This is a genomic window from Cupriavidus taiwanensis (assembly GCF_900250115.1).
GTDB lineage: Bacteria > Pseudomonadota > Gammaproteobacteria > Burkholderiales > Burkholderiaceae > Cupriavidus > Cupriavidus taiwanensis_B.
This window is the reverse complement of record NZ_LT984804.1, coordinates 1,501,149-1,616,491: the sequence shown is the minus strand read 5'-3', so window position 1 is coordinate 1,616,491 and position 115,343 is coordinate 1,501,149. Positions and strand designations below refer to the sequence as shown.

Sequence of the window (115,343 nt, the reverse complement as noted above, 5' to 3'; positions counted from 1 at the left end):
CCGGTGGACAACGAGCCGCCCGATCCGCTCACGCGCCGCCTGATCCGCGAGCCGCTGGCCACCGGGGTGCGCGCCATCGACGGGCTGCTGACGCTGGGCGAGGGCCAGCGCGTGGGCATCTTCGCGCCGCCCGGGGTGGGCAAGAGCACCTTGCTGGGGACGCTGGCGCGGGGCGCGTCCAGCGATGTCAACGTGGTCGCGCTGGTGGGCGAGCGCGGCCGCGAGGTGCGCGAGTTCATCGAATACAACCTCGGCCCCGAGGGCATGGCGCGCACGGTGCTGGTGGTGTCCACCTCGGATCGCTCGCCGATGGAGCGGGTGCGCTGCGCCTATACCGCCACCGCGATTGCCGAGCATTTCCGCGACCAGGGCAAGCGCGTGCTGCTGCTGGTCGATTCGCTGACGCGGCTGGCGCGCGCGCAGCGCGAGATCGGCCTGGCCAGCGGCGAGCCGCCGACCCGGCGCAGCTATCCGCCCTCGGTGTTCTCGATGCTGCCACAGCTGCTGGAGCGCGCCGGCACCGGCGTGCAGGGCTCGATCACCGCGGCGTATACCGTGCTGACCGAAGGCGAGGACGATAGCGACCCGATCGCCGAAGAAGTGCGCTCGATCCTCGATGGCCATATCGTGCTGTCGCGCAAGCTGGCCAGCGCCGGGCAGTATCCGCCGGTGGATGTGCTGCAGTCGGTCAGCCGGGTGATGCCGCAGGTGGTGGCCGGCGCGCACGCGCGCGACGCGGCGCGGCTGCGCCAGCTGCTGGCCCGGTACCAGGAGCTGGAGCTGCTGCTGCAGATCGGCGAATACCGGCCCGGCGTCGACCCCGTCGCCGACGCCGCCGTGGCGGCGATGCCGGATATCCGCGCCTACCTGGCGCAGCCGGCGGCGCGGCTCGATACCTTTGCCGGCGCCGTCGACAAGCTGGCGCAGGCGCTGCGCGTGCGCGAGCCCGCACCGCCTGCCGGAGCCGCACGATGACGGGCGGCGGCACCGACCCGCGCCTGGGCCAGCTCGAGGCGGTGCGCCAGCGCCGCCAGGAAGACGCGCTGCGCGCGCTGCAGCAGCACCGCGCCCAGGTGCTGGCAGGGCTGCGGCAGGCCGAGGCCGCGCAGCAGGCGGTGCAGGCCGCGCTGGCCGAGCGCGCGGCGTTCATCGAACGGCTGCGGCAGGGCGCGTCGCAGGGTGGGGTGTCGGTGTCGGGGCTGCTCGATGCGCAGGGCTGGCAGAGCGCCTTCGATGCCCGCATCGCCCGGGCCAATGCCAACCTGGCCGTGGTGCTCGACGACGTGGCGCAGCGGCGTGCCGCCTTCGACCAGGCCCGCCACGCGCTGCTGCGCGCGCAGGCGCGGCTGGACGGTGCGCGGGAACTGGCGCTGCGCGAGCGCCGCGCGCTGCGCGCCGGCGCCGGGCGGCGCGAGGACGAGGCCATCGACGAAGCCGCGGCGCGCAGCTGGCACGCTGGCCGGCACGACGCGCGGCAGGCCTGAGATGCAGGGCGAACTGCTCGATCCCGCCTTGCTGTTCCAGTGGGGACGCGAGGTCATCATGCCGATCGTGATGGTGATGCCGCGGCTGCTGACCGCCTTTACGGTGCTGCCGTTCCTGTCGCAACAGGCCGTCCCGGGGGTGGCGCGCAACGGCATCGTGCTGGCGATCGCGCTGTTCGTGTCGCCGGGCGCGCGCGTCGACCTGGACGCCATCGCCGGGGGCCTGTGGCTGGTGCTGATCTTCAAGGAGGCCTTTATCGGGCTGCTGCTGGGGATGGCGTTCGGGCTGTTCTTCGTCGCGCTGCAGATGATCGGCGAACTGATCGACTTCCAGACCGGCTCGGGCAATGCCACCTTCTTCGATCCGGTGACGCAGCAGGAGGACGGGCCGATGGAGAACCTGCTGTCGCACTTCGGCATCGCGCTGTTCGCGGCGCTGGGCGGCTTTATCGCCATGGCCGGGGTGATCGTGGAATCATTCGCGTTCTGGCCGGTGATGTCGTTCGGGCCGGAGATGTCGCTGGCGTCGATGGGCTTTGCCAACCTCTATGCCGGCACGCTGTTCTCGTGGGTGGTCAAGCTGGCGGCGCCGATCCTGCTGCTGCTGGTGATCGTCGAGCTGGGCTTCGCGCTGATCGCGCGCTTCGTGCCGCAGTTCGACGTGTTCCAGTTTGCGCAGCCGGTCAAGATCTCGGTGGCGTTCCTGATGCTGGTGCTGATGCTGGCGGTGATGGTCGATACGCTGCAGGGCTTCCTGCGCCCGGACAATATCCTGATCGAGATGCTGCGCCGCGGCGCGCCATCCTAGCAGCGACACGACATATCGACGCCAGATGAGCGACAGCGAAAAGAACCTCGAAGCCACGCGGCGCAAGCTCGACCAGGCGCGCCAGCGCGGCGAGGTGCCGCGCAGCAGCGACGTCACCTCGGCGGTGGTGTTCCTCGGCGTGCTGGCGGGGCTGTGGCTGCTGGGCCGCTATTTCGTGCGGCTGTTCCAGGCCTTGTGGCACAGCGCCATGGGCAGCGTGCCGCAGCACCTGGCCGACCAGCAGATGCTGGTGCTGGGCGAGGCCGCCGCGCGCTTGCTGCTGATGGGCGTGCTGCCGATCGTCGCGCTGGCGCTGGTGTGCGGCATCGTCGGCGCGTTCCTGCAGGTGGGGCCGCTGGTGGCGTTCGGGCAGATCAAGCCGGACCTGGCGCGGCTGAACCCCGCCGAGGGCCTGAAGCGCATGTTCGCCGTGCGCAACCTGGTGAACCTGGCCAAGATCCTGGTCAAGATCCTGCTGCTGGCGGGGCTGGTCTACGTGCTGGCGCTGGGCGCGATCGAGGATGGCGTGCGCACCGGCTATGCGCGTCCGGCGGAAATCCTGCTGCTGGTGGCCTACATCATCCTGCGCATGTGCTGCTGGGCCGCGGTGATCTACCTGGTGATGGCGGTGGTGGACTACGTCCACGAGCGCCACCAGTTCATGAAGCGCCAGCGCATGAGCGTCGACGAGTACCGGCGCGAGTACAAGGAGACCCAGGGCGATCCGGTCATGGCCGGGCGCCGCCGCGCGGCTTTCTTCGAGGCCGCGTTCTTCGGCGTCAGCGAGCGGGTGCGGGTGTCGACCGCGGTGGTGTACTCCACCCAGTACGCGGTGGCGCTGCGCTACGACGGCCCCGGCACGCTGCCGCGGGTGGTGGCCAAGGGCAGCGGCCAGGTGGCGGCACGCATCCGCCAGGCCGCGGCCGACTACCTGGTGCCCTCGGCCTTCGATTCGGACCTGGCGCAGCGCCTGTACCTGAACGTGCCGCTGGACCGGTATATCGACCGGACCTTGTTCGAGCGGGTGGCGGAGCTGATGCGGTGGGCGAAGGGGGAGTGAGGGGGCGGGAGACACTGCCCCCTGCAGGTTTTCTCCCCTCTCCCGCTTGCGGGAGAGGGGCGGGGGTGAGGGTGGGCACTGGCAATATCGACGGGCTTCACTTCGTCGACATGCCCGCCCTGACCCCAACCCTCTCCCGCAAGCGGGAGAGGGAGTACGGCGGCGTTCGAGCCAAGGCCAACGCCAATGCTTAAGCCAACGCCATCAAACTAAGCCGCAATCCCCCCGCCGCTTCCTTTTCCCTATCCACCGAGAGCGGCGCCCCCGGCGGCCGCAGCAGCGTTGCCGCGCTGGCCAGCTGCACCCGGTTGCGCACGCCGAAGTGGCTGCGCAGCCGGCGCATGTGGTAGTCGACGTTGAAGATCGACATGTCCATGCGCCGCGCGATCTCCTTGTCTGACAGCCCCTGTGCCAGGCAGGCCAGGATATCGCGCTGCACCTCCGACAGGCCTTCGCGATGGCGGCCGGCAAACGCCGGGATCTCGACGTGGCAGGTCAGGAACTCGTGCAGCGCCAGCCCCATTGCCAGCGCCTGGCCGACCACGGAATCGCCGATCCAGCGCCGGCTCTCGATGCCCGACATAAAGCTGATCAGCACGAACTCGCTGTTGCCGGGCATCGGCAGGTTGAGGAAGATGCCGCTGCGCACGCCGGCGTCGCGCAGGTCCTCGAGGAAGCGGCGGCGGCGCAGCGGCGGCACGTTGCCCAGCGGGGTTTGTGCCAGGTCGTCGGCATCCCATACGGTGGGCAGGCAGAAGGTGCCCGGCTGCGGCGTGCGCGGATCGATCTCGTAGTAGCGCTCGCGGAAATAGCGCTCGCGCCAGCCCGGCGGGGAATAGCTTTCGAAGAAGGTGCGTGGCTGCAGCTGGCCGCCGACCTGGGCGGCGGTGGCGTAGCCCAGCCAGTCGAAGCCGATGGCGCGGATGGCGGACTGCATTACCGCGCTGCGGCCTTCGTGGGTCGGCTCGGCCTGCAGCGCGGTCACCAGGCCGGGGGTGGCGCCGTGGCGCACGCGCTGCCTGACCGGTACCAGGTGGCGCTCGCCGAATACCTTGATGCCGTTGTTGGCCACCAGCGCCGGGGCAGTGCCGGGCGCAGGAGCCGGGCGGGCCGTGGGGCGTGCGGCGGTTGCTGCGGTGCCATGCCCGGACGCCCCCGCGTCACGGTACGGCACGACTTCCACATCTTTGATCATGTAGGCCTCCGACAACGAGTCTTGGCGTGCGACCACGGCCTTGTGAGCCGGTCCACGCGCGCAAATGGGGCTGGCCCGCGCGGCGGCACTGCGGGGCGCGGCGCGTCGTGCCGGTCGTGGCGGTCCGCCGATGCTGCATGGCGGCCGGCCATCGCCAGCGCGTATCGCGGCTGCGCTGCATTGCCGTCGAGCTGGCAAGCCCGACATACTGCTGACCCGATTCCCGTCGGAAGAAAACTGGGCAGGCCCGCGTGGGGCTGCCTTGATTGTTATGGTGATCTGCATGCGCCGCGGCGCCAGGCCGCGGCGCTGCCATGCTGCGCGCTACGCTTCCAGCGCCTTGCCGCGTGTTTCCGGCAACGTCAGCGCGGCCAGGATCAGCACGCCATACGCGGCCGCGGCGAAGATGCCGATGGCGTGGCCCAGCGACATCTGCTGGCTGACATGGCCGATCAGGAACGGGAAGAACGCGCCGATGGCGCGGCCCACGTTGTAGCAGAAGCCCTGTCCCGAGCCGCGCACGCTGGTGGGGAACAGCTCGGTCAGGAATGCGCCCATGCCGGCGAAGATGCCCGAGGCGAAGAAGCCCAGCGGGAAACCCAGCAGCAGCATCACGGTGTCGTTGACGGGGATGTGCGTGTAGGCCAGCGCGATCGTCATCGAGCCCAGCGCGAACAGGATGAAGTTGCGCTTGCGGCCGATGCGGTCGGTCAGGTAGGCGCTGGTGACATAGCCGATATAGGAGCCGACGATCACCATCGCCAGGTAGCCGCCGGTGCCGAGCACGGTCAGGCCGCGCTCGGTCTTGAGGAAGGTCGGCAGCCAGGTGGTGATGGCGTAGTAGCCGCCCTGCGCGCCGGTGGTCAGCAGCGCCGCGCGCAGCGTGATGCTGAGCAGGCGCGGCGAGAAGATTGCGGCGAACGAGGTCTTTTCGCTGGCGCGGGCCTCGCGCGCCTTGTGCTCGGTATAGACCTCGGGCTCCTTGACCAGGCGGCGCAGCACGATCACGAACACCGCCGGCAGCAGCCCGATCAGGAACAGCACGCGCCACGCGGTCTCGGCGGGCAGCAGCGAGAACACCAGCGCATAGAGCAGCGCCGCCAGCCCCCAGCCCACGGCCCAGCCGGCCTGCACCATGCCCACCGCCTTGCCGCGGTCCTGGGCGCGGATGGCTTCGCCGACCAGCACCGCGCCGGCGGTCCATTCGCCGCCGAAGCCAAAGCCCATCAGCGCGCGCGCCACCAGCAGCTGTTCATAGTTCTGCGCCAGCCCGCACAGGAAGGTGAAGAAGGCAAACCACACGATGGTCAGCTGCAGCGTGCGCACCCGGCCGATACGGTCGGACAGGATGCCGGCGACCCAGCCGCCCGCGGCCGAAGTCAAAAGCGTGGCGGTGCCGATAAAGCCGGCGTCGGCGCGGCTGATGCTCCAGGTGGCGATCAGCGTGGGGATGACGAAACTCAGGAACTGCGTGTCCATGGCGTCGAGCGCGTAGCCGACCTTGCAGCTCCAGAAGGTGCGGCGCTCATTGGCGCTGATGTCGCGGTACCAGGAGAAAAAGCCGCGCGACGGGGCGGCCTCGGCGCTGGCGGGGGACGATGACTGGGGGCTCTGGATACTGCCGATCTGCGTTTCCATGCATTCCTCTCGTGCAATGTCTGGCTCGGCCTGGCAGCGCGCGGTGCGCGGCGCTTGCCCTGGGGTGCCGGCATGGGTTGCCGGCTACCGCCGGCGCGTATCGATGGCGCGTCGGGATTGCGCTTCTATCGATGGCGCGGCGGTGCGCGGTTGCCGCGTCTCCTGCGGTGCGCCCGCTGACTGCATTCTTGAAAAGCATGGCCGTCCGCGTCCAACTAGTTTTTCGGGCGGCGGCCGATAAGAAAAATTGATTCCTGTGCTGAAAGCCCGTAACTGCGCGCCTGGCGCGCTTCCGGCCCGTGGCGCCACCGGCACGGGCCGCGGGTTTTCCCCGATGCCGCGGTGGCGCGCGCGGGCCCGGCTCCGCGCGGGCATAAGCATACGGCGCGCCAGCGCACGCGGGTTGGCCGCGCGCCTACGGAAATCCGTAGGCCAGGCCGCGCGCGCACGGCCGCTACGAGCTTTCGGTAATGGCATCCTCCGCCGCGCTCGGCTAGGCTTGCAGCCATTGCCCCGTCCGTGCGCGAGCCGCCTTGCCGATGCCTATCCTAGCCCGCCTGACCCTGTCCACGCTCCGGCTCGCCGTGGCTGCGCTGCTGCTCGCGTGGCAGGCGCCGGCGCACGCGCAGCTGATCCCCGTGGAGCGCTCGCTCGAGGTGCAGGCGGATCCGGCGCGCGTCTGGGAACTGGCCGGCGGCTACTGCGCGGTGCCGGACTGGGACACCGTCTACAAGGACTGCCGTGTGGTGCTCGGCAGCGGCAGCCCCGGCACGGTACGCCGCATGGCCTACAAGGCCGGCGGCCTGCCGGCGGTCGACGTGCTCACCGACCGGGGGCCGTATTCCTACAGCTACCGCAAGCTCTCCAGCCATACGCGCGGGCGGCTGCAGGCCATGCCGGGGCAGGAGGTGGGCACCACGCGCGTGACCTGGCAGGTGTGGCTGGATCCGTCCGCCGTGCCCGACGGCGCGCGCGCGGAGTATCCCGACGCGCTCGGCGACGACATGCTGGCCGCGCTGCAGCGCATGAAGGCGCAGGCCGAAGCGGCGCAGCAGGAGGCCGAGGAAGCCGCCGCGCGCGGCCCGGCGCTGATCCCGCCGCGCCAGGCGCCGACACCGTCAGATCCGTCGCCGCTGGGAGCATAAGCGCGGCCGCCTCAGGATACCGCACAGCAGCGGCGCACGCGACCGGGCGCCGCTTTCAAACGCTTGTTTGCCACTGTGTCATCGCGTAGATTCTGTCGCTCACCATGCCGACGCCGGAGTGACCGTCCCGCACCCCCTCGCCCATGAACCTGCGCTTTCTCGAAACCTTTGTCTGGGTGGCCCGCCTGCGCAGCTTCAGGCTGACCGCGGAGAAGCTGTTCAGCACGCAGGCCTCGATCTCCAGCCGCATCGCCGTGCTGGAGGAAGACCTCGGCGTCAAGCTGTTCCTGCGCGATTCGCGCGGCGTGACGCTGACGCCGGAGGGCCAGCGCGTGCTGGAGTATGCCGAGAAGATGGTGAACACCATGCACCATATGCGGCAGTCGCTCGACCGCTCGCGCGCCATCGCGGGGCGGGTGCGCATCGGCGCGATGGACTCGGTGATCCATACCTGGCTGTCGACCGTGGTCAAGCGCGCCATGCAGGCCTACCCGGCGCTGGAGATCGAGCTGACCGCCGATGCCGCGCTGAACCTGTGCGACCAGCTGCAGAAGGGCTATCTCGACGTGATCTTCCAGACCGACCTGCTGCGGCTGGAAACGGTGCGCAATGTCGAACTGGCGCGGTACCCGATCCGCTGGATCGTCGCCACCGGCTCCGCCTGTGACCGGCCCTATGCCTCGCTCGAAGAACTGGCCGCCGAGCGCGTCATCACCTTCGTCAAGAACTCGCGCCCGCACCAGGACATCCTGAGCCTGTTCCACCTGAACGGCGTGGCCTCGCCGCGCATCAACTGCGTGAATTCGGTGGCGGCGATGACGCGGCTGATCGGCGATGGCTTCGGCATCGGCGCGGTGCCGCCGGCACTGGTGCGCAAGGAACTGGCCGACGGCACGCTGTCGGTGGTGGCGGTGGAGAACCATCCGCCCGCGCTCGATATCGTTGCCTCCTGGCGCATCGGCGCCGGGCTGGAGGTCAACGAGTCGATCGTCGAGCTGGCCACCGGCGTGGTGGCGGAATTCTGCGCCGAGGTCGGCGAGGACATGGCGGTGCCGATGCAGCCGCCCGGCGCGGCGCCCCACGCGGGCTCGTAGTCATCGGATTCCTTTATCGCGCTCGATCCGAAAGATTTGTTGGACGCCGGCGCCGGCGGGCGCCCAGAATCGGCAGGTCAACCCGACTTTCGCGCCGCCCGGCGCCTGCCTGCCGACCATGAACCAGCCGCTCCAGCACGCCGCCTCGCTCTTGCCCGAAGACCCCGCCGCCCTGCGCCAGCTGATCCGCGCGGGCCGCTACCGTGGCCACACCAGCGGCCTGGCGCGCGGCCATGTGCAGGCCAACATCGTGATCCTGACGCGCGACTGGGCCTACGACTTCCTGCAGTTCTGCGCGCTCAACCGCAAGGCCTGCCCGCTGATCGACGTGACCGATCCGGGCGACCCGGTGTTCCGCAACCTCGGGCGCGACGTCGACATCCGCACCGACGTGCCGAGGTACCGGGTCTACCGCGACGGCAACGCCTACCACGAGACCACCGGCATCACCGAGCTGTGGCGCGACGACTTCGTCGCCTTTGCCATCGGCTGCTCGTTCTCGTTCGAGCAGGCGCTGATCGCGGCCAACGTGCCGCTCAAGCACATCAACCTGGGCCGCAACGTGGCCATGTACCGCACCGCGATCGAGACCTGCCCGGCGGGACGGCTGTCGGGCAAGCTGGTGGTGTCGATGCGCCCGCTCAAGGCCGCCCACGCGATCCTGGCCACCGAGATCACCGCGCGCTATCCCGACGTGCACGGCGCGCCCGTGCATATCGGCGACCCGCGGCTGATCGGCATCGAGGATATCGAGTCGCCGGACTACGGCGACGCGGTGCCGCTCGACGCCGATGAAATCCCGGTGTTCTGGGCCTGCGGCGTCACGCCGCAGGCGGTGATCCGGGAGGCGCGGCCCGAGATCTGCATCACCCATGCGCCGGGCTGCATGCTGGTGACCGACCTCGATAACAACGGCCTCTAGCCTCGGGCAGCGGGCCTACGAATTTCCATAGTTGGCCTGCCCGGCCATGGCGCGCAGAATCGGCGGGCATGATGCCCGCGGCTTGCCCGCGTGCCGGGGCATCGGCAACCGTCTGAACTGCCGGCAGGCGCCGGCGTCGCCAGGAGACTTGCGTCATGCTGGATTTCATGGATGCCATCCGGGCCGCCGCGCGCGCGGCCGCCGAGGCCGCGGCCCGCGCCGCCGCCGAAGCCGCGCGCGAGGCCGCCGAGCGGGCCGCGCGCGAAGCCGCCGAACGCGCCCAGCGCGCGGCCGAGGCGCGCGAGACCCAGCGCCAGCAGGACACCCAGAACACTCAGCAGGCTCAACAGTCGCAGCAAACCCAGCAAGACCAGCAGGCGAAGCCAGCCGACCAGCCGGACAAGCCGCAGGCGGTCGCGGTGACGCCGGCGCTTTACACCACCGGCACCCCAGGCGCGCAGGCACCCAGGGCGATGCAGGTCGATGCGCCGGCGCCCGAGAAACCCCAGACCGACCCCGCCGAGGCAGCACGCAAGAAGAAGGAAAGCGATGCCAGGGCGCTGACCGATGGTTGGCAGCAGCAAGCGCAGGACGCCTATGACAAGGTCGTGGCCAAGCTCGACGGCCGCGCCATGACCGACAAGCAGTGGCAGCCGCTCGGCCTCAAGTACGGCAACGTGATGGGCGGCGCGCAGAACGAGCTGCGCGTGGCCGCCAACAACGCCGCGGCCACCGGCAAGGATGTCAAGGCCGCGGTCGAGGCCAAGGCCGAGGAGATCCGCAAGCGCTATGACGATCCCAACGTTGCGCTGAACATCGAACAGACCAAGACGCAATTCCTGAAGGACGAGGGCACGCAGCAGGCGCGCGACACCCAGGGCGCGCGCTTCAACGTGGTGCTGGCGCAGGACAAGGAGCAGCAGGCCGCGGCGAAAGTCGCCGAGGAACAGGCCGCCTACCTGAAGATTCCCGGCGGCATCCGGCGCTTCGAGCTCGAGGCCGACGACCAGCTGGTGGCGGCGCGCGACGCCCTTGAGCAAGCACGGCAGGAACGGGTAAAGGCCGAGGATACCTTCCTCGATGCCATGCAGAAAGAGATCGACACGGTCGCGGCCAACGGCTACAAGCAGGACGCCGACCAGGCCCTGAAGGACCTGCGCAACGATCCGCACGACCGCACCATCTCGATGGCGGACCGTTCGTACGACCTGACCCTGGCCAACGGCAAGGTCAGCGACGCCGACGCGCAGCTGAAGGCGCTGGCGTCGGGGCAGGGTGTCAAGGTGCCGGACAGCTATCGCCAGCAGGCGGTGCAGGACCTGAAGGCGCGCTACGGCACCGAAGGCGGCATGGGCCAGCTGATCGACCGGGTCGACCTGCGCGGGCGCATCGCCGGCGAGATGGAACACCTGACGCCATCCACCGAGTTCGAGCGCGAGCTGGCGCGGAACGATCCCACCACCCTCGCGATGGCGCAGGCGCAGGGACTGACGCTGGATCCGCAGGCCAAGACCGACCCCAATTCGGCCACGCCACGCGACCTGCCGCAGGCCGAGCGCGCGCTGATGGAACACAACCCGGCCGGCTACGTCATGTACAAGGCGCTGGGCGCCGACAGCCTGGTTCCGGCCCCCGACCTGCCGGCGACCGATCCGGCCCGGATTGCCTACGACAAGGGCGTCGCAGAGAAGGGCCTGCTCGGCTACACCGTCGAGCAGCTCAAGGCGCGCAGCGAGGATCCCAGGCTCAGCCAGGCCGAGCGCGACCAGACCGCCAGCGGCCTGAACCGGATGCTCGGCTACATGGAGGGCTCGGTGCCGCTGCGCGTGGACGCCATGACCCGCGGCATCGACCAGAAGCTGGACAGCGGCGACGTCACCGGCGCGCTGCAGATGCGCAAGGCCGGCGCCGATGCGGCGCAGACGCCCGAGGAACGCCAGCTTTACGTCGATGTCCATAACGACCGCTTCAGCGGCGACCTGTTCAAGGCGCAGATCGAAGCGTCGATGGACAAGGGCCTGAAGAACAAGACCCACGACGACCGGGGCCGGCCCATCATCGGCCAGGAGAAGATGTACGCCGACAAGGTGGGCGTGTACCTGCAGGAAGTGGCGCCGCACCTGATCGAGGAAGACGCCGGCACGCTGCTCGATACGGTGAAGACCGAATACAGCAACGACTGGACCGGGCGCAACAACAGCCAGTCGCCGGGCTACAACGACTGGGACGACTTCTACCATGGCCTGTCGGCGGTGGTCGATGCGGCCGACGCCGGGTATTACGCGCGCAACCCACAGGCGAAGCCCGGCACGGCCCCGGCCGCGACCAGCACGGCCAGCTGGCTGAGCGACCGCGACAACGAGGTCAGCCTGCTGATGATGATGAACCAGGGCGGCTCGTCGCGCCAGGGACGCATCTACGGCGGTGCCCAGGACGCCGCCGCCAGGGGCCATGTCGGGCTGTCGGCCGCATTCGAGCAGTCGCTGAAGTCGAGCAAGGACGCGCCGGTGATGTCAGACGTTTACCTGCGCAATGCGGTGCAGCGCGGCAGCGAGGACTACGCCGGCACCGACGAGGCCAAGGAGGCCAACCAGCGCTTCGAGCTCGACAAGGACGAAATCCTGCGGCAGACCTTCGACAGCCTGGCAATGCGCAAGGAAGAACTCAGCGCCAAGGCCTCGGACGAGAAAGGGCTGTCCGCGGCCATCGCCCTGGGTGCACCGCAGGGCGACGCCAAGGCGATCCGGGAGCAGATCGCGGAAGATGCCAAGGCCGGCACCACGGTCAAGGCGATCCCGATGTACGTGGCCGGTCCCGGCGGAGTGCCGTACCAGACCTCGGTGTTCGCGTTCGAGGGCAAGGACGGCAAGACCCTGTGGGTCGACGACCAGGGCGCCGTCTATGGCAAGGAAGAACTGGACGCGAAGCGCGATTTCCAGGAGAACAACCTGCTCTCCGACAAGGGCACGGTGTACTTTGCCGAGAACCTGGAGCTGGGCCGCGACGGCCATGTCGACTACGCCGCGATGGACGCGCATATCGTCACCACCAGCGAGAAGGTGTGGGGCTGGGTCAACCTCGGCGTGGCCGCGGTCGGCGCGGTCGCGGGCGGGGTGCTGGCGGTGGCCTCGGGCGGCACGCTGACGCCGCTGGTGGCCGCGGCGTGGGTCGGCATGGTGGGCAGCATGGGCTATGGCGTCGGCACCTCGTGGGCCGCGCTGGACAATATTTCGGACCATGGCCGCTCGGTCAATCCCTTCAGCAGCCAGGAAGCGATGGCGCAGTGGCTCAACGTGGCCGGCTCGCTGGCGGGCATGGGCGGCATGGGCCTGGCCAAGACCGGCGCGCTGGCGATGAACGCCGGCACCCGCCTGGCCGGCAGCACCAGCCCGCTGCGCCAGATGGCGGGCGGCATGCTGACCCACAGCGCCGGCCACTACGGCAGCGCCAGCCGCGTGCTCAACGGCGTGGGCTTCGGCATCGGCGGCGTGCAGACCCTGCAGCAGGCCGCCATGTTCGCCGAGCACGGCAGCGAGATGAGCGTGTCGGAGAAACTGCAGAACAGCGCCATGCTGCTGATGGGCGCCACGCAGATGCTGCCGATGGCGCTGCAGAAGCGCATCGGCGAGTCGGTGCGCGACGGTTACCAGGCCATGCGCGGGCGCGGCGCCGGCGCGGGCGATCCGGCCGGCATCGGCGCCCCGGGGCGCGGCCTGGCACCGGAAGCGCTGGGGGCCTTCCGCGACGGCGAGGGCGTGCCGGGCGCGACTCGGTCCACCAATCGGCCCCCCACTCGGCCCAGCACGCGCCAGGGCGTGGCCGGTCGCGACGCCGAGAGCCAGCCGCTCGCACGCCCCGATGCCGACGGCCAGTCCGGCCGCTCCGGCAAGCAGGCCGACGGTGAAGCCACGCCGGCCGCGGCCAGGCCGGCGCCCCCGGAGCGCAGCAACGGCGGCACGGCCGCGGCCCCCGACCTGCGCACGCCACACCGGCTCACGCCCTGGCAATCGGCCAGGCTCAGCACCGCCGCGGCCTTCGACATGGCGGTCACGCGCGGCGCGATGCTGCAGGAACGGGTGATCCACGGCATGATGGACCGCGCCATGAGCCGCGCCATGGCGCGCTACGCGACCGAGTCCGCCGCGCGCAGCCGGTCGGGCGAGCGCAGCGGTGGCAGCCGCGCCGACGCGCCGGCTCCGGCCTCGCGCCGCCGCGGCGCCAGCGGCACGCCGGCGCTGGCGCGCGCGCCGCGCCACCTGTCGGGCGACGGCGAGGCCGGCGTGCAGCGCCGCACGGTGAGCCACGGCCCCGCGGTGGTGGCGCGAGCCGACGGGCCCGAAGCGCCGGCGCGCATGTCGCTGCGGCAGAACGCGATCTCGCCGCTGGACAATGTGCTGTGGATCGACGGCAGCATGGAAAACATCGGCGTGCCCTACGGCGCCGAGATGGCCGCGCGCGCGCTGGCGGACCTGGACTCGGTGATGATCGTCACCGGTCCGCTGACCGCCCATGGCCGCGCCGAGACCAACGGCCCGGTCGGGGCGGCCTCGCTCGGCGCCTACCTGGCCTCGCTGGGCAAGGACGTGGTCTATGTCACCGACCGCGCCCATGCGCGCACGCTGCGCCAGATGCTGCGCCAGGACCTGAACCAGCCCGATGCGCGCGTCGAGACCTTCTCGGCCCGGGACTTCGCCAGCGCCGGGCGCCAGTCGCGCGCGCTGCTGGCGCTGCACAAGCCGCAGGCGGTGGTGGCGGTGGAAGTGGCCGGGCGCAACACCAACAACGAATACCGGCTGCTGAACGGCGAGCGCGTGCGCGGCAACGCCATGCTCGACCAGTTGCTGATCGACGCCAACGACATCGCCGACATGGTCACCATTGCCGTGGGCGACCACGGCAACGAGGCCGGCATGCGCGCCGCGCGCGACCGCCTGCTGCGCGACATGGCAGTGACCGAGCAGCTGGCCGACAGCTGGTCCGACGTCGGCGCCGACCACCTGGTGACGGGCATGAACTCCAACCTGGCGGCGCAGGCGATCGGCTTCGGCGTGCAGCGCGCGCTGGGGCGCGACAGCGGCATGCCGAGCGTGGAAACCGTGGGCGCGCTGCTCGACACCATGGCGCGCCACAAGGCGCGCGACGGCGTCACGCTGGAAGTTGGCGCCACCAGCGTGCGCGGCTACGACAAGACCGTGCAGAAGGGCGTCTACGAACTGCTGCAGAAGGCGGCCGAGCGCCTGCCCGCGGGCCTGGACATGGCACAGCTGTTCGAGGGCATCCAGCGGCGCTTCCTGCCCGACGGCATCGATCCGGCCGACTTCGGCATCCGCGTGCAGGACGATGCGATCGTCATCACCGCCTTCGATTCCAGCAACGGCGGACTGCTGGCCGCGCAGAATATCGCGCGCCACACCTATGCCATGACCGGCAAGGCGGTGCAGGTGGTGGCGTTTACCGACCATGCCGCCGGTACCTACGGCGGGCGCGAGCGCGGCGACCTGGTGAACCTGGTCCATGCCGGCGTGGTCGCGGCGCAGAAGGCCAGGGGCGCGGTCGACCTGTTTGCCTGCAACACCGCCTGCACGGCGTTTCCGGAAGCGCTGGCCGGCACCCACCAGGCCAAGGTGGTCAACCTGATCATGCAGACCGCGCCCAGGATCGTCACCGAGGGCGGCGCGCGCCCGGTAGTGGTGGCCACGCCCGGCACGGTCAGGCTGCACGCCTACCTGGAGGCGGTGGCCGAGGCCAGCGGCGGCAGCGTCACGGTCAAGGAGATCGGCGCGACCGAGTGGGCCGATGCGGTCAACAACCTGATGCACCTGGCCGACGGCGCGCAGCTGGAGCAGCTCAAGGGGCTGGTGGCGAAATACTTGAACGCCGAGCAGATTCCGTCCGACGCCACCTCGCTGTGGTTCTGCTGCACCCACTATCCCGCGCTGGAAACGCTGGTGCGCCAGCAGCTCGATGCCATCGGCCGCAGCGACGTCAGGCTGATCGACCCGATGCAGTACCAGGCGCGCAAGGGCGTGGAGATGCTGGTCGACCAGGGCCTGATCGAGCGCGGCGCACTGCTGGAGCAGCCGCTGGACCCGTCGGCGGTGCCCGACGACAAGACCCTGCCGACCATCGTCTTCACCACCGGCCAGCCGTCGCGGGTGTCCGGCCTGGCGCACGCGATGGGGCGCCGCCCCGATATCCGCGTGTTCAAGACCGCCTTCGGCGAGGCGGCGGACGTGTCGCCGGCGCTGGCGCTGGTGGACGGCGGGCGCCACCTGGCGCCGGTCGACCGCATCAGCTTCAACTACATCGGCCGCGGCCTGCGCGAGTTCTACATGCCGGGCGGCGCCGAGCGCGCGGCGGCGTCGCTGGAAGACGCCAGCAACGTGATGCTGGTGACCGGCTTCTCGGTGGCCAAGGACATGCCGGAAACCGACGGCCCCCCGGGCACCGCGGAGCTGGGCCGCGCGCTGCGGCTGCGCGGCAAGCAGGTGACCTATGTGGTCGATTCGGCCAACCGGCCGATCCTGGAAGGCATCCTGCGCGAGATGGGCGAGCCGCTCGACAATATCCGCGTGTTCGATGCACCGGTCGGCAGCGCGGCCGAGCCGGCGCGCGCGCTGTTGCGCGAGGTCGGCCCCGACCGGGTGATGGCGATCGAGCTGCCGTCGCGCAGCGCGCGCGGCACCAAGCACAATATGCGCGGCATCGGCATCGACGACTTCAACCCGGCGCTGGACCAGATCGTGCTGGAAGCCAATGCCATCGACGGCATCGAGACCCTGGGCGTCGGTGACGGCGGCAACGAGGCCGGCATGGGCGGCGTGGGCGGGCTGATCCCGCGCGCGCTCGACGGCAGCGATATCGCCGCGGTGGTGCCGGTCGACCATGTGGTCACCGCCAGCGTGTCGAACTGGGGCGCGTACGCGGTCTCGGCGCTGCTGCTGCGCCGCGGCAACATGCCCGAGCGCTTCCAGAGCCCGGAGGAACTGGGCCGCGTGCTGCAGGCCGCGGCCGATGCCGGCGCCGTCGACGGCGTCTCGCGCGAGCGGGTGGCGACCGTCGATGGCTTCTCGACCGAAGTGCACCAGGCGGTGATCACGCTGTACGGACGCGCCGCCGCCGGCGGTCAGCCGCATGGTCCGGGCGCCGCGCGCGCGCCGCTGCCGGGTGGGCCGGCGCTGGCGCGCACGCCGCTGGCCGACGCCGCCAAGGCGGTGGTCGCGCACGGCGGACAACTGCCGCGCAAGGCTGCTGCCGCCAGCCGCGCCGACGCTGCGGGCAGCCGGCCGGCGGCCATGCCCGCGGCGCGGCCGGAGATCCGCGATGGCAGCTGGTCGGTGCGCGACGGCGCGCCCAGCCCGAAAGCCATCGAGACCACCGTCGACGGCATCCACGAATCCGGCGGGCGGCTGGCCGGCGTGCACTACTTGGTGACCCATGGCGATGGGCTGTCGGTGCCGCTGCGTGCGGGCCTGCCGGAGGCGTCGTTCCTGTCGCTGCAGCAGGCCATGCGCGACCTCGGCCCGGCGCTGCAGGCGGGCGGCAACTTCCGCATCGCGATAGTCTCGCAGCGCGAGGCGGCGCGCCACGGCGCGGTCGACGCGCGCAGCGTGGTCGGCACCGTGCCGTTGTCGCTGCGCGGGCACAAGCCGCACGCGCAAGGGTTTGCGCTCAATCCCGATTACCACGGCGAGATCCGCGCCGCATTGCCCGACGACTTCAGTGCCGGGCTGCCGCTGGTGCGCCAGCAGGACGGCCGCCGCATCGACGTGCTGGCCCAGCTGGAGCAGTTTCCGCGCGGGCGCGCGGACCTGGACCTGGCGCAGCAGGCCGGGCACAAGACCTTTGACGATGAGGCGGTGGCGGTGTCGGTGCCCCAGGTTCCCGGGCATTTCACCGTGCGCGCCGAGGGCCTGTTTGGCGGCATCGCGATGCGGGCCGGCGACGGTCCGTCCGCGTTGCTCGATGCGCCGGCGGTGATCGACCGCATCCGCGCGCATCCGGATTACCAGGAAGGCACGCCGGTGGTGCTGTACGGCTGCTACGGGCAGGACGGCGCGGTGTCGCTGGTGCAGCAGCTGGCCACCGGGCTGAACGCGCGCGTCTATGGCGCCGACGGCCGGCTGGAGGTGGACGCGTTCCGCGCGCCGGGCAGCGACCTGGCCCATGGCGCGCGCCTGCGCGTGGCCGCCGATCCCGCGACCATGGCCGCGTCCGGTGCGCCGGTGCATGTGCAGGACGGTGGCCGTTTCCACGGCGCCATGCCGGCGCTGCCGGTGGTAGCCGTCACCAGCGGCGGCAAGCCGGTGCGCCAGCATGGCGCGCGCGCCGCGGGCGATCCGGTGCCGGCCAGCTGGCGGCAGGCGCCGGACCGCTGGGCCGAACTGGCGCTCGGCGAGCCGGCGGTGCGCGTCAACGCGCCCCGCGATCATCTGGTGGTGGTCGGCGCCGTGCGCCCCGAGGGCGGGCTGCGCGGCGAGGCAGGCGAGGGCATCGGCGCCCACGAGCTCGCCTTCCAGCTGGCGCATGACTGGGAGCCCGGCCAGCCCATCGTGCTGGCGCTGGACGGCGCGCATGGGCCGCAGGGACGCATGCTGGCGCAGCAGGTGGCCGACGTGATGCGCACCGAGGTGCTGGTGCCTGAGTTCGCCTTGCGCCGCGGCGCCTACGCGCAGGACCCGGCCAAGAGCCAGATCGACCTGGCGCAGCCCGGAAGCTGGCGCCGCCTGTCGCCGCAGCCCGATCCCTACGCCGGCCACAGCTTCAAGATCGACCACCACGGCAACGTATTCCTGCGCCGGCCCGACGGCAGCCGCGAACGGGTGCGGCTGGAGGCCTACCTGGGACCGCGGCTTGGCAGCGGTGGCGCCAAGACCGTGTTCGCGCTGGGCAAGGATCTGGCGGTCGGCATTGCCAACGAGGCCTGGCTGGGCGACATGGTGCACGGCGAGCGCGCCGCCATGGCCGAGGCCGCCGGCGCGCACGGGCTCAATACCGTGCGCAGCTTCGGGCCGGCGTCGTTCGAGGCGTTCGGGCGCCCGGCCATCGGCTATGAGCGGTACGCCGCCAGTACCAAGGACCTGTTCGACGCCACCGGCCAGCTACGGCCGGAGCATGCCGCCTTGCTCAACGAGCGGTCGGCGCGGGATATCGCCGCTCTGGTCGATACCATGACCACGCGCAAGCTGCATCTGGGAGACGTGGAGTTCGCGCTGTTCCCCGGCGGCGCGGTCAAGGTGGCCGACCTGACCCATGTCGAGACCGGCGCGGATGCGTCGCAAGGGAGTGCGGTCTACCGCATGCTGGACCGGATGCAGCAGGCAGCGCGCGCCCGGGGTGACGACGGCACCCGGGGCGGCGTGGGCGGCGAGGGCGGGGTGGTGCGCGCCACCATCTCGCATGGCCCGGCCGGCAACCCACCGCCGCCCGGCAGCAATGGCCCGCGCCCGTGGAAGGTGCGGACCGCGCTGACGGTGTCGGCGGCCGGCACCTTCGCCGCCGCCTCCGGCGCCGCGGCAATCTCCGCGCAGACCGGTGCCAACCTGGTGCTGACCAGCGCCGGCTGCTTCATCTACCGCGGCAGCGTGGCGATGGGGCGCACCGTGCATGCCGGCAAGGTGATCCGGCGCGCGGGCACGCATACGCCGGCCGATATCGCCTGGCTGCGCCGCGCGCTGACCGAGAAGCCCGGCACCGCGGTGTGGGGCATCAACGCCAAGAACCAGCAGAAGTTTGCCAGGGCGCTGGACCAGCTCGAAGCCTACGCCCACCACGCCGACAAGAAGGACCTGCCCGAGGCCGCGGACAAGATCCGCGAGGCGCAGGCGGAGCTCGGCACCATCGGCGCCGCGCTGCTGACGCCCGATACCCGCGCCGGGCAGGTCAACGACGCGCTGCAGCTGGGCACGCTGGCGATCAACAACGGCAACACCATGCTGTGGTTCGGCGAGCATGGCGTGACCCAGATCGGCGAGCCGCTGACCTACAGCAGCGCGGTGTTCCTGGCGGCCAATTCGGTGCTGAGCACGGTCAATTTCGCCGCCCGCGCGGGCTATCACACCGGGCTGGCGCAACCCGCCTTGCTGGGCGCGCGGCTACGCAAGTTCGTGATGAACGCGTATTCGGTCGGCGCGGTGCCGCTGGCCGTGGCCGACATGGTGCATACCGGCGGCGTGGTCGGCGCGATCGAGGCCGGCAGCCTGGCGGTGTTCGGCATCGGCGCGCACCTGCAGTCGCGCAATGAGCAGAAGCTGATCAACGCCGAGAAAAACCGGCTGGCCAGGGCCGCCGATCCCGATGCCGTGGACCAGCCGGTCACGCCATGGCTGGCGCAGAAATGGGATTTCTTCGGCCGCGCCATGCCCAAGGGGCTGGTGCTGCTGGGCGGCGGCGTGATCGTCAACTTCGGCGCCAAGATCCTGGTGGAGCTGCTCAAGGACGACGACAAGGGCGGGCCACGGCCGGCGCCGACCCCGGGCGGTGGTCCGTCGACCCCGCCGACGGCCGCTCCCGGAGTACCCACGCCGCCGCAGCAGCCGCCGAAAGAACCACCCAGAGAGACCCCGAAGGAGCGCCCCGCATCCGGATCGGTGCGCGTGCAGCCCTACAGCCCGGACCACGTCGCCGGTGCCACGCTATGGGGCATCGCCGGCGCGCATCTCGACACGCTGCTGTCCGACGGCCAGAAGGCCGAGGCGCAGGCGCGCGCGATGACGCCGGACCAGCAGGTGGCCAACTTCGCGCTGCGCGAACTGATCAACCTGAACCCGCGCTACCGGCTGGCCGACGACCCGGACCACCTGGAGCCGGGCTGGGAGCTGGACGTGACGCGATAGGGCGCCCGGCGCGCCGCGCGCTTCAGCGGCCGCCGTGGCGCTCGAGGTATTCGGCGAACTCGTCGCGCACCACGGTTTCGATGCGCGCGAGTTCGGCGTCGGTGATGTCCTCGAACAGCTTGCGCTTGCGCCGCGACAGCTCGCCGTGGTTCTGCACGATCAGGTCGATCAGGTTCGACAGCCGCGACTGGCGCAGGTCGAGCCAGCTTTCGAGCCGGGTCACGCTGGCATCGTAAGCGCGCAGGTACTGGATCTCCTGCGCCAGGTCCTGCTCGACGCATTGCTCGATGCACTCGAACACGAATTCGCACAGCGCGGTGGCGTCGAACGAGGCATAGAGCCAGTAGGGCTGCGGTGACTTGATCAGGATGGTGTCGCTGTCCGCATCCAGCGCGTAGTTGAGCAGCGCGGTACGCGGCGCGGAATAGGCCTTGAGCAAGCCGGCATAGACGTCGAGCTGCTTGAGCATGCGCGCCGATACCGGCAGCACCACGCCCTCGGGCGTGACGCCGGCCTGGCGCAGCAGGTGGTGGATCAGGAAGCGATGCAGGCGGCCGTTGCCGTCATAGAACGGGTGCGCGAAGACAAAGCCGAACGACACGCAGGCCGCCACCACGATCGGGTTGGCCGCGTGGGTCTCGACCAGTGCCGCCACCGCGGCGATGCCGTCCATCATCGCCCCCAGCTGGGCCGGCGGCGGCGGAATATAGTCAGCGATATTGCGCAGCCGCCCGCCGCGCGACAGCCAGTTCTGCTGCGCGCGGAAGCTGTATTCGGCGCGCAGCCCAGAGATGATCTCGTTCTGCCATTCGCACAGCTGGGCTTCGGTCAGCGGCGCGGCCTGGCCGGCATATTCCAGCAGCCGCCGGAACTTGGCGACGCGCTGGTTATCGGGAATCTCGTGCTCGATCGAATAGGTCGAGCGGGTTTCGGCCAGGTAGAGATAATCCACCGCGCGCGCCAGCAACTCCGGCTCCAGGCGCCGGATGGCACTGCCTACGCGGCCAGGCAGGTCGGCCTCGATCCAGCGCGCCAGCTTCGCGGTGCGGCGCACCACCGGACAGAACGCCGCCGGCCCGAGGTGATTGTTCTGGATGCCAAACTGCAGGTCCGGCGTCGACGGGCCGGTCACGTATTCGGCCTCGTCCAGCGCCAGCACCCGCGGCGCGCCGGGCGGCAGCTTGTAGTCGAACTGCGCCCCGGCCAGCCATTTGGCATAGAAGGCGCTCAGCCGGGCATAGCGCGAGGTCGGTGTCGCCGCCAGCCAGGCGCGCACGGCCTGCACCGGCTGCGGCTGCTCGAACAGCGCGGCCAGCACGGTCAGGTCGAGCTGTTCCTTCTTCAGCGCAAAGGTCAGGTGGTCCACCGTGGTGTCGCCGCCGCGGTAGCGGTTGCGCGGGTAGACCGTGCGCGTGGTGCCGTCCGGACCGGTGTGGGTGCTGAGTACGCCAGTCTTGTCGCCGAGCGCGGAGGTGCAGCGCAACGGCGGCACGCGCAGGCCGAACTGGCGGATCAGTGCGTCGTAGCCTAGTGGTGCATGAGCCATGCGGACGGCGGGAAAAGGTGGGCAGGTGCCGGCGGAGCTTACCATAGCTTCTACCGGACTTACCTGAACATCTACTTCGCTCTGAATTTTGTCAATTCCGTCTATGATGCTCGCGGACAGCGGGGCGGGCCGGCCACGCGGCGGGCCGGCTTAGCGAGGCGCTCTACTGCGCTTGCTGTTTCGTCTATTCCAGGCGCAGGCAATGACCTTTTCGTCTAGCTGGAGCCGGCATCGCGCCGGCGCCGCGGGTTTATCTGAACCCGCTTGAAATGACAGGCTTGTCATAATCGAGCCCGGTTTCCACATAATCGGCGGCACGGCCTGGCGCTTGGCTCAGGGTTTTCTCTGAGTTTGCCAGTTAATCGGCGTAAAAGCGGTTTCCGGGATTTGCCCATTTCCATTCATCGCCTATAACTGCAACTACATGTTGCGGCCGATGTCACGCATCATGCCTCAGCCCGCCAGGTTCGCCTGCGGGCATTTTTTTTATGTTGACGCAAAATTAATGGCGGAGATTTAGGCCCAATCTTCGGCGGCGGCCATGGAAAATCATGACAATTCTGTAATCATTACCGCGCTGTCATCATGACAATATTGTAATGATAATGCCGCATTGTGGCCGGAGCGCATTCAGAAGCAATCCTCATCGATGCCGGACCGGGTGCCGGGTTCCGCCTCAGCAAAGGGATTGCTGCCACCATGCGGCAGCGCGACAAGCTTTTGCATACAGCTTCCGATGCGATTTGGTCGTGAATATCGCCTGCCCATCCATGGTCCGCATTAATTCAGTGAAAACCCTGCCCCGGCTTTCGCTTGACTTACTTGATATATCACATACTGTGTATCCCATCGCCGCTCCTGAGTTTGAGAGAGGTGAGGGCGAAGACCTCAGGTCGCGTCGTGATAAGAGGCAAGCAAATGCCAATGACATTAGGAGACATGAAATGCCAGCTGCCACCCCTAAGCTGAGGCGCAGCGCGACCGTATATTCCTCTGCTTTGTCGCGAGTTAATGGCCAATCTATTCAAGGAGCGCGCAATGAGTAATCCATCGGCAATGGGGATGGGCGTCAATCACCAGGTCCCGGAAGGCACGCGCTGGATGCAGTTGATCGTGGGGGTGATCTGCATGATCGCCACCGCCAACATCCAGTACGCGTGGACCCTGTTCGTCCCGGAGATCCAGGACACCTACGGCTGGTCGCGGGCCAGCATCCAGATCGCGTTTACCGTCTTTGTGCTGGTCCAGACCTGGCTGGCGCCGATCGAAGGCTACTTCATCGACAAGTTCGGGCCACGCATGATGGTCGCGTTCGGCGCGGTATTCATCGGCGCGGCATGGTGCATCAACTCGCAGGCGACCTCGCTGATGGGCTTCTACGTCGGCGCGGCGGTGGGCGGGCTGGGCGTGGGCTCGATCTATGCCACCTGCATCAACAATGCCCTCAAGTGGTTCCCGGACCGCCGCGGCCTGGCCGTGGGCCTGACCGCCGGCGGCTACGGCGCGGGCTCGGCGGCAACCATCCTGCCGATCGCGGCGATGATCGAGTCGCAGGGCTTCCAGCACACCTTCCTGTTCTTCGGCCTGCTGCAGGGGTCGCTCGCCTTCGTCGCGGCGTGGTTCCTGCGTTCGCCCAAGTCGCATGAAGTCAAGGCGTCGGCCAAGCTGGTCCAGGCCACGCGCGACTACACCCTCAAGGAAGCGCTGTGCACCAAGCTGTTCTGGCTGATGCTGGTCATGTTCGTGCTGGTCGTCACCGGCGGCATGATGGCCGTGGCGCAGCTGGGCGTGATCGCCAAGGACCTCGGCGTGAAGGAGTTCAAGGTCGACCTGCACTTCTTCGTGATGGCCGCGCTGCCGCTGGCGCTGATGCTGGACCGGATCATGAACGGCATCTCGCGCCCGCTGTTCGGCTGGATCTCGGACAATATCGGCCGCGAAAAGACCATGGTGATCGCCTTCACCCTGGAAGGGCTGGGCATCATCGCGCTGGGCTACTTCGGCAGCAACCCGTACGCGTTCCTGATCCTGTCCGGTGTGGTGTTCCTGGCCTGGGGCGAGGTCTACTCGCTGTTCTCGGCCCTTGCCGGCGATGCCTTCGGCACCAAGCACATCGGCAAGATCTACGGCGTGCTCTACACCGCCAAGGGCATCGGCGCACTGTTCGTGCCGATCGGCAACCTGATGATGGAAGCAACCGGCACCTGGTCCACCGTGCTCTACACCGTGGCCGCCATGGACCTGACCGCGGCCTTCCTGGCAATCATGGTGCTGCGCCCTGTGCTGAAGAGCCACGTCGCCAACGCCAGGAGCCTGTTCTCGAAGGAGGCCGCGGCAGCCGGAACGCAGGTGCCGGCCTGAGCGGGAATACGGCGGCGGCGCCCGCCATCCAGGCGTTTCTTGCTGCTGAAAGGGCGGGCTTCTTCGGAAGCCCGCTTTTTTTGGGGGGCCGTGTGCTTGCGCCGCGGGCGCGGTGACTGTGATAAAGATATGCCCGTGCCAACGTCCGCCCCATGCGCGCCGCGGTCATGTTCCAGATCCTCGCCCCGTGTCCATCCCTGACGCCCTATGTCGACGGCTACTGGTTCGTGCAGGACCTGAACGGCGCCTACGCGGGCAGCGATATCACTACCTGCCCGTATCCGGGCGCGGTGCTGTCGGTCAACTTCGGCCGTCCGAACGCGATGGTGGGTGGTCCCACCGTGCCGACGGTTTCGCTGCTGGGCTTCCAGTCCGCCAGCCGGCGCTGGCGCTCGTGGTCCGATACGTATTTCGTCATGGCGATGCTGAGCGGAGCAGGGCTGGCGCGGCTGTTTCCCGGCATCGGCCCTGACTGCAAGGACCAGTTGCTGGATCTCGCGCTCTACCTGGGAGACCGGGCCAGCCATGCGCTCAGCGCCGACCTGAGCGCCGCGTGGACGCCGGCGCGGATCGTTAGCCGGCTCGATGCCTGGCTGCTGCGCCGGCTCGGGGCGCTGCGCGAGCCGGCGGCGCTGCAGTCGATGCGCGCGGCCCACGCGCTGTTGCGCCAGGGGCGGCAGGTACAGGAAGTGGCCCGCCTGATGGCGGTCAGCCGGCGCCAGCTGAACCGCTGGTTCGCTCAGCAACTGGGGCTGGGGCCAAAGCAGCTGATGGACCTGGAGCGCCTGCAGCACAGCATCCAGGCGGTGCAGTGTGGCGCGGGCGATGCGCTCGACGGCTACAGCGACCAGGCCCACCAGATCCGCGCCTGGCGCCGGCGCGTGGCGCAGACACCGGGCGCGTATGCGCGCGGCGGGCAATCCGGACTGGCTGCGTCGTTCGCGCAGCGCCCGGCCGGCGCGCCCGCCTTCTACCTCTGAGCGGGCGCCGGGCGCGGACCCCGACGTCCCAAACGTTCAATACAGCGTTCCCGCGCGGCCGCATGCTGGCGGCCTGAACGGAGCGAACCATGAACGCTGCAAGCCTGCCGCCGGAGCGCGGCTGTATCACTTATACGGATGGCACCACGGTGTTCGAGGGCTACCTCGCCAGGCCAGCCGGCATGGCATCAGGCACGCCGTGCGTGGTGCTGGCCCACGAATGGAGCGGCCTGAACGCGGCGATGCGCCGCTGCGCCGACCGCTTCGCGGCACTGGGCTATCCCTGCTTTGCCGCCGACGTGTACGGCAAGGGCGTGCGTGGCGACGAGCAGGGCGACAACGCGCATCTGATGGACCCGCTGATGGCCGACCGCCGCTTGCTGCGCCGGCGCCTGCTGGCCGGGCTTGAAGCGGCCAGGCGGTTGCCCGGCGTGGACTCCCGGCGCATGGCCGCGGTGGGCTACTGCTTTGGCGGCCTGTGCGCGCTGGACCTGGCGCGCGCCGCCGCGCCCGGCCTGGTGGCCGTGGCCAGCTTCCACGGCGTGCTGCAGTCCCCGCGCATCGGTCCGCAGGGACGGATCGACGCCAGCGTGCTGCTGCTGCATGGCTGGGAAGATCCCATTGCCCCGCCGGCGGACGTGCTCGGCATCGCCGCGGAGCTGACCCAGGCCGGCGCCGACTGGCAGCTGCATGCCTACGGCCATGCGCGGCATGCGTTTACGTTCGAGGGCGCCAGCTTCCCGGAGCGCGGCATCGTCCATGATGCCGTGGCCGACCGGCGTTCGTGGGCCGCATGCGCGGCGTTCCTGGCGGAGCGGTTCGCGGCGGCGCCCTGACCGCGGCACCAGCGCGGCGCGCTAAGATCGCCTGTTGCCGCGTCAGCTGGCGCGGCAATGGATGCAGGCGTCGCGCACCATGAGGTTCACCAGCGTCGGCGAGAACCCAGCTCCGACGCGGTTTCCGCTTCTCCACGCCCTGCTAGCCGACGGCGCCAGACGCGTCGGTTTCCTCGCCATGCAGCAGACTGTTGGCCTCAGCACGACAGCGGCTAGCGACGTCCGCCGCGTCCGCCAAAGCCGCCCATGCGTGCGCCGCCGCCAAAGCCCGCGGCGCGAGCCGAACCTGACTGCAGGCTGGCGTTCCCCCGGTTGGTATTGCGCTGCACGGCGCTGCCGCCACTGTCCACACCCTGGAAGCCATGGTCGCGACCCCCGGCCGCGTCGCGCCCGCGAAAGCCGTCGCGCCCCCCCGCGTCGGCGGTGCTGCGGCCAAATTTCTCGCGGGTGGCATGGTCACGATAGGCCACGCCCTGCCGGTGCTGCGCGTCATGCTGCCAGCGGCCGCCCTGGAACTTGCTGGCGTCGAAATTGCGGTCGATATTCCTTGCCTTGTGGTGCTCCACATGGACGCCGCCGTTGTTCCAGTCGCAGTTGCCGAAGATGGCGACCGCCGCAGCCAGGCCGATGCCCCATGCGATGCCGCTGCCCACGGCGTCGCCAGGGTAATAGGCGGCATAGGGCGGCCAGTAATAATACGGGTAGCCCGCATACCCCCAGCCGCCATAGACAATGGCGGGGTCATACACCGGCACGTAGATCACCTCCGGATTGGCCGGCTCGATGCGCACGATGGTCTGCTGCGCAGCGCCCGCGGTTTCGACGGTCACGGTCTGCTGCGGCCCCGACTTGAGGTGGCCCGCCTGCTGCGCCCGCGCGCGCAGGCGCTGCACCGCATCGAGCACGTCCTTCTGCTGGGCCAGGAAGGCATCGCCCAGCTTCTGGGTCCAGTCGAGCTTGTCGCCCATCGGCTCGAGGATCTGCGGAAAGGCCACCAGCGACTTCACGCTGACATCCCAGGATTCATTCTGTATCGCCTTGACCGCGGCATCGCCCTTCACGCCGGGGTGCGCCTTGACCCAGCGCGCGGCGAGGGTGACTTCCAGTGGATAGGTGGAGGCCATCAGCACCTGCGAGAGCAGGGGGTCGGGGTAAAGGGCGATCGGGGCGACCATGGCCTCGATCTCTTCGGCCTGGTAGGGCGCGGGCTGGCTCTGCGGCTGCGCCTGCATCGCGCCCGGCACCACCGGCGACGAGCCCGCTGTCGGCGGCGCGGTGCTCCCGCATCCGGCCAGCACCAGCACGGCGCAACACGCCGTGGTCAGTGCACTAGGTTTCATCGCGATATCCTCCTCCAGCCAGGGTCGGGGTCGAAGGATTTCGTTGCCGCGGCCCGGGCGGCGCTGTTGGCGCCGAGGTCGCGCTCGTAGACCTGCCCCTTGTGGTTGACGATAAAGGTCATCACCCCGGTATCACCATAGCGCACCGGCCACGCGATCACCGCGAAGCCGCCGAACAGCTTGCCGTCGACCACATAGTCGAGCGCGCCGCCGTCGGCACGCGACCCTTGCGCGGTCAGCAGCTTGTACTGGTAGCCGTGGTAGCCCTCCTTGCTCGCGTTGCGCGTGCCGGCATCGCGGAAGGCGGCGCCGAGGGGGCTGGGCCGCTCGCCTGCGCCGGTCGGCCAGTAAAGCCCGTCGTGCTTGCCCGGCGTACTGGACAACCTGCTGGCATAGACCAGCCGCTTCTCGCCGTCGTGGCTGGTTTCGGCGTATTCGGCCTGCGCGTCGCAGATGGCCTGCATGGTCTGGATCACGGCCAGCTCGTTGCGGCCGATGCGGCGCACGCGCATTTCCTGGGCGCCGGCCTGCGTGTCGAACTGCCACCCCTTGGCGGACTTGACCAGCGGCACCGGCAGGGTCCAGCCGTCGTTGCCGACGGCGATCACGGCATGCCTGCCCGAATGCTGGACCAGATGCGACACGGCCCAGGCGCTGTCGAAACGCTTCCGCACGTCGGCATCGGCCGGCGGAATGATGTTGCGGAAATTGGCGCCGAAGATACGCTTCATCGCCGCCTCGTCGTTATCGCGGACCGCCTTGCCGAAGGCCGCCATGGCCGCGTCCGGGGTGTCGAAGGTCTGGCGCGCCACGGCCGTCGTCGCCCCCAGGCACAGCACGGCGAGACAAGCCCACGCGGCTAGGGATTTCCAGAACATTCCCAGTTGTCCATTCATGTTCATCCCCCAACACGGGCAGGCCGCGGGCAACACCGGCTCCGCTCTGCAGCGGTCCAGGATAAGAAGAGGAAAGAATCAGAACCGAAACACCAGCCCTAGCATAGGCCCCTTAAAGGTGAGCCGTTGTATCAGCTCGCCGCCACTTACTTCATAGCTCACGTAGCGATAGGTCAGCTGGATATCGCCCCACTTTGCCGCATACGCCGCCCCCGCTGACACTTGCAGCGTGTAGCTGGAGGATCCGCTTCCGACGTCGACGTAGTAAGGCACGTACCATCTGCCATTGCTGCTCAGGTTGAAGCGTCCGCGCACGCCGATGATGGCGTCCACGAGGTTTTCCGTTTGCGAGATACTGCCTTGCTGTGCCAGCGTCGCGCCTTGCTGCGTGAACGTCGCGGATAGCGTCCAATGCGCGCTCGCGCTCAGGTTCAGATAGCGCAGGCCTCCGAATGGCTCGATATTGCCCCATGGCGCGCGCAGCGCCGTGTAGCCAGCGGCAAGCTGGAGCATCCCGCCGGTCATGCTGCTGCCCACGTCGGTCGCTACGTCCCGGGGCACGACGACCCGGGTGCCATTTCCGGCCGTCACCGACTTGAGCGTGGTGTCCTGGCGACTGAAGTCGAGGTAGATCGCATCGCCGAAAATCGACCAGTTTCCCTTTCTGGCCTCAGCCTGCAGCATCAGCAGGAACTGCAGGTTCTGAAGATAGCTGTCCGGCCCCGTGCCGATGTCCAGATTGCCGCCGCCGGTCGATGACGATCCGGAAAAGCGAAAATCTCCGCTGACGTTAGGCAGCCAGAGATACGGCGCAATCGCAAATTGCCAGTCGTCGCTTTCGGGCGCACCAGGTGAATGGGGTGGGGCGGCTTGCGCCAGTCCGGCTGCCGCCGTGAAGAGAAAAGCAATGAGAGACCGGATGGCCCCGGTGGCAAAGCGTTGATGCCAGCCTTCCGCTGCGCTGAGCCGACCTGCAGCCCGGACTGCCTTCATGGTCTCGCCCCTAGTCATCCATCGCCAATCCATGCGCCCGCGGGACGGCCGTAGCACCGTCCGCCCGCCGCCGCAAACGCCAGCCCCGATGCGCGCGTTGACCGGAAGCCATGCTGCCAGGGTTGACGAGTTCCGTCAGGCAGTCTCACACATGCCCAAGGAACTTCCACCAAAGCGGGCCGATGACCAGCCAGACAAACATGTAGATCAGGCTCATCAGAAAACCCGCCTTCCACCATTGCCCCTGGGTTACGTAACCGGCGCCGAACATCACCGGACCGGAGCCGATCCCATATTGGGTCAGGCAGCCGTTGACATTGCTCAGGACGCCGAGGGCGACCGCCGCGGTGAACGGCGGAATATCGGCAGCGACCATCAGCGCCATCGAGAGCGGGAAGAGGGCGCTGATATGTGCCGTGGCGCTGGCGAAGAAGTAGTGAACATAGCAATAGATCGCCGCCACCAGCATGTAGACAGCCAGCCTGTGGAAGCCCTCGAGGTGGGCCCCGAACTCCTTGCCGAACCAGGACACCATGCCGTATTCATTGAGCTTGGAGGCAAGCATGATCAGCAAGCCGATCCAGATCATGGTGTCCCAGGCGGACTTCTCGTTAAGGGCATCGTCCCAGGTCAGCACGCCGGTGATGAACAGCAGCGAGACCCCGAGAGCCGCCGCCAGCGTGGCACTGATGGCCAGGTCCTCACCGAAAATCCAGAGCAACAGCAAGCCAAGGAAAATGGCCCCCATGATGATTTCCTTGGCGGAGATGGGGCCCAGGGCGACCAGTTCGCGCTGGGCCAGCGCCGTCGCATCGGGTGTCTGGCGGATCTGCGGCTGGACAATCCACAACATGGCGAGGGGAATGATCGCCAGGCATACCAGGCCGGGGACCGATGCGGCCACCGCCCAGTCGAGCCAGCTGATCGAGACGCCCTGGTCTGCGGCCAGCTTGACTGAAAGGGGATTGCCCGCCATCGCCGTGATGAACATGCCAGCGGTGATGATGTTGGCGTGGAAGGCGCAGAGGATCAGATAGCTTCCCACCTTGCCGCGCGTTTCCGGGTCGTTGGCATGGCTGCCGAGGACTTCCGCGATGGCCTTGGTAATCGGCAGCATCACGCCGCCGGCGCGGGCCGTGATGCTTGGCATGGCCGGCGAGATCATGAGTTCGGTCAGGGCCAGCCCGTAGCCGAGCCCCACGGTGCGCTTGCCGAGCAGCCGCATGAACAGCAGGGCAATGCGACGCCCCAGGCCGGTCTTGATCACGCCCCGGGAAATGAAGAAGGCGAGCATCACCAGCCAGACCAGGTCGGTGCCGGTGGATCTGGTGACATCGGCAAAGGACACCACGCCAACCAGCACGCCCACCGTAGCGCCGATGATGGCGACCGCCGCCATCGGCAGGGGGGCGGTCATGATGCCGGCGATGGTGGCAACGAATACCGCGAACATGTGCCACGCCTTCAACGCGAGGCCATCTGGCGCCGGCAGGAACCACAGGACCAGGCCGATGCCCACCGGGACCAGAAAATTCCAGAGATTCCTGAGATGGCCGGCCGGTGCAGCTGGCTTCGTGGCCGGGGAGCTTGCAGGCGGGGGAGCCTTGACGGGCGCTACATCCATGATCGACCTCCTGACGGCGATGTCCTAAGTCCGAAGCCTGCGCAATGTCCTTACCGGTCCATCAGCACGCTGTCGGTCGCGTCCTTTACGATGCGCGCGCTGCGCCGCAGGCCTTCGCGCTCGTCGGGATCGAGTTCCGGATAGGCCAGCAGCTGCGCGCCGTTGCCGTTGATCACCATCGGCAGTGACAGGCAGACCTCGGGCACCCCTTCGACTTCGGCATGCACGATGCCGACCGTGAGGATGAGGTCGGTGTTGTGGACGATGGCCTGGCAGATTCGCCCGATCGCACTGGCGATCCCATAATGGGTCGCACCCTTGCCTTCCTTGATGAGCTTGGCCGCCTCGTGTACGGAGCGCAGGACCAGGTCGCGGCTGGCCGGCCCGAGTTCTTTGCCGGTCCTGGTCAGGAAGGTCTCAAGGGGCATGCCGGAGACGGTTGCGCCGGACCAGGCGATCACGGCGGATTCACCGTGCTCGCCGACAACGTAGGCGTGAATCCCGGGCGCCACCACGCCCAGACGCTCGGAGAGCAGCGCTCGCAGCCGGCCGGTATCCAGCGAAGTGCCGGTGCTGATGACGCGCTCCCGCGCGCAGCGCAGGCGGTCAAAGACGACGCCTGTCAAGACATCGCAGGGGTTGGTCGCGATGACGTAAATGGCATCCGGCGCCAGCGGGGCGATGCGATCGACGATTTCCGCCGCGATGCCGGCATTGGTTTTAGCCAGGTCCAGGCGTGTCTGCCCTGGTTTCACGCCGACCCCGGCCGTGATGACGACGATATCCGCGTTGTGTGCGTCCTCGTACTCCCCCGCATAGAACCGATTGTTACCCCAGAACGCCGCGGAGTGGGCCAGGTCGAGGGCCTGCCCTTCCGCCCGGATTCGCGCCAGATCGATGATGACGACTTCCGCGCTCGGGATGGCCACGGCCGCGAACAAGGCCGCCGAGCCACCAACCAGCCCTGCGCCGACAACGACGATCTTGGGTTGACGCATGGCATGCCTCCGATCGCGCGGCGATTCGACGAGTCAGACAGATGTGGGAGATGAAGCGCTTGCCGGATCAACAACTATCCGTGCGTATGCTACGGTTTATGACTTTTTCGCCAAAAATTCCAGTGCAGCGTAGGCGCCACTGGCGGCTTTTGCAAGTCCATGCATAACGTCGTCGATTGCGCAATTAAGCGCCGGCCAAGTGAGCCATTCTTACCACGCCAAGCTCGTCAGAGCACGCATCGCCCGTGGAAGTTTTTCTAAAGTCTCTGCGGGAAAGATTTCATGTTTTGCAGCGGGGAAGATGCGCTTAGAGTTCGTGTGGGACGAAGCTCGCTGCATTGAACACCAGCTCCGGCGGCACGGTCCGCCGGGAGACGCGCTGCGGCCATCACGATCCGGGCGCTACCTTGAAGCTGAGCAGCGAGCCTGGCATCGGGGCCGGTGACATGCAATGGTTGATCGCCAACATACCTGGGGCTCCATCGGCAAGGAGGCAAGATGAAGACCGTCTCGAGCGAGCACGCGGTCGGGTTGATTCCAGATGGCGCCACCGTAATGGTCGGTGGCTTCATGGGCGTCGGCACGCCGGAGCGACTGATGGACGAACTGGTGCGGCAGGGCAGGCGGGATCTGACGGTGATCGCCAACGATACGGCAGTACCGGGTCGGGGAATTGGCAAGCTGGTTGCGGCAGGCGCCCTGCGCAAGGCCATCGTCAGCCACATCGGCCTCAACCCGGAGACCCAGCGCAAGATGATCGCGGGGGAGATCGACGTCGAACTGGTACCCCAAGGGACCCTGATCGAGCGCATTCGTGCGGCTGGATGCGGCCTCGGCGGCATTCTCACGCCGACCGGCGTCGGTACGCTGGTCGAGGCGGGCAAGCGCAAGCTGGAAGTGGACGGTGTCGAATATTTGCTGGAGACGCCTTTGCGTGCCGACTTTGCGCTGGTGGAGGCCTTTCTGTCCGACTATCAGGGCAATCTCGTGTACGCCCTCACGGCACGCAACTTCAACCCTGTGATTGCCATGGCTGCGGAAACCGTGATTGTCGATGCTGCGCACATCGTGCCCGTTGGCATGATCGCGCCCGACCACGTGATCACACCGTCCGTGCTAGTGGACTACGTGATCGCTCATGTTTGATGGCTCCGGAGATAATTCAGACATGGACGCACAAACCATCATCGCGCGGCGCGTCGCGCAGGAACTGAAGGCCGGCATGCTGGTCAACCTCGGCGTTGGCATTCCCACCCTGGTGGCGAACTACGTGCCGCAAGGCATGCAGATTTTCTTTCAGTCCGAAAACGGCTTGATCGGCACTGGTCCCATCCCCGAGGAGGGCATGATCGAACCCCACCTGACCGACGCAGCCGGCAAGCCAGTCAGCGCGTTGCCGGGCGCCTGCACGTTCGATAGCGCGATGTCCTTCGGACTGATTCGCGGCCATCATCTTGACATGACGGTGCTGGGCGCGCTGGAGGTGGACGAGGCAGGGCACCTTGCCAATTGGACGATTCCGGGCAAGCTGGTACCGGGTATGGGCGGGGCCATGGACCTGGTGGCCGGTGCCCGGCGTGTAGTCGTGGCCATGCAACACAGCGCCCGGGGCAAATCCAAGCTGGTGCGGCGTTGCAGCCTGCCGCTGACGGCACTGCGGCCGGTCGATCTCGTCGTCACAGAACTGGCAGTCATAGCGTTCCAGGCCGGCACCGCAACCTTAATGGAGACTGCGCCTGGCGTCTCGGTCGATGCGGTGCTGGCAGCGACCGAGGCTACGCTAATGGTGCCGGCGCGCGTGCCGGAGATGAACCTTATGGGAGCCTAGACGCTACCGTCGCAGTGGGATCGGAACCGGCTCGTCGTCGTGAAGCAATATCCTGGCGCAGCCAATCCCCAGGGCCGACGCGGTTGGCATCAGTCCCTTTCCGAGCCCTACGCAGCATCTTTGACTTTGTGGCGCGGCCGTTCGTCCTGAATCGGATGGACTGTAGCAACCCTCCCCGTGCCGAATCTCCCCGCTTTCGATTACGCGTTCAACCTGAGCTACCGGCAGGAGCATACCGCCGCCGAACCGCTGTTCGCGGCGAGCCGGGCCATGGTCGGCGAGCAGACCCGGGAGCGCGCCGCCGGGGCTGAGGCGGAACGTGGACCCGGCATTGCGCCGGAAACGGCGGGCCACGGTCGCACGGCTGAATGGTGCGGTCTTTCTGATGGGCGGCCTCGCTGCTGCCCTTGATCCCGCGGTTGCCGATCTTTGCAGCCATGCTTGCGCCGGAACCGGCGCGTCGCGGCCGACGCGCGCGTGAGCGCGCATATTGCCTGGCTCAGGGCTTGCCAGCGCCATTGGCAATCTCTCATTAGACGCGGCGCCTGCGAATGCGCGCCGGCGTGACAGTGAAGGCGGTCCGGCCGTCGATCCAGACATTACCCCCAGCGGACTGGTTCGTTTCGCCCCATGCCGGCGCGAGACCCGTTCCTTTCGGACGGGGCCAAGACCCTGCCCCCGGCGTTCTAATGCAAGCAGCCCGGCAACGCAGCGCCGGCGCACCACACGTCTGCAGGGCTGGCTGCAGCCTGCCCTGAAGCCGCATAACAATATCGGAGAAGACAAAGCATGAGAAAGCAGGTTCTTGCGCTTTCTGCCCTGAGCGCAATGGGCGGGACGGCGCTGGCGCAATCCAGCGTCACGATCTACGGCGTGCTCGATGCCCCGATCGAATATGTCAACGACATGGCGCGGGGTACGCCGACCGTGGTCAACAACCAGCTGGTCACGCAGCCGGGCGGCAAGCGGATTTCGATTCCCACCACCGGCGGCCTGTCGGCGCCGCGCTGGGGCCTGCGCGGCAAGGAAGACCTCGGGGCCGGGCTGGCGGCGATCTTCACGCTGGAAGGGGGCTTCGGTCTGGACACCGGCGTGTCGACCTCCGGGCGCCTGTTCGGGCGGCAGGCTTCGGTCGGTTTCCAGAGCCCGTATGGCAAGCTGACCTTCGGGCGCCAGTACACCAGCATCTTCGAGGGCTTGTCGAACTTCACGCCGACACGCTACGCGGTGCTGTACGAGCCGATCACCTGGCAGCTCGGCATCAACTACCGCAGCGACAACACCATCAAGTACCTGGGCGAGTTCGGGTCGATGACCTTCGGCGCGCATTACTCATTCGGCAACGGCGCCGGCGCGATCGGTTCGACGCCGCTGGCGGGCGGGGAGTCCCCGGGCAACTTCCGCGACAACACCGGCTACGGCGCCTCGGTGGCCTATGTCGGCAACACCTTCGGCGCGGCCCTGGTCTATGACGAGTGGAATCCGACCGTGACGCCAGGGCAGCCGGGCCGGACACGCAAGTTCGGCGGCGCCGTCAGCTACCAGACCGGGCCGCTCAAGCTGACCGCCGGCTATCGCTGGAACCGCACCAGCTTCAACAACGGCAACACCTTCGTCCGTGACGACTACTGGTGGACCGGCGCCACCTACCGCGTGATGCCGGCGCTGGGTCTGACGCTGGCCTACTACTATGCCGACGTCAAGGAAGCCCGCCTGGGCGCGACCGCGCCCCGGCTCGAGCCCGCGAATCCATGGCAGGTGACCTTCATTGCCGACTACGACTTGTCCAAGCGGACCGACATCTACCTGACCACGGCGTATGCGCGCAATGCCGGACTGAACTTCGATTCTTCACCGGTCAGCTTCGCCACCGGCTACTTCCCGAACAACGGGCAGAAAGGCATGTTCGGCCTCGCGGTCGGGGTGCGGCACCGCTTCTGAGGCGACCGGTACCGCGGCGTCGCCGCCGCGACGCCGCGCCGCCATCCAGCGGCCTAGCTGGCCGGCCGCGCCGCAGCCTGCTCGGCCAGCGCGCGCGCCGTCACGATGGCTTCGTAGCGGCTCGAGACGCCCAGCTTGTCGAAGATCTGCCGCAAGTTCCATTTCACCGTGACGATGCTGATGTTCAGTGCCAGCGCGATGCGCTTGTTCGACATGGCCTGGTCCAGCAGCGCGACAATGTCCTGCTCGCGCGGCGTCAGTCCCGGCACGCTGATGCATGGCGGCACCGCCGGCGCCGGCACCGCCGGCGTTGCCGGCGTGCCGGCCGATGCGTCGAGTGGCGCCCGGAGCTGGGCAAGATAGGCGCCGGATGCGCTGTCCGCGCAGCCTTGCGCTTGCGCAAGCATGGCGCCGATGCCGTGGTATTCATCCAGCAGCGTACGTAGCAGACCAAGCCGCATGCCGCTGGCGAGCGCAAGCCGCAGCGCCGCCGCGGCTTCGACATGACGGCCCAGGTCTGCCAGCGCGCGCGCCTGCAGCAGGTCGGAAATCACCACCCACTGCTCGCGGCGCCAGGCCGTGGCCAACGTGCGCAACGGGTCGAGCAGCGCTAACGCGTGCTGCGGCTGACGTTTCGCCAGGGCCAGGCGCGCCTCTGACAGTGCGGCGAGCGCCCGGATGCCGGCAGCGCGCGGGCCTGCGCCAGTATGGGTCGATGCCAGCGCCTGCAGCGCGTCGAGCAGCATTGCGGCATGGCGCAGGTCGCCCGCATGCACGGCCAGATGGCATTGCTCGGCCAGCATGCTGGCGTGACCACGTGCGAAACCATCGCGGGTGAATGCAGCCTGCGCCATGCGCAGCGCTGACAGCGCGGCACTGGCGTGCCCCTGGCGGGCCAGCAGCCGGGCATGGCAGCGTGCCGCGCGCAATACCAGGTCAGGCGAAGAGGCCTGCAGCAGGCCGCGCCGGTCAGCCAGCACCTGGCGCGCCGCGTCGAGCTGGTTGCGCTCATAGTGGGTCTCGGCCACCACCGCGGCGCAGGCGCAGGCGGCGATCGAACGCCGGCCGAAGGCCGCTTCGGCGCGCGCCAGGGCCCGGGAGCCGATCGCCTCCGCTTCCAGCGCGTTGCCTTGCCGCAGCAGCGCGCACGCGGCAGCGGCCGCCGCGAGGAGCATCAGTTCCTGCGGCGGTCCGTGCATGCCGGCGGCGCGCAGCGGCCCGTCATAGGCCGGGCGCGCGGGATCGTGCCGGCCCAGGGCAGCCAGGCAGCGCACACGCAGCCCGGCGTGAATGGCTTCATGGTCGGCATGGGGCAGGGCGCCCGCGGCTATGCCCTGCAGCAGATCCCACGCCTGCGTCGAGTCGTCGCGTTGCACGCAGATTGCGGCCCGCGCCAGGGTGATCAGCGCGGCGGGCACCTGCGCGCGTCCCGGGGCCGCTTCCAGCCGCGCCAGCCAGTGCTCGGCCTCGTCCGGCCGCACGGTCATGATGCTGGCCCAGGCTGCCAGCATCTGCACCTGCGGATGCGCCGCTAACCGTTGCGGCGGCTGGCGCCTGGTCCAGAGGCTGAATTCACGCAGCTGGGTGACCGACGGCAGGCGCTGGCCGTGGTCCTCGCACAGCCGGACCACCAGCGCGAAGTCGTCGCACCGCATGGCATGCCACAGGCCTTCGGTGAGCATGCCGTGCCGTGCATACCAGCCCGCCGCGCGCCGGTGCACGGCGGCCGCGTCGATGCCGGCGCGGCCCGCGATGTCGCGCAGGCAACGCCCCAGCATGGGCGGAAACCGGTACCGGTAGTGTTCTCCCTGCGCTCCATGCCCGGCGGCGACGATGAGGAGGTGGCGCGATGCCAGTGCATCGAGCCGGTCCCGGGTCTGGCTGTCGCCGGTGACATGCGCAGCCAGTCCTTCGCAAAAGCCGTCGAGCAGGGAGAGGTGTCGCATGAAGGCAAGCGCGCCCGCGTCCACGTCCGCGAGGATCTCCTCGTCGAAGTAGGCCTGCAGGGCAGGCGCGCCAGGCGTGCCGCGCGCGTGATCGACTGCCGCCGCCGCGGTGGTGTCCCGCTGCGCGCTCGCCAGCAGTTGCACGCCGGCGGGCCAACCGGCGCTGGCCTCCTGCACCCGGATGACCGTGTCCAGCGGAACGCTGGTGCCAAGCCGGAGTCGCAGCAGGGCGCGGGTTTCCTGCGGATCGAACCAGAGTTCCGACGGGCCGGCCTCGAACAGCTCGCCCGAGGCACGCAGCCGGCCCAGCGGCAGCGGAACTGTCGTGCGCGACGCGATCACCAGGCTGAGGTGCTGCCATTGCGGATCGGCGAGCGCGCGCACCAGCGCGACCACTTCGCGGTCCCGCGCATGGTGGAACTGGTCGATCATGATCCAGAGATGGCCCGGGATCGCGGCCAGTGCGTCGGCCAGCGCCCCCGCCGCCGCTGCTGGCGGCATCCGTGCCAGCGAGCCGGCGCGGCTTTCCCAGTCGCCGGCGATGCCAGCAGCCTGCAGCGCGCCGCACAACGCTGCGCAGAACGAGCGCAATTCCTGGTCCTGGGGCGCCAGCGACAGCCAGGCCACGCGTGCGCGCGCCTTGATCAGCGCGTGGCGCCACTGGCCCAGCAGCGTGGTCTTCCCGGATCCGGCGCCGGCACTGAGCAGCACCAGCTTGCACTCGCGCGCCGCCTCTAGCCGGGCCAGCAGCCGTTCCCGCTGGATGTCGCGGGAACGTGTCCGCGGCGGCGATACCCGGGCGGCCAGCGGGAACTGGTGATGGGCCATCAGTCGTCTCCGTGTCATGGCGCGCCCGCCGGGATGCAGGCCGCCCTGCGCGCAAGTATCGGTGCGAAGCCGCTCGCGGCTGCCCCCCTGCCTCGGGGAGCCCGGGCGCGCCATCGCTGGCGATGCGTGTCGCAACCGCCACTGCATGCATGCGTTACATGCGTGGCGGAACTTATGCCGCGCGGTCGCGGCGGCGCCATGGCCTTGCCGATACCCGCCCTGTATCACGCAAGACAGCGATTGTATTTCCTCGGTGCGTCGGCGCTTCATAGCATGGGAAACCGCTGTCAGTGCGGGCCAGACGCCGGCGCAGCCGCGCGATGACTAACGAGATGACCAGAGGAGATCCATGAATACCAGGTTTTGGAAGCGCTGCCTGCTGATCGCCGCGACCGCGGCAGCGGCCGGCGCTGGCACGGGGCCGGCGGCGCAGGAGTATCCCGCGCGGCCGGTGAAGCTGGTGGTGGCGATGCCGCCCGGCGGCGGGCTCGACATTACCGCGCGCCATCTCGCCAAGGCGCTGACGGAGAAGTTCAGGCAGCCCTTCGTGGTCGAGAACCGGCCCGGCGCCAACGGCTTTATTGCGGCGAAGGCGGTGGCCGGGGCGGCGCCGGATGGCTACACGCTCTGGCTGAGCAGCAACTCGCCGATGGTGACCAACGCCGCGGTGTTCCGCGCGCTGCCGTACGACCCGGTGGCCGACTACACCCCGATCGCGCGGCTGGTGCGGCTGCCGCTGGTGATCGCGGTGCCGGCGAACTCGCCGTACCGGACGCTGGAAAGCCTGATGGCGGCGGCGCGCGCCGCGCCGGGCAAGCTGAACTACGCCAGTGGCTCGGCCACGTACCAGGTGGTGCTTGAACTGATCCACGAGCGCAACGGCGTCAAGGCCAATGCCGTGCCCTACAAGGGCACCGTGCCGGCAATGACCGACCTCGCGGCCGGTAATGCGGACTATTCGATCGGCGAACTCAATGCCGTGCTGCCGTTGGCGCGTTCCGGCAAGCTGCGCCTGCTGGCGGTGACCGGCCCGCAGCGGCTCAAGTCACTGCCCGACGTGCCGACCGTTGCCGAGAGCGGTGCGCCGGGCCTGGCCGTGGATGGCTGGATCGCGCTGTATGGGCCGGCGAAGCTGCCGCCGCGGCTGGTGGCCACGCTGGCCGATGCCATGGACGGGATCCTGCGCAATCCTGAAGTGGCGGGCGCGATCGAAGCGATGAGCGGGGTGGTGTATCTGGCGGGGCCGGAACAGTTGAAGGCGTTCCAGGCGGCAGAGACCGAGCGCGCCAGGCAGGTGGTGAGGGCTGCGGGTATCACCCAGGAGTGAAAGCAGAGCCATTGGTTTGCTTCCCTCTCCCATTTGTGGGAGAGGGAAGCAGGCAAGGGGTCCTTGCCAGGACTGTTTACTGCCCTTGCTGTCCGACCTCGACCACCGCATCCGCCGCGAAGGCACCCTGGCCCTCGGGCATCGCAAACACCGGATTCAGGTCCACCGACTGCAGGCGCGGCCCCGCCGCCGCGGCGAATGCCGAGAGCCGCGACAACATTTTCGCCAGCGCGGCGATGTCGGCCACCGGCCGGCCCCGTGCCCCGAGCAGCAGCGGCGCACCCTTGATCGAGCGGATCATCTGCTCGGCCACGTCTTCGCCAAACGGGCAGCGGTGGAACACCACGTCCTTGAGCACTTCAACAAAGACCCCGCCCAGCCCGAACATCGCGATCGGGCCGAACACCGGGTCGCGATTGATGCCCATGATGCATTCAACGCCGCCAGACAGCTGCTTTGCCACCAGCACGCCTTCGATGCGCGCACCGGGCGCTGCCGCGCGGGCACGTTCCAGCAGGGTGGCAAAGCCGCTGCGCACGGTGGCTTCGTCGCGCACATCGAGCAGCACGCCGCCGATTTCCGACTTGTGCAGGATGTCCGGCGACAGGATCTTCATGACCACCGGGAAGCCGATCTGCTGCGCGGCCGCGACGGCGGCCTGCACCTCGGCGCAGGCGCGCTCCGGGGCGCTGGGGATGCCTGCATCCGCCAGCAACTGCTTGGCCTGCGCTTCGCTGGGCGTTTCGGCGGGCAGCGTCACCGGTGCCAGCGCAGGGGCCGGGGCCGGCGCGCTCGCGGCAAAGGCGCGGCCGAAGCGGCCCATGGCCGCGATCGCGGCGACGGCGCGGGTGGGGTCGCCGAACACGGTAAAGCCGGCTTCCTCATAGCGCGCCAGGATCTGCGCCGGGGCGCGCGCGACCACCACGTAGAGCCGGTCAGGATAGCGGCGGCGAACCTCGCCGATCTGCGCCAGCAGGGTGTCGGTCACCGCGGGGGACGCGGCGGCATAGCTGAAGAAGCCCAGCACGCTGCGATAGCCGCCTTCGCCGACCATGGCCTCGGTGAACGGCGTGATCAGGCTCGGGTCGTTGATGAACTGCGCGGTGGTGTCGACCGGATTGCGCGGCGAGCAGATCGGCAGCATCTCCAGCATGCGGGCCTGCGCCGCGGCGGGCATTTCGGGCATCGGCAGGCCCAGTTCCTCGGCGGTGTCCGAGATGATCACGCCGGCGCCGCCGCTGACGGTAATCACCCCCAGCGAGTTGTCGGCGGGGAAGACGCCGCGCATGGCCAGGCGCAGGATGTCGAGCATTTCCTCGGTATCGCGCACGCGCACCACGCCGAGTTCTTCCAGCACCGCGCTGACCACCGCGTCGTCGCCGGCGATCGACGCGGTGTGCGAGCGCGCGGCGGCGCCGCCCACCTCGCTGCGGCCGACCTTCATCATCACCACCGGCTTGCGCGCCGCGCGCGCGGCCTGCAGTGCCGCCACCAGGCCGTCGCCGTCGTTGATGCCTTCCGAATACAGCGCGATGACATCGGTGTTGGGGTCCTCCACCAGCAGTTGCACGATGTCGCCCACGGTCAGGTCGCATTCGTTGCCTGTCATGACGATGCTGGACGGATAAACGCCGGCTTCCATTGCAGCCATCACCAGGTGGCTGCCGTAGGCGCCGGACTGGCTGACGATGCCGATGCGGCCCGGGCGCGGTTCGCTGATGGTGGCGAAGGTGGAAAAGGTGCCGATAAAGCCGGTATGCATGTTGGCCAGTCCGAGCGAATTCGGCCCCAGCAGGCGCATGCCGCCGCGCCGCGCCGCGGCGACGACGGCGGCCTGCATCGCGGTGCCGTCGCCGGCCACTTCGGCAAACCCCGCGCTGAACAGGATCGCGGCCGGCACGCCGCGCGCTGCCAGCGCCGCGACCACGCCCTCGACCTGCGGCGCCGGTACGGCGACGATGGCCAAGTCGGGCACTTCGGGCAGTTCTTCGATCGAGGCATAGGCAGGCAGGCCCTGCACTTCGGTGCGTTTGGGATTGACCGGCAGGATGCGGCCGGCAAAGCCCTGCTTGCGCATCGACGCAATCGGGCGGCCGCCGATGCGGCCCGGATCGTCCGAGGCGCCGATGATGGCAACCGAGCGCGGATTCAGCAGGCAGGCGGGGGTGGTGAGGTTGGTCATGGGTATCGTGTGCGATGGATAAGCCGCCGGCGGCGCCCTTCGTTCCTGGCGCATGGCCAGGGCGACAGATGCGGCAGCCAGGCGGGGCAGGCGGCGGGCGCGGGGCGTGTCGGGGTCCGCGCTTGCCGGCTGCGGTTACAGGGGGCGGAAGGTTGGTACCGGCGGGCCGTTATCGGTCGGCGCGAAGCTGACCTGCACGCGCTGGCCGATGCGCACCGTGTCGAGATCGCAATCAACGATGTGGGTCATCATGGTCACGCCTTCGTCGAGGGTCACGTAGGCCATGCAGAACGGGGTCGGGCCGGCGCGGCGGGTCACGCTGTACGAGTAGATGGTGCCGCGGCCGCTGGCCTGCTTCCATTGCGTGGTGCCCAGGCAGAACGGGCACAGCGTGCGCGGGTACCAGTGCGGCTTGCCGCAGCTGTCGCAATGGCGCACCAGCAGGCGTCCTGCGCGCGCGGCTTCCCAGAACTCGGCGTTGTCGGGCTGTTCCGAGGGGGCCTTGTAGGTGGTCGGGGTGTAGGGTGTGGTCATGATCGGGATCGGTGCCTAGTGGGTGCGGGGCGTTTATTCGCGCGCCAGGATCAGGGTGGCGCTGCCGTGGCGCGAGCCGAGCAGGCCGCCGGTGCCCTGCGCCAGGGCCAGGTCGCAGTTCGGCACCTGCACCGCCGGGTGCGCCTCGCCGCGCAGCTGGCGCACGGCTTCGATCACCTTGGTGATGCCGCCGCGGTTGGCCGGGTGGTTGTTGCACAGGCCGCCGCCGTCGGTATTGAACGGCAGCTTGCCGACGCCGGAGATCAGGTTGCCGTCGGCGACGAACTTGCCGCCTTCGCCCTTCTTGCAGAAGCCCAGGTCTTCCAGCTGTATCAGCACGGTGATGGTGAAGCTGTCGTAGATCGATGCGTACTTGATGTCGGCGGGCTTGACGCCGGCTTCGGCGAAGGCCGCGGCACCTGACACGCGCGCCGCCGACCAGCTCAGGTCGACCGCGCCGCCGAGCTGGCCCTTGACGTGCTCGCCGGCGCCGAGCACCTTGATGCGCGGCCGGTTCAGCTTCGCGGCGATCTCTGGGCGCGCCACGATCAGCGCGCCGCCGCCATCCGAGACCACGCAGCAGTCCAGCTTGCGCAGCGGATCGGAAATCATCGGCGAGTTCAGCACGTCCTCGACCGTGACCACGTCGCGCAGCATGGCGTTGGCATTGTGCTGCGCATGGTGCGAGGCGGCCACCTTGATCCAGGCGAGTTGCTCGGCCGTGGTGCCGTACTCGTACATATGCCGCATCGCCACCATCGCATACATGTTGACGGTGAGCGGGCTGAACGGAGCCTCGAACGGCAGGTCCGGCAGGTTGTCGCCCCAGTTGCGCGGCTTGGTGCCGCTCGAGCCCTCGGAGCGCGGGCGCCCGGCCAGCGTGATCAGCGCCACGTTGCACTTGCCCATGGCTATCGCCTGCGCGGCGTGCGACACGTGCGCCAGGTACGAGGAGCCGCCGGTCTCGGTGGAATCGACATGGCGCACGCGCAAGCCGAGGTAGTCCACCATGTTCAGTACGCCCAGGCCGGGCGCGTCGCCGGCGCAGAAGTAGCCGTCGACGTCGGCCAGCGTCAGGCCGGCGTCTTCGAGCGCGCCCTTGGCGCTTTCGGCGTGCAGCTGCGCCACGCTCTTGTCCGGCGCCTTGCGGGTCGGGTGCTCGTAGGCGCCGACGATGTATGCCTTGCCTTTGATGCTCATGCTTGCATTCCTGTTGGGTCAGAGAGTGAGGGGGAGTAGGGGATGCCCAGTGGCGGGCGGGGCGGTGCGCCGACCATCATTCCGGCTCGATGCCGGCCAGCGCGATCATCCGCTTCCATGCCTGCTGGTCGTCGATGATGGCCTTGCGCAGATCGGCGCCGCTGGCGGGGTAGGGCACGCTGCCGCGCACCGCGTAGTGGGCGGCGGCTTCGGGGGAGTTGACGAAATCCAGCGTCAGGCGCGCCAGCTTGTCGACCACTGCGGGCGGCGTGCCGGCGGGGGCGAACAGGCCCACCCAGGTGTTGAACGCGGCGCCGGGCATGCCGGCTTCGCCCACTGTCGGCACGTCCTTGAGCACCGGCACGCGCGCCGGCGAGGCCACCGCCAGCGCGCGCAGCTTGCCGGACTGCACATGCGGCACCACCGCCGAAATCTCGACCGCGCCATAGTCGACCACGCCCGCCATCAGGTCGGTCAGCAGGTTGCTGGCCGCCTTGTACGGCACGCTGACGGTCTGGATCTTCGCGGCGTCGTTGAAGGCGGCCAGGATGGTGCGGTAGCCCGTGCTGGAAGTGCCGTAGTTCAGCTTGCCTGGCCTGGCCCGCGCCGCGGCGACGAGGTCCGCCGCGGTGCGGTACGGCGACGTGCCCGGCACCACGACTGCCACCGGCAGTGCGGACATGCGCGCTACCGGCACGAAGTCCTTGAGCGGGTCATACGGCAGCCGTTTGTACAGGAACGGGTTGGCCGCCATGGCGCCCGAACCCGACAGCAGCAGCGTGTAGCCGTCCGGCGCGGACTTGGCGACATGGTCGCTGGCCAGGATCATGTTGGCGCCGGGCCGGTTCTCCACCACGAAGCTCTGGCCCAGCTTCTGGCCCAGGTAGCGGGCCAGCAGCCGGGTGTAGTCGTCGACCCCGGTGCCGGCGCTGGTGACCGACACGATCCGCACCGGTCGCTCCGGGTAGGTCTGGGCGCCTGCCGGCGCCGGCAGCGCAAGCGCCAGCCCGGCCAGCACGGCGAACAGCTTCAGGCGTGCCCGTATGGAAATTCCATGCATGGATCTTCTCCGTTGTGGTGGTTGAATCGGTTCAGCCGGCCGTTGCGCGCCGGCCTTCGGGCCACAGCCGCTTCGCGATCTCGCTGTCTTCGCGATAGGTGTGGCAGCTGTTGATCAGCAATGGCCGCGGGATCGGCTTGCCGTTTGCATCGGGGCCCCGGCCATTGCGCTCGCGGCGCATCACGGCCATGGTGGTCTGCATCGCGGTGGTGGCCAGCGGCCCCAGCAACTCGGTCAGGTGGGTGCAGCCATTGACGCCGCCGACCACTGCCTTCACTTGCTGGCGGAAGCCGCCGCGGATCTGCAGGCCCTTGAGCCCGGCATACGCCGGCGTGATGTCTGGGCAGTACTCCGTGGGGCCGGCATCGATGCTGGCGCTGACGTCATGGATCAGCAGCTCGCGGTCGACCGTCAGCACGATGCGCATGTGGTGGATCGCCGCCCCCGCCGGCACCAGCTTGAACAGCAGGTCGGTGCCGGTGGGGGTGATGTCCTGCATCTCGCCCTCGATATCGAACAGGCCGTCGCTGCGTTCGTAGCCGGTGCAGGTAATGCGGCGGACATGGATCGGGTGGCGGGTAGGCGTGGTGTCTGGCATGGGTGCTTGGCGCCGTGGCTTGCGCCCCGGTACGCGTCGAAGAAAAGGAAGATCAGCGCTGCGGCTGCAGCCACGCGCCCGGCCTGCGCCGCGCCGCGCGCATGCGGCGGTGCGCGGCCCAGAACAGCACGCGCAGCGGAAAGCCGAGGCCGCCGCTCATGGCCTGCCGGCAGTGCTCGGCCTCCAGCTCCAGCGACAGGCCCAGCTCGGCGGCGCTGGCGTAGCAGACGATCCGCATGCGCGCATCCGCGCCCTGCATGCGGCTGTCGAGCAGCGCGCGCAGGGCCTCGGCGTACGAACGCTGGTCCGCATGCGCGGCCGCTTCGCGTGCGCTGCGCTGCAACTGGCGGCTGAACTGGCGCACCTCGTGCAGCAGGTCCATCAGCCGCTCCATCGGCGAGAGCGCCTGGGTTGCTGCGGCGGCGGGCCGGGACGACGGCCGGCCGGCGGGGGCACTGGCGTGCGCGGAGTGGGAGAGCTGCATGGGGTTGCCTCGAAAGTGTTGCCTGCGCCAAAACTGCCGCGCTGTGATGCCCAGTGTCGTGCGGCCGTCCGGCCGTGGCCCCACTCGACCAAGGGGGGCTGGCTTGCCGGGGGCGGCATATGCGCCGCTTGCAGTGAAACAAGGGTGCCGCGCCGGGCGTAGAGGAATCGAAATACGAAATACAGGAGAACTCTACGTATTGGCGTAGTTATACGTTATGGGCTACGATAGATCAAAAATAAATACAGCATCTCGTAGAATCATAGCGTTTCAAGCGGAGTAGTCGGCACTTCCGACAAAAGGAGACACAGTCCATGACCCCCCGAACCCCCCTTATCCCAACGCTGGCGGCCCGCGCTTCAGCCGGCGCGCGAGCGCTGCTGCTGGCATGCGGCGCACTGGCGCTGGCGGAACCGGCCGCGCTGGCCGTCAACGCTTATCCCTCGCGGCCCGTGACGTTGGTGGTGCCGGGGCCGCCGGGCGGCATCACCGACCAATTGGGGCGCCTGGTCGCCGCCAGCATGACCAGCGACCATGGCGTGCGCGTGGTGGTCGACAACCGGCCGGGCGCCGGCGGCAACCTCGCCACCGAACTGGTCGCGCGCGCCGAGCCCGACGGCTATACCGTGCTGATGGGCACCCAGGGCACCATGGCCAGCAACCAGTTCCTGTACAAGTCGCTGCGCTTCGACCCGGCGCGCGATTTCGTCGCGGCGCACGGATTGGTGTCGATTCCCAACCTGCTGGTGGTGAACGGCAAGCTGCCGTACCAGTCGGTCAGGGAGCTGGTGGCATATGCCAAGGGGCACCCCGGCAAGCTGACCGTGTCATCGGCCGGCAATGGCACCGGCAGCCACCTCGCGGGCGAGCTGTTCCAGACGCTTGCCGGGGTCAAGTTCGTGCACGTGCCGTACAAGGGCAGCGCGCCGTCGATCAATGACCTGCTGGCGGGGCAGGTCGACCTGACCTTCGACTATCCGGCATCGACGCTGACGCAGGTGCAGGCCGGCAAGCTGCGCGCGCTGGCCGTGACCGGAGCCAGCCGGCTGCCGGCGCTGCCGCAGGTGCCGACCATCGCCGAGGCGGGCTACCCGGGCGCGGAGTCGACCTCCTGGATCGGCCTGTTCTTTCCGGCGCGCACGCCCGCCCCGGTGGTGGCGAAGTGGCAGGCGGCAGTGACGCGCGTGCTGAAGGATCCCGCCGCGGTCGAGGCCATCCATCGCATGGGCGGCGTCCCGCTCGCGCTCAGCGGCGACGCCTTCGGCGATTTCGTGCGCGCCGAGCGCACCAAGTGGAAGACCACCATCGAGCGGGCCGGCGCCACCCTCGACTGAGGCGCGCGCAGCGCCCTCCGCCTGCCTTCGTTGTCCGGCAGCGCGCGCCGCGCGTGCGCGCTGCCGCAGTCCCACCCGTCAATCCGCAGAGGCTGTCCATGCGTGTTGCCCCGCCCATCCTCCTGAGCGAACAGGAGCGCACCGAACTCGAAACCCTGGCTGCCGCCGGCAGCGCATCGCGCGTTGCGCAGCGCGCGCGCATCATCCTGCTGGCCGCCAGCGGCGAGCAGAACAAGACTATCGCGCCCAAGCTCGGCATCGGCCGGGCCCAGGTCGCGCGCTGGCGCGAACGCTATGCGCAGGCCGGCGTGGCCGGCATCGTCAATGACCTGCCGCGCGGCGCGCCGCCGGTCAAGGTGGACGTGGCCAGGCTGGTGGCGCTGGCGGGCGAGCGCCAGCCCGGCGTGGCGCAGCCGTGGAGCACGAGGCGGCTGGCAGCCGAACTCGGCGTCAGCGCCGCCAGCGTGTCGCGGCACTGGCGCGCGGCCGGGCTGGCCGGGACGGCGGTTTCCGCGCCCATGCAGGCGCAGGTGGCGGCAGTGGCCGAGGTGGCGGACCCCGCGGTCCAGCCACAGTGCGCGGACGCCGGCACGGATTCCGCGCCGCCGGCGCCGGCAGGCCGCGGCGCCTGGCAGGTGGCCAGCGACAAGGTGCTGCCGCCGCGCGGCGCGCGCCAGCTGATGCCGCGCGAGGCGCTGATGGCGCGCCTGCTCGAGGCGCGCCGCCAGCGCTGCGTGGTGATCCAGGGACAGGCCGGCAGCGGCAAGACCAGCACGCTGATGGCGTGGCGCAAGTCCATGCTGCAGCTGGGCTATGACGTCTGCTGGCTGACGCTGGCGCCGGAAGACAATGAGCCCGCGCGCTTCTTCGAGTGCGTGCTGGCGAGCATTGCCGAAGTCGACGCCGCGGCGGTGCGCGAAGCCGCGCTGCTGGGGGCCGGCGCCTGCGACGACGCCGCCATCGAGCTGTGGGTGATCACGCTGGTGCAGGCGCTGGCGCGGCGCCGGCGCGACCTGGTGCTGATGATCGACGACCTGCACCACGTTGCCGAGCCGCGCATCCTGCAGGCATTGCAATGGCTGCTGGACTATGCGCCGGCGACGCTGCACCTGGCGCTCAGCTCGCGCAGCGCGCTGGTGCTGTCGCAGGAACGGCTGCGGCTGCAAGGCACGCTGGCCGAATTCGACATGCGCGACCTGCGCTTTACCCCGCAGGAGTCCGAGCGCTTCCTGCGCGAGCAGCTGGGTTCCGTCGACAGCGGAGTGGCCGCCACGCTGCATGCGCTGACCGATGGCTGGGTCGCCGGCCTGCAGCTGTACGCGCTCGACCTGCGCACGCGCGGCGGGGCCACGCCAGCGCCGCCGATGGTGCCGGCCGAGGTGCGAGACGCGCGCGCCTTTGCCAGCTATTTCGAGCGTGAAGTGCTGGTGCGGATGCAGCCCGACGATCTCGACATGCTGATGCGCGTTGCGGTCTGCCAGCGTTTCTGCGCGCCCCTGTGCGCGGCCATCCTGGGCGATGCGCGCCCCTTGCCGCAGATCCAGGCGCGCCTGTGCCGGCTGGTGGCCGACAACCTGTTTATCAGCGCGGTCGGCAGCCATGACCACGAGACCTGGTACCGCATCCATCCCTTGCTGCGTGAAACCCTGCTGAACCGGCTGGCCGCGCATGGCGCCGGGCAGGCCCACGGGCTGCGCGCGCTGCACGCCACCGCATGGCGCTGGTTCGAGGCGCGCGGCGAAATCGGCGACGCGGTCTTCCATGCGGTGCGTGCCGGCGACGTCGATGCCGCCGCGGGCCTGGTGCAGGGCTGCGCCCAGGCGCTGCTGGAGCGCGGCGAGCTGGTCCAGCTGGGTGGCCTGCTGCGCGCATTGCCGCTCGAAGAGGTGCGGCGGCGCTTCGGGCTGCACGTCGTGCTGGCCTACATGCAGCTGTACAGCCGCGATTTCGACGCGCTGCGCGACAGCCTGGACCGGATGGAAGCCGGCCCGCACGCCCTGCGGCCGTGCGAGCGCTATTCGGTGCGGCTGCTGCGGGCCGGGCTGGCGGTGCAGCTCGACAACCACGACGAAGCCGCCGCGCTGTTGCCCGAGCTGTGGCAGCCGCCGCCCGACGCCGACGACTTTGCCTGGCATGCGCGCGGCAATGTGGTGTCGTGGCTGCTGACCATGCGCGGCGACTACGACCTGGCGCGCCAGGTGCTGGACCAGGCCAACGTGCGCGCCCCGGCGCCGCGCAGCGGGCAGCTCGGGCGTTGCATCCAGGCCATCAGCCTGGCGCGCGAGGGCCGCCTGAAGGACGCTTGCCGGCTGATGCGCGAAGTGATGGAGGAAGCGGAACGCTTCGGCGCCGCCTATGCAGGGCTGGCCTGCATGGCGGCCTGCCTGCTGGCCGACGCGCTGTATGAGCTGAACGAGACCGAGGCCGCGTGCCAGCTGCTGGAGCCGCGGCTGGGCCTGCTCGAGCGCGTGTCCCTGCCGGAAGTGGTGCTGCGCGCCTGCGTGGTGCTGTCCGGCTCGCACTGGCTGGCGGGGCGGCGGCCGCAGGCGCTGGCGTGCCTGGAGCGCCTCCAAGCCTACGCCGGGCGCTATGGCCTGGACCGGCTGCAGGCCGAGGCGCTGGCGCAACGCCTGCGCCGGCACCTGCAGCAGGGCGAGACCGAGCGCGCCAACGTGGCGCTGGAACAGGTGCAGGCGCTTGCCGCGCGCTGCGCCAGCGGCGGCCCGCTGCGGGCGGCCAGCACCGCTGCCGTGGCCGCGCGGGCCCGGCTGGAGATGGCGCTTTACACCCGGGACTATGCCGTTGCGGTCGAGCGCGCGCGGCAACTGGCGGAGGCGCGCGCCGGCACGGAAGCGGTCGGCGCGGCCGGGCTGCGCCTGCAGATGGCGCTGGCGCGGCTGGGGCTGGGCCAGGCCCGAGCGGCGCGGCGCGACTTCCTCGCGGCCATGCGCCAGGGCCACCGGCTGGGGCTGACGCGGACGCTGCTGGATGCCGCCGGCGGCTCGCCGCAGGCGCTGGCGCCGCTGGCGCACGCCGGCGTTGAGGGCGAGGGCGACGATGGCCATGAAGACCCGGTGCTGGCCTTCTACATCCGCCGGCTGCTGGCCGAGCCGGGCACGGCGGACGCCTTGCCGCCGCCGGCCCGGCCACGGCAACCGGCCCCGGGCCTGGGCATCGGCGCGCTCAGCGAGCGCGAGCGCGAGATCCTGGAGCTGCTGGCGCAGGCGATGTCGAACAAGAAGATCGCCCGCGTGCTCAATGTCTCGGCCGAGACCGTGAAGTGGCACCTGAAGAATATCTACGCCAAGCTCGGGGTGGCCGGGCGCGGCGGCGCGGCCGCGCGGCTGCGTGACCTCGCGGCGTCGGCATCGGCAGCCGCGGTGGCTGGCTGAGAGTGCGGGCCGGGGCCGGCAGGCCGCGCGCAGGCGTGCATCAGCCCCCGCCCATAAGCTCCGTTGCACGCCTGCCACCCGCGTCGGGGAGTGCCCGCGCGCGGCAGGCAGGCAATGATGGACCCATCGGCAGCACCTTCGTCCATCGCCTCGCCATGTCCACTTCGACCCGATCTCCCGACCTCAAGCCGCGCGGCACCCTGCTGCGCGAGCTCGAAGCCCGGGCCGCGGCATGCCCCGACGAGACGGCCATGGCGTACCACGGCCGGCAGCTGAGCTACCAGGCGCTGCTCGACGCCAGCCTGTCGCTCGCCGGCTACCTGCAGCAGCACCTGGGCGTGCGGCGTGGCGACCGGGTGCTGCTGCTGATGCATGACTGCCCGCAGTTCACCATGGCATGGCACGCAGTCCTGCGCTGCCGCGCCGAGGTGGTCGCGCTGGCGCCGGACAGCAGCGCGCAGGCGGTGGCCGCCGGCGCCGCCGCAAGCGCGGCCTGCGCCGCGGTGACGATGCAGGACGGGCTGCCGCGCGTCGCGCCGCTGCTGGGCGACGACGGCGTGCGCGGCTGCATCGTCGGCGCGTATTCCGAGTTTGCCGGCGCGCCCGGCAGCCCCGAATGGCTGGCCGCGCCGGACTACGTGCGCGAGCCGCGCGTGCCGCTGCTGCAGCCGCGCGTGCATGACTTTGGCGGCGCGCTTGCGGCCGGCATCGCTCCGGCCCCGGTCGGCGCGACCTCGTGCGCAGCATGCCCCGATGTGTCCCCACCGAGTTCAACCCATCCTTACCGGAGTACCAACCATGAGCCTGCTTGAAGGAAAAGTCATCATCGTCACCGGCGCCGGCGCCGGCGCCGGCGTGGGCAAGGGCATTGCGCTGGAGGCCGCGCGCCAGGGCGCGCGCGTGATCGTCAACGACCTGGGCGTCAACATCGACGGTTCCGGCGGCAGCGCCGGCCCGGCACAGCAGGCGGTCGATGAGATCCAGGCCGCCGGCGGCGTGGCCGCGGCCAACACCGACAGCGTGGCCGACTGGGCCAGCGCGCAGAAGATCATCCAGCAGGCGCTGGACCTGTACGGCCGCGTCGACGGCGTGGTCAACAACGCCGGCAACCTGCGCGACGTGATTTTCCACAAGATGACCGAGGATGATTTCGATGCCGTGATCCGCGTGCACCTGAAGGGCAGCTGGAACATGGCCCGCGCCGCGGCCCCGCATTTCAAGGCGCAGGAGAGCGGCGCCTTCGTGCACATGACCTCCACCTCGGGCCTGATCGGCAACTTCGGCCAGGCCAACTACGCGGCCGCCAAGCTGGGCATCGTCGGCCTGTCCAAGTCGATCGCGGTGGACATGCAGAAGTTCAACGTGCGCTCGAACTGCATCGCGCCGTTCGCCTTCACGCGCATGGTCGGCAGCATTCCGACCAACACCCCGGAAGCGGCCGAACGGATGAAGATCAACATGCGCCTCGAGGCCGGCAAGATCGCGCCGTTCACGCTGGCGCTGCTGAGCGACCAGGCCAGGGACATCACCGGCCAGATCTTCGGCGTGCGCAACAACGAGATCTACCTGTTCTCGCAACCGCGCCCGATCCGCACCGCGCACAACAGCGAAGGCTGGACCGTCGAGTCGTGCGTCGAGCGCGCCATCCCGATGCTGCAAGGCAGCTTCACCCCGCTGCAGATCTCGCGCGACGTGTTCCCCTGGGATCCGGTCTGAGCGCAGCACGGCGGCGGCGCGCCTGGATGCCAGGCCGCCACCGCCATGTGTCGGAGGAGACAAGCCATGGATTTTCAACGCGACCTGGACCTGGAGGCCTTCCGCGAGGAAGTGCGGGCGTTCCTGCGCGAGAACCTGCCCGGCGAACTGTCCGGGCGCATCCGCGTCGGCACGCGCTCGCCGCGGCCGGAGCTGACGCGCTGGCAGCGCATCCTGAACGAGAAAGGCTGGGGCGCGCCGTACTGGGCCAAAGAGCACGGCGGCACCGGCTGGAGCGTGCTGCAGCGCCTGGTGTTCGACGAGGAATGCACCGCGGTGGGCGCGCCGTCGCAGGACACCGGTGCGCAGAAGCTGCTGGGGCCGGTGCTGAACGCGTTCGGCACGGCCGAACAGAAGGCCGAGCACCTGCCGCACATCTTCAGCGGCGAGCGCCAGTGGTGCCAGGGTTTCTCCGAGCCGGGCTCCGGCTCGGACCTGGCCTCGCTGCGCACCCGCGCCGAGCGCGTCAGCGGCGACGACGGTGACCTCTACGTGGTCAACGGCCAGAAGATCTGGACCAGCTACGCGCATCGCGCCGACTGGATCTTCCTGCTGGTGCGCACCGACACCGAGGTGAAGAAGCAGGCCGGCATCAGCTTCCTGCTGGTCGACATGAAGTCGCCCGGCATCACGGTGCGGCCGATCGTCACCATCGACGGCTGCCACCACCTGAACGAGACCTTCTTCGACAACGTGCGGGTGCCGGTGAAAAACCTGGTCGGCGCCGAAGGCGAGGGCTGGAAGATCACCAAGTTCCTGCTCAACAACGAGCACGCCACCGCCGCCGACCTGCCGATGCTGCGCCGCTACCTGGCGCAGATCCGTGCGCTGGCCACGCGCAACTGCGCGGGCGGCAGCGTGCTGCTGGAGCGGCACCCGTTCGCGCTGCAGCTGGCGCGGTTCGAGGCCGAGCTGGCCGCCATCGCCACGCTGGTGCAGCGGGTCGCGGCGATGGAGCAGGACCACAGCCCGGCCGCGCATGCGATGGGCTCGATCCTGAAGATCCGCGGCACCGAGCTGCTGCAGAAGATGACCAGCTTCCTCACCGAGGCGCTGGGCGACTACGCCGCGGTGGCCTACCCGGTGCCGCAGCACGGCGACGAGGGCGCGCCCCTGCCGATGCAGGAGCTGGCGCGCGGCGTCGCCAACGAGATGTTCTTCCGCCGCGCCTCGACCATCTACGGCGGTACCAGCGAGGTGCAGCGCTCCATCATCGCCAAGACGATGTTCCAACTGTGAAGGCCCAGACTGACCATGAACTTCAACCTGACTGACGAACAGCGACTGTTGCAGGACAGCGTGCGCCGCTTTGTCGAGAAAGACTACGACTTCGAGGCGCGCACCGCGCGGGTCAAGTCGGGCGAGCCTTGCAACGGCCGGCATTGGGCCACCTTTGCCAACAACGGCTGGCTCGCCGCGGCGCTGCCCGAGGACGGCGGCGGGCTGGGCGGGACCGTGATCGACACCGTGCTGATCGCCACGGAACTGGGCCGCGGCCTGGTGGTGGAGCCCTACCTTGGCTGCGCCGTGCTGGCGGCGCAGACGCTGGCGGCCGCGGCCACGCCGGCACAGCGCGCGGCGCTGCTGCCCGCGCTTGCCGAAGGCGGCCGCCGGCTGGCGCTGGCCTACAGCGAGGCGCCGTCGCGCGGCCTGCCGGCGCCGGTGGTCACCCGCGCCGAGCCGGCCCCGGGCGGTTTCACGCTGCATGGCACCAAGACGCTGGTGCTCGGCGGCAGCGATGCCGATGGCTTCATCGTCTCGGCGCGCGAGCCGGGCGCTGCCGGCGATGCCTGCAGCCTGTTCCTGGCGCCGTCCGGTGCCGCCGGCGTCGAGCGAATCGCGTTGCCGCTGCACGATGGCAGCTGGGCCGCCGAAGTGCGGCTGGACGGCGTCTTTGTCCCCGCCGACGCGCGCCTTGGTGAGGCGGGGCAGGGCCAGGCAGCGCTCGCCCACGGCCTGACGCATGCCATCGCCGCGCTGTGCGCGGAGCTGGTCGGCGGCATGGAGCAGACCATCGAGATCACCGCCGGCTACCTCAAGGTGCGCAAGCAGTTCGGCGTGCCCATCGGCAGCTTCCAGGCGCTGCAACATCGCATGGCCGACATGGCGGCGGAGCTCGAGGTTGCGCGTTCAATGCTGTATGCGCTGCTGGCCTCGATCGAGAACGACGACGCCGCGGCGCGCGCGCGCACCGTGTCGCAGGCCAAGGCCCTGATCGGCCGCGCCGCGCGCTATGTCAGCAGCCAGGGAATCCAGCTGCACGGCGGCATCGGTATGACCGAGGAATACATCGTCGGCCATTATTTCAAGCGCGCCGTAGTGGCGGACGCGCTGTTTGGCAACGCCGACCTGCACGAAGCGGGCAACGCCCGGGCGCTGCAGGCGGACCTTACCGGAAAGGAAGCGCAAGCATGAAGACCTATGAACACATCAGCGACCTGCAGCCGCTGGTCGGCGAAGTCATCGGCACCAGCGACTGGCTCGCGCTGGAGCAGGAGCGCATCAACCTGTTCGCCGATGCCACCGGTGACCACCAGTGGATCCACGTCGATCCGGTGCGCGCCAAGGACGGCCCGTTCGGCGTGCCGATCGCGCATGGCTTCCTGACGCTGAGCCTGCTGCCGGCATTCACGCATACCGCGTACAAGGTCAAGCACAGCAGCACCGGCGTGAACTATGGCCTCGACAAGGTGCGCTTTCCGGCGCCGGTGCCGGTGGGCAGCCTGCTGCGCGCGCATTTCAAGCTGCTGTCGTACGACGCGCTCGACAACGGCGGCGCCCAGTTCAAGCTGGAGATGACGGTGGAGCGGGAAGGTTCCGCCAAGCCCGTCTGCATTGCCGAATCGATCATCCGCCGGTTCCCGTAACCGCATCCCCACCTGGCTGACACCCCGACACCCCGGCGCGCCCGGGGTGTCGGGCATTGCAGCATAAAGAGCCGCCGGCCCTGCACGGCGGCCATGACCTCAGGAGACCGCCATGACCCCTTCCATGCCCAACCGCCGCCGCGTGCTCGCGCTGGCAGCCTGTGCCAGCTTGCTGGCCGCGGCCGGACCCGCTGGCGCGCAGGCGCCGGACTACCCGCAACGGGTGATCAAGATCGTCTCGGTGTCGAGCGCCGGCACCGGCATCGACGACTACACCCGGCTGTTGGCGAAGTTCCTGGCGCAGAAGCTGGGGCAGGGCGTGGTGGTCGAGAACCGTCCCGGCGCCAACATGATCCTGGCCACCGACTATGTGGCCAAGGCCGCGCCGGATGGCTACACGCTGCTGCTGACGGCTTCCAGCTCGATGTCGGCCAATCCGTTCCTGGTGCGCAAGCTGCCCTACAACCCGGACAAGGACTTCGTGCCGGTGGCACGGCTGACGTCGCTGCCGATCGCGCTGGTGGTGCCGGCCAGCTCGCCCTACAAGCGCGTTGCCGACCTGGTCGCGGACGCGCGCAAGCGGCCGGGCAAGCTCAACGGCGGCAGCAGCAGCACCGGCTACCGGCTGATGTCGGCGGCGTTCACCGAGGCCGCCGGCATCCGGACCACCGACGTGCCGTACAAGGCCACGTCCGGGCTGTTGCCTGACCTGATCGGCGGCAATGTGGATTTCGCCATGGTCGAGTTCACCGCCGCATTGCCGCTGGTGCAGTCGAACAAGCTGCGCGCGCTGGCGGTGCTGAGCCCGCGTCGGGTGCCGCTGCTGCCTGACGTGCCGACCCTGGCCGAGGCCAGCATGGACAACCGCGCGCTGGTCGACGCCGTGTCAGCCACCAACTGGACCGGGCTGTTTGCGCCGGCCGGCACGCCGCCCGCAATTGTCGCGCGGATCGAAGCGCTGGCTCGTGAATTTGTCAATTCGCCCGAGGCGGCTGCCCATTACGCGGCGCGGGGCAGCCTGCCCAATGCTGGCAGCGGCAAGGAGCTGGGCAAGGCGGTGGTGGCGGATCAGCAGGTGTGGAAGCGGCTGATTGCGGTGACGGGGATGGAGGCGGAATAGGGGGGCTGGCAGTTCGGCTTCGGCACTGCGGCTGGGGGGCGTGCTTGACTGGCGTGGCTGTTTCGCCGGCGTAGCCGGCGAGTCACTTTTGGCCGAGCGCCAAAAGTAACCAAAAGCGCGTTTTAATGCCCTGCGGGCGGCATGTCTTATCGTAGTGGGCCTTGGGGCTTACGTACGGGGCTTTGCTTCCTCACAAAGCTGGACTGCCTGCCGCGGGGGTGCGCGACCGTGGGCGGGGCGTTGAAGGGACGGTTGAACGAGCCCAGAGTGGCGGGTGGCCGCCTGCTGCCGGCCTTGCCGTAGGGACGCCTTCGGCTGCGCTGCGCGCGCCCCCTATCTCGGGGCTTGGGCTCGGGCGCGATGTGCGTCGCTGCGCTCGCACAGCGTTGTCGCGGGCGAGCCCAACGGCGTTTCTTCTCCAGACTGGTTGCGCCCCTCTCCCGCTTGCGGGAGAGGGTGGGGGTGAGGGCTGGTGCATCCACGAAGTCAGCCCGGCCAATATCCCTTAGAACTGAAACAACGACCTCGCAATAATCGACCGCTGCACCTCGCTGGTCCCCCCATAGATCGTCGTCGCCCGACGGAAGAACATCTCGGTCGCCACGCCCCGCGCCGCATCCTCCATCGGCAGCGCCCTGCGCCCGGCATTCCTTGCGTGCGGATCCGGATAGGCCACCGCGCCATGGTCGCCCAGCGTCTCCACCAGGAACTCGCTCATCCGCTGCTGCAGCTCGGTGCCGCGAACCTTCAGGATCGACCCCATCGCGTGCGCGGCGGCGCTGTGGTCCTGCTCCATTGCCGCCACGCGCTGGACCATCACGGTGATGGCGCGCAGCTCGGCCTCGCAGCGCGCCAGGCGCAGCAGGAACTCGTGCCGTTCGGCCAGCGCCATGCCGCCGGCGCGCGCGCTGCCGGCCAGTGCGTGGAGCTGTGACAAAGAGCGGCGCAGCGTCGGCAGGTCGGCGGTGGTGGCGTGCTCGTTGTTGAGCAGGAACTTGGTCAGCTTCCAGCCTTCGTTCTCGGTGCCGACCAGGTTGGCCGCCGGCACCCGCACATTGTCGAAGAAGGTCTCGTTCAGGTGGTGGCAGCCATCGATGCTGATGATCGGGCGCACGGTGATGCCGGGGCTCTTCATGTCGGCCAGCAGGAAGCTGATGCCGGCCTGCTTCTTTGCCTGCGGGTCGGTGCGCACCAGCAGGAAGATCCAGTCGGCCTGGTGCGCGTAGCTGGTCCAGATCTTCTGGCCGTTGACCACGTAGTGATCGCCATCGGCGCCGGTGACGCGTTCGGCGCGCGTGCGCAGCGAAGCCAGGTCGGAGCCCGAGCCGGGCTCCGAGAAGCCCTGGCACCACAGGCGGGTGCCCTGGAAGATGTGCGGCAGGTGCTCGGCCTTCTGTTCCGGCGTGGCGAAATGGTTGATCACCGGGCCCACCAGCTTGTGGGCGAAGCCATCCAGCGAAGGCGTGCCGGCCGCGGCGCACTCCTCGTCGAAGACCAGGCGCTGCGCCACGCTCCAGCCGGTGCCGCCGTGTTCCTGCGACCAGTACGGCGCGCCCCAGCCATGGGCGTCGAGCAGGCGCTGCCAGCGCACCAGGTCGGCGCGCGGCGAGCGCATGCCGTCCTTGCGCCAGGGCAGGTCGGCGGGCAGGTGATGGCGCAGGAACTGGCGGACCTCCTGGCGGAAGCTGTCCAGCGTCGGGTCGGGTTGGAAGTGCATGAAGACTCTCCGATGTCGCGCGGCCGGCGGGCTGTCGGCCTTTCTGATGCCATACACCTTAAGCCGGCGCGCGCGCGGCAGCGCCCCCCGGCGCTGGGGGTCGGGCAGCGGGCATAGGCGCCGCTTCATTGGCAACGGCCCCCCTTGAGACGAGTGGTGCGCCGCCGGGCGCGCACGGCCACACTGGGCTTCAGAGGCGCCCGGCCCGCATCGCGGCGACGCCACCCGGCCCACCCCGCCCACCATTCGCCAGAAAGGAATCATGACCATGCAGGCCCAGCAGTACGCCCGCCAGATCGCGTTACGGCATGCCAGCCTGTGCATCGCCGATGGCGTGGCCGAGTTCACGCACCAGCGTCCCGCCGCGCGCAATGCCCTGTCGCTGGAGTTGCGCCAGGACTACCGCGACATGCTGGACCTGGTCGCGGCGGACCGCGCCATCCGCGCGCTGGTGCTGACCGGATCGGGCGGCAGCTTCTGCGCCGGCGGCGACCTGAAGTCCGCGCGCGAGATGTTCGCCGGCGGGGACGCCGCGGCGCGGGCGCCCGAGGCCGTGCGCCGGCGCATGCAGGACATCCACCAGTGGCTGCCGCGGTTGCGCGACCTCGAGATCCCGGTGATCGCGGCGGTCGACGGCGCCGCGGCCGGGGCCGGATTCTCGCTGGCGCTGGCGGCGGATTTCGTGCTGGCGTCGGAGCGTGCGTACTTCAGCATGTCGTTCGCGAAGATCGGCCTGCTGCCTGACATGGGCGCGCTGTACGCGCTGCCGCGCGTGGTGGGCATGAGCGCGGCCAAGGAACTGATGTTCACCGGGCGCCGGCTCGAGGCCATCGATGCGAAGCGGCTCGGCATCGTGCATGCGATCCACCCGACCGGCACGCTGGCCGAGGCAGCGCGCCGCTTTGCGCAGCGCTTCGTGCCGGCGCCGCCGGAAGCGCTGGCGCTGGCCAAGCGCGCGCTCAACCGCAGCTTTGAAAGCAGCTATGACGCCGTGCTGGAACTCGAAGCGCAGGGCCAGGCGCTGGCTTCGGCGGTGCCGTACTACGCGCAGGCGGTCGACGCCTTCCTGCATGGGCGCCCGGCGCGCTTCGACTGGGACCACGATGGGCAGGGTTGAACGCCGCCATCGCCCGCGTTTGCCACAGCCGGCTCGCTCCGACCACCCCGGCATGGCCTGCGCCGTGCCGGTGCACCGCTTGTCTCCACGCCCGTCAGCGTTTGCTGCGAGCGGGCTTTTGGCTCCGGCACCCGTGCCGGAGCCTTTTTTGTTTTCGCCGCCAGGGCGCACACGGCGCGCCGGGGGGGCACGCTTCGCACCCCACATATCCAATCTCAGAAAATCATTCCTGTGAGGAGACCTCATGTCTGATATCCATGACTACATCGTTGTCGGCGCCGGCTCGGCGGGCTGCGCCGTGGCGAGCCGGCTGGCCGACGCGCGGGTCGGGACGGTGGCGCTGCTCGAAGCGGGCGGCCATGATTTCAGCCCGGCCATCACCATTCCGATCGGCATCGCCAGTACCGTGCCGAAGGCCGGACCGTTCAACTATGGCTACGTCACCGAGCCGCAGCCTGCGCTGAACGGGCGCCGCGGGTTCCAGCCGCGCGGTCGCGGGCTCGGCGGCAGTTCGTCGATCAACGGCATGATCTACATCCGCGGCACGCCCTCGGACTACGACCGTTGGGCGCGGGACGGCTGCGATGGCTGGGGCTGGGACGATGTCCTGCCGTATTTCAAGCGCTCGGAACGGAACGAGCGGCTGGCCGGTCGGCAGGAGGACGCCTGGCACGGCGGGCGCGGGCCGCTGCATGTGGTCGATACGCGCTCGGGCAATCCGTTCGACCGGCGCTTTATTGAAGCCGCGCAGTGCACGGGCCTGCCTTACAACCCCGATTTCAACGGCGCCACGCAGGAGGGCGTCGGCTTCTACCAGCGCACCCAGCGCGACGGCGAGCGCTGGAACACGGCGCGCGCCTACCTGCACGGCGGCAACCGGCAGGCGCTGGACGGCGGGCGCGCCAACCTCGCGGTGCTGACCGACACGCAGGCGCTGCGGATCGTGTTCGAGGGCCGGCGCGCGGCGGGGGTGCTGGTCGAGCGCGGCGGCGAGCAGCGGCTGCTGCGGGCGCGGCGCGAAGTGATCCTGTGCGCGGGCACCTTCGGCTCGGCCCAGCTGCTGATGGTATCCGGCGTCGGCCCCGCCGCGCACCTGCGCGAGCACGGCATCGACATCGTCCACGATGCGCCGGGCGTGGGGCAGAACCTGCAGGAGCATCCCAACATGAAACTGCAGCGCCGCGTGTTCAGCACCGATCTCTATGCGTCCTCCATACGCGGTGGCTGGCGGCTGCTGCACGAGTGGCTGCGCTACCGGAAAGAGCGCTACGGCATGTTCGCGTCCAACATCGCCGAGACCGGCGCCTTTATCAAGAGCGATCCGACGCTGGTGGACCCGGACCTGCAGCTGCACTTTTCCACGGCGCTGAGCGACACGGCCGCGCGCCGCGTGCACGGTTATTCGCTGAACGTATGCGTGCTGCGCCCGCACAGCCGCGGCCAGGTGCTGCTGGGGTCCGCCGATGCCCGCGTGCCGCCCCGCATCGACCAGAACCTGCTGGCTGATGCGCGTGACCTGGATGCCATGGTGGCGGGCCTGCGGCTTGCCAGTCGCGTCCTCGACCAGGAGCCGCTGGCGCGCCTCGGCGGCACGCCGCACGCCTGCGGCCACCTGCGCTTTGACGGCAGCGACGACGCCGCGGTGCGCGGGTTCATCCGGGAGCGTGCCGACATCATCTTCCATCCGGTCGGCACCTGCCGCATGGGCAGCGATGCGGGCGCGGTGGTCGATCCGCAGCTGCGCGTGCGTGGCGTCGAAGGCCTGCGCGTCGCCGACGCCTCGGTCATGCCCACGCTGATCGGCGGCAACACCAACGCCGCGGCGATCATGATTGGTGAAAAGGCGGCCGACCTGGTGCAGGGTATCGAACGGGCCGGCGGCAGCGCCATCGAGCCGGCGCAACCTGCATCGCGCCAAGGGTCCGCACCGCTGGTACAAGCCGACCCGCGCGGCGAGGCAGTGGCAGGTGCGTCCGGCATTGCCGAGCGCAGGCTGATCGCCTGCGCCGCGGCGCTTGCGCTCAGCTGGGGGGCGCACGCCGCGCCGGCGCCGGACCCGGAGCCCTCCAAACCGGCCAGTGCCGCCACCGTGGCCAGCAACGCGGCGGTACTTGCGCAGCTGCCCTTTGCCGACCGCGCCGATTTCGAAGACGCGCGACGCGGCCTGGTGGCGCCGTTCAAGGGCGATATCCGCAATGCCGACGGCCGCGTGATCTGGAGTTCGTCGACCTATGACTTCCAGCGGGCGGCGCAGAGCCCGGAATCGGTCAATCCCAGCCTGTGGCGCATGGCGCAGCTCAATATGGAGGCGGGGCTGTTCCGCGTGACCGATCGGGTCTACCAGGTGCGCGGCATGGACCTGGCCAATATGACGGTGCTCGAGGGCGAGCGCGGCATCATCATTGCCGATCCGCTGACCAGTACCGAAACCGCCAGGGCCGCCCTCGACCTGTACTACGCCCACCGCCCGCGCAAGCCCGTGGTGGCGGTGATCTACACGCACAGCCACGCCGACCATTTCGGCGGCGTGCGCGGCGTGGTCGACGAGGCCGACGTCAAGGCCGGCACGGTCGCCATCTACGCGCCCGCCGGCTTCATGCAGGAGGCGGTCAGCGAGAACGTGTTCGCCGGCAACGCGATGTTCCGCCGCAGCATCTACCAGGCCGGCGCGGGCGTGCCGCGCAATGCGCTCGGGCAGGTGGATACCGGCATCGGCAAGGGCGGCTCCTCCGGCGGCACGCTCAGCCTGATCGCGCCGACCGAATCGATCAGCAAGCGCTACGAGACCCGGCACATCGACGGCGTCGAGTTCGAGTTCCAGCTGACCCCCGGCACCGAGGCACCGGCGGAGATGAACTTCTACCTGCCGCGCCAGCGCGCGTTGTGCATGGCCGAGAACGCCACCCGCACCATGCACAACATCCTCACGCCGCGCGGCGCGCAGGTGCGCGATGCCAAGGCCTGGGGCCGGTACCTGGACGAAAGCCTGGTGCGCTACGGCGAGCGCGCAGAGGTCATGCTGGCCCAGCACAACTGGCCCACCTGGGGCGGCGAGCGCATCCGCACCTTGCTGGCCGACCAGCGCGACATGTACACCTACCTGAACGACCGCACGCTGCATCTGCTGAACCAGGGGCTGACGCCGATGGAGATTGCCGAGGCGATGCAGAAGCTGCCCGGCGCGCTGGAGAAGAAGTGGTACACGCGTGGCTACTACGGCTCGCTCAGCTTCAACGCGCGCGCCGTGTACCAGCGCTACCTGGGCTTCTACGACGCCAATCCCGCCAGCCTGAACCCGCCGGCGCAGCCCGAGGCGGGCCGCCGCTACGTGCGCGCGATGGGCGGCGCCGACAGCGTGCTGCGGCAGATGCGCGAGGCGATGGAACAGGGCGACTACCGCTGGGCGGTGCAGCTGGGCAACCACCTGGTCTTCGCCGATCCGCAGAACGCGGCCGCGCGCGCGGCGCAAGCCGATGCGCTGGAGCAGCTCGGCTACCAGTCCGAGAATTCGCTCTGGCGCAATATGTACCTGACCGGCGCGCGGGAACTGCGCCACGGCGCGCTGGCCGTGCCCGCGCGCAACCCGGCCGACCTGGTGCGGGCCATGGAGCCGGCGCTGTTCTTCGACTACATGGGCGTGCGGCTCGATGCCGACAAGGCGGTGGGGCATGACATGACGCTCAACTGGGTCTTCTCCGACCTGGGCAAGCCGTTCGCGCTGACCGTGCGCAACGGCGTGCTGACCTATCGCGAGGACAGCCGCCATGCGCGCCCCGATGCCACCGTAACCATGAGCAAGGCCACGCTGGATCGCATCAGCCTGCGCCAGCTCGACCTGCAGGCAGCACTGCGCGGGGGCGAGATCCGCGTGGAAGGCAATGCGCGCAAGCTGCCCGAGCTGATGGGGCTGCTGGCGACCTTCAACCCGGCCTTCAACATCGTCACGCCGCAGGCGCAGCCGCAGCACTAGCCGCGAGCCTGATGGCGCGGGCGCGATGCCGGCTGGCGGCGCGCTGCCCGCGCCCGATACAGGCGGTGTATTGATCGACATACATAAAGTATTTTTCGAGCGGAGGCAGGATCCGTAGCATGGGTGTCAGACAGTCCGGAGACGACAAGATGACCCCATACGCCAGCCTGCCGATGCACCGGAGGCAGCCATGAGCGGCCCGCTGCAGGGCGTTCGCATCGTCGACATGACGACGGTGCTGATGGGACCGTACGCGACCCAGATCCTGGGTGACCTCGGTGCCGACGTGATCAAGATCGAGCCGCCCGACGGCGACACCGTGCGCGAGGTCGGCCCGCGCCGCCACGCCGGCATGTCGGGCATTTTCCTGCACGCCAACCGCAGCAAGCGCAGCGTGGTGCTCGACCTGAAAGCCCCCGCCGGGCGTGAGGCGCTGCTGCGCATCGCCGCCGATGCCGACGTGCTGGTCTACAACGTGCGCCCGCAGGCGATGGCGCGGCTGAACCTGAGCTACGAGGAAGTCGCGAAGGTGAATCCGCGCATCCTGTACGTAGGCCTGTACGGCTACGGGCAGGGCGGCCCTTACGCGGCCAAGTCCGCCTACGACGACCTGATCCAGGGCGCGGTTGCGATTCCCACGCTGGCGCAGCTGGCCGGCAGCGACGTGCCGCGCTACGCACCCAGCGCGATCGCCGACCGCATCGTCGGCCTGGCCGCGGTCAATGCCATCACCGCAGGGCTGTTCCACCGCGAACGCAGCGGCGAGGGCCAGTCGATCGACGTGCCGATGTTCGAGACCATGGCGCAGTTCATCCTGGGCGACCACATGGGGGGGCTGACCTTCGAGCCGCCGATCGGCCCCAGCGGCTACACCCGCATCCTCAACGAGCATCGTCGCCCGTACCGGACCCGGGACGGCTACCTGTGCGTGCTGCTCTACAACGACAAGCAGTGGCGCAAGTTCCTGGCCCTGATCGGCCAGCCCGACCTGATGGATACGGACCCGCGCTTCTGCACCATCGTCGAGCGCAACAAGCATATCCACGAGCTGTACCGCATGGTGGCGGAGATCATGCCGACGCGCACCACCGCGGAGTGGACCGCGGCGCTGGAAGCCGCCGACATGCCGGTGATGCAACTGCACACCGTTGACTCGCTGATGGCCGATCCGCACCTGGACGCGGTGGGCTTCTTCGACGTGGTCGAGCACCCGAGCGAGGGCGCGATCCGCTCGATGGCGATTCCGTCGACGTGGTCCAAGTCGCAGCCGCGCGTGGCACGGCAGGCGCCGCGCCTGGGCGAGCACAGTGCCCAGGTGCTGGCCGAGGCCGGCTACAGCGATGAACAGATCCGCGCGCTGGCCGCGCTGGGCGCGACGCGCCTGGCCGACGATGCCGCCGCATCCCACTGAACCAGATACCGGGAGTCCTACTTGGAAGCCACCCTTGATACCCTGCCGCTCGTGACCATCCCGCCCGAGGATGAGGCGCTGCGCGGCCCCATCCGCGCCTTTCTGCAGGAAGCGCTGCGCGACGTGCCCGCGCCGGTGCGCGCGCGCACCTGGATGGGTTTTGATGGCGAATTCAGCCGCGCGCTGGCACGCCAGGGCTGGATCGGCCTGTCGCTGCCGCGCGAGTACGGCGGCGCCGGACGCAGCGCGTTTGCCCGCTTCGTGCTGGTCGAAGAGCTGATCGCCGCCGGCGCGCCGGTGTCCGCGCACTGGTTCGCCGACCGCCAGACCGCTCCGCTGATCCTGCGCTACGGCAGCGAGGCGCAAAAGCACTTCTTCTTGCCCCGGCTGATCCGCGGCGAGATCTTTATCTGCATCGGCATGAGCGAGCCCGACACCGGCTCGGACCTGTCGTCGGTGCGCACCCGCGCGGTCCGCACCGAGACCGGCTGGCGCCTGAACGGCCGCAAGATCTGGACCACCAATGCCCACCGCGCGCAGTACATGTGCGCGCTGGTGCGGACCTCGGGCCAGCATGGCGACCGCCACCAGGGCCTGTCGCAGGTGCTGATCGACCTGAGCCTGCCGGGCATCAGCGCGCGGCCGATCCGCGACCTCGCCGGCGACGGCCACTTCTGCGAGGTGGTGTTCGAAGACGTCGAGCTGCCGGCCGACGCGCTGGTCGGCGAGGAAGGCTCGGGCTGGAAGCAGGTCACCGCCGAACTCGCGTTCGAGCGCAGCGGGCCGGAGCGGATTCTGACCAGCCTGATGCTGGCCGAGACCTGGCTGGCCGAGGTCAGGGCCTCGTGCCTGCCAGTGCCGGCTTCGGTCCGGGCGATCGCCGGGCGCATCGCCGGCCGCATGGCGGTGCTGCGCGCGATGTCGCTGGCGGTGGCCGAGCGGCTCGACCAGGGGCAGAACCCGGAAATCGATGCCTCCTACGTAAAGGACCTGGGCACCGAGTTCGAGCAGGAGCTGCCGGGCTGGATCAGCACGGCGCTGGAACAGATGCCGGATTTCGCGCCGTCGGATGACCTGCTGCGCGCCCATGCCTACATCACGCAGTTGGCGCCGAGCTTTTCGCTGCGCGGCGGCACGCGCCAGATCCTGCGCGGCATCATCGCCCGCTCCCTCGGACTTCGTTGAAACGGACACACCATGACTGATTCTCTTCTGGACGCCTTCGAGCGCGCCCTGGCCGGCCTGTGCACGGACGAGCAGGTGCGGCGCAGCGAAGCCGGCGAGGACGCCGACGCGCAATGGCAGGCGATCGATGCGCTGGGCTTTACGGATGCGCTGGTGCCCGCGGAGCAGGGCGGGGAGGGGCTGTCGCTGGACGACGCCTTCCCGCTGTTCGCTGCCGCCGGCCGTGCCGGGCTCAGCCATCCGTTCGCGGAAACCGTGATCGCCCGTGCGCTGCTGGCCGCGGCCGGCCACGCCCACCGGGGCGAATGCCTTGCCATTGCGACGGCGCAGCCGCGCCAGGACGATGCCATCGTCTGCCGCGAAGTGCCGGGCGCGCTGCTGGCGCACCAGGTGCTGGTGGCGTGGCGCGGCGAATGGCTGCTGCTGCCGCGTGCGCTGGCCCAGGCGACGCCCGGTGCGTGGCGGCCGCAGGCGTCTGCGTCGCTGCACTGGAGCTCGGCCGCCCAGGCGGTGTTCCGTACCGCTGCTGACGCGGACGCCGACGCGACCGCAATCTGCAATGCCGCGCACGCGGCTGGCATGGCCGGCGCGATGGCACGGGTGCAGGCCATGAGCATCGCCTACGTCAACGACCGCCGCCAGTTCGGCCGCGCCATCTCGCAGTTCCAGGCGATGCAGCAGGAGCTGAGCGTGCTGGCGGAACAGGCCGACGCCGCCGCCTTCGGCGCGCGCCTGGGCTGCGCCGGCGCCGGCTTCCTGCCGCGCCCGCTGCTGGCGGCGGCTGCCAAGCTGCGCTGCGCCGAGGCGGCCAGCCGCGTTGCCGCGATCGCGCACGCGGTGCACGGCGCCATCGGCATCACCGAAGCGCTGGCGCTGGGCCTGTTCACGCGCCGGCTGCACGAATGGCGCGCGTGCGGCGGGACCGAGACCGACTGCGCCACCGCGTTGGGCGATGCGCTGTTCGCCCAGCACACCGGCGCGGGCCAGGAGATCCTGGACTTCGTGCGGCTGCGCCTGGCGCCTGCCTCGGCCTGAAAACCAAACAGAAACCTAAAACCGGACAGATCATGGAGAAGACCGATTCCATCGTGATCGTGGGTGCCAGGCGCACCCCGATCGGCGCGTTCAACGGCGCACTGGCGCAGCACACCGCCCCGGAGCTGGCCGCTGTCGCCATCCGCGCGGCGGTGGCCGAGGCGGGCGTCGATCCCGCCAGCGTCGACGAAGCGCTCCTGGGCTGCTGCCTGTTCGCCGGGCTGGGCCAGGCGCCGGCGCGCCAGGCCGTGTTCGGCGCCGGGCTGCCAGCCTCCACGCCGGCCACCACGCTCAGCAAGATGTGCGGCTCGGGCATGAAGAGCGTGATGCTGGCGCACGACCTGCTGCTGGCCGGCACCTGCTCGGTGGCGGTCGCGGGCGGCATGGAGTCGATGAGCAACGCGCCCTATATCGTGCCGCGCGGCCGCCACGGCTACCGGCTGGGGCATGGCCAGTTCCTCGACCATATGTACTGCGACGGGCTCGAGGATGCCTATGAAGGCCACCTGATGGGCTACTACGCCGACCTGTCCGCGCAGGAACGCGGCATCGGCCGCGAGGCGCAGGATGCCTACGCCCGCGAAAGCCTGCAGCGCGCGCAGCGCGCGGTGCAGGAGGGCGCGTTTGCCGACGAGATCGCGCCGGTCGCGCTCAAGCGCAAGAACGGCGACGCGCAACTCACCCACGACGAAACGCCGGGCCAGTGCGATGCCGGCAAGCTGCCGAAGCTCAAGGCCGTGTTCCGCGACGGCGGCACCGTGACGGCGGGCAATGCCTCATCGATCTCAGACGGCGCGGCCGCGCTGGTGCTGATGCGCGAGAGCGATGCGCGGCGCCAGGGGTTGGCGCCGCTGGCGCGCATCGCCGGCCACGCCACCCACGCGCAGGCCCCGCAGCAGTTCGTCGACGCACCAGTCGCCGCGATCCGCCGCGTGCTGGCGAAAACCGGCTGGGATGCGCAGGACGTCGACCTGTATGAAGTCAACGAGGCCTTTGCGGTGGTGGCGATGGTCGCGCTGCAGGAGCTGGAAATATCGCACGCGCGCCTCAACGTCAACGGCGGCGCCTGCGCGCTCGGCCACCCGGTCGGCGCCACCGGCGCGCGGCTGCTGGTGACGCTGATGCACGCGCTGAAGCAGCGCGGCCTGCGCCGCGGCATGGCCAGCCTGTGCCTGGGCGGCGGCGAGGCCACCGCGGTCGCGCTCGAGCTGTGCTGAAGGGGAGCGTGCGCATGAGCTACCTGCATGAACGCCGCGGCGCGGTCGGCTGGCTGACGCTGGACCGGCCCGCCGCCATGAACAGCCTGAGCCGCGAGCTGATGCGCGGCCTGCACGCGCAGCTCGACCAATGGCGCGACGACCCGGCGGTGCGCGTGGTGGTGCTGACCGGCAACGGCCGCGCCTTCTGCGCCGGCGCCGACCTGAAAGAGGTATCGGCACCGGTAGCGGCGGGCGAGCCCGACTTCATCGATGTGGCGCGCGCGTTCTTTGCCACGCTGCGCGGCTTTCCCAAGCCGGTGATCGCCGCAGTCAACGGGTTGGCGGTCGCGGGCGGCCTGGAGCTGGTGCTGGCCTGCGACCTGGTGGTCGCGGCCGAATCCGCCCGGCTGGGCGATGCCCATGCCAACTTCGGCGTGTTCCCGGGCGCCGGCGGCGCGGCCGTGCTGCCGCGCAAGCTGCCGGCCAACGTGGCGCGCCTGCTGCTGTTCACCGGGCGCACGCTGAGCGCCGCGCAGATGGAACGGCACGGGCTGGTCAACGAGGTGGTGGCGGATGGCGGCCTGGCCAGCCACGCCCAGGCGCTGGCCGAGGAACTGGCCACGCGCAGCCCGCTGGTGCTGGCCCGCATGAAGCGGGTCGCGGCCGCGGCCGCCGACAAGGCGCAGGCCGATGCGCTGCGCCATGAGCTGCTGGAATTCCGCGACCACCAGCGCTCGCACGACATGCAAGAGGGACTGCGCGCGTTTGCAGAGAAGCGCGCACCCGTGTTCAAGGGGTGCTAGCCCCAAACCGATCCAGAGGACAACCATGGACCTGCTCTATTCCGGGCAACACCAGGCGTTCCGGCAGGAGATCCGCGAGTTCATCGCCGCCAACCTGCCCGACGACATGCGCCAGCGCCTGCGCGAAGGCGGCTTCGCCACCAAGGCGGACACCGAACTGTGGCAGCGCCGGCTGAACGCGCGCGGCTGGGGTGCGCCGGCATGGCCCAAGGCCTGGGGCGGCGCCGGCTGGGACGCTGCCGAGCAGCAGATCTTCGCCGATGAATGCGCGTGCGCGCCGGCACCGCCGCCGCATATCTTCAACATCACCATGCTGGGGCCGGTGCTGATCCATTTCGGCAGCGACGCCCAGCGCGAGTACTTCCTGCCGAAGCTGCTCAACGCCGACATCCAGGTATGCCAGGGCTTCTCGGAGCCCGGCGCGGGTTCCGACCTGGCTTCGCTGAAGACCCGGGCCGAGCGCACCGCCGACGGCTACCTGGTCAACGGCCAGAAGATCTGGACCAGCCAGGCGCATTACTCGGACTGGATCTTCTGCCTGGTACGCACCGATCCCGGTGCAGCCAGGCCGCAGGCCGGCATCTCGTTCCTGCTGGTCGACCTGAAGTCGCCCGGCATCACGGTGCGCCCGATTGTCAGCATCGACGGCCGCCACAGCCTGAACGAAGTGTTCTTCGACAATGTGCGGGTGCCGGCGGAGAACCTGGTCGGCCAGGAGAACCGCGGCTGGGACTACGCCAAGTTCCTGCTGGGACATGAACGCGCGTATATCGCCGGCATCGGCCGCAGCAAGGAGCGGGTGGCGTATGCCAGGGCCGTGCTCGCCGAAATGGAAGCGGCAGGCCGGCCCGCCGATGCGCTGGCACCGTGGCGCGGCCGCATCGCCATGATCGAGGCCGACCTGCATGCGCTGGAGGTGACGCAGCTGCGCATGCACGGCGGACACGCCGACATGAAGCTGTCGCCAATGCTGAAGGCGCGCGGCAGCGAGATCTTCCAGGCCATCACCGACGTGATCTGCCGCATGCGCCGCGCGGCCGCGCTGCGCGCCGACACCGGCACGCTGGCCAAGTCCTACCTGTACTCGCGCGCCGTGTCGGTCTTCGGCGGCAGCACCGAGGTACAGAAGAATATCCTGAGCGCCACTCTCCTGGACCTGCGATGAACCTGCAACTGAACGACGTCCGGCAACAGCTGCTGGACAGCCTGTCGCGGCTGCTGGGCCGCGAATATTCCTTTGAACTGCGCCAGCAGTATGTCGCCAGCGACCGTGGCCACAGCCGTCAGGTATGGGACGCGCTGGCGGAGCTTGGCGTGCTCGGTGCCGCCATCCCCGAGGCCCATGGCGGCTTCGGCGGCGACGCGGTCGACCAGATGCTGGTGTCGCAGGCGCTGGGGCGCGCGCTGGCGCTGGAGCCGTATCACGGCAGTGCGGTGATGGCGGCCACGGCGATTGCCGCGGCCGGCAGCGAAGCGCAGAAGAACCGCTTGCTGCCGCGCGTGGCCGAGGGCGAGCTGCAGCTGGGCTGGGCCCACGACGAAGCGCAGCCGGGATGCGTGGCCACCCAGGCGGCGGCGGGGCGCGACGGCTGGCACCTGTTCGGCACCAAGCCCTGCGTGCTGCACGGCGCGGCCGGCGATTACCTGGTCGTGACCGCGTGCGTGCCGCAGGATGGCGTGCGGCTGTTCCTGGTCGATGCGCGCGGCGCCGGCGTGCTGCGCGATGGCTATCGGCTCATCGACGGCACCCCGGCGGCCGACGTGCGCCTCGACGGCGCACAGGCCGAGCCGCTGGAAGGCGGCGCCGGCGACGTATTGCGGCGCGTGCTCGACACCGGCATCAGCGCCGCCTGCGCCGAGATGGTCGGCGCCATGGAAGGCGCCTACGCGCTGACGGTCGAGTACCTGAAGACGCGCCGGCAGTTCGGCCGCCTGATCGGCGCCAACCAGGCGCTGCAGCACCGTGCGGTGGACATGCTGGTGGCGCTGGAGCAGAGCCGCAGCCTGTCGCTTTCGCTGGCGCTGGCGCTGGCCGGGCGCAACGACCTGGCCGGCGGCGAGGCCCAGGCGCACGCGGCCAAGGCGTATATCGGCCAGGCCGCGCGCCAGCTTACGCAGGAAGCCATCCAGATGCACGGCGGCATCGGCATGACCGAGGAGTACGCGGTCGGCCACTACCTGCGCCGCGTGCTGGTGCTGGACCAGCTGCACGGCGATACCCAATACCACCTGGGCTGCCTGGAAGGGCGCCTGCCGCAGTGAATCCCTGCCAGCTCAATCCTGAACCGAAGCAAAACACCGAGGAGAACACCATGCACAATCCCATGTCCCTGGCGGGCAAGGCCATCATCGTCACCGGCGCCGCGCAGGGCGTCGGCAAGGCCACCGCCGAGCTGGCGCTGCAACTGGGCGCGAAGGTCGGCCTGGTCGACATGCAGGGCGACGCGCTGCGGGAGATCACCGCGCGCTATCCCGACCACACCGTGGCCTATGCGGGCAGCGTGTCGGATGCCGACTTCGTCGCCTCGTCGATGGAGCACGCGCTGTCGCATTTCGGCAAGGTCGACGGCCTGGTCAACTGCGCCGGCATCGTGCGCGCGGCGATGATCGAGAACATGACGCTGCAGACCTGGAACGAGGTCATCGACTGCCACCTGACCGGCTCCTTCCTGTGGCTGCAGGCGGTGGGGGCGCACCTGGTCGAGCGCGCCAGGCAGGGCGAGAAGGTGGCGGGCTCGATCGTCAACATCTCGTCGGAAGCGGGCCGGCGCGGCTCGATCGGGCAGATCAACTACGCCAGCGCCAAGGCCGGCATGCTGGGCATGACCATGAGCGCGGCGCGCGAGTGGGGCAAGTACGGCGTGCGCACCAACTCGGTCTGCCTCGGCGTGGTGGAAACGCCGATGACCGAGACCATCCGCGGCGACCGCTTCCGCGACGGCATCCTGGCGATGATCCCGATGGGCCGCTGGTCGCAGCCGGAAGAAGTGGCGCAGCCGATCTGCTTCCTGCTGTCGGACGCGGCGTCGTACATCCTGGGCCAGCATATCGGGGTGAACGGCGGCTACCACCTGTCGAGCTGATCCGCGCGCGGCGGGCGCGGCGCGAAGATTCCGCATCGCTGGCCCGCGCCCGCCTCAGGGATCCTGCGGCTCCGGCATCATTTCCCTGGCAATCGCCACGAAATTCCGCGAGGTGGCATTCACCGTCTCCGGCAGCGCCACCAGCGCGATGCCGAGCTTCAGCTTCGCCGGCATGCCGGTCAGCGGAACCAGGCGCACGCCGTCGCCCGCCTGCCGCGCCGCCGCCGCGGGCACCAGTGCCACGCCCAGGCCGCTTTCCACCAGCGCCAGGATCGACGGCACCTGCACCGCTTCCTGGACGATGGGCGGCTGGATGCCGGCCTCGTGGAACGCCATCATCGTCATCGCATGCATGGCCGGCACAAAGGTGCGCGAGTACACGATGAACGGGGTCGAGCCAAGCTCGGACAGGTCGACGGCATCGCGGCCGGCCAGCGGCGAATCCGCGCTGGCGGCCAGCACCATCGGGTCGGGCTGCAGCAGCAGCACGTTGGCGCTGCTGCGCTCCAGGATCGGGTAGCGCACCAGCGCGACATCGAGCGAATGTTCCTCGAGCCGGCGCAGCAGTTCCACGGTGGTCGATTCCTCGATCACCAGGTCCACGCGCGGGTATTGCAGCCGGAACGCGCGGATCAGGCGCGGCATCAGCGAGTACACCGCCGAGCCGACAAAGCCCACGCGCAGCTTGCCTTGCTCGCCGCGCTCGCCTTCGCTGGCGGCGCGGCGGATTTCATCGGCAAAGAACAGCGTGTTGCGCATCTGGCGCAGCACGGTCTCGCCGACGGGGGTCAGGCGCAGGCCGGAGGGCAGGCGCTCGAACAGCACCACGCCCAGCTCTTCTTCCAGCTTGCGGATGGCGGTGGACAGGGGCGGCTGCGCCATGTGCAGCCGTTCGGCGGCGCGGTGGAAGTTGAGCGTTTCGCTCAGCACCAGGGCCTGCTTGATTTGGCGAAGATCCATGCGGGGAAGAAAAAAACGGTCGCGCGGCTTTGGCGCCGCGCGACCGACTATGCGCGAAGCGGCGGCAATGCGCAACCGGCATTGCCCCGCCTGGCTCAGCGCGGCATGCCGGCCGCGGCCAGCGCGGCCTCGATCCTGTCGGGCGCCAGCCAGCCGGCCAGCACCTCGCCAAAGCGGCGCGGGTCCGGCTCGCTCGGCGGCGCCGGCGGCGCCGACGGCGTGCGGCTGAAGCGCGGCGCCGGGGCGGGTTGCGCAATGCCGTCCACCTCGACAAAGGTCCCGCGCGCCTTCAGGTGCGCATGCTGCGGCGCCTCGTCGAAACTTAGCACGGGGGCGAAGCAGGCATCGGTGCCCTCCAGCAGCGCGCACCACTCGTCGCGCGTGCGACTGCGGAACACCGCGGCCAGGCGCTGTTGCGCCGGCGCCCAGGTGTCCGGGTCGAGCTGCTCGCCCAGGCTGGCGGGATCGATGCCGAGCTGGTCGAGCAGCTCGCGATAGAAGCGGCCCTCGATCGGGCCGACCGAGATCCAGCGGTCGTCCTTGCAGGCATAGACGTTGTAGTAGTGCGCGCCGGAGTCGAGCACGTTGGTGCCGCGCTGCGGCCGCCACTGGCCCGCCGCAGCCATGCCGAAGAACACCGTGCCGAGCGCCGCGGCGCCGTCGACGATGGCGGCGTCGACCACCTGGCCCTGGCCCGACTTGCCGGCTTCGATCAGCGCGGCCAGCACGCCCGTGACCAGGAACATCGCGCCCCCGGCAAAGTCGCCCAGGTAGGCCGGCGGAATCGCCGGCCCCTGGCCGCGGCCGCCGATGGCGTGCAGCGCGCCGGTCAGCGCGATGTAGTTGATGTCGTGGCCGGCGGTGTGCGCCAGCGGGCCGGTCTGCCCCCAACCGGTGACCCTGCCGTAGACCAGCCGCGGATTGCGCGCCAGGCAATCGTCGGGGCCAAGGCCCATGCGCTCGGTGACGCCCGGACGAAACCCTTCGATCAGCGCATCGGCGCTTTCGACCAGGTCCAGCACGGTTGCGACCGCCCTGGGATCCTTCAGGTCCAGCGTGATCGATTTGCGGTTGCGCAGCATCAGGTCGTGGCGGCGCTCGCGCTTGACGCCGAGGTCGGTGTCGCCGGGGCGCTCGATGCGCAGCACCTCCGCCCCCATGTCGGCGAGCAGCATGCCCGCCAGCGGGCCGGGTCCGATGCCGGCCAGTTCGATGATCTTCATGCCTGCGAGCGGGCCCATGGTTCTCCTTTGGTGGTGGTGTTCGTGCGTGGCAGGGCAGCGGCCGCCTACTCGACCGGAATCCCGGCGCTCTTGACGATGTCGCGGGTGCGCTCGATCTCCGCCAGCTGGAACTGCCGCAGTTGCTGCGGCCCGCCCGCGTACACGCTGCCGCCGAGATTCTCGATGAACTTCACGCTCTCGCGCTGCTGCATGGCGTCATGCACCGCCGCGGAAAGCGCCTTGACGATCGGCTCCGGCACCCGCGCCGGCGCGAACAGGCCGGTCCAGGCCGAGACCTCGAAGCCCGGGGCGCCGCTTTCGGCGACGGTGGGCACCTGCGGCAGCTCCTTGAGCCGCCGGGTATCGGTCACGGCCAGCGCACGGATGCGGCCGGCGCGGATCAGCGGCAGCACCGAGCTGATCTCGCCGATGGAGTAGTCGACATTGCCGGCGGCGACGTCGGTCATCGCCGGCGCGGTTCCCTTGTATGCGATCGGGTTGCCGCGGATGCGGAAACGCTCATGGAACAGCTCGACCGCCACCTGGTAGCCGGCGCTGCCGCTGGCGTAGTTGAGCTTGCCGGGCGCCTTGCGCGCGGCCTCGACCAGCTGGTCGAGGGTCTTGTACGCAGAGCTGGCCGGCACCACCACGACCATGGCGAAGCGCGCGATGCGCTCGACGGGCACGAAGTCCTTGACCGGGTCGTAGGGCAGCGACTTGAACACGGCGACGTTGGTCACCATCGAAGAATTGCTGCCGACGAACAGCGTGTGGCCGTCGGGCGCGGCCTCGGCCACCGCGCGTGCAGCGATAAAGCTGTTGGCGCCGGGGCGGTTCTCCACCACGAAAGGCTGCTTGAATTTCTCGCTCAGGTGCTGCGAGATAAAGCGCGCCGTGGTGTCCGCGCCGCTGCCGGGCGGCAGCGAGACGATCACCTTGACCGGGCGGCTGGGGTAGTCGGACTGCGCCGTGGCGGGCACCGCGGCCAGTGCCAGGGCGGCGGCGAGCAGGCAGCGCGTCAGGTGGTGGAATGGCATGTTGTCTCCTGATGATGGTTGTAGTGTGGCCACAGGGTGTGTGGCCGAGGCAGGGCTGGTCAGGCGCGCCGGTCGAGGAACGCGTCCAGCGCCGCCTCATGCTCTGCCGTGTGATGCGCCATCGCCTGGAATCCGGCCGACATCTCCAGGATGGTGTCCATGCGCGCATGGATCGACTCGCGCAGCAGGCGCTTGGTCATGCGCAGCGCGTGCCCGGAATTGCGCGCGATGCGCCCGGCCAGCGCCATCGCCATCGGCACCAGGTCATCGGCCGGCACCACCTGCGACACCAGCCCCCACGCCAGCGCCTGGCTGGCGTCGATGGTGTCGCCGGTGAAGGCCAGCTCGCACGCGCGCGACATGCCGACCACGCGCGGCAACAGCCACGCGCCGCCATCGCCGGGGATCAGTCCCAGCTTGACGAAGGTCGCGGCAAACACGGCGTTCTCGGAAGCGATGCGGATGTCGCACAGGCAGGCCAGGTCATTGCCCGCGCCGAGCGCCGGGCCGTTGACCGCGGCGATGATCGGCACTTCCAGGCTGGCGAAGGCCAGCGGCACGCGCTGGATGCCGTCGCGATAGGCATAGCGCGATTGCACCGGCTCGCCCAGGCCGCTGCCCATCTTGCCGCGCAGCGTCTTGAGGTTGCCGCCGGACGAGAACGATGGCCCCGCGCCGGTCAGCACCGCCGCGCGGATCGACATGTCATGGTTGAGCTGGTCGCACATCTGCACCACCGCGGCGACGGCGTCGTCGTCGGAAATCGCGTTGCGCGTTTCCGGGCGGTTCATGGTGATCAGGGCGACGGCGCCTTCGCGCCGGAAATCGAGGAAGCTGGTCATGGTGGCTGGCGGATGAAATGGCTGGAAGCGGTCCCAGCGGTCCCTTGTCCTGGCGGCAGCGAGGCCGCGACAGGCATTGCATCCGATGCTACGGACCATGTGCCGGCGTGACAAATACTGTTGGTATGTCGCGCAATACATCCGCTGTATCGTGCGCGTCCGGCACGCCATCGACCGCAGCCACGGCCGCATGGCTTGATCATCCAGCCTTGCCACAAGGCTTTCCCCCCTCGACTCGGGTGGGGGCGCGCGAGGGCGCGTGTAACGGGCAGGCGCCTCAGCGTTCGGCCATCAGGCCATCGCGCACCTCCATCAGCGCCGCGAGGTACGCGTCATGGTGCTTGCGCATCCGCTCCGCGGGCCCCGCCAGCGAGATGCCCGCCGGCTGCCCGCCCAGCCAGCCCGCCACGGCCAGCCCGTGCACGCCTTCGCTGCCTTCTTCGTGCGCTTCGTACCAGCCGCGCTCGCGGCCCTGGGCGATCTGGTCCATCAGCACGTCGGCGTCGACGATGGTGTGTTCGGTGACCGCGCGCAAGGGGCTTTTTGCCAGCGTGGCGCGGGCTTCCTCGGGCGGCAGCAGGCCTAGCAGGCCCTTGCCCAGCGCCGACGCGTGCAGGGACGCGCGGTAGCCCACTTCGATGATGTAGCGCAGCGGCAGGCGGCTGGCCTGCACCGCCACGACCTTGACCGCATTGCTGTCGAGCACGCCGAAGAACACGCTCTCGTTGGTCCTGGCGCTGACCTGTTCGACCGCCTCTTGCGCCACGGTGCTGAGCGGGTCGTTCTCGGCAATCTGCCGGGCCACCTCGAACAGGCGCCCGGTCGGGTAGAAACGCCGCGTGCGCGAGGTGCGCATCAGGTAGCCGAGCGAGTGCAGCGTGTGCAGCAGGTCGGAGGTGCTGCTCTCGGGCAGCGACAGCAGCCGCGCCATGTCGGAATTCGACAGTTCGCGTTTTTCGCGGGCAAAGACTTCGAAAACCGCCATGGCGCGGCTGGCGGCGGGGATCACGGTGGGCATGTGGCGGAGGACGGGGTTCGATTGATGGCAGTATGATACGAAATTTCGTAACCCGCCGAAAGCCTGGCCCCCGCCTGCGCTACTTCACCACGCCCGCCTGTCGCAGCCGGCGGATATCGCTGTCGGCATAGCCCGCGGCCAGCAGCAGTGCGTCGGTATGCTCGCCCAGCAGCGGCGCGCGCCGGCGCACTGCGCCCGGGGTCTCGCTCAGCTTGACCGGCACCCCGGCGATCTTGACCGGAGTGGCCGAACCCGGCTGCTCGACCTCCACCAGCATCTCGCGCACCGCGTAATGCGGATCGGCGAAGATCTCCGCCGAGGTATAGACCGGGCCGAACGGCACCTTGCCGCCCAGCACCGCGGCGATTTCCTCCTTGGTGCGCACCGCGGTAAACGCCTCGATGGCGTCGATCACCCGCTGCTGGTTGCAGGCGCGCGCGGCATTGGTGGCGAAGTCCGGGTCGTGCGCCATGTCGGGACGGCCGATGGCGACCGCCAGCTTTTCCCAGAACGCATCGGTGGCGCAGGCAATCGACACCTGGCCGTCACGCGCGCGGAACAGGCCGAAGGGGCACAGCAGCGGGTGGCGGTTGCCTTCCGGCCCGGGCACCTCGCCGGTATAGGAGGTCTGGTAGACGATGCGCTCGCACATGGCCAGCACCGCATCGGTCATGGCCACGTCGACGAACTGGCCCTGGCCGGTCGCGCGCGCGCGGTGCACCGCGGCCAGGATGCCGATGCACAGCATCAGCGCCGGCACGGTGTCGCCCACCCCCGGGCCAATCTTGGTGGGGGTGTGGCGGTCCGGGCCGGTGATGCCCATCATGCCGCCCATGGCCTGCGACACCACGTCATAGGCCGGCCATTGCGCATACGGGCTCTCGCCGCTGCGCGGGTCGCCGAAGCCGCGCACGGTGCCGTAGACCAGCCGCGGGTTGGTCTCGCGCAGGGTTTCCCAGGACAGCCCCAGCCGCTCCATCACGCCCGCGCGGAAGTTCTCCACCACGATGTCGGCCTGGTCGATCAGCTGGCGCACGATGGCGCGGCCTTCTTCGCTTTTCAGGTCCAGCGCAATCGAGCGCTTGTTGCGGTTGACGCTCTGGAAATAGCCGCCGAAGTCGCGCAGCGTGTCGTCGGCGCAGAACGGCCCGGTCACGCGCGTGCCGTCGCCGGTGATGGCTTCGACCTTGATCACGTCGGCGCCGTGGTCGGCCAGGATCTGGGTGCAGAAGGGGCCGGCCAGCATCTGCGTCAGGTCGATCACGCGCAGCCCGGCGAGGGCGCCCGCGGAGTTGGCTTGGTTCTGCACAGGTGCTCCCGGTTCAGGCGGCGATCTTGCCGAGCATGGCATCGGAGATGATGCGCATCTGGATCTCGGAGGTGCCTTCGAAAATCTTGGTCAGGCGCGCATCGCGCCAGTAGCGCTCGGCCGCGAAGTGCGTGGTGTAGCCGGCGCCGCCGTGGATCTGCAGGCCTTCGCTGGTCACGCGCTCGCACATTTCGCTGGCGAACAGCTTGACCATCGAGGCCTCGGTGTCGGCACGGGTGCCCTCGTCGATCTTCTCGCACACGGTGTAGAGCAGGGCGCGCGCGGCCTCGATCTGGGTCGCCATGTCGGCCAGCTTGAAGCGGATCGCCTGGAAGCTGGCGATAGGGTTGCCGAACTGCGCGCGGTCCCTGGCGTACTGGATCGAGTCTTCCAGGCTACCCTGCGCTAGCCCGATCGAGCGCGCCGCGGTGTGGGCGCGCGCGGTTTCCAGCCCCGCGGTGGCGAGATAGAACGCCTTGCCTTCCTCGCCCACCATCTTGTCGTGCGGCACGCGGCAGCCGTCGAAGGCCAGTTCCCAGGTAGTCCACCCGTGGTAGCCGATCTTGGGGATGATGCTGCCCTTGACGCCGGCCGGCAGCTCGCCGCGCGGCTTCTCCACCATGAAGGCGGACAGGCCCTTGTGGCGCGCCTTCGGATCGACCACCGGGTCGGTGCGGCAGATCACCAGGATAAAGTCGGCCTCGTCGGCGAAGGTGCACCAGTACTTGCTGCCGGTGATGACCCAGTCGTCGCCGTCGCGCACGGCGCGGCAGGAGATATTGGCGACATCTGAGCCGGCATTCGGCTCCGACAGCGAGAACGCGCCCAGCAGCTCGCCGCGCGCCATGCGCGGCAGGTAGTCTGCCTTCTTCTGCGGCGTCAGCGCCTTGAGCGCGCCGATCAGCCCGTTGCCACGCGCGATCAGGCTGCCCACGCTCATCCAGCCGCGCGACAGTTGCTCCGCCACCAGGCAGTACTCATAAGCGCCCAGCCCCAGGCCGCCGTATTCCTCGGGAATCAGGATGCCGAAGTAGCCGAGCTCGGCCATCTCGTCGATCAGGTCGCGCGGGATCTGGCCCTTCTCTGGGTCCAGCTTGTTGGCGATGGGCAGCACGCGCTCCATCGTGAACTGGCGCGCCGCCTCCTGGATCATGCGCCGCTCGTCGGTCAGTTTCTGCATTGGGTACTCCTGGGTGTTCGGTGTGGGGCGGTGGTGGACATGCAATGGCTGGTGGTTTGCTCCCCTCTCCCGCGAGCGGGAGAGGGGAGACAACACTCGCTCGTGGAAGCCCCTCTCGTTACGGCAGCACGTTGCGCGGATCGTCCTTCAGCACCAGCTGCCAGGCCTCGCGCGCCATCGGCTGGGTCTTTTCCTCGAGCACGTGCGCCAGCAGGCCGGCGGAACGGCCCACTAGTGCCAGGCCGCGGGCGATCAGCGGGTCCAGCCTCATTGCCGCCACGATTGCCCCGATCGCGCCGACTACGTTCATCGGCAGTTTGCGGTTCTGCTCGTTGACCAGCACGTGCACGATGCCTTCCATCAGGCGCCAGTGCAGCCCGTAGTAGCCATGCTGGCGCGACAGTTCGCGCAGCGCCGGCACGCGCGGGTCGCCGTCGACATGGATCGGGTGGCCCACGCCGTAGACCTGCTGGCGGCTCGCCTTGTAGCGCTGGATCAGCGCGCGGGCGGTTGCCAGCACCTGCTCCTCGCTGGCATCGTCGCCCAGTTCGCGCGCGCCTTCGTTGAGCATCTCGGTAGCGTTCTGCATCGGGCCCAGGAACACGCTGCCGGCACCGAGCAGCCCGGTGGCCACCGCGCCCTGCAGCGCTTCGGGCGCGCCGATGTAGGTCAGCCGCGCCGACAGCGAGCTTGGCGTGATGCCGTGGTCGGCCGTGGTCACGAGCAAGGCATTGACCATGACCTTCTCGCGCGGGGTCGGCATGCGCGACAGCGTGGTGAAGAAGATCATGTCGACAAAGTCGAACTTGCCGATGATCTCGGTGGCGAGGTTCAGGCCACGCACCATGATGGTGTCGGTGGTGGTGTAGCCGATGTCAGTCTTTACCATGTCGAAGGCTCCGTGCCCTGGTACGAGAGGACGGCGTCGAGCGCGGTCACTCCCTGGCCTTGCGGGCTGACCGCAAGGGGATTGATTTCAAGTTCCTCGATGCTGCCGGCGTGCTTCGCGACAAAGCCGGACAGCCTGACCAGCGTGTCGACCAGCGCGTCGATATCGAACGGCGGCTGGCCGCGATAGCCCTTGAGCAGTTCGTAGCAGCGCGTCTCGGCGATCATCTGGCGCGCCGATGCCGGCGTCAGCGGCAGCAGCCGGCGGCTCACGTCCTTGAACAGCTCGATGCTGACGCCGCCCAGGCCGAAGGTGCAGACATGGCCGAATACGGGGTCGCGATGGATGCCGACCACGGCTTCGATGAAGGGCCCGGGCAGCATCGGCTCGACCAGCACGCCCTCGATCGCCGACGCGTCGCACGCCCTGGAGCCGTTGGCATGGATCTCTTCATACGCGGTCATGGCCGCGCCGTCCGAGGCAATGCCCAGGCGCACGCCGCCGATATCGGTCTTGTGCGTGATCGCCGCGCTGACGATCTTCATCACGGCCTTGCCGTTGCCGACATTGCGGAAGGCGCGCGCGGCCTCGGTCGCGGAGCGCGCCACCTCGCCGCGCGGCGTGGCGATGCCGGCCGCTTCCAGCAGCGCCTTGGTGCGGGCTTCAGACAGGTTGGCGGTGGCCCGTTCACCCGCGTTCGAGGCGGTGCCCGCCAGCGGCTGCCATTCCCGATCGAAGGTAGCCTTCCACCGGCCATACTCGATCATCCGGCGCACTGCCAGCACGGCATTGCCGACCGCGCGCATCGGCATCAGCCCGCCGTCGATCATCTTGCGCTGGCCCTCTCCGGTACGGTCGCTCATCCACACCGGCACGATCGGCGTGTCTGGCTCCTCGGCCTGCACGCGCACCATGCTGTCGGCCAGCATCGCGGTGGTCTTGCCGTATTCGACCGGGATCGGCACCAGCACCAGGTCGGTGTTCGGATCGCTGGCGGTTGCCTTCAGCGTGGCGTAGCTGACCTCGGTATTGACCAGCACTTCGGCGGTCACATCGACCGGATTGCTGAACGCGGCAAAGCCGGGCAGGGCCTCCTTCAGCGCCGCCAGCGTCCGCGGCGCGAATTCGGACAGCTTTAGCCCGGCCACGCCGACCATGTCGGACGCCAGCGCCGCGGTGCCGCCAGAGAAGCTGTACACCGCCAGCTGCTCGTTGCCGGTGGGCTTGCGCCGCGCCAGCAGCGAGGCCACGTCGATCAGCTCGTCGATGTCGTCCACTTCGATAATGCCGAGCTGGCGGAACACCGCGCTGTTGATCTCGGCCGAGCCGGCGATCGCGGCGGTATGCGATTGCGCCGCCTTGGCGCCGTACTCGGACTTGCCGACCTTGATCGCGACGATGGGCTTGCCGCGGCGCGCCGCGTGCAGCGCGGCCGCCATGAAGCGCGGGCCGTTGCGCACGCCTTCCAGCGTGGTGACGATCACCTCGATGTCCGGGGCGTCGGCCATGTAGTGGATATAGTCGCTGACTTCCAGGTCGGCCTCGTTGCCGCCGGAGCACCACAGGCCCACGCCGACGCCGCGGTCCATCGCCTGGATGAACGAGCGGCCCAGGCCGCCGCCTTGCGTGGCGACGCCGATCGGACCCGGGCGGCGGTCGATGCGCCAGGCCGGCGAGAAGGTCAGCCCCAGCCGCGCATTCATATTGTTCAGGCCCGGGCAGTTGGGCCCGTAGATGCGCATGCCGGTGCTGGCGACGATCGCGCGCATCTCGGCCTCGATGGCGCGGCCGTCTTCGCCGGTCTCGCCAAAGCCGGAGGTGAAGACGATGGCGAACTTCACGCCAAGCTGGCCGCAGTCGCGCAGGGCCTGGATCACCATGTCGGCGCGCACGGCAAGGATGGCCAGGTCCGGCACCTGCTTCAGCTCGCTGACCGACGCGACGCAGGGACGGCCGTGGATTTCGGTACGACCGGGATTGACCAGGTACAGGTCGCCCTTGAATTCGGAGAAGGTGGTGAGGTTCTCGAGCGTGCGGCCGCCGATGCTGTCGGGCTTCTCCGACGCCCCGACCAGCACGATCGAGCGCGGATTGACCAGCCGCGACAGGTCGCTGAACCAGATCTGCTGCGCGCTCATTGCGCGTCTCCGGCGGTGCGGCGCTTGAACAGGCAGGTCGCCGCCATCTCGGCCACCACTTCGCCGCGCTGGTTGATGCCCTTGCGCAGGAACGCGATGATGCCGCGATCCGGGCGGCTGGTGGTCTTCTGCTCGACCACCTCGATCTCCACGCGGATGGTGTCACCGATAAAGGTGGGCTTGGGAAACTTCAGGCGGTTCTCGAGCACGCTGAAGAGCGAGCCTTCGAAGAACTGGTTGGGGATCGAGCGCGAAGTCAGCCCGGCCATGAACGACGCCACCAGCATGCCGTGCGCGATGCGCTGGCCGAAGATGGTGCCCTTGGCGTATTCGGCGTCGACATGCACCTTGTTGAAATCGCCGGTCAGCGCGGCAAAGGCGGCCACGTCGGCCTCGGTGATGGTGCGCGACGAGGTGGTGTAGGTCATGCCCGGCGTCAGGTCTTCCCAGTACAGCGTGGTGTTGGCGATTTGGTCGAGGATGGCGGGTTGGGTCATGGTGTCTCTCGGTGTCCGGTGTCTCTGTGTCTTTTCAGGTTTTCTCCCTCTCCCGTGGACGGGAGCGGGGAGCCTTCTTCAGGCGGTGTCGGTCTTGGCGATGCTCAGGTCAGCGCACTGATCCCCAGGATCTCCCGCCCGATGATCAGCGTCTGGATCTCGGTGGTGCCCTCCGGGATCATGCCGCCGCGCGTGTCGCGGAAGATCCGCTCGATCGGGTAGCCGGTGGCGTAGCCCATGCCGCCATGCACCTGCAGCGCCAGGTTCGAGACCTCGAACGCGGCCTCGGTGGCGTACAGCTTGGCGATCGAGCATTCGGTGCGCGAGGTGCCGTTCTGCATCGAGCGCGCGGCGCGGTAGCCCAGCGAGCGCGCCGCCTGGGTTTTCATGGTCATGTCGACGATATGCTTCTGCACCAGCTGGAACGATCCGATCGGACGGCCGAACTGCTTGCGCTGCAGGGCATAGTCCTGCGACAGGTCGAGCGCGCACTGCGCCGCGCCGACCGCGCCCATGGCCACGTTCAGGCGACCGAAGTTCAGCCCGATCAGGATCTGGCGCAGGCCCTGGCCTTCCTGGCCCAGCAGGTTGGCGGCGGGCACCTCGGCGTTCTCGAAGGTGAAGGCCGCGGTGCCGGTGCTGCGCGTAAACATGGTCTCGACCGGCGTGGCGCTGTACGGCGTGACGTCGCGCTCGACCAGGAACAGCGACAGCTCGCCGTTGCAGGTCTCGCTGAAGGTGCGCGCCACCACGATGCCGAAGTCGGCGAACAGGCCGTTGGTGATCCACAGCTTGCTGCCGTTGAGCACGTAGCGGTCGCCGCGCTTGTCGGCGCGGGTCTTGATTTCGGCGACGTTGGAGCCGACATCGGGTTCCGAGATCGACACGAAGGTCTTGCGCTCGTTGCGCAGCAGCGGGCGCATGAAGCGGTCCTTCTGCTCCTCGGTGCCATACGCATTGATGATGCCGGAGACGATGTTCAGCCCGTTCAGCAGGATGCGCAGCGACAGCCAGCAATAGCCGGCTTCTTCCATCATCACCGCCCAGGTCAGGTAGTCCAGCCCCAGGCCGCCATCCGCCTCGGGCAGATGGCCGCCGAAGTAGCCGAAGTCGGCCAGGCCGGTCAGCACTTCATGCGGAAAGCGCTTGTCCTGCTCGGCCTGGTCGATACGCGGGGCGATGTGCTCCTTCAGGTAGCGGCGGATGTTGTCGCGCAGCAGCCGCTGGTCGGCATCGAGGCCGTCGACGTCAACGTTCGGATCAACCATAGCGGCCTCCGGTCACGAACAGGGTGGTGCCGGTGATATAGCGGGCGTGCTCCGACGCCATGAAGGCGACGGCACCGGCGATATCGCTGGTCTGGCCCGGGAAGGTCACGGCGTTCTTCGCCATCACGTTCTCGAGGATGGTGTCGTAGTTGGGCAGGCTCTTGATGTATTCGGTCTCGATATAGCCCGGCGCGATGGCGTTGACGGTCACGCCCTTGCGCGCCTGCTCCAGCGACAGCGCGCGGGTGAAGCCGATGATGCCGGCCTTGGCGGTGGAGTAGTTGGCCTGGCCCGGGTTGCCGAACAGCGCGCGCGAGCTGATGTTGATGATGCGGCCCCAGCCCTTCTCATGCATATGGGGCAAGGCGGCGCGCACGCAGTGGAAGCTGCCCTTGAGCGTGACGTTCAGCACCAGGTCCCAGTCGGCCTCGTCCATCTTCAGGATGGTGCGGTCCTTGACCAGGCCGGCGTTGTTGACCAGCACGTCGACGCTGCCGAAGGCATCCTTGCCGGCTGCCACCATGTTGCGCACCTGCTCTTCATTGCGCACGTCGCATTGCACGGCAATGGCCTTGCCGCCGCCGGCCTCGATGCCGCGCGCGGTCTCGTTCGCTGCGTCGAGGTCCAGGTCGGTGATGACCACCGCCATGCCTTCGCGGGCCAGCATGCGGGCGGTTTCCGCGCCAATGCCGCGTGCCGAGCCGGTGACGATTGCCACGCGGCCATTCAATCCAAGATCCATCTCTCTGCTCCTGTTGCGTTGCGTTCAGCGGGTTCAGTGTTCGGCCAGCATGGCATCGCGCACTTCGCGCAATGCCGCCAGATAAGGCTGCCGATGTCTTTCGATGCGTTCGGTCGGCCCGGCCAGCGAGATCGCCACCGGGCGCTCCCCCACTTGCGCCGAGACCGCCAGCGCGGTGACGCCGGCCGTGCCCTCGTCATGGGCCTCGTACCAGCCCAGCTCGCGGCCGCGGGCCAGTTGCGCCATCAGTTGCTCGACGTCCACCACCGTATTGGGGGTGACCGCCGGGCGCCGGATGGTGTCGAGGCGGGCGCGTGCGTCTGCCTCCGGCAGCAGGCCCAGCATGGCCTTGCCCAGGGCCGAGGCATGCAGCGCCACGCGCTCGCCCACGTCGAGGATGTAGCGCAGCGGCAGGCGGCTCGGCGCGGTCGCGGCAACGCGCACGGCGAGCGGTTCCAGCAAGCCGAAGAACGCGCTCTCGTTGGTGGCATCGGCCAGGCGCGCCACGGCTTCCTGCGCCATGCGCGTGAGCGGGTCGGTCTCGGCGATCAGGCGCGCGGTTTCCAGCAGCCTGCCGGTGGGATAGAAGCGCCGGGTGCGCGAGGTCCGCATCAGGTAGCCGAGCGAGTGCAGCGTGTGCAGCAGGTCTGAGCAGCTGCTGTCGGCAAGCGACAGCAGCCTGGCCAGGTCCGAATTCGACAGGTCGCGCTTTTCGCGGGCGAATGCCTCGAATACGGCCATGGCTCGGCTGACGGCGGGTACCTTCGCTGGCAAGGTTGTCTCTCCAATATTTCGGATTTATCTACGATATACGGGATAAGTCTACGAATTGCGGGAGAGCGAATCAACGTGTTTTTCGAGGGGGTGTAGGAATTTACGAAATAACGGAGCATATCGGTCAGGCCGCTTCTGTTATGTACGGCCAAAAGCTGATAAGCGGCTGAGACATCACCGAACCGATGGATTTGCGCTGTTTGATGTGAAACCACCGTGCCTGCCGGGTCCTCAGTCCTGGAATATCGGGGGGGGCGATTGACGGAAAGCGCGCCGGTATCGACTATGTCCGGACTTAGTTGATTCATATCTGCATGTCCGGCCGTGGCAGCACGCGGCCGCAGCGCACGAAGGGCAGGAAATGAGCAAGACTCGCAACGGCAACTTTTTCGAAGACTTCCGCGTCGGCATGAAGCTGTGCCACGCCACCCCGCGCACCCTTACTGAAGGGGATCGCAGCCTGTATATCGGCCTGACCGGCAGCCGTGCCGTGCTGGGCACGGCGGAGACCAACGCGCACCGGCTGGGCTTCGAGCGCCGCCCGCTGGAAGACCTGCTGGTGTTCAACACCGCCTTCGGCAAGACCGTGCCGGAGGTCTCGCTCAACGCGGTGGCCAACCTCGGCTATGCCGAGGTACGTTTCCGCGCGCCGGTGTTTCCGGGCGACACGCTGGCCGTCGAGAGCGAGGTGATCGGCCTGAAGGAGAACAGCAGCCGCAAGAGCGGGGTGGTCTATGTCCGCTCCACGGCGCGCAACCAGCATGGCCGCGAGGTGCTGGGCTGGATCCGCTGGGTGATGGTGCACAAGCGCGACCCCGGCGCCGCCTGCGGCGACGCGCTGGTGCCGGCGACGCAGCCGGTGGTGCCGGCCGGGCAACTGGCTTGCGGCGACTACGATGCGCGCATCGCCGACATCTGCTCCCTGACCGGCGTTGCCGACCTGTGGGACGACTACGCCGTGGGCGAGCGCATCCACCACCCGGGCGCGATGACCATCAACGACAGCGACCACAGCATTGCCACGCGCCTTTACCAGAACACTGCCCGCGCCCATTTCGACGGACATGCGATGGCGGCCGGCGGCGGGCGCCGGCTGGTCTATGGCGGGCACATCATCTCGGTGTGCCGGGCGCTGTCGTATGACGGCCTGGAGAATGTGCTGTCGATCCTTGCCATCAACGGCGGCAGCCATGTGAACCCGACCCATGCGGGCGACACCATCGCCTGTGCCACGCAGGTCATCGACAAGATCGACCTGGGCCAGCGCCATGTCGCCGGCCTGCGCCTGCGCACCATCGGCGTAAAGAACGCCGGCACGCAGGCCATTGCCTTTGCGGAGCCGGGGCAGGGCCGGCCGGCGCATCCGCCGGAGGTGGTGCTCGACCTCGACTACACCATCGCCATGCCGAAGCGGCAGCACTAGCCCGCCATTCTTTCCCAAAATTTCCAGGACACCTCATGACCACCAAGACCCACCCACGCGATGCCCTCTTTGCCGGCGAGAAAGCCTTTCCGGTACTGGCCGCCTGCGAGCACTTCGCCGGCAGCGAGAAGCTGATCGGCAAGGCCATGGACCTGCAGGCCGAATACGGCCCGGTCTTCGATATCACCTGCGACTGCGAGGATGGCGCCGCCGCGGGCCAGGAGCGCGAGCATGCCGCCATGGTGGCGCGGATGATCAACGACGGGCGCAACCGTTTCGGCCGCGCCGGCGCGCGCATCCATGACCCGTCGCATCCCGCCTGGCGCCAGGACGTCGACATCATCGTCGGCGAGGCCGGGCGCCGCGTGGCCTATATCACCGTGCCGAAGGCCACCAGCTGTGCCCAGGTCGATGAAGTGATCCGGTATATCGCGGCGGCGGCAGAAAAGGCGGGCGTCAGCGGCGGCGTGCCGGTACATGTGCTGGTAGAAACCCACGGCGCGCTGCGCGACGTGTTCCAGATCGCCGGACTGCCCGGCATCGAGGTGCTGGACTTTGGCCTGATGGATTTCGTCAGCGGCCATCATGGCGCGATCCCGGCGGCCGCCATGCGCAGCCCGGGCCAGTTCGAGCACGCGCTGCTGGCGCGGGCCAAGGCCGACATGGTGGCCGCGGCGCTGGCCAATGGCATCGTGCCCGCGCACAACGTCTGCCTGAACCTGAAGGATGGCGACGTGGTCGCAGCGGATGCCCGGCGCGCGCGCCATGACTTCGGCTTCCTGCGCATGTGGAGCATCTATCCGGCGCAGATCCTGCCGATCGTCAACGCCATGCGGCCCGATTTCGCCGAGGTCGAGGATGCGGCCGGCATCCTGGTGGCGGCGCAGGACGCCGACTGGGGACCGATCCAGTACCAGGACGAGCTTCATGACCGCGCCACGTACCGCTACTTCTGGGAAGTGCTGGAAAAGGCCAAGGTCACCGGCATGACCTTGCCCGCGGAGGCCGACCAGCGCTTTTACGCAAGCTGACACCGCGCGGGCGGGGCAGGCCGGCCATGCCGCGGGCGCTTACAATGCGCGGGCAAGAGACTGGCACTACATCCTCCATGGCCACACCGAAAGCACACCGGACCGGGTTACCCGTCGCGCCCACGCGCTATGCCGAACTGGCCAGCACGCTGGTTCGTGACATCGTCGAGGGCCGCCGCGTGGTCGGCAGCCTGCTGCCGACCGAGCACGACCTGGCCGAGCAGCACGGCGTCAGCCGCCATACCGTGCGCGCATCGCTGCGGATGCTGCAGGACCTGGGCTACATTTCGCGCAAGAAGGCGGTGGGCACTATCGTCGAGAGCGCCGCCCCGGGCGCTGCCTATACCCAGTCGTTCGGCACCGCCGAAGACCTGGTGCGCGTCGCCGCCACCGAGATCCGCGCCATCGAGGCGGTGCGCCAGGTCACGCTGGACCGGCCGCTGGCACGGCGGCTGGAAGCGCCCGTGGGCGGTGCCTGGATCCAGTTGAGCGGCCTGCGCGTGGACGCCTTGCGTGGCAACACGCCGGTCGCGCGCGCGGACATCTACCTGGACGCGTCGCTCGCCGGGCTGGTCGACACCATCCAGCGCCAGCCCCACGTCATGGTCAGCGCCCTGATCGAGCGTGAATGCGCCATCGTCATCAGCGAGATCCGCCAGCTGGTGACGGCAGTGCTGATCGCCTCGCCGCTGGCCGAACAGCTGGTCGTGGCGCCGGACTCGGCGGGCCTGCGCCTGGTCCGCCATTACAAGGACGCCTTCGGCAGGATCCTGGAGATCACCGACACTATTTATCCGGCAGACAGGGTGTCGGTGGCGTTTCAGCTCAAGCGCGGCAAGGCGGGGCTGGCGGGGTAGTTGGGGTGGCCGGAAGCCGGTGTCAGCCTGAAATCCTGCGCTGCAGTCATCGCATGCGGCACGCAGGTCGGTTCGACGCAAAGCCGGAATTTACTCAGGCGAGCGCCAGCGCCACCCCGGCCTGCGCATGGAGCGCAGTGGTATCGAACACCGGCAGCGCCACATCCCCCTGGCCGATCAGCAGCGTGATTTCCGTGCAGCCAAGGATGACGCCCTCGGCGCCCTGCGCCGCGAGCGCGGCGATGATGCGCTGGTAGTCGGCGCGGGCTTCGTCGCGGACGATGCCGTGGCATAGCTCTTCGTAGATGATGGCGTGAACCCGTTCGCGCCCGGCCAGGTCCGGCACCACGACATCGATGCCATGCCGGTCGCGCATCCGTCCGCGGTAGAAGTCCTGCTCCATGGTGAAGCGGGTGCCAAGCAGGCCTACGCGCCGGATGCCGGCCTTGTGCAACGCCCGCGCGGTCGGATCGACGATATGGACGAAGGGGACGGTAAGCGCGGCTTCGATCGCCGGCGCTACCCGATGCATGGTGTTGGTACAGAGCAGCACGAAATCGGCGCCGCCGGCCTCGACCTGTCGCGCGGCTTGCTGCATCAGCCGCCCCAGCTCGTCCCATTGCCCGGCGTGCTGCAAGGCCTTGATCTCTTCGAAGCAGACGGTGGCCATCAGGCTGCGGGCGTTGTGGTGGCCGCCCAGCCGCGCTTTCATGTCCTGGTTGATCAGCCGGTAGTACTCGGCCGAGGACTCCCAGCTCATGCCGCCAATCAGGCCGATGGTCTTCATGTTCCGATACTCCTTGCGCAGTGAGGCCTTTTAGTCTTGCAAAGAGTAGCAGGGCAGGGCGATGGCAGACAGGGACAGTTTCGCTGTATTCGCCCCTGCCAATGCTGGTTCGATTGCCGACAAGGGCAGACGGGGATGGCGACCTCTTCGACCCCCTCCATGAACCGGGGAAACTCCTCGAACCGGCACCATTGCTGATACGCGACCTGCACCGGCACCCGGACGTCGATCGACTCTTCGATGGTTGACATAGCACCTCCTTTCTTCAAAAGGCGGCCGAACCGGTGCATATTCCTGACGGGTGGCGCGGCGCCGGCCCCTGCCGCGGCAACGGCAACGACAGCGGTGCAGAAATCACGCGCAGGGCTGAAAGAACAGCTCGGGAATACCGGACACTGCTGGCACCGCGGCATGCCGATGCCGCCGCACAGGGCGCTGGCGGGAACAGGGGCGGGATGCTGATCGTTCCAGGATTCAGCCTGACGATTCACGCCGGTAGCCCGCCACCAGCTGCTTCATGGCGCGGAAGGCGGTGGCGCGATCGTCTCCCAGCAGGAAGGCGTGCACGCCTTGCTCGCGCCACTGCTCGCATTGCCCGGCCGCGCGCGGAATGGCGCAGAACGGCACGACGCGGGCCTGGCAGGCCTGCGCGATGCGGCGGATCGCGGCCTGCACGGCGGGATGCTGCGCGTCGGCGGGGACGCCCAGGCTTTGCGACAGGTCGATCGCACCCTCCAGCACCATGTCGATGCCGGGCACGGCAACGATTTCTTCGATCGCGTCGACGCCTGCGCGGTCCTCGATCATGGCCACCACCATCAGCTCGCGGTTGGCGCGTTCCATGTACTCGGACAAGCTCAGCGTACCGAAGCCGGTGGTCCGCCCGCCGGCGATGCCGCGCTTGCCGAGCGGGTGGTAGCGCGCGCTGTGGACCGCCAGTTCGGCGGTCGCTCGGCTGCATACGTGCGGCACCACGATGCCCTGCGCGCCGGCATCCAGCACCCGCAGAATGATGTCAGGCGCTGCCCGCGGCACCCGGACCAGGGCCGTGGTGCCCGCGCATTCCGCGGCGCGGATCATGTTCTCGAGCGTCTGCGGGTTCACGCCGACATGCTCGAGGTCAAGGATCACGAAGTCGAAGCCGGCGTAGCCGATCATCTCTGCCATCAGCGGCAACGGCAGCGAGTTGATCAGCCCGAACACATCGCGCCCGGCCGCGAGCGCGGCCTTGAGCCGGTTAGGCTGCAGCATGGGCATTCTCCACCGGCAGGTAGCAGTGGCGGGGGTGCGGGTGGCGCAGGAAGTCGTGGTGCGAGATGTGCCAGGCGTAGGCGCCGGCATACGGGAACACCACCAGGTCGCCGGCGCGCACGCTGTCGACGTAGGCGTCGTGCGCGAGGATGTCCTTGGGCGTGCAAAGTTGCCCGACCACGCTGACGCGCGCCTCGCGCACGCCGGGGCGGGCGAACGGATAGCGCCACGACGCCACCGGCAGCACCCGGAACGGGTGGCTGTGCCCCTGCGCATAGGGCGTGCGGAAGTGGTGCGTGCCGCCGCAGGCCACGGCGAAGGCACGGTCGAAGGCGTGCTTGACGTCGATCACCTCCATGGCGTAGTAGCCGCAGAACGCGGTGATATAGCGCCCGCATTCGAAGCGCACGGTCAGACCGTCGCGCTGCGCCGACAGCGCCGGCAGGCCTTCGGCAAAGCGGGCCCAGTCGAACTGCCGTTCGGGCTCGCGGTAATTGACGCCGATGCCGCCGCCGACGTTGACCTGGTCGAGCATGTCGAGCCCGTATTCTGCGCGCCAGCGCCTGACCTGGTGCAGGTAAGCGTCGAGCAGTCGCAGGTGGGCGGGGGCGTCGAGCTGGTGGGACATCAGGTGGAAATGGAAGCCGCGCAACCGGATTTCAGGGTGCGCGCGCAACCATGCCAGGCACGCGGGCAACTGGTCGCCGGCGATGCCGAACGGCGTGGGCTTGCCGCCCATCATCAGCGTGGTGGCCTGCAGCCCCTCGAGCGCCAGGTTGACGCGCAGCAGCACCGGGGCAACGACGCCGCGCTCGCGGGCGAGCCAGGCCAGGCGTTCCAGCTCATGCAGGCTTTCCACATGCAGCGCCTCGACCCCGAGTTCCAGCGCGCCGGCCAGTTCCGCGTCGGTCTTGCCGGGGCCGCTGAAGATCAGCGGCGCCTCGGCAAAGTGCTCGCGCACCCAGGCCAGCTCGCCGCCCGAGGAAATCTCGAAGCCATGCGCCAGCGGTGCCAGCGTCTGCAGGATCGGCAGGTCGGAGTTGGCCTTGATCGCATAGAACAGCTCGAAGCCCGGCGGCAGGCTGCCCGCGATGCTGGCGGCGTGAGCCCGCAGCGCCTCGAGGTCGTAGACGTAGGCGCTGAGCGGGGCGCCTGCGTCGGCGAGCGCATGGTGCAGGTGGTCGGCGACGTGCGACCAGCGCAGCTCGGGAGCGGTCATTGCCATGCCGCCTCCATGCCGGCAAAGGGGATCGGGTTGGCGACGGGCACGTAGGTCGAGGCGCGGTCGGCGCGCTGGAAGAAGCGGTTGCTGAAATTCGTCTTGGCCGGGAACGGGCGGCCGGCCAGCAGGCCATTAATGCGCTGTGCCGAGGCCGCATTGCCGTGGCGATGCTGGTAGGTATGGAGGTGATGGCGCACCACCGACCACAGCCGCGCGTTCAAGGCCTGCCGGCCGGCACCGAGCTGCGCGATCACTTCGCACAGGTTGTTGACGAACAGGCAATAGGCGACGCGGTTCCAGCCCTGCTCCTCGTCATACCATAGCGACGACCGCGCGCGCTCGCTGATGCCGGCCATGGACGACGCGGGATGGCGCGCAGGCGTCAGCTTGACCCCCTCGAAGTCGCGCAGGAACAGCTGCGCCGGCATGTCCTGGCGCAGGCCCAGCACCACGTTCTGCAGGTGCGGCTCGAAGATGACGCCGTGCGCGAAGAACAGGTGGAACACCGGGTAGATCAACTGCTCCACATAGGCGGAGAACCAGCGCTCGGTCATGGCATTCACCGTGGTCCTTGCCTGCGCGGCGAGCGCCGTGAGCAGGCGCTGCATGCGCGCATCGCCGTAATAGTGGTTGCCGAACAGCGAGCCGGCCAGCAGCGGCACGCAGTCGGGCGCGCGCAGCGTATCGACACTCTGGCGCAGGATCAGGCCGAAGCCTTCGATGACCTGGCGGTTCTGCTCGAGGTCGGCGTGCCCAAGGTCGACCGACAGGAACGCCGGCTCCTCCATCAGCGCCAGGCCCGGGAACGCGCGCGCCAGCTCGGGCAGCAGCGGGCGCAGCACGCGGTTGACATGCATCGCGCTTTCCAGCTCATACCATGCGTTCTTGCGCACGCAGTTGGTGATGCGGATGTTCAGCGACAGCTTGTAGAAGTACGGATTGCCGGGCTGGTACAGGGTCCGGATCGACGAGGTCGGGAAGAAGTCGGCGCCGTGCGACCCCAGGTCCTGAATGCGTCCACTTGCCAGCGCCGCGCGCACCAGCGGATGCTCGCGCAGGTAGCCCGCCTGCCACGGATGGACCGGCACCGCGACGCGGTCGGCGGCGACGGCCGGAGCATTCGCCGCGATCAGCTGGTCGCAGCTGGCATCGAGCAGCGACTGCTGCGCGATGTCGGCGCGCGGCACCGCGAACCACGCCAGCGCAAAGCGCGTGCGCAACTCAGGCGAGTAGCGTAGCAGGTCCTCGTCGGAAAAGCCCTGCCGGCTTTTGGGCGTGGGATGGAAGGGGTGGCCGAAGGTCAGCGATTGTTCGGAATCGATATAGGCGTCGACCGGATCGGCCGGGATCGTAGCGGATACCGGCACCGACAGCACTTCGGTGCTGACGGCGACGCTGTTGCGGATCTGCTCCATCAGCTCGGTGTTGGGCGGCAGTTCATGCTGTTGCGCCATCTCGCGCAACAGCAGCGCGGCCAGCGCTTCCCAGTCGAGCAGCGCCCATGGCTTGTTCTCGGCCTTGTGCAAGACCGGCGACAGGTAGCGGTAGTTGCCGGTCAGCCAGGCCCCGCCGACCACCGCCAGCAAGCGGTCGTGGCTATTCGGCAGCTGCACTTCCAGCACCTGGGCCGGTTCGCGCTGCAAGGTCATGGCGATGGTCGCGGGCCAGTCGTTGTGCCCGGCGGGCGGGCCGACGCGCAACTGGCCGGCAGGGGCCGCGACTTCGCGGCAGTAGCAGTTCAGCAGCGTTTCCTGGCAGCGCCGCGCGGCGGCCACCGCTGCCAGTCCTGCCGGTTCAGCCGGTTCAGCCGGTTCAGCCAACGGGCGGCGGCGCATGCCGGCAGGTTCCATCTTGCTTTGCGTTTGCATTGTCTTGTGACCTCGTTCTCGGGAGGGATCAGAGCGGGCTCATCCGCTGTCGGGCGGTAAGGACCAGGTAGGCGACGGCCGGCGCCAGCAACGCCGCGCCAAGCAGGTAGGGCGCGCGCTGGCCGCCCAGGCTGACCGCCGCGCCGGCGCCAAGCCCGGCCGCGACGCCGCCCCATTTCGAACTGCTTTCGAACCAGCCGAAGGTGCGGCCGGCGTTGCCCGCGTGCACCACGCTGGCGACCAGCGCATGCAGCGCGATAAAGCCGGCCGTCATGGCGATGCCCATCAGCAGCCGCCACGCCACCAGCGCCGGCAGCCCCAGGGACGCGGCCTGCGCCAGCAGCGCGAGCGCCAGCGTGCCGTAGGCGGTGGCAAGCAGCGTCAGCGACGGCGCCAGCCCCAGCCGCCGCGACAGCAGCGGTGCCGCGGCCAGGTACACCAGGTGGGGCAGCCCGAACAGCAGCCCGGCTGCGGCCGTGGAGAGGGCGGGCATGCGGTGCTGCAGGTCCGGGATGAAGTAGGGAAACGTGGCCACGGTGGCAAATACGAACGCGAACTGCAGCACATAGATCTGCCGCGGCGTGGCCGGCGCCGCCGTGGTGGCGCCGCCGGAGCGTGCCGCCGGCCGCCGCGCCGTGCCGGTGGCGTCGCCCGCGGGCAGCCAGGCGATCAGCGCCGCGGCGGCCAGCGGCAGCAGCGCCAGCCAGCGGTACAGCACGAGCGGTGATTCGGCCCCCATCCACAGGCCGAGGCAGGCGGGCGCCGCCACCAGCGCGGCGCGCGCCGACCACTGCATCGCCGTCAGGCTGCGCGTGAGGGTGGTGCCGCTGGCGACCGTGGCCAGGTAGGCGTTGGAGGCCGAGAACGTGCCGCCCAGCACGCCCTGCAGCACCAGCGCCGCCAGGAACGCAGACGAGCTGGTCGCATAGCTGGCGAGCAGGAAGCTTGCCGCCAGCCCCAGTTGCGCGCGCATCAGCAGCGGCTTCTTGCCGAAGCGGTCCGCGAGCCGGCCCCACCATGGCGCCGAGAGCGCCGCCAGCAGCGTTGGTACCACATAGAACGCGCCCGCGAGCCACGGCACGTCGTTGTGCAACGAGCGCTGCAGGATCAGCGCGAAGAACGGCGGCATGCCCAGCGCCGCGAACGCGGCGATGAAATGGCACAGCATGACCACCGCGACAACCTGCCGCGTGCCGGCGCTCATGCGGCCACCCTGAGGAAATTGGGGGCACGCTTGCCATAGAACTTGTTGACGTCGGTGGCGCCGGTCTGGGCCTTAGCCGCCAGCGACGCGGCGGTCAGCAAGTACTTCAGGTGCAGCCGCTCGTCGTCGAGCAGGACCTGGCGCGCATAGGCGGCGTCCTCACCCGCGGCGGCCAGGTCGGCCAGGATGGCCTCGACGTGGCGCCGCACGCCCGCGTAGCCCGCGGCGGGGTCGCTGCCGCGACGCTGCGCCAGGCCTTCCACCAGCGCCGCGATGTTCAGCTGCAGCGTGATGGTGACGAACATCTGCGCCAGCGGCAGCGCCGCGTCGACGCCGATGCGCTGGTCTTCCAGGCCTTCGAGGCGGGCCGCCAGTGCCGGCCAGCGGCGCGCGAGCAGGGTGCGGTCGATGCGCGCGGCATCGTTGTCCTTGAGCATCAGGCGCAGGCCATCGGCGTCGTAGACCAGCATCGAGTTCTGCTGGTTGGATTCCAGCGCCACGCCATAACGCAGCCACAGCGTCAGGTGCAGCTGCAGGGTCAGCGCCAGGTAGGCGTCGAGCCAGGCCTCGAGATCGCCGCCGTGATAGCGGCCGGCGAGTTCCTCGGCCACGCACAGGCCACTGGCGGTTTCAGCCAGCAGGCCCGCCACCGGGACCACCGTCTTGTCCGCCAGTTGCTGCTCGGGATAGCGGCGCAGGATATAGCCCAGGAACGGGCGCTGCTCGACATGGGCGCCGTTGGCTTCGTCGGTCAGCAGCACCTGCCCGTGCAGGGCGGGCTCCTGCCGGACAATGTCGCCAAGCAGGGTCTGGATGCGATGGCCATCGCCGATGGTGCTGGGCTTGATGGTGCGGATGTTCTTGGCGCCCAGCGTGCGGATCGTCAGCGGCAGCTTGATATGCCAGGCGGGAGCGTCGAGCACGACCAGCGAGCGCACCGACAAGGTGGGCGTCACGCGCAGGCAGGCGCGCGGTGCGCGGATGACCTGGCCGTCGAGCCCGGCATCGACGAGGAAGCCATCGAGGTGATGCTGCCAGACGAAGGGATGCACCGGCACCAGCGCATGCGAGCGGGCCAGCGCGGGATCGAGGCCGACTTCGGCGAAATCCGGCCAGTTCGGCGGCAACGCGTCGCCGCTGCCATGATGGAGCTGGCGCGGGACCGCGAGCCAGTTCAGCGCGAAGGCCGGCTGGAACTCGGGCGCGTAGCGGGCCAGGTCGGCGCCGGCAAAGCCCAGCTTGGCGCGCGCGGTGGGGTAGTAGGGATGGTCGAGAAAGCCCGCGACGCGATCGTAGTGCAGCATGCGCTGGTTCCATGCGGGCAACGCGTATCCGCCCGCGCTGTCGGCCTGCGCGAACCAGCGAGCGCGCTCGGCCATCGACACGGTGCGATGCGCGGCCGCGGCACGGCATTCGTCGCCGTAGGCGGTGAACAGGCGCGCGTCTTCGTCGGGCAGCCCGTCCGCAAAGGCGGCCAGGATGGTGTCGATCTCATGCAGCGGGGCGAACGCGCCGTCCGCCTGGTGCAGCACGGGCAGGCGGGTCAGGCGCCATTCCTGCATGTAGCGCGTGGGTGTTACCGGGACCCACAGCGTGCCGGCGCCAAGGCGCGGCAGGCGCAGCCACTGCTGGCCGGCGTCGAAACCATGCGCGGCGCCCGGTACCGCGCCAGCGCCATACAACTCGCCGCGGCTGACGCAGGCGCGCACGTCCTCGCGCAGCAGGGTGTCGACGACGCGAACGCAGATGTAATCCACATCGGCGTCGGTAGCATGGGCGGACCGGGACGGTTGGTCGGGCATGCGGGCGCTCATTGCGCGATCTCCCAGGCCAGCTTGCTGCTGGCCAGTTCGACCGCCGCGGCAAGGCCCGCGCTGTCGGGGCCGCAGCCGCGCAGCACGCCCAGGTAATCCTTGTTGGAATTGGTCAGCTGGATCGCCTCTCCCACCTTGCGCAGCGGCTGGTAGGTCAGCCGGACCCCGTCGCCTTCATGCTGGCTGTGTGCCGGCGCGTGGCGCAGCGTGCCTTCGGCCTGCGCGGTGAAATAGCGAATCCACGCCGCGCGCCGCGGCACCTCGAGCGCTGGCAGCGCCTCGCCCAGGTGCAGGCGCAGGATCTGCTCGAACAGCGGGAACTGCAGCGTGTCGGACAGCAGGAACTCGCGGTAGTCGCCGATGCTGCGGTAGTTGATCTCGATCAGGCGCGGGCCGTTCGCGGTCAGGACGTATTCGGTATGGCAGGCGCCGAAACCGATGCCGAAGCGGCGGATGGTGTCCAGCACTTCGGCTTCGACCGAGGCGGGCAGGCCGGTGCCCCATACCGCTTCCAGCTCAACGAAGTACGGCGGCGGCGACAGGGTCACGCGGAAGCCGCCCAGCGCGCGCAGCGCCTTGCCATCGCCCAGCGTTTCGAGCGTATACAGCGGGCCCTCCAGGTATTCTTCCAGCAGCAATGCCTGACCCGGGTGCCGGGCCCAGATCGCGCCGCAATGCTCGGCCAGCTCGGCGCGGCTGCGCGCCAGGCTGACCTGCTGGCTGGCCACGCCTTCGCGCGGCTTGACGATGCACGGCATCGGCACATCGGCAAGCGCGGCCAGGCCGGCGCGGTCGCAAACCACTGCGTGCCAGAGCGTGTCGATGCCCGACTCTGCCAGGCGTCGCCGCATCTCTGCCTTGTTCTTGGCGGCGTAGGCGGTGCGCCAGTCCTTGCCCGGCAGGCCAAAGTACGCCGATGCGATGGCAGTGGCCGCCTGCAGGTGATCGCTGTTGGAAAACACGGCCGCGGGCTTGCCGCCGCGGCGGGTGAGGGCGTCGATCACCGCCAGCGGGTTGAAGACATCGCACGGGACGATGTCTTGCGGGTAGGCGGGCAGGCCGGTGCCGGCAAAGTGGGCGCGATGGGCATCGGCACAATCCGTCAACAAGACGACGGAGCGCCCGAGCGCGCGCGCCGCCGGCAGGAAGCCGTCGTTGACGGCGGGGGTCGGTACGTGAGCGAGTATGAAAATCTCTTGCATGAGTCGGGCCTCGGATCGATGTGCGGGGAAGCGCAGTAAGCAATGCATGGGATGGGAAGCAGTCGAATCATGCTAATGCGACGCATTCTCATACGCGACGCCATGAAGGCCTGTCACCGGCATTTGCCGCGCCCACTCGGGCCCTTTGTTCCGTATCTGAGTGGAATATAAAGCACATAGCAGGGCCCGGGACATGTGTCCGGCAGAGGGTTTTGTGCTATATGGAGCACGTATGGAGGCGGCTTGTCCGCTTACGGGGCTTGGCCTGTTATTGAGAATCAGTTACATTACGCGTCCGCCGTGATGCTCGTTTTTCCCCGGCCGGCTCGCCATGGGCTGGCCCGAGACCGAACGCCTATGCCTCCAAAGTTCCTGCTCATGCTTGCCATCTTCCCGCTTTATCAGGCATGGGACCTGTACCAGCTTGTCAGCAGCGGGCCGTCGTTTCACCTCTATGCCGAAACAGCGGCGACGATTGCGTTCCTGGTGATCCTCGGCATCGTGATCAGTGAGCGCCGGCGTGCCTCGCACGCGTTCGAAACGCTCAAGCATTCGGCCGATGCCGCAGCGCGCGCGGCGGCTGAACGCGACGCTGCCGCACAACGGTCCACGCGCGATTTCCTGCAGTCGATGCAGGAGCAGTTCGAGCGCTGGGGCCTGACCCCGGCCGAAAGGGACGTCGCGTTACTGCTGGTCAAGGGCCTGTCTCTGGAAGAAATCGCGGGCGTGCGCGAGACCGGAGCGAAGACCGTGCGGCAGCACGCCGCCAATCTCTATGCCAAAGCCAAGGTCAGCGGGCGTCATCAGCTGGCGGCATTCTTCTTCGAAGACCTGCTGGCGCCGCGTCCTGACAGCGGAGCGTAGGTCGACCATGCCGGCGCGCGGGTTGGCCCGGCCACGCCTTGCCTACACCGCCGCCAGCAAGTCGTCCGTATGCACCACCAGTTCACGGACCTGCCGCAGGGTTGCGTACTGGTTCAGCACGGCACCCCAGTCGGCCCTTTCCAGCAGCGCCAGCCAGACCGGCTCGAGCCCGCGCGCGTCGACAGGCGCAGCCGCCGTCAGGACCGCGGCGAAGTCCAGCGTCGGCGTTGCTGACAGCAATTGCATCCGGCTGGCGGCGCTGAGCAGGCGTGGTGTCGGCTCGGCCGGCGCATCGCAGCAATAGAGCACCGTGCGGGCCAGCGCCGCGGATGCGGAGGGCAGGGCGCACAGAGCGGCGCCGCGCAGCAGCACCGTGCCTTGCCGGGTCGCGAACGGATACACGGCGTCCTGGTCCGCCTGCGCCAGCAGCCGCAAGCCCCCCAGCAGCCGCGGAAAATCCGTGGTGGCAGCATCGACGGAGGCCTTGACCTCGACCAGCAGGCACACATCCCAGGCCGGAGTGCTTCCGGCACTGTCATAGTCTCCGGCAGATTGCCTGAGCAGCACCACATCCCATTCGCTTTTGGCGTGCTGATGCGCGGCCGGGATCGCGGCCGGTACGCGCATCGACGTCACCACGCGATAGGGTGCCGGTGCGTCCACCGCGGCATTCAGCCGCTGCGCCAGTGCCTCGAGCGCCTGCGTCGCCTGCGCCTCCGCGGCTTCGCCGCGCTGCCGTGACGACAAGCCTTGCGCAACGGCACGAGCGCTGCCCGAGCGCGGACCGTAGCGTTCCCACAGCGTCCGGTATTCCACGACGAGCGGGTCCGACGCCAGCGTATCCAGGCGCCGCAGACGTGCCAGGGCCGGGTGTTCCAGCAACTGGTTCAGACCGTGTGCTGCTGGGGGTTCGTCGACCGACGCAGGCGTCCGCGGCGTCTCCAGCAACCGCTGCACCGCGTCGTGGAGCGCGTTCCAGGCTGCAGCGCCCGCGTATGCATGCAGCCGGGCCAGCGCCTCGCGTTGCGGGCCAGGGCCGAGGCTTCGCTGCTTGCCGGGATGCGCGACCGCATTGACCGCGGCGTGGATCGCGCGGCGGTCCTGGTCCGCGCGCGCGGACAGCGACGCGTACTCGCGCACCGGCGCGGCCCGATGCCGCAGAACCATCGCCTGGAACACCGGATCGCCGCCATCCGCCCGCATTGCTTCGCGCACCATGCGTGCGAGCGCGCCGGTGAAGCGATCCTTCAACTCCGCATCCGGCGTTTCGCCACGCGCCAGCGCGACGCGGGCCTGTTCGATCACGAGTGCGAGCGTCGTCGCTGGACTGGCATCCCGCGCTCGCGCACAAGCATCGTCGAGGTCCGGCAAGCGATAGCGGCGCGGAACGGCGCGCAGCGTCGCATCGAGCAACGGGTGTGGTGGCAGCGGGGGCTTGTCCATGTCGGGGCTTATCGCACGAATCAGGCCTCAAGTCTCGGTAATCGGGGGCGGGTGTACAAGGGGGTGACGGGAGACTTGCGACAGGGGATCCGATATAACACCCGATCAGCGCGTTTCGGCATTGGCACGCACACTGGTTTGCCACGATGCTCTGCGTTCATCCGACCGTCATGACGCTTTGCCAAAAAACCATTGCGCCAATGTTCGAGGTGACGATATCCCAAAACGCGATTTGAAACTCCCGCTTCCGGGGCTTCCGGCTGCTATCCGCCACCCGCCTCGCTAAGGTATGCTTTCGCCTTCGAATCGATCTTCTCCAGAGGGGCAAATGCGGCGCGTCGTATTCAATCAGAAGGGTGGGGTCGGAAAATCAACCATTGTATGCAACCTCGCCGCGATCAGCGCCCGCGAAGGCTTGCGCACCCTCGTCGTTGACCTGGATGCGCAGGGCAACTCGACCCAGTATCTGATGGGCGCGCAGGCCAGAGAGGCCGGTCCGACCGCGGCAAGCTTCTTCGAGACGTCCCTGACCTACAATTTCAAGCCGGTCGACGTGACGTCCTTTGTCCGCCCGACGCCGTTTGAGAACCTGGATGTGATGCCATCGCATCCTGACCTGGACGCGCTGCATGGCAAGCTGGAATCCCGCTACAAGATCTACAAGCTGCGCGACGCCCTGCTTGAACTGGATGCCGTCTATGACGCCATCTACATCGACACGCCCCCAGCCCTGAATTTTTATACCCGGTCCGCGCTGATTGCCGTGGAGCGCTGCCTGATCCCGTTCGATTGCGATGACTTTTCGCGCCGGGCCCTGTACTCGCTGCTCGACAATGTGAAGGAAATCCAGCAGGACCACAACGACGGGCTGCAGGTCGAGGGCATCGTGATCAACCAGTTCCAGCCGCGTGCAAGCTTGCCGGCGAAACTGGTCGAAGAACTGGTAAGCGAGGGCCTGCCGGTACTTGAATCACGGCTCTCTGCGTCGGTGAAGATCCGGGAATCGCACCAGTACGCTACCCCCATGATCCACCTGGACCCGCGCCACAAGCTGGCGCAGGAATATCTGGCGTTGCACCGCGAGCTCGCCGGCTGAAGCATCGCCGAGGCAGGCCCGGCCCTCCAGCCCAGGCGCCATGGCAGTTCAAGGCCGGGCTTCACCGCCCCTGTGCCAGCGCCAGTGCCAGCCTTGCCCCCACCTCGGCATTGTGTTTGACGAGCGCGATGTTCGTCGCCAGGCTGCGCCCCCGTGTCAGGGCCTCGATTCGCGCCAGCAGGAAGGGGGTCACGGCCTTGCCGGTGATCCCCTGCGCGATGGCGTCGGCGAGCGCCTGCTGCGTGAGCGCGTCGATTTCGCCTGATGCCATCGCCGCCGCTTCTGGCACGGGAGTGCTCAACACCACGCCGCCCGCCAGGCCGAGGTCCCATTTGGTGCGGATGAAGCGTGCCTGCTGCGATGGATCGTCCAGCCTGAAATCCGCGCGAAAGCCGCTGTCGCGCGTGTAGAACGCAGCGACATTGTCCTGCTCGCAACTGAGCACCGGCACGCCATGTGTCTCCAGGTATTCCAGTGTGAGCCCGATGTCCAGGATGGACTTCGCACCGGCACAGACCACTGCCACGGAGGTCTTCGCCAGCTCCTGCAGGTCGGCCGAGATGTCAAAGGTCTCCTGCGCACCGCGGTGCACGCCGCCGATGCCACCGGTGACGAAGACCTCGATGCCGGCCAGCGCAGCGCATATCATGGTGCCCGCCACCGTCGTGGCGCCGAGCCCTCCGCTGGCCAGCACGGCCGGCAGGTCGCGACGGCTGACCTTCTGTGCCTGGCCCGAGCGGCCGAGCCGTTCCAGTTCATCATGCGCAAGGCCGATGCGGATCCGGCCACCGATCAGCGCGATCGTCGCTGGCTCTGCGCCTAGGTTGCGGATCAAGTCTTCCACTTCGCGCGCAGTGCGCACGTTCTCCGGGTACGGCATGCCGTGAGCGATGATGGTCGATTCCAGCGCCACGAGCGGGCGGCCGGCGGCGCGTGCGGCGGCCACGGGCGCGCTGAAGGTCAACCAGGAGCGGGCAAGGTCGGCAGTCATGTTGAAGCCTTCGGCGATGCGATGGGTCTGAGTATCGCTCGCTATTCGGTTTTGAAGATGCCAGATGTTGGAATTCATGAATTTACGGTAGCGCGGCCGCTTCTTACACCCTCCAAACAAAAGAAGCAGAAGCATCCGGAGACAGACATCGTCCAGGCCATAGCCTACGCCAGGCTGGACAAAAGGTCGCTCGACAAAGGCCGCGTTGACATGGCCGAGGTTCAGGGCGGGTTCGCTTGCCCATGCTGCCAGAATGTGCGCGACCGCGCCGCCTGCCTGCCCGGGCAGCTGTCCTCGGTGCACCCGGTACATGCTACGCCGTACTTTGCCACTTGGACCGTGGGCCTCATGTTTGCCGCGATTGCCGCCCTGGTGCCACTCAGCGTACTGGCGGAACAGATCAATATCGGCACGCTGGCGGCCTTTACGCTGATCTCGGTGGCGGTGCTGGTGCTGCGCAAGACCCGCCCCGAGCTGCCGCGCGCCTTCCTCTGCCCGGGCGTGCCGGTGGTGCCGCTGCTGTCGATCGGCTTCTGCCTGTTCCTGATGGCGCACCTGCAGGCGCTGACCTGGGCCGCCTTCCTGATCTGACTGGCGGTGGGGCTGGTGATCTACTTCCTGTACGCGCGCCGCAATGCGGTGCAGCACAGTGGCGCCAGGTAGCGGGATCTGGCCATAACGCTAGCGTCTCTGAGGAAGGCTGGGCGCGCGCATCGTAGGTGTTCGCCGGCAGGGAATCCACTGCCGCGTCGATGCGTGCGCGTCCATCGATCGAGATCGTCGCCGGAAGCCGCCGGCTCGAGGACGGCGCGAAAGCATTGGGGGCCGCGCGCGGTTCCCGGGGCGGTTCTGATCGCGCGATTCCCGGCCACTGGGAAGGCGACCTTCTCTTCGGCAGCGACAACAGCCAGATCGTCACCTTGGTCGAGCGTCAGACGAGGTTTGTGATGCTGGTGAAGGTTGCCAGCAAGGACACAGAGACTGTGGTCAACGCCTTGATCAAACATGCAGGCAAATTACCCCAGGAGCTGTACAAATCGCTGACGTGGGATCGTGGAAAAGAGATGGCCGATCACAAGCGCTTTACCGTGGCGACCGACATTCAGGTCTACTTCTGCGACCCTCAGAATCCCTGGCAACGGGGCTCCAACGAGAACACGAACGGCCTATTAAGACAATACTTCCCGAAAGGCACGGATCTCTCTGTGTACTCGCAAGCCAAACTCAATGCCGTCGCGAGGCGGCTCAATGAACGTCCGCGCAAGACACTCAACTTTGATACCCCGGCCGAACGATTCCATCAAAACGTTGCATCGACCGGTTGAATCCGCAGCCAATTGCGGTCCTTGAATCGTGTCGGTTCCAGGACTCTTTTGACTCCATCACAGACGCTCAAAGCGGTCGAAGGGCCGTTGGCCCGCGCAATAGCTAGAGTGCGATAGCTCATGCGGCGCTCTTCCTTAGGCACACGGCTGTAGTTGGGCAGACTCGCATGGTCGCCGTGTTCGAGAGATGAAGCCCTTGTTGCGACCGCGGAGAGTCTGATCCGGCTTGGCTTGCTCGGCCAATCAACGGAGATTACCTAGGGCAATCTACTCGGCATCAGACAGCTTTTAGCAACTCGTTGCGCTGCTCCGCCCATTTGAGAAGAGCGTCCAGAGCGGGACAGAGTGCTTGTCCCCAATCAGTCAACCGGTATTCCACCTTGGGCGGCACCTGGGCATAGAGCTTTCTTGCCACGATCCCGTCCGCCTCCAACTGGCGTAGCTGCTGCGCGAGCATCTTTTGCGAAATACCAGGGATGAGCTTCTCCAGATCAGAGAAACGCTGCACCTTGCCATCGAAAAGGTGGAACAGGATGACCAGCTTCCAGCGCCCTTCCAGCAATTTAAGCACTGCTTCGACACCAACTGCGGCCGTGTCGGGGGTGTATTCCTTTCCCATACGTAGGTAACTTACTTTTCCGTGCGTTCTTGTTCAATAGTAAGTTTATAGCGAAAATTCCTGTATCGACACTTTGCCATGAGAGGCTCCTTGCATGGACATTTCACTACCCGATGCGGTCTCCACTTTTTTTCAGGTGAGCAATGGTGCCGCGCCTTCATCGCTGCGGCGTGCTTTTTCCGAAAACGCCGTTGTTCACGATGAAGGCCAGACGTATCAGGGACACGAAGCAATCGAAACCTGGCTGGCGGAAGCGCAGCGCAAGTATGCCTATAGCGTAGAGCCGTTGACGTTCGTGCAAGACGACGCCCGCGTCACTGTCGTGGCCCAATATGCTGGCAACTTCCCCGGAGGTCTCGCCGACCTGAAACATATATTCCGGCTCACGGACCACAAGATTGAATTTCTAGAGATCCACTGATGACCACGAACCGCGAACTCACGGGCAAGCGTGTGCTGGTCACGGCTGGCACGAAGGGCGTTGGCCGCGCCGTCGTCGAACTGCTCGGCGAACTCGGCGCGCGCATCCTGACGACGGCTCGTGCCAAGCCGGACTTCATTCCCGACGCCATGTTCGTCGAAGCCGACCTCACTACGCCGGAGGGTTGCGCCACCGTAGCACAGGCCATCGAAAACCGGCTGGGTGGCGTGGACGCCATCATCCATGTCCTGGGCGGATCGTCAGCCCCGGCAGGCGGTTTTGCCGCGCTGGATGAAACCGAATGGCAGAAAGAGCTGAACCTCAATCTGTTTCCGGCCGTACGACTGGATCGGGCGTTGTTGCCGAAGATGATTGAGCAACGTGCAGGCGTCATCATCCACGTCACGTCCATCCAGAATCGTTTGCCCTTGCCGGAATCGACCACGGCTTATGCTGCCGCCAAGGCTGCACTGTCCACGTACAGCAAGAGTCTGTCGAAGGAAATCACGCCTAAGGGCGTGCGCGTCGTGCGCGTGTCGCCGGGCTGGGTGGAAACCGAAGCGGCAGTTGCGCTGGCAGAACGGCTTGCCAGCCAGGCCAATACGGATTACGAAGGCGGCAAGCAGATCATCATGGATGCGCTGGGTGGCATCCCGCTCGGGCGGCCGTGCAAGCCGGCGGAAGTCGCCGACCTGATCGCCTTTTTGATCTCGCCGCGTGCGGCGGCGATCAGCGGGGCAGAGTACGTGATCGACGGTGGAACCATTCCCACCGCGTAAGATTGATCCATCTGGACACCGACATCGCCCGGGCCCCCTATGCGTCCTGGTGTACCGCCGCTGGGTTGGGGCGTGCGCCCCGCGCCGCGGGAGCCGCTGCCATCCGGCTTTGACCCCTGACGGGCGAGTCGTAAGGCTGTCGGTTTCCATCGCCTTTTAAGGCGGTGATGGCGTCGAGCCCGTTGCAATATAAGAAGCGAATCCGATTGTTGCACGCGATCGCTGCTGGTTCGTAGTCACGACGGTGCGACGTCGATTGTCTTTGTTCAGCATAGATTAGGCTCGCCTGTTCGGTCTGCCATCCTCAAGTGACCTTGCGAAGGCCATTCAAAAACTTCGGGGCGCATACTCACCGCACAAACCAATGCCGCGGGACGGTCTGTGCCATAGCATCGAGGGTTCACAAATTGCGGATACCCGACAATCTCTCAGCTACGAACGCCTATTTGCGTGCGCCGAATGCCTGCCGCATCTGTTTGGCACGCTCAAGTTCGTCGCCGTGCAGGTACATGGACGTGGTGGCGATCGACGCGTGGCGCAGGTTGTCACGCACGGCGGTGAGTTCAGCCCCGCGAGCCAGCGCGTGGCTGGCGTGACTGTTTCGCATCCAGGGGGGCGTTGCACGGCGCAGTTTCTCCGCAGCCACTGGGTGATCGGCATCGATCGCGTCGGCGGCCTGCGCAAAGAAGCGCCTTAGCAAGCGCCAAAGATGAGCGCTGGTTATACCAACGGCGCCATCCTCGCCCAGGCTCCCCACTAGGGGAGTCTTCGGGTTCCATCTCTCCCGGCTGATCGGCAACTGCCGCTGTGCCAGGTACTGGTCTAGCGCCGTATATGCGAGGGGCGGCAAGGCTACCTTCCCGAGCTTGCTCCCTTTTCCGACAAGATGCAGCTAGCGGTCACCGTGCCCGTCGAGGTGGACGTTGCCAAGTGCAGCGCCGACCAGTTCGCTGGCGCGCAGACCCGTCGCGTACCCAAAGTCGAGCAGAAAACGTAGGCGCTGCGCCGCCGGCTCGGACCAGCCATAGGACCACTCCAGACCGTCCGCGATGGCCCGCAGCAGCAGCCATTCCCCTTCGGTAAAGCCTCGGGCCGTATCCAGCGCCGGTCGCAAGGCATGGCCGCGAACCTTGATGCCGGCAAACGGGTTAGCCAGCACGTAGCGCTGCTCGATGAGCCACCGGAACAGGGCCGACAGCACCGTGAGCGCATAGGCGGCTGAGCGCGCCGACAGGTGCAGATTCATCCGGTCGATGCAACAGCTTGATGGAATCGTTCAGCCGGTCTCTCGAAGTTTAGTGTCTTGCGCGGGCGTTCTTTGACCCGCCTGGCAATGGCATTGAGCTTGGCTTGCGAATAGACCGAGAGATCGGTTCCTTTCGGAAGGTACTGTCTCAAGAGTCCGTTCGTGTTTTCGTTCGTACCGCGCTGCCAGGGATTCTGAGGATCGCAGAAATAGACCTTGATATCGGTCGCGACAGTGAAGCTCTTGTGGCCAGCCATCTCTGTGCCGCGATCCCACGTCAGCGATTGGTACAATTCCTGCGGTAGCTTGCCAGCGTGCTTGATCAGGGCGTTGACTACAGCCTCAGAGCACTTGCTGGCAATCTTCACCAGCATCACGAACCTTGTCTGGCGTTCGACGAGTGTTGCAATCTGGCTGTTGGCGCTGCCGAACAGTAGATCGCCTTCCCAGTGCCCAGGTATCGCGCGATCCTCTGCCGTGGCAGGGCGTTCACTGATCGATACGGCATCTCGAATGTTCGTACGGTTGTCGGTCTTCAGTGTGTGTTGGCGCGATCTACGCATGGCTCGAGAACGCCGTAGGTGTTCCAGCAACTCCCTTTTCAGTGCGCCACGGGCCTGGATGTAGAGGCTCCGATAGATTGTTTCGTGCGACACCTGATAGTCCCTGTTGACCGCGTACACGTGCTTGAGCCAACCCCCAATCTGCTCTGGCGACCACTGCAATCGAAGCTTGCTGGCCACCACCTGGGCGAGTGTCCGATTCTTGACGAACTTACATGCCTTTGGGCGCCGTGCGCGCTCCCAGGCGAGCTGGTCGGCTTGGTTCGCCAGATAGCCTTGTCTGCCCCCATTGCGCCGGACCTCGCGGCTGATAGTAGAAGGAGCACGCCCTAGCCGGGTTGCTACGGATCGGATGGACTGGCCGGCGACTACTGCGCCCGAAATCTCCTCTCGTTCGGCAAGCGTCAAGGCCAGCCTGGAGCGGTGTCGTTGCGCTGGCTGTATTCCGCCAGTCTTGGCGAGAATCCCTTGTATGGAGGAGTGGTAGCGATCGAATAGTCGGGCAATCTGCGCAAGCGTGTCGCCTTTGCGCCACCACTCCCACATCAGTGCCTTTTGAGTCTCGGTGTAGTAGGTCCGACGTCTTTGTTTCATTTGCAGCACCCCCCAGGCTCGCAAAGCCTTTAGTGTGTTGCATCGACCGGCTGAATCTGCATCCGGGTACGGTCATCCCTATCCGCAGCTCGGTCACCGGCAGTGAGAATGCACGACCTAGGCATGTCCTTCGTCCGCGGCATACCCATGATGCTTGGGACGGCGTCGGAGTGCAGTTCCCCGGGCGCGTTCTGAACGTCCTACTCGAAATCTTCCTGCTCCATGGCCACTCATGCCGATTTCACAAGCGGTAGCGATGCCGACCGGAGCCTGCATTAGAAAAGGGTGGGCCCTGTAATCGGCGCTTGGGCTATAACGAGAGTACGCCGTCCGGTGGCTCCGCGAAGGCGGAGAAGGGGAAGAATATGAACACACCCTGTGCTGGCAGGCGGGGCGAGCTTGCGCCCGTCGTCTGGAGGCCAGCCTGGCTGGCATTCGCATCGGTATTGACCTTGACCGTGCTCGCCTCGCCGCTGTTCGCCCAGCCGCTGGCAGGCGCCAATACCTGCGGCGCGCTCATCCACACCCCGCCTTCCCAGATGGATGCGGCCACGCGCATCGCCGCCGGTCGGGAGGCCGTGCGCTGCCTCATCAACGCCGAGCGCACCAGCCGCAACCTTGGCGCGTTGTCCGCAAATTCGAGGCTGACTAGCGCGGCGCAGGGCCATGCCGACGCCGCCGCCAGCCTCAAGTGGTGGACGGGTGGCGCCAATCCCCACGTCAACCCGCAAACTGGATCTACCATAGATAGCCGCATCAGTGCGACTGGTTACTGCGGTGGCAAGCAGCGTCTGATCGGCGAGATTGCCTATACCGGTCGTGGCGCAGGTGCACCGTCCGAGGGCTGTCCGCTGGGCGAATGCGCCACGCCAGCGGCGGCAGTGAACTGGTGGATGAACATCAGCAAGTCCGGCCATCGCGAGCAGATTCTGACGTCCGCATACAACGAACTCGGGACGGCACTGGCCGGGGTCGCCGCCACGCCCGATGGCGCGCTGCCCGAGATGGGAACGTACGTCGTGGATTTTGGCGCGTGCGACGCGCCGGAGCCGGCGCCGCCCGCCAGCGGTACGTCCCCGCCACCGCCCCCTCCGCCGAATTTCCAGCGCACTGCCGTCCGTTTCCAGAACATGCATGTCAACGACTGCCCGGAGATTGGTGTGTGCGACTGGAAGTTGACCTGCCATATCGGCAACCAGCCCGATGTGGAACTGCTCGGCATGGTAAGCCGGAATACTGGTGAAGACGTGCCGCTATCCACCACGATGACGCAGGACGGCGCGCCGCCCATGTTGGTGACCTGCACGGTCAAGGAGCGCGACGGGCCGTTCCTGTTCTTTGACAGCGCGGTCTGGGAGCTGGTTGGAACCGTGTCCACGCCGTTCGACAAAGGCCAGCGCGACCTGCGTATCAACCAGAACCGGGGCGAAGGGGATGTGACGGTGCAGATCCTGGTCGAGTCGCTGGGCGCTACCCATAGCGGCACCTCGCCGCCGCCGCTCCCACCTCCGCCGGCCGCCCCGACTGGCTGTCGGATTCCGGAGGCCAGCTTTCCGCGCTGCGGGTTCCTGTCGGCGCAGTGTGACGCGCCGTTACCCGCAGCCAGCGAGTACCTGATCGCCGGAGTCGTCGGACAGGTCTTCCGCTCAGTGCCGGAGATCGGGCTGGTGGATGCGGAATACCGGGAGGAGGGCGATCGGACGCTTAAAGTCTGTGCGCGTAACGCGGGTGGCACGCGATGCAGCAACGGTTTCGGGGCATCACTGGGGCCGTTGGTCTGCCCGCATCCGCCGGCGCACCGGATCTGTCCGGAAGGCCAGCGGCCATGCCCGCTGAAGGGATGCATTGCGAACAATCAGCACTGCGACTTTCTGCAATAGTGGCGTCTGGCGATCATTGCTGAGATGAGGGTCCGTGGCAGAGTACTTTCGTGGAGGCAGGAAAGCACGGTGATGGCTTGACGGCAGATTCAATGAGAGACGGCCGTATCACGCCAATACGACTGCCTTTGACGGCTGCTACGGCCCGTGAGCGAGTACGAATAGAGCCGGACCGGATATGGTTCGGATTTGCCAGACCATTAAGATAAAGAATGTAGCCTAGGTTTCGGCGAACGATATGCGGGAGAGTGTCGTCGATAGCAGTGGGTACGAGCCCTGCGCGTCAGCTCTCGGGGTCATACCCAAGCTCGCGGAGTTCCTGCGAGCAGCGGCAAGCTTTGGCGATCTTTGCAGCCCGCAGGATGGCGGCTTCGCGCGACGGGAACTGCAGGACACAGAAGCCGCCATCGAACTCCTTCGTCTGATGATAGGTCTCGTTTGTGACCGTGCTGTTTGAGGCGACCATGAGTGGTGCGACATCCTCGTTGATACCGCCACCGAACACATACACGCCTGCAGCCTGACTGTCCAAGACTGGCGGCGTCACCGAGACCCTGCGCATCGCGGCGATGGCCGCGGCGCAGAAACTGCCGGTGCACCTGCATACCGCCATGACGGGCCTCAACATGGCGGCGTCGATCCACGTGCTTGCCGCAATCGAGAACCGAGGCTACTTCGAAGCCGATGTGTCGAAGCACAACCTGTTTCGCGATGCCTTGGTGTCATGTCCCTTCACCGTCAGGGAAGATGGGACCGTGGTGCCGCCGCAGGGCGCCGGCCTGGGGGTGGAGGTCGATGAGGACTTCCTCCTGGCGCATCCGGCAATTGAAGGGCCTGGTTACGCATAGCGCAGGCGAAGCTAAGCACCAATGACGAATTGCTACGGGCGGTGGCAGACTTCTTTGCCTTCTTTGGAGAAGGGACGCATCTGCCCTGGTTTCACCTGTGTACGCTGCTGGACAAGCTCAGGATCAACGGCATCGAAAGTCGTATGCCCCGCAGGCCTTCGAGCATGATTGATCCCGCAATTTCCTGGTTACGCAGATTGAAACGCGCGTGAACTTCAGGGGATGGCCGTGAGCAACTTTGCGACCCCCTTGCCACTGGCGCATTCGGACTTGGCTCGGGACGCCCTAAGCCAAGGAGCGCGCATTAAGTACATTGCGAACCGGAACGCTGTCACGTCTTTAGACATTATGCCGGGCTTTTCTCCGTGGTAACCGACCTGTTCGCCGGCGAGAAGTCTTCATCATCGGAGGGGCAGAGTGGTGCGTCAAGTCACGGATCCCCGCGCTCTGTCGTCTCTTGGCGACCCGAAGCAGTCAGTCCAGTGTCAAGGCTTATAAGCAATCGCCTCGATTTCTACTTTGGTGCCTGCCATGTTCTTCCCATGCAGCGACGACCGTGATGGCTTGTTTTCACGGAAGAACTCTCCATACACGCGATTGAATGCATCAAAGTCGCTAGCGTTTTCAAGCCAAACTGTTGTCTTCACGACATCCTCGAGCGTGCAACCCGCGAGGGCGAGTACATTGGCGACGTTCTTCAGAGTCTGACGTGTGTGAACTTCTATCCCACCAACGACGATGCTGCCGTCGTCATCTCTGGCTACCTGGCCGGACACAAACACAAAGTCGCCGGCCTTCACCGCCAGCGAGCGCGGCAAGGTTCGGGTGCCCGGATTGCTCTCTGCAAAATGCTCGATCGTCATTTGAGTCACCTCCCCAATTTCGCCCGTCCTTGCTTGGATCAAGCGCCTGTTTCGGAACGACTACTGCAAAGACCTCACTTGCGTGGCTCGCTGCCCTGGTTCTGCGCCGTGCAGGAATTAAATACGGCCCGCACAACGGACAGAGGCGCGGCCCCGAGAAGCGCGTCGGCCTCTGCCTGGCAGTGGTGCGTGGCACCGACTGGCAGGCCAGGCCGCTCGCCCGCGGCCGCCTTGCCGGGCTGGCTGCCGTCGTTCGTCGAGAAGCAGGCGCCCAACAGGGTCAGGGTGGCGAGTACTTGCACGGATCTGAGACGCATATTGCAAGGTAATTCATGGCACGCCTGAGGATAGCCTAGCGCAAGCGGGGCTTCCGGTTAGCACTATACGGCGCCAGCTACCAATGTGACGCCAGCGCTCACGCGCGGGCCGACGTGAGCGACTCTGATGGGCGCCGATAAAGGTCTGATGGTTGGGGGCGGAGGTGACATTCCGCACGGACTCCAATCATACAAGGCATGAATTGCAAAGCAGTCGGCGGACTAAGCAAAGCGTCTACGCCTTCGGTGGCCTACCTTAATGATGAGTTCGCGAGATTAATCCGAACAAAAATCGACATAGGGCACGCGCGGCAGGCATGGCATAGAAATGCCTGCCCCCTTGCTGATGAATGCCAGATCAATAAAAGAGGCACATTTACATGCACTACCATCCGACTTTGGATCCTGTGGCGGTTGCCGCTTGCCTTGCGGGAACGGCACTAGTTGGATGGGCACTTGCCGTTTTCGTAATGTGATACGTATATTCAAAAATGCCCTGATAGTCAGGATAACGTACACCCAAGGTTTGCCGGCATCCATGCACTGAAAGCGACATCCACACGGCGATCTGCACCCACGTGATGCGGATTGGCGGCTTGGCGGTGTGCAGCCCGCTGGGCCGACGGCTGTCGGGATGCGAGGCGGCTACCCTCTGGACGGCAAGCGCCGTCCGCGAGCGAACCACGGTCCGCCGTAACGATGGCGCGTACGAGGCTTTCGCGGGCAGGCTGACCTGCGGATGCAGCATAAGTCAAGAGTTTTTTGCGCGGCGGAGACGGCGCAATGGTCAGCAGGGGCACAGTTGCGCGTCCCGTCTTCGCTGTAAAAAAATACTTGAGCTAAACCGCTCCACGGCCGTGGGAGCTATGGGCCTTGAATCGCGTTGGGCTTGCGGGTCGGATGCCAGCGACGGTGCGGATTGGGAGTTTCGCTTCGCACTTTAGTGGGCAATGGATGCCATTGCGCGGGATCGGCGGCTGACGCTAGGCGGAGCCGGCGACGCTTGGCCTGAGGCACGAACATATCTCCTGTGTCGCCCCAAAGGGAGCGAACACAGTGATTGACGGCACGCGCGTGGGGCCATGCAATCCTCCTCGGCGGTGTGCGCGTGGCAAAGCGGTTGGCAACAGGCGCTCGATACAAAACATGCGCCCCCGCGCGCAGACGGGACAGTCATACAACGACCGGCCGGTCAGCTTCTCGTAGCGGTGCGGGAGAAGGCGAACCTCTCGCAAGTAGCCGGTTGTTGGAGATCGCTACGCGATGCGTGTAGCGGCCCAGATAGTCCAGGACCTGCCGGGGGCCGCCGAACGGCTCCTTAGCATAGACGACCCACTCTGTGTGGCGCGGGCCGACAAGATGGCCGAGGAAGGAGTCCCGCTTGGCCTATTGCGCTAGCGTTGAGAAGAATCGCGGCCTTCCGGCGTCGAAGGCATGGTGCCGGCGCGCGAGAAACAATCGCCGGAATAGGCGCGAGAACCCCGCACGGGCAGGAAGGGCGACCCAGTGCTTACCGTCCGAGAGACCACCGCCGGGGACGAGGCAGTGTAGGTGTGGATGATGTACCAGCGTCTGCCCCCAGGTGTGTAGGATCGCGATGAAGCCGAGCGTGTCACCCAGGTGGGGCGGGAATCCGCGGCGACGGTCCGCAGGGTATGAAACAGGATGTCATAGACCACGCGCTTGTTCTGGAAGGCGATTGGCTCGGGCACGGTAAAGACGACATGGAAGTACGGCACAGGCAGTAGGTCCGCCTGGCGGTCGTCAAGCCACTGCGCGCGGGCGAGCGACTGGCACTTCGGACAGTGCCGATTACAACATGAGTTATAGGCAATACGCTGATGGCCGCAGCTATCTTAAGTGCGCGGCCTTTGTTCGCCGAGCAGTGACAAGATGCGCGGATCGTGATCGACCTGTCGAGCTTCAACGATACGTACCGTCTCCGAATCGGGATGCGCGGGATTGAAAAGGTAGTTGGATGCATACGGCACAAGCACGCTGGGCACTTTCAGGAGCAAGCTCGAGCGCGATGCTAGCCATTCTGTGCCGGCGCTCTTGGACCAACCGGGATTGCTTTTCCAGTCCTCGGGCAAGTCACCAATTTCCGCGACGGCGAGAGAGTCCTCCACCTCGATCTGGAGGAGTTGGTAGTGCTTGGGCAGATCTTCCATCTGCCTGATATCTTGATGCACGAGCACCTCGAGAAAGGCTAAGGCAGGATGCTCGGCCAAGTACACGACAGGTTGTCCAGCGTAATGCCAGCGTCCGCCGGCACGCAGTCCCCCAATTCCTTTGAGATCCGCAAAATTGCTAATACGCCAGAGGACCATCAGGCGAAGTATCCTTCGTCAATCTGGATAATCGCTTCCTCGACCACACGTGCGCCTTGTTCAGTGCTGGTCAGTTCCAGTGGCGACTTGGCACCCAATCGTTGTTGGGGCGCGCGCAGCCACCGCAACGCACGCTCGGCCTCGCCAAACGTACTGATTGCATGGGCAAGGATCCGGGCAAGACGGATCGCTTTATCCGATTCGTCGACCGTGAGGGACTCGGCTCGTTCGCGACGGTGCGTCAGCGTGCGGCGCGGAATGATAAAGCTTAGCTCGTCCCAGGCAAGCCCTGCATTGTGCAGGCTCGCTAGGATCTCAGTCGGCAAACGATCGACAGCGAGGTAGACCAAATCGGCCTCGGAGAGGATTTTAGTGCCCAACGCATCACTCAAGAGGTCCAGATAGCGGCCACTAGGGAGCCGACTGGTTCCCGAAGGTTGGAAAACGATTGTCTGCATAGTGAAGCTCCTTGGCAGAATGCCGTCCTATTATAGGCATTCTGCCGAGCATCTGCTGCATTGTTAATTTGCACACGGGCAAGGTCTGCAAGGCCGAAGCCCTGATTCGCTGGGACCATCCGGTGCGCGGGCCAATCCAGCCTGCGGATTTTATTGCCGTAGCAGAGGAGTCCGGCCTCATCATCGACATCGGCCGCTGGGTGTTGACGCAAGCGCTGGACCAGCTTTCGCGCTGGCAGATGCTGATAGGCAAAGACTTCCAGATTTCGGTCAACAAGTCACCAGTGGAGTTCTGCGCGCCGTCGAACGGACCCGAATCTTGTTCGAGCGTGATAGAGCGCAGGAACGTGCCGGTGGGCAGCCTCATCATCGAGATTACCGAAGGCTCGTTGATGGAGCAGAACGCCGATGTTATGGATCAGCTCTCACGCTTTCAGGCAGCCGGCATCGAAGTCGCGCTCGACGACTTCGGCACCGGCTACTCATCCTTGTCGTACCT

The 115,343-nt window shown here is 68.1% G+C and carries 86 protein-coding genes and 5 pseudogenes (2 of these 91 cut by a window edge); 45 read left to right on the top strand and 46 right to left on the bottom strand.

The window, feature by feature from the left end; all coding sequences use genetic code 11:
* The 4 genes in view from CBM2586_RS24020 to CBM2586_RS24005 are tightly spaced (at most 25 nt apart) and all read left to right on the top strand, a layout consistent with a single transcriptional unit that may run on beyond the window.
* Positions 1-975: the 3' portion of a FliI/YscN family ATPase gene (locus tag CBM2586_RS24020; RefSeq protein ID WP_115690266.1), read on the top strand. It extends 408 nt beyond the left edge of the window; the window shows 975 of its 1,383 coding nt (coding positions 409-1,383); the start codon falls outside the window, past its left edge; its stop codon occupies positions 973-975.
* Entirely contained in the window at positions 972-1,484 is a 513-nt protein-coding gene (locus CBM2586_RS24015; protein ID WP_115664239.1) for a flagellar FliJ family protein, read from the top strand. The genes CBM2586_RS24020 and CBM2586_RS24015 overlap by 4 nt, the downstream gene beginning before the upstream one ends.
* A gap of 1 nt (position 1,485) precedes the next feature.
* Positions 1,486-2,292, top strand: coding sequence for a type III secretion system export apparatus subunit SctT (gene sctT, locus CBM2586_RS24010; RefSeq protein ID WP_115664240.1), 807 nt, complete (start codon positions 1,486-1,488; stop codon positions 2,290-2,292).
* 25 nt (positions 2,293-2,317) lie between these two features.
* On the top strand, positions 2,318-3,352 hold the full coding sequence (locus tag CBM2586_RS24005; protein WP_115664241.1) for an EscU/YscU/HrcU family type III secretion system export apparatus switch protein: 1,035 nt from the start codon (positions 2,318-2,320) through the stop codon (positions 3,350-3,352).
* Positions 3,353-3,542: 190 nt separating this feature from the next.
* On the opposite strand, the gene CBM2586_RS24000 is transcribed toward CBM2586_RS24005, so the two are convergent.
* A complete protein-coding gene (locus tag CBM2586_RS24000; RefSeq protein WP_115690264.1) occupies positions 3,543-4,547 on the bottom strand; it encodes a helix-turn-helix transcriptional regulator in 1,005 nt (334 codons plus the stop codon).
* A 324-nt stretch (positions 4,548-4,871) separates the two neighbouring features.
* A complete protein-coding gene (locus CBM2586_RS23995) occupies positions 4,872-6,185 on the bottom strand; it encodes an MFS transporter (RefSeq protein WP_373424263.1) in 1,314 nt (437 codons plus the stop codon).
* Between the two features lie 539 nt (positions 6,186-6,724).
* On the opposite strand from CBM2586_RS23995, the gene CBM2586_RS23990 reads away from it, so the two are divergent.
* The 4 genes from CBM2586_RS23990 (at position 6,725) to CBM2586_RS23975 (ending at position 20,181) form a co-directional block, all read left to right on the top strand.
* Positions 6,725-7,330 carry an SRPBCC family protein gene (locus CBM2586_RS23990; RefSeq protein WP_115690262.1) on the top strand — a complete coding sequence of 202 codons (606 nt, stop codon included), beginning with the start codon at positions 6,725-6,727 and terminating at the stop codon, positions 7,328-7,330.
* Between the two features lie 143 nt (positions 7,331-7,473).
* Positions 7,474-8,424: a LysR family transcriptional regulator gene (locus tag CBM2586_RS23985; protein WP_115664244.1), complete on the top strand. Its 951-nt coding sequence runs from the start codon at positions 7,474-7,476 to the stop codon at positions 8,422-8,424.
* A gap of 118 nt (positions 8,425-8,542) precedes the next feature.
* The gene (locus CBM2586_RS23980; protein ID WP_115690260.1) at positions 8,543-9,346 is read left to right on the top strand and encodes a putative hydro-lyase; all 804 of its coding nucleotides are present in this window, start codon (positions 8,543-8,545) and stop codon (positions 9,344-9,346) included.
* Between the two features lie 155 nt (positions 9,347-9,501).
* The gene (locus CBM2586_RS23975) at positions 9,502-20,181 is read left to right on the top strand and encodes an LWXIA domain-containing protein (RefSeq protein ID WP_115690258.1); all 10,680 of its coding nucleotides are present in this window, start codon (positions 9,502-9,504) and stop codon (positions 20,179-20,181) included.
* Between the two features lie 22 nt (positions 20,182-20,203).
* On the opposite strand, the gene CBM2586_RS23970 is transcribed toward CBM2586_RS23975, so the two are convergent.
* Complete coding sequence (locus CBM2586_RS23970; protein ID WP_115690256.1) at positions 20,204-21,727, bottom strand: Fic family protein; 1,524 nt, start codon at positions 21,725-21,727, stop codon at positions 20,204-20,206.
* A gap of 1,038 nt (positions 21,728-22,765) precedes the next feature.
* Here CBM2586_RS23970 and oxlT point away from each other — a divergent pair.
* The 3 genes from oxlT (at position 22,766) to CBM2586_RS23955 (ending at position 25,904) form a co-directional block, all read left to right on the top strand.
* Complete coding sequence (oxlT, locus tag CBM2586_RS23965; protein ID WP_115664248.1) at positions 22,766-24,088, top strand: oxalate/formate MFS antiporter; 1,323 nt, start codon at positions 22,766-22,768, stop codon at positions 24,086-24,088.
* 167 nt (positions 24,089-24,255) lie between these two features.
* The gene (locus tag CBM2586_RS23960; protein ID WP_115666427.1) at positions 24,256-25,068 is read left to right on the top strand and encodes a helix-turn-helix domain-containing protein; all 813 of its coding nucleotides are present in this window, start codon (positions 24,256-24,258) and stop codon (positions 25,066-25,068) included.
* Positions 25,069-25,157: 89 nt separating this feature from the next.
* On the top strand, positions 25,158-25,904 hold the full coding sequence (locus CBM2586_RS23955; RefSeq protein ID WP_115664249.1) for a dienelactone hydrolase family protein: 747 nt from the start codon (positions 25,158-25,160) through the stop codon (positions 25,902-25,904).
* A gap of 212 nt (positions 25,905-26,116) precedes the next feature.
* On the opposite strand, the gene CBM2586_RS23950 is transcribed toward CBM2586_RS23955, so the two are convergent.
* The 5 genes from CBM2586_RS23950 to CBM2586_RS23930 form a co-directional block, all read right to left on the bottom strand.
* Positions 26,117-27,244, bottom strand: a complete 1,128-nt coding sequence (locus tag CBM2586_RS23950) for a DUF3300 domain-containing protein (RefSeq protein ID WP_115664250.1) — start codon at positions 27,242-27,244, stop codon at positions 26,117-26,119.
* Positions 27,241-28,122: a DUF2950 domain-containing protein gene (locus CBM2586_RS23945; RefSeq protein ID WP_240988020.1), complete on the bottom strand. Its 882-nt coding sequence runs from the start codon at positions 28,120-28,122 to the stop codon at positions 27,241-27,243. Before CBM2586_RS23945 ends, CBM2586_RS23950 begins: the two co-directional genes overlap by 4 nt.
* Before the next feature lie 96 nt (positions 28,123-28,218).
* On the bottom strand, positions 28,219-29,133 hold the full coding sequence (locus tag CBM2586_RS23940; RefSeq protein WP_240988019.1) for a hypothetical protein: 915 nt from the start codon (positions 29,131-29,133) through the stop codon (positions 28,219-28,221).
* Between the two features lie 145 nt (positions 29,134-29,278).
* Positions 29,279-30,757, bottom strand: coding sequence for a DASS family sodium-coupled anion symporter (locus CBM2586_RS23935; RefSeq protein WP_115690250.1), 1,479 nt, complete (start codon positions 30,755-30,757; stop codon positions 29,279-29,281).
* A 50-nt stretch (positions 30,758-30,807) separates the two neighbouring features.
* Positions 30,808-31,755, bottom strand: a complete 948-nt coding sequence (locus CBM2586_RS23930; protein ID WP_115664254.1) for a lactate/malate family dehydrogenase — start codon at positions 31,753-31,755, stop codon at positions 30,808-30,810.
* 498 nt (positions 31,756-32,253) lie between these two features.
* Here CBM2586_RS23930 and CBM2586_RS23925 point away from each other — a divergent pair, with 498 nt between their 5' ends.
* The 3 genes from CBM2586_RS23925 to CBM2586_RS23915 all read left to right on the top strand — a co-directional run bounded on the left by CBM2586_RS23925 (position 32,254) and on the right by CBM2586_RS23915 (position 35,524).
* Complete coding sequence (locus tag CBM2586_RS23925) at positions 32,254-32,901, top strand: 3-oxoacid CoA-transferase subunit A (protein ID WP_115664255.1); 648 nt, start codon at positions 32,254-32,256, stop codon at positions 32,899-32,901.
* A gap of 22 nt (positions 32,902-32,923) precedes the next feature.
* On the top strand, positions 32,924-33,583 hold the full coding sequence (locus tag CBM2586_RS23920) for a 3-oxoacid CoA-transferase subunit B (protein ID WP_115664256.1): 660 nt from the start codon (positions 32,924-32,926) through the stop codon (positions 33,581-33,583).
* A 789-nt stretch (positions 33,584-34,372) separates the two neighbouring features.
* Positions 34,373-35,524: a porin gene (locus CBM2586_RS23915; protein WP_115664257.1), complete on the top strand. Its 1,152-nt coding sequence runs from the start codon at positions 34,373-34,375 to the stop codon at positions 35,522-35,524.
* Between the two features lie 53 nt (positions 35,525-35,577).
* Here CBM2586_RS23915 and CBM2586_RS23910 read toward each other — a convergent pair whose 3' ends face one another.
* The gene (locus tag CBM2586_RS23910; protein ID WP_172587114.1) at positions 35,578-38,298 is read right to left on the bottom strand and encodes a helix-turn-helix transcriptional regulator; all 2,721 of its coding nucleotides are present in this window, start codon (positions 38,296-38,298) and stop codon (positions 35,578-35,580) included.
* Between the two features lie 349 nt (positions 38,299-38,647).
* Here CBM2586_RS23910 and CBM2586_RS23905 point away from each other — a divergent pair, with 349 nt between their 5' ends.
* A complete protein-coding gene (locus tag CBM2586_RS23905) occupies positions 38,648-39,625 on the top strand; it encodes a Bug family tripartite tricarboxylate transporter substrate binding protein (protein WP_115690246.1) in 978 nt (325 codons plus the stop codon).
* A gap of 76 nt (positions 39,626-39,701) precedes the next feature.
* On the opposite strand, the gene CBM2586_RS23900 is transcribed toward CBM2586_RS23905, so the two are convergent.
* From CBM2586_RS23900 to CBM2586_RS23875, 6 genes are all read right to left on the bottom strand, one after another.
* Entirely contained in the window at positions 39,702-41,807 is a 2,106-nt protein-coding gene (locus tag CBM2586_RS23900; RefSeq protein ID WP_115690244.1) for an acetate--CoA ligase family protein, read from the bottom strand.
* A gap of 135 nt (positions 41,808-41,942) precedes the next feature.
* Positions 41,943-42,341 carry a Zn-ribbon domain-containing OB-fold protein gene (locus CBM2586_RS23895; protein ID WP_115664261.1) on the bottom strand — a complete coding sequence of 133 codons (399 nt, stop codon included), beginning with the start codon at positions 42,339-42,341 and terminating at the stop codon, positions 41,943-41,945.
* A gap of 33 nt (positions 42,342-42,374) precedes the next feature.
* The gene (locus CBM2586_RS23890; RefSeq protein ID WP_115690242.1) at positions 42,375-43,541 is read right to left on the bottom strand and encodes a thiolase domain-containing protein; all 1,167 of its coding nucleotides are present in this window, start codon (positions 43,539-43,541) and stop codon (positions 42,375-42,377) included.
* Between the two features lie 76 nt (positions 43,542-43,617).
* Entirely contained in the window at positions 43,618-44,601 is a 984-nt protein-coding gene (locus CBM2586_RS23885) for a Bug family tripartite tricarboxylate transporter substrate binding protein (protein WP_115664263.1), read from the bottom strand.
* 31 nt (positions 44,602-44,632) lie between these two features.
* Positions 44,633-45,199, bottom strand: coding sequence for a DUF2889 domain-containing protein (locus CBM2586_RS23880; protein WP_115690240.1), 567 nt, complete (start codon positions 45,197-45,199; stop codon positions 44,633-44,635).
* A gap of 52 nt (positions 45,200-45,251) precedes the next feature.
* A complete protein-coding gene (locus tag CBM2586_RS23875; protein WP_240988018.1) occupies positions 45,252-45,683 on the bottom strand; it encodes a hypothetical protein in 432 nt (143 codons plus the stop codon).
* 314 nt (positions 45,684-45,997) lie between these two features.
* On the opposite strand from CBM2586_RS23875, the gene CBM2586_RS23870 reads away from it, so the two are divergent.
* The 8 genes from CBM2586_RS23870 (at position 45,998) to CBM2586_RS23835 (ending at position 56,151) form a co-directional block, all read left to right on the top strand.
* Entirely contained in the window at positions 45,998-47,017 is a 1,020-nt protein-coding gene (locus CBM2586_RS23870; protein WP_115690236.1) for a Bug family tripartite tricarboxylate transporter substrate binding protein, read from the top strand.
* Positions 47,018-47,115: 98 nt separating this feature from the next.
* On the top strand, positions 47,116-50,409 hold the full coding sequence (locus CBM2586_RS23865; RefSeq protein ID WP_115666428.1) for a LuxR C-terminal-related transcriptional regulator: 3,294 nt from the start codon (positions 47,116-47,118) through the stop codon (positions 50,407-50,409).
* Between the two features lie 155 nt (positions 50,410-50,564).
* On the top strand, positions 50,565-51,221 hold the full coding sequence (locus CBM2586_RS23860) for an AMP-binding protein (RefSeq protein ID WP_115690234.1): 657 nt from the start codon (positions 50,565-50,567) through the stop codon (positions 51,219-51,221).
* Positions 51,208-52,125, top strand: coding sequence for an SDR family NAD(P)-dependent oxidoreductase (locus CBM2586_RS23855; protein ID WP_115690232.1), 918 nt, complete (start codon positions 51,208-51,210; stop codon positions 52,123-52,125). Before CBM2586_RS23860 ends, CBM2586_RS23855 begins: the two co-directional genes overlap by 14 nt.
* Positions 52,126-52,191: 66 nt before the next feature.
* Positions 52,192-53,403 (top strand): acyl-CoA dehydrogenase, encoded by a 1,212-nt coding sequence (locus tag CBM2586_RS23850; protein ID WP_115690230.1) that lies wholly within the window; start codon positions 52,192-52,194, stop codon positions 53,401-53,403.
* Between the two features lie 15 nt (positions 53,404-53,418).
* Positions 53,419-54,579 (top strand): acyl-CoA dehydrogenase family protein, encoded by a 1,161-nt coding sequence (locus CBM2586_RS23845; RefSeq protein WP_115690228.1) that lies wholly within the window; start codon positions 53,419-53,421, stop codon positions 54,577-54,579.
* The gene (locus CBM2586_RS23840; RefSeq protein WP_115690226.1) at positions 54,576-55,031 is read left to right on the top strand and encodes a MaoC family dehydratase; all 456 of its coding nucleotides are present in this window, start codon (positions 54,576-54,578) and stop codon (positions 55,029-55,031) included. The genes CBM2586_RS23845 and CBM2586_RS23840 overlap by 4 nt, the downstream gene beginning before the upstream one ends.
* A 112-nt stretch (positions 55,032-55,143) precedes the next feature.
* Positions 55,144-56,151, top strand: coding sequence for a Bug family tripartite tricarboxylate transporter substrate binding protein (locus CBM2586_RS23835; protein ID WP_115690224.1), 1,008 nt, complete (start codon positions 55,144-55,146; stop codon positions 56,149-56,151).
* 505 nt (positions 56,152-56,656) lie between these two features.
* Here CBM2586_RS23835 and CBM2586_RS23830 read toward each other — a convergent pair.
* Positions 56,657-57,868 (bottom strand): acyl-CoA dehydrogenase, encoded by a 1,212-nt coding sequence (locus CBM2586_RS23830; protein ID WP_115690220.1) that lies wholly within the window; start codon positions 57,866-57,868, stop codon positions 56,657-56,659.
* A gap of 262 nt (positions 57,869-58,130) precedes the next feature.
* Here CBM2586_RS23830 and CBM2586_RS23825 point away from each other — a divergent pair, with 262 nt between their 5' ends.
* From CBM2586_RS23825 to CBM2586_RS23780, 10 genes are all read left to right on the top strand, one after another.
* Entirely contained in the window at positions 58,131-58,985 is an 855-nt protein-coding gene (locus CBM2586_RS23825) for an enoyl-CoA hydratase/isomerase family protein (protein WP_240988017.1), read from the top strand.
* A 244-nt stretch (positions 58,986-59,229) separates the two neighbouring features.
* On the top strand, positions 59,230-62,955 hold the full coding sequence (locus tag CBM2586_RS23820; RefSeq protein WP_115690219.1) for an alkyl sulfatase dimerization domain-containing protein: 3,726 nt from the start codon (positions 59,230-59,232) through the stop codon (positions 62,953-62,955).
* A gap of 190 nt (positions 62,956-63,145) precedes the next feature.
* On the top strand, positions 63,146-64,366 hold the full coding sequence (locus CBM2586_RS23815; RefSeq protein ID WP_115690217.1) for a CaiB/BaiF CoA transferase family protein: 1,221 nt from the start codon (positions 63,146-63,148) through the stop codon (positions 64,364-64,366).
* A 21-nt stretch (positions 64,367-64,387) separates the two neighbouring features.
* Positions 64,388-65,551 (top strand): acyl-CoA dehydrogenase family protein, encoded by a 1,164-nt coding sequence (locus CBM2586_RS23810; RefSeq protein ID WP_115690215.1) that lies wholly within the window; start codon positions 64,388-64,390, stop codon positions 65,549-65,551.
* A gap of 12 nt (positions 65,552-65,563) precedes the next feature.
* Positions 65,564-66,586: an acyl-CoA dehydrogenase family protein gene (locus CBM2586_RS23805; protein ID WP_115690213.1), complete on the top strand. Its 1,023-nt coding sequence runs from the start codon at positions 65,564-65,566 to the stop codon at positions 66,584-66,586.
* Between the two features lie 32 nt (positions 66,587-66,618).
* Positions 66,619-67,803: a thiolase family protein gene (locus CBM2586_RS23800; protein WP_115690211.1), complete on the top strand. Its 1,185-nt coding sequence runs from the start codon at positions 66,619-66,621 to the stop codon at positions 67,801-67,803.
* Between the two features lie 14 nt (positions 67,804-67,817).
* Positions 67,818-68,588, top strand: coding sequence for an enoyl-CoA hydratase/isomerase family protein (locus tag CBM2586_RS23795; RefSeq protein WP_115664279.1), 771 nt, complete (start codon positions 67,818-67,820; stop codon positions 68,586-68,588).
* A 25-nt stretch (positions 68,589-68,613) separates the two neighbouring features.
* Positions 68,614-69,753 carry an acyl-CoA dehydrogenase family protein gene (locus tag CBM2586_RS23790; RefSeq protein ID WP_115690209.1) on the top strand — a complete coding sequence of 380 codons (1,140 nt, stop codon included), beginning with the start codon at positions 68,614-68,616 and terminating at the stop codon, positions 69,751-69,753.
* Positions 69,750-70,850 (top strand): acyl-CoA dehydrogenase family protein, encoded by a 1,101-nt coding sequence (locus CBM2586_RS23785; protein ID WP_115690207.1) that lies wholly within the window; start codon positions 69,750-69,752, stop codon positions 70,848-70,850. The genes CBM2586_RS23790 and CBM2586_RS23785 overlap by 4 nt, the downstream gene beginning before the upstream one ends.
* Positions 70,851-70,900: 50 nt before the next feature.
* Complete coding sequence (locus tag CBM2586_RS23780; protein ID WP_115666430.1) at positions 70,901-71,671, top strand: SDR family NAD(P)-dependent oxidoreductase; 771 nt, start codon at positions 70,901-70,903, stop codon at positions 71,669-71,671.
* Between the two features lie 54 nt (positions 71,672-71,725).
* Here the strand turns inward: CBM2586_RS23780 and CBM2586_RS23775 are convergent, their stop codons facing one another.
* The 13 genes from CBM2586_RS23775 to CBM2586_RS23715 all read right to left on the bottom strand — a co-directional run bounded on the left by CBM2586_RS23775 (position 71,726) and on the right by CBM2586_RS23715 (position 85,548).
* Positions 71,726-72,631 (bottom strand): LysR family transcriptional regulator, encoded by a 906-nt coding sequence (locus tag CBM2586_RS23775; RefSeq protein WP_115690205.1) that lies wholly within the window; start codon positions 72,629-72,631, stop codon positions 71,726-71,728.
* Positions 72,632-72,726: 95 nt separating this feature from the next.
* Positions 72,727-73,872, bottom strand: coding sequence for a CaiB/BaiF CoA transferase family protein (locus CBM2586_RS23770; RefSeq protein ID WP_115690203.1), 1,146 nt, complete (start codon positions 73,870-73,872; stop codon positions 72,727-72,729).
* Positions 73,873-73,919: 47 nt separating this feature from the next.
* Positions 73,920-74,891 (bottom strand): Bug family tripartite tricarboxylate transporter substrate binding protein, encoded by a 972-nt coding sequence (locus CBM2586_RS23765; protein WP_115690201.1) that lies wholly within the window; start codon positions 74,889-74,891, stop codon positions 73,920-73,922.
* 59 nt (positions 74,892-74,950) lie between these two features.
* Positions 74,951-75,733, bottom strand: a complete 783-nt coding sequence (locus CBM2586_RS23760; RefSeq protein WP_115664285.1) for a crotonase/enoyl-CoA hydratase family protein — start codon at positions 75,731-75,733, stop codon at positions 74,951-74,953.
* A gap of 277 nt (positions 75,734-76,010) precedes the next feature.
* Positions 76,011-76,751 (bottom strand): IclR family transcriptional regulator, encoded by a 741-nt coding sequence (locus tag CBM2586_RS23755; protein WP_115664286.1) that lies wholly within the window; start codon positions 76,749-76,751, stop codon positions 76,011-76,013.
* A gap of 79 nt (positions 76,752-76,830) precedes the next feature.
* Positions 76,831-78,102 (bottom strand): CaiB/BaiF CoA transferase family protein, encoded by a 1,272-nt coding sequence (locus CBM2586_RS23750; RefSeq protein ID WP_115664287.1) that lies wholly within the window; start codon positions 78,100-78,102, stop codon positions 76,831-76,833.
* Entirely contained in the window at positions 78,074-79,240 is a 1,167-nt protein-coding gene (locus CBM2586_RS23745) for an acyl-CoA dehydrogenase family protein (RefSeq protein ID WP_115664288.1), read from the bottom strand. The genes CBM2586_RS23750 and CBM2586_RS23745 overlap by 29 nt, the downstream gene beginning before the upstream one ends.
* A 118-nt stretch (positions 79,241-79,358) precedes the next feature.
* Positions 79,359-80,129: a citryl-CoA lyase gene (locus tag CBM2586_RS23740; protein WP_115690199.1), complete on the bottom strand. Its 771-nt coding sequence runs from the start codon at positions 80,127-80,129 to the stop codon at positions 79,359-79,361.
* A complete protein-coding gene (locus tag CBM2586_RS23735) occupies positions 80,123-82,267 on the bottom strand; it encodes an acetate--CoA ligase family protein (RefSeq protein WP_115690197.1) in 2,145 nt (714 codons plus the stop codon). Before CBM2586_RS23735 ends, CBM2586_RS23740 begins: the two co-directional genes overlap by 7 nt.
* Positions 82,264-82,764, bottom strand: coding sequence for a MaoC family dehydratase (locus tag CBM2586_RS23730; protein WP_115664291.1), 501 nt, complete (start codon positions 82,762-82,764; stop codon positions 82,264-82,266). The genes CBM2586_RS23735 and CBM2586_RS23730 overlap by 4 nt, the downstream gene beginning before the upstream one ends.
* Before the next feature lie 104 nt (positions 82,765-82,868).
* On the bottom strand, positions 82,869-84,032 hold the full coding sequence (locus CBM2586_RS23725) for an acyl-CoA dehydrogenase family protein (RefSeq protein WP_115690195.1): 1,164 nt from the start codon (positions 84,030-84,032) through the stop codon (positions 82,869-82,871).
* On the bottom strand, positions 84,025-84,774 hold the full coding sequence (locus CBM2586_RS23720) for an SDR family NAD(P)-dependent oxidoreductase (protein ID WP_115664293.1): 750 nt from the start codon (positions 84,772-84,774) through the stop codon (positions 84,025-84,027). The genes CBM2586_RS23725 and CBM2586_RS23720 overlap by 8 nt, the downstream gene beginning before the upstream one ends.
* A 33-nt stretch (positions 84,775-84,807) precedes the next feature.
* Positions 84,808-85,548 carry an IclR family transcriptional regulator gene (locus CBM2586_RS23715; protein WP_172587113.1) on the bottom strand — a complete coding sequence of 247 codons (741 nt, stop codon included), beginning with the start codon at positions 85,546-85,548 and terminating at the stop codon, positions 84,808-84,810.
* Between the two features lie 361 nt (positions 85,549-85,909).
* On the opposite strand from CBM2586_RS23715, the gene CBM2586_RS23710 reads away from it, so the two are divergent.
* From CBM2586_RS23710 to CBM2586_RS23700, 3 genes are all read left to right on the top strand, one after another.
* Positions 85,910-86,971, top strand: coding sequence for a MaoC family dehydratase (locus CBM2586_RS23710; RefSeq protein WP_115690191.1), 1,062 nt, complete (start codon positions 85,910-85,912; stop codon positions 86,969-86,971).
* A gap of 35 nt (positions 86,972-87,006) precedes the next feature.
* Positions 87,007-88,002 carry an HpcH/HpaI aldolase/citrate lyase family protein gene (locus CBM2586_RS23705; protein ID WP_115690189.1) on the top strand — a complete coding sequence of 332 codons (996 nt, stop codon included), beginning with the start codon at positions 87,007-87,009 and terminating at the stop codon, positions 88,000-88,002.
* 77 nt (positions 88,003-88,079) lie between these two features.
* Entirely contained in the window at positions 88,080-88,859 is a 780-nt protein-coding gene (locus tag CBM2586_RS23700; protein WP_115690187.1) for a GntR family transcriptional regulator, read from the top strand.
* Positions 88,860-88,953: 94 nt separating this feature from the next.
* Here CBM2586_RS23700 and CBM2586_RS23695 read toward each other — a convergent pair whose 3' ends face one another.
* From CBM2586_RS23695 to CBM2586_RS23665, 7 genes are all read right to left on the bottom strand, one after another.
* A complete protein-coding gene (locus CBM2586_RS23695; protein WP_115664298.1) occupies positions 88,954-89,646 on the bottom strand; it encodes an aspartate/glutamate racemase family protein in 693 nt (230 codons plus the stop codon).
* 474 nt (positions 89,647-90,120) lie between these two features.
* Positions 90,121-90,897: an HpcH/HpaI aldolase family protein gene (locus CBM2586_RS23690; RefSeq protein WP_115690185.1), complete on the bottom strand. Its 777-nt coding sequence runs from the start codon at positions 90,895-90,897 to the stop codon at positions 90,121-90,123.
* Entirely contained in the window at positions 90,884-92,116 is a 1,233-nt protein-coding gene (locus tag CBM2586_RS23685; RefSeq protein ID WP_115690183.1) for a type III PLP-dependent enzyme, read from the bottom strand. Before CBM2586_RS23685 ends, CBM2586_RS23690 begins: the two co-directional genes overlap by 14 nt.
* The gene (locus CBM2586_RS23680; protein ID WP_115691444.1) at positions 92,113-93,954 is read right to left on the bottom strand and encodes an IucA/IucC family protein; all 1,842 of its coding nucleotides are present in this window, start codon (positions 93,952-93,954) and stop codon (positions 92,113-92,115) included. The genes CBM2586_RS23685 and CBM2586_RS23680 overlap by 4 nt, the downstream gene beginning before the upstream one ends.
* Positions 93,955-94,015: 61 nt before the next feature.
* Positions 94,016-95,191, bottom strand: a complete 1,176-nt coding sequence (locus tag CBM2586_RS23675; RefSeq protein WP_115664301.1) for an MFS transporter — start codon at positions 95,189-95,191, stop codon at positions 94,016-94,018.
* Positions 95,188-97,005, bottom strand: coding sequence for an IucA/IucC family protein (locus CBM2586_RS23670; RefSeq protein ID WP_115690181.1), 1,818 nt, complete (start codon positions 97,003-97,005; stop codon positions 95,188-95,190). The genes CBM2586_RS23675 and CBM2586_RS23670 overlap by 4 nt, the downstream gene beginning before the upstream one ends.
* Positions 97,002-98,207, bottom strand: coding sequence for a siderophore biosynthesis protein (locus CBM2586_RS23665; protein WP_115690179.1), 1,206 nt, complete (start codon positions 98,205-98,207; stop codon positions 97,002-97,004). Before CBM2586_RS23665 ends, CBM2586_RS23670 begins: the two co-directional genes overlap by 4 nt.
* A gap of 378 nt (positions 98,208-98,585) precedes the next feature.
* Between CBM2586_RS23665 and CBM2586_RS23660 the strand changes: the two genes are divergently transcribed.
* A complete protein-coding gene (locus CBM2586_RS23660) occupies positions 98,586-99,071 on the top strand; it encodes a helix-turn-helix transcriptional regulator (protein ID WP_231942804.1) in 486 nt (161 codons plus the stop codon).
* Positions 99,072-99,113: 42 nt separating this feature from the next.
* Here the strand turns inward: CBM2586_RS23660 and CBM2586_RS23655 are convergent, their stop codons facing one another.
* Positions 99,114-100,514: a 3-deoxy-D-arabino-heptulosonate 7-phosphate synthase gene (locus CBM2586_RS23655; protein ID WP_115690177.1), complete on the bottom strand. Its 1,401-nt coding sequence runs from the start codon at positions 100,512-100,514 to the stop codon at positions 99,114-99,116.
* 328 nt (positions 100,515-100,842) lie between these two features.
* On the opposite strand from CBM2586_RS23655, the gene CBM2586_RS23650 reads away from it, so the two are divergent.
* Positions 100,843-101,610, top strand: a complete 768-nt coding sequence (locus tag CBM2586_RS23650; RefSeq protein ID WP_115690175.1) for a ParA family protein — start codon at positions 100,843-100,845, stop codon at positions 101,608-101,610.
* A gap of 61 nt (positions 101,611-101,671) precedes the next feature.
* Here CBM2586_RS23650 and CBM2586_RS23645 read toward each other — a convergent pair whose 3' ends face one another.
* A complete protein-coding gene (locus CBM2586_RS23645) occupies positions 101,672-102,601 on the bottom strand; it encodes a pseudouridine-5'-phosphate glycosidase (protein ID WP_115690173.1) in 930 nt (309 codons plus the stop codon).
* Between the two features lie 276 nt (positions 102,602-102,877).
* On the opposite strand from CBM2586_RS23645, the pseudogene CBM2586_RS23640 reads away from it, so the two are divergent.
* Positions 102,878-103,264 (top strand): annotated as a pseudogene (locus CBM2586_RS23640) (amino acid permease C-terminal domain-containing protein); the annotation flags it as partial.
* Between the two features lie 188 nt (positions 103,265-103,452).
* Positions 103,453-103,926: pseudogene (locus CBM2586_RS23635) on the top strand (IS30 family transposase); the annotation flags it as partial.
* A 277-nt stretch (positions 103,927-104,203) separates the two neighbouring features.
* On the opposite strand, the gene CBM2586_RS23630 reads toward CBM2586_RS23635, so the two are convergent.
* Positions 104,204-104,545, bottom strand: coding sequence for a winged helix-turn-helix transcriptional regulator (locus tag CBM2586_RS23630; protein ID WP_018312229.1), 342 nt, complete (start codon positions 104,543-104,545; stop codon positions 104,204-104,206).
* 94 nt (positions 104,546-104,639) lie between these two features.
* On the opposite strand from CBM2586_RS23630, the gene CBM2586_RS23625 reads away from it, so the two are divergent.
* Both CBM2586_RS23625 and CBM2586_RS23620 read left to right on the top strand, forming a co-directional pair.
* Positions 104,640-104,966 carry a nuclear transport factor 2 family protein gene (locus tag CBM2586_RS23625; RefSeq protein WP_115690171.1) on the top strand — a complete coding sequence of 109 codons (327 nt, stop codon included), beginning with the start codon at positions 104,640-104,642 and terminating at the stop codon, positions 104,964-104,966.
* Positions 104,966-105,745 (top strand): SDR family oxidoreductase, encoded by a 780-nt coding sequence (locus tag CBM2586_RS23620; RefSeq protein WP_115690169.1) that lies wholly within the window; start codon positions 104,966-104,968, stop codon positions 105,743-105,745. Before CBM2586_RS23625 ends, CBM2586_RS23620 begins: the two co-directional genes overlap by 1 nt.
* Before the next feature lie 442 nt (positions 105,746-106,187).
* Here the strand turns inward: CBM2586_RS23620 and CBM2586_RS23615 are convergent.
* Positions 106,188-106,979, bottom strand: a pseudogene (locus CBM2586_RS23615) (tyrosine-type recombinase/integrase); the annotation flags it as partial.
* 8 nt (positions 106,980-106,987) lie between these two features.
* Positions 106,988-108,148 carry an IS30 family transposase gene (locus CBM2586_RS23610; protein ID WP_115690167.1) on the bottom strand — a complete coding sequence of 387 codons (1,161 nt, stop codon included), beginning with the start codon at positions 108,146-108,148 and terminating at the stop codon, positions 106,988-106,990.
* 458 nt (positions 108,149-108,606) lie between these two features.
* Here CBM2586_RS23610 and CBM2586_RS23605 point away from each other — a divergent pair, with 458 nt between their 5' ends.
* A complete protein-coding gene (locus CBM2586_RS23605; RefSeq protein ID WP_231942713.1) occupies positions 108,607-110,028 on the top strand; it encodes a CAP domain-containing protein in 1,422 nt (473 codons plus the stop codon).
* Between the two features lie 283 nt (positions 110,029-110,311).
* Here CBM2586_RS23605 and CBM2586_RS23600 read toward each other — a convergent pair whose 3' ends face one another.
* The gene (locus CBM2586_RS23600; protein WP_115664312.1) at positions 110,312-110,590 is read right to left on the bottom strand and encodes a transcription initiation protein; all 279 of its coding nucleotides are present in this window, start codon (positions 110,588-110,590) and stop codon (positions 110,312-110,314) included.
* Between the two features lie 7 nt (positions 110,591-110,597).
* Between CBM2586_RS23600 and CBM2586_RS23595 the strand changes: the two genes are divergently transcribed.
* On the top strand, positions 110,598-110,876 hold the full coding sequence (locus tag CBM2586_RS23595; RefSeq protein ID WP_115690165.1) for an enolase C-terminal domain-like protein: 279 nt from the start codon (positions 110,598-110,600) through the stop codon (positions 110,874-110,876).
* A 485-nt stretch (positions 110,877-111,361) separates the two neighbouring features.
* Here the strand turns inward: CBM2586_RS23595 and CBM2586_RS23590 are convergent, their stop codons facing one another.
* From CBM2586_RS23590 to CBM2586_RS23575, 4 genes and pseudogenes are all read right to left on the bottom strand, one after another.
* Positions 111,362-111,739 (bottom strand): RidA family protein, encoded by a 378-nt coding sequence (locus CBM2586_RS23590; protein ID WP_115690161.1) that lies wholly within the window; start codon positions 111,737-111,739, stop codon positions 111,362-111,364.
* A gap of 1,300 nt (positions 111,740-113,039) precedes the next feature.
* Positions 113,040-113,912: pseudogene (locus CBM2586_RS23585) on the bottom strand (IS91 family transposase); the annotation flags it as partial.
* Positions 113,913-114,389 (bottom strand): RES family NAD+ phosphorylase, encoded by a 477-nt coding sequence (locus tag CBM2586_RS23580; protein WP_115690157.1) that lies wholly within the window; start codon positions 114,387-114,389, stop codon positions 113,913-113,915.
* Positions 114,386-114,844, bottom strand: a complete 459-nt coding sequence (locus CBM2586_RS23575; protein WP_115690155.1) for an antitoxin Xre/MbcA/ParS toxin-binding domain-containing protein — start codon at positions 114,842-114,844, stop codon at positions 114,386-114,388. The genes CBM2586_RS23580 and CBM2586_RS23575 overlap by 4 nt, the downstream gene beginning before the upstream one ends.
* A gap of 59 nt (positions 114,845-114,903) precedes the next feature.
* Here CBM2586_RS23575 and CBM2586_RS23570 point away from each other — a divergent pair.
* A pseudogene (locus tag CBM2586_RS23570) lies at positions 114,904-115,343 on the top strand (putative bifunctional diguanylate cyclase/phosphodiesterase); its annotated part runs 274 nt beyond the window's last position; the annotation flags it as partial.

Coding starts and splice junctions, on each gene's coding strand:
- CBM2586_RS24015 (WP_115664239.1), top strand. CDS start 972: ATGACGGGCGGCGGCACCGACCCGCGCCTGGGCCAGCTCGAGGCGGTG.
- sctT (WP_115664240.1), top strand. CDS start 1,486: ATGCAGGGCGAACTGCTCGATCCCGCCTTGCTGTTCCAGTGGGGACGC.
- CBM2586_RS24005 (WP_115664241.1), top strand. CDS start 2,318: ATGAGCGACAGCGAAAAGAACCTCGAAGCCACGCGGCGCAAGCTCGAC.
- CBM2586_RS24000 (WP_115690264.1), bottom strand. CDS start 4,547: ATGATCAAAGATGTGGAAGTCGTGCCGTACCGTGACGCGGGGGCGTCC.
- CBM2586_RS23995 (WP_373424263.1), bottom strand. CDS start 6,185: ATGGAAACGCAGATCGGCAGTATCCAGAGCCCCCAGTCATCGTCCCCC.
- CBM2586_RS23990 (WP_115690262.1), top strand. CDS start 6,725: ATGCCTATCCTAGCCCGCCTGACCCTGTCCACGCTCCGGCTCGCCGTG.
- CBM2586_RS23985 (WP_115664244.1), top strand. CDS start 7,474: ATGAACCTGCGCTTTCTCGAAACCTTTGTCTGGGTGGCCCGCCTGCGC.
- CBM2586_RS23980 (WP_115690260.1), top strand. CDS start 8,543: ATGAACCAGCCGCTCCAGCACGCCGCCTCGCTCTTGCCCGAAGACCCC.
- CBM2586_RS23975 (WP_115690258.1), top strand. CDS start 9,502: ATGCTGGATTTCATGGATGCCATCCGGGCCGCCGCGCGCGCGGCCGCC.
- CBM2586_RS23970 (WP_115690256.1), bottom strand. CDS start 21,727: ATGGCTCATGCACCACTAGGCTACGACGCACTGATCCGCCAGTTCGGC.
- oxlT (WP_115664248.1), top strand. CDS start 22,766: ATGAGTAATCCATCGGCAATGGGGATGGGCGTCAATCACCAGGTCCCG.
- CBM2586_RS23960 (WP_115666427.1), top strand. CDS start 24,256: ATGTTCCAGATCCTCGCCCCGTGTCCATCCCTGACGCCCTATGTCGAC.
- CBM2586_RS23955 (WP_115664249.1), top strand. CDS start 25,158: ATGAACGCTGCAAGCCTGCCGCCGGAGCGCGGCTGTATCACTTATACG.
- CBM2586_RS23950 (WP_115664250.1), bottom strand. CDS start 27,244: ATGAAACCTAGTGCACTGACCACGGCGTGTTGCGCCGTGCTGGTGCTG.
- CBM2586_RS23945 (WP_240988020.1), bottom strand. CDS start 28,122: ATGTTCTGGAAATCCCTAGCCGCGTGGGCTTGTCTCGCCGTGCTGTGC.
- CBM2586_RS23940 (WP_240988019.1), bottom strand. CDS start 29,133: ATGAAGGCAGTCCGGGCTGCAGGTCGGCTCAGCGCAGCGGAAGGCTGG.
- CBM2586_RS23935 (WP_115690250.1), bottom strand. CDS start 30,757: ATGGATGTAGCGCCCGTCAAGGCTCCCCCGCCTGCAAGCTCCCCGGCC.
- CBM2586_RS23930 (WP_115664254.1), bottom strand. CDS start 31,755: ATGCGTCAACCCAAGATCGTCGTTGTCGGCGCAGGGCTGGTTGGTGGC.
- CBM2586_RS23925 (WP_115664255.1), top strand. CDS start 32,254: ATGAAGACCGTCTCGAGCGAGCACGCGGTCGGGTTGATTCCAGATGGC.
- CBM2586_RS23920 (WP_115664256.1), top strand. CDS start 32,924: ATGGACGCACAAACCATCATCGCGCGGCGCGTCGCGCAGGAACTGAAG.
- CBM2586_RS23915 (WP_115664257.1), top strand. CDS start 34,373: ATGAGAAAGCAGGTTCTTGCGCTTTCTGCCCTGAGCGCAATGGGCGGG.
- CBM2586_RS23910 (WP_172587114.1), bottom strand. CDS start 38,298: ATGGCCCATCACCAGTTCCCGCTGGCCGCCCGGGTATCGCCGCCGCGG.
- CBM2586_RS23905 (WP_115690246.1), top strand. CDS start 38,648: ATGAATACCAGGTTTTGGAAGCGCTGCCTGCTGATCGCCGCGACCGCG.
- CBM2586_RS23900 (WP_115690244.1), bottom strand. CDS start 41,807: ATGACCAACCTCACCACCCCCGCCTGCCTGCTGAATCCGCGCTCGGTT.
- CBM2586_RS23895 (WP_115664261.1), bottom strand. CDS start 42,341: ATGACCACACCCTACACCCCGACCACCTACAAGGCCCCCTCGGAACAG.
- CBM2586_RS23890 (WP_115690242.1), bottom strand. CDS start 43,541: ATGAGCATCAAAGGCAAGGCATACATCGTCGGCGCCTACGAGCACCCG.
- CBM2586_RS23885 (WP_115664263.1), bottom strand. CDS start 44,601: ATGCATGGAATTTCCATACGGGCACGCCTGAAGCTGTTCGCCGTGCTG.
- CBM2586_RS23880 (WP_115690240.1), bottom strand. CDS start 45,199: ATGCCAGACACCACGCCTACCCGCCACCCGATCCATGTCCGCCGCATT.
- CBM2586_RS23875 (WP_240988018.1), bottom strand. CDS start 45,683: ATGCAGCTCTCCCACTCCGCGCACGCCAGTGCCCCCGCCGGCCGGCCG.
- CBM2586_RS23870 (WP_115690236.1), top strand. CDS start 45,998: ATGACCCCCCGAACCCCCCTTATCCCAACGCTGGCGGCCCGCGCTTCA.
- CBM2586_RS23865 (WP_115666428.1), top strand. CDS start 47,116: ATGCGTGTTGCCCCGCCCATCCTCCTGAGCGAACAGGAGCGCACCGAA.
- CBM2586_RS23860 (WP_115690234.1), top strand. CDS start 50,565: ATGTCCACTTCGACCCGATCTCCCGACCTCAAGCCGCGCGGCACCCTG.
- CBM2586_RS23855 (WP_115690232.1), top strand. CDS start 51,208: ATGAGCCTGCTTGAAGGAAAAGTCATCATCGTCACCGGCGCCGGCGCC.
- CBM2586_RS23850 (WP_115690230.1), top strand. CDS start 52,192: ATGGATTTTCAACGCGACCTGGACCTGGAGGCCTTCCGCGAGGAAGTG.
- CBM2586_RS23845 (WP_115690228.1), top strand. CDS start 53,419: ATGAACTTCAACCTGACTGACGAACAGCGACTGTTGCAGGACAGCGTG.
- CBM2586_RS23840 (WP_115690226.1), top strand. CDS start 54,576: ATGAAGACCTATGAACACATCAGCGACCTGCAGCCGCTGGTCGGCGAA.
- CBM2586_RS23835 (WP_115690224.1), top strand. CDS start 55,144: ATGACCCCTTCCATGCCCAACCGCCGCCGCGTGCTCGCGCTGGCAGCC.
- CBM2586_RS23830 (WP_115690220.1), bottom strand. CDS start 57,868: ATGCACTTCCAACCCGACCCGACGCTGGACAGCTTCCGCCAGGAGGTC.
- CBM2586_RS23825 (WP_240988017.1), top strand. CDS start 58,131: ATGACCATGCAGGCCCAGCAGTACGCCCGCCAGATCGCGTTACGGCAT.
- CBM2586_RS23820 (WP_115690219.1), top strand. CDS start 59,230: ATGTCTGATATCCATGACTACATCGTTGTCGGCGCCGGCTCGGCGGGC.
- CBM2586_RS23815 (WP_115690217.1), top strand. CDS start 63,146: ATGAGCGGCCCGCTGCAGGGCGTTCGCATCGTCGACATGACGACGGTG.
- CBM2586_RS23805 (WP_115690213.1), top strand. CDS start 65,564: ATGACTGATTCTCTTCTGGACGCCTTCGAGCGCGCCCTGGCCGGCCTG.
- CBM2586_RS23800 (WP_115690211.1), top strand. CDS start 66,619: ATGGAGAAGACCGATTCCATCGTGATCGTGGGTGCCAGGCGCACCCCG.
- CBM2586_RS23795 (WP_115664279.1), top strand. CDS start 67,818: ATGAGCTACCTGCATGAACGCCGCGGCGCGGTCGGCTGGCTGACGCTG.
- CBM2586_RS23790 (WP_115690209.1), top strand. CDS start 68,614: ATGGACCTGCTCTATTCCGGGCAACACCAGGCGTTCCGGCAGGAGATC.
- CBM2586_RS23785 (WP_115690207.1), top strand. CDS start 69,750: ATGAACCTGCAACTGAACGACGTCCGGCAACAGCTGCTGGACAGCCTG.
- CBM2586_RS23780 (WP_115666430.1), top strand. CDS start 70,901: ATGCACAATCCCATGTCCCTGGCGGGCAAGGCCATCATCGTCACCGGC.
- CBM2586_RS23775 (WP_115690205.1), bottom strand. CDS start 72,631: ATGGATCTTCGCCAAATCAAGCAGGCCCTGGTGCTGAGCGAAACGCTC.
- CBM2586_RS23770 (WP_115690203.1), bottom strand. CDS start 73,872: ATGGGCCCGCTCGCAGGCATGAAGATCATCGAACTGGCCGGCATCGGA.
- CBM2586_RS23765 (WP_115690201.1), bottom strand. CDS start 74,891: ATGCCATTCCACCACCTGACGCGCTGCCTGCTCGCCGCCGCCCTGGCA.
- CBM2586_RS23760 (WP_115664285.1), bottom strand. CDS start 75,733: ATGACCAGCTTCCTCGATTTCCGGCGCGAAGGCGCCGTCGCCCTGATC.
- CBM2586_RS23755 (WP_115664286.1), bottom strand. CDS start 76,751: ATGCCCACCGTGATCCCCGCCGCCAGCCGCGCCATGGCGGTTTTCGAA.
- CBM2586_RS23750 (WP_115664287.1), bottom strand. CDS start 78,102: ATGCCATGCTCGGCAAGATCGCCGCCTGAACCGGGAGCACCTGTGCAG.
- CBM2586_RS23745 (WP_115664288.1), bottom strand. CDS start 79,240: ATGCAGAAACTGACCGACGAGCGGCGCATGATCCAGGAGGCGGCGCGC.
- CBM2586_RS23740 (WP_115690199.1), bottom strand. CDS start 80,129: ATGGTAAAGACTGACATCGGCTACACCACCACCGACACCATCATGGTG.
- CBM2586_RS23735 (WP_115690197.1), bottom strand. CDS start 82,267: ATGAGCGCGCAGCAGATCTGGTTCAGCGACCTGTCGCGGCTGGTCAAT.
- CBM2586_RS23730 (WP_115664291.1), bottom strand. CDS start 82,764: ATGACCCAACCCGCCATCCTCGACCAAATCGCCAACACCACGCTGTAC.
- CBM2586_RS23725 (WP_115690195.1), bottom strand. CDS start 84,032: ATGGTTGATCCGAACGTTGACGTCGACGGCCTCGATGCCGACCAGCGG.
- CBM2586_RS23720 (WP_115664293.1), bottom strand. CDS start 84,774: ATGGATCTTGGATTGAATGGCCGCGTGGCAATCGTCACCGGCTCGGCA.
- CBM2586_RS23710 (WP_115690191.1), top strand. CDS start 85,910: ATGAGCAAGACTCGCAACGGCAACTTTTTCGAAGACTTCCGCGTCGGC.
- CBM2586_RS23705 (WP_115690189.1), top strand. CDS start 87,007: ATGACCACCAAGACCCACCCACGCGATGCCCTCTTTGCCGGCGAGAAA.
- CBM2586_RS23700 (WP_115690187.1), top strand. CDS start 88,080: ATGGCCACACCGAAAGCACACCGGACCGGGTTACCCGTCGCGCCCACG.
- CBM2586_RS23695 (WP_115664298.1), bottom strand. CDS start 89,646: ATGAAGACCATCGGCCTGATTGGCGGCATGAGCTGGGAGTCCTCGGCC.
- CBM2586_RS23690 (WP_115690185.1), bottom strand. CDS start 90,897: ATGCTGCAGCCTAACCGGCTCAAGGCCGCGCTCGCGGCCGGGCGCGAT.
- CBM2586_RS23685 (WP_115690183.1), bottom strand. CDS start 92,116: ATGACCGCTCCCGAGCTGCGCTGGTCGCACGTCGCCGACCACCTGCAC.
- CBM2586_RS23680 (WP_115691444.1), bottom strand. CDS start 93,954: ATGCGCCGCCGCCCGTTGGCTGAACCGGCTGAACCGGCTGAACCGGCA.
- CBM2586_RS23675 (WP_115664301.1), bottom strand. CDS start 95,191: ATGAGCGCCGGCACGCGGCAGGTTGTCGCGGTGGTCATGCTGTGCCAT.
- CBM2586_RS23670 (WP_115690181.1), bottom strand. CDS start 97,005: ATGAGCGCCCGCATGCCCGACCAACCGTCCCGGTCCGCCCATGCTACC.
- CBM2586_RS23665 (WP_115690179.1), bottom strand. CDS start 98,207: ATGCAAGAGATTTTCATACTCGCTCACGTACCGACCCCCGCCGTCAAC.
- CBM2586_RS23660 (WP_231942804.1), top strand. CDS start 98,586: ATGCTTGCCATCTTCCCGCTTTATCAGGCATGGGACCTGTACCAGCTT.
- CBM2586_RS23655 (WP_115690177.1), bottom strand. CDS start 100,514: ATGGACAAGCCCCCGCTGCCACCACACCCGTTGCTCGATGCGACGCTG.
- CBM2586_RS23650 (WP_115690175.1), top strand. CDS start 100,843: ATGCGGCGCGTCGTATTCAATCAGAAGGGTGGGGTCGGAAAATCAACC.
- CBM2586_RS23645 (WP_115690173.1), bottom strand. CDS start 102,601: ATGACTGCCGACCTTGCCCGCTCCTGGTTGACCTTCAGCGCGCCCGTG.
- CBM2586_RS23630 (WP_018312229.1), bottom strand. CDS start 104,545: ATGGGAAAGGAATACACCCCCGACACGGCCGCAGTTGGTGTCGAAGCA.
- CBM2586_RS23625 (WP_115690171.1), top strand. CDS start 104,640: ATGGACATTTCACTACCCGATGCGGTCTCCACTTTTTTTCAGGTGAGC.
- CBM2586_RS23620 (WP_115690169.1), top strand. CDS start 104,966: ATGACCACGAACCGCGAACTCACGGGCAAGCGTGTGCTGGTCACGGCT.
- CBM2586_RS23610 (WP_115690167.1), bottom strand. CDS start 108,148: ATGAAACAAAGACGTCGGACCTACTACACCGAGACTCAAAAGGCACTG.
- CBM2586_RS23600 (WP_115664312.1), bottom strand. CDS start 110,590: ATGCGCAGGGTCTCGGTGACGCCGCCAGTCTTGGACAGTCAGGCTGCA.
- CBM2586_RS23595 (WP_115690165.1), top strand. CDS start 110,598: ATGGCCGCGGCGCAGAAACTGCCGGTGCACCTGCATACCGCCATGACG.
- CBM2586_RS23590 (WP_115690161.1), bottom strand. CDS start 111,739: ATGACGATCGAGCATTTTGCAGAGAGCAATCCGGGCACCCGAACCTTG.
- CBM2586_RS23575 (WP_115690155.1), bottom strand. CDS start 114,844: ATGCAGACAATCGTTTTCCAACCTTCGGGAACCAGTCGGCTCCCTAGT.